Annotated in this window: 82 protein-coding genes and 1 riboswitch (1 of these 83 running past the window's edge); of the genes, 42 read left to right on the top strand and 40 right to left on the bottom strand. The window is 74.2% G+C overall.

Annotated features, from left to right (window positions below):
* A protein-coding gene (locus ACZ3YL_RS20640; RefSeq protein WP_465658919.1) for a helix-turn-helix transcriptional regulator crosses the window boundary here: on the bottom strand, positions 1–443 show its 5' portion. The gene continues 406 nt to the left of window position 1, outside the view; only the first 443 of its 849 coding nucleotides appear in the window; its start codon is at positions 441–443; the stop codon falls past the left edge of the window.
* A gap of 150 nt (positions 444–593) precedes the next feature.
* Between ACZ3YL_RS20640 and ACZ3YL_RS20635 the strand changes: the two genes are divergently transcribed.
* Both ACZ3YL_RS20635 and ACZ3YL_RS20630 read left to right on the top strand, forming a co-directional pair.
* Positions 594–1,373 carry an NAD(P)H-dependent oxidoreductase gene (locus ACZ3YL_RS20635; RefSeq protein ID WP_465658917.1) on the top strand — a complete coding sequence of 260 codons (780 nt, stop codon included), beginning with the start codon at positions 594–596 and terminating at the stop codon, positions 1,371–1,373.
* A 276-nt stretch (positions 1,374–1,649) separates the two neighbouring features.
* Complete coding sequence (locus ACZ3YL_RS20630) at positions 1,650–3,641, top strand: ricin-type beta-trefoil lectin domain protein (protein WP_465658915.1); 1,992 nt, start codon at positions 1,650–1,652, stop codon at positions 3,639–3,641.
* A gap of 153 nt (positions 3,642–3,794) precedes the next feature.
* On the opposite strand, the gene ACZ3YL_RS20625 is transcribed toward ACZ3YL_RS20630, so the two are convergent.
* Positions 3,795–4,400, bottom strand: a complete 606-nt coding sequence (locus tag ACZ3YL_RS20625) for a hypothetical protein (protein WP_465658913.1) — start codon at positions 4,398–4,400, stop codon at positions 3,795–3,797.
* Positions 4,401–4,718: 318 nt separating this feature from the next.
* On the opposite strand from ACZ3YL_RS20625, the gene ACZ3YL_RS20620 reads away from it, so the two are divergent.
* From ACZ3YL_RS20620 to ACZ3YL_RS20610, 3 genes are all read left to right on the top strand, one after another.
* Positions 4,719–5,792, top strand: a complete 1,074-nt coding sequence (locus ACZ3YL_RS20620) for a fatty acid desaturase family protein (protein WP_465658911.1) — start codon at positions 4,719–4,721, stop codon at positions 5,790–5,792.
* 62 nt (positions 5,793–5,854) lie between these two features.
* Entirely contained in the window at positions 5,855–7,018 is a 1,164-nt protein-coding gene (locus tag ACZ3YL_RS20615; RefSeq protein ID WP_465659018.1) for a glycosyltransferase family 4 protein, read from the top strand.
* 84 nt (positions 7,019–7,102) lie between these two features.
* Positions 7,103–8,005 carry an alpha/beta fold hydrolase gene (locus ACZ3YL_RS20610; protein ID WP_465658908.1) on the top strand — a complete coding sequence of 301 codons (903 nt, stop codon included), beginning with the start codon at positions 7,103–7,105 and terminating at the stop codon, positions 8,003–8,005.
* A gap of 32 nt (positions 8,006–8,037) precedes the next feature.
* On the opposite strand, the gene ACZ3YL_RS20605 is transcribed toward ACZ3YL_RS20610, so the two are convergent.
* Both ACZ3YL_RS20605 and ACZ3YL_RS20600 read right to left on the bottom strand, forming a co-directional pair.
* Positions 8,038–9,561, bottom strand: a complete 1,524-nt coding sequence (locus ACZ3YL_RS20605; RefSeq protein WP_465658906.1) for a DEAD/DEAH box helicase — start codon at positions 9,559–9,561, stop codon at positions 8,038–8,040.
* Between the two features lie 369 nt (positions 9,562–9,930).
* On the bottom strand, positions 9,931–10,134 hold the full coding sequence (locus tag ACZ3YL_RS20600) for a cold-shock protein (RefSeq protein ID WP_045694210.1): 204 nt from the start codon (positions 10,132–10,134) through the stop codon (positions 9,931–9,933).
* 312 nt (positions 10,135–10,446) lie between these two features.
* Between ACZ3YL_RS20600 and ACZ3YL_RS20595 the strand changes: the two genes are divergently transcribed.
* Positions 10,447–10,674, top strand: coding sequence for a hypothetical protein (locus ACZ3YL_RS20595; RefSeq protein WP_188304535.1), 228 nt, complete (start codon positions 10,447–10,449; stop codon positions 10,672–10,674).
* Between the two features lie 57 nt (positions 10,675–10,731).
* On the opposite strand, the gene ACZ3YL_RS20590 is transcribed toward ACZ3YL_RS20595, so the two are convergent.
* The 6 genes from ACZ3YL_RS20590 to ACZ3YL_RS20565 form a co-directional block, all read right to left on the bottom strand.
* A complete protein-coding gene (locus tag ACZ3YL_RS20590) occupies positions 10,732–12,165 on the bottom strand; it encodes a M1 family metallopeptidase (RefSeq protein WP_465658904.1) in 1,434 nt (477 codons plus the stop codon).
* Positions 12,166–12,188: 23 nt separating this feature from the next.
* Positions 12,189–13,118, bottom strand: a complete 930-nt coding sequence (locus ACZ3YL_RS20585) for a M20/M25/M40 family metallo-hydrolase (protein ID WP_465658903.1) — start codon at positions 13,116–13,118, stop codon at positions 12,189–12,191.
* 310 nt (positions 13,119–13,428) lie between these two features.
* A complete protein-coding gene (locus tag ACZ3YL_RS20580) occupies positions 13,429–15,138 on the bottom strand; it encodes an ABC transporter ATP-binding protein (protein WP_465658901.1) in 1,710 nt (569 codons plus the stop codon).
* Between the two features lie 926 nt (positions 15,139–16,064).
* Entirely contained in the window at positions 16,065–16,907 is an 843-nt protein-coding gene (locus ACZ3YL_RS20575; protein ID WP_465658900.1) for a siderophore-interacting protein, read from the bottom strand.
* A gap of 145 nt (positions 16,908–17,052) precedes the next feature.
* A complete protein-coding gene (locus ACZ3YL_RS20570; protein WP_188304530.1) occupies positions 17,053–17,412 on the bottom strand; it encodes a DoxX family protein in 360 nt (119 codons plus the stop codon).
* Positions 17,409–17,828, bottom strand: a complete 420-nt coding sequence (locus ACZ3YL_RS20565; RefSeq protein WP_465659016.1) for a cupin domain-containing protein — start codon at positions 17,826–17,828, stop codon at positions 17,409–17,411. Before ACZ3YL_RS20565 ends, ACZ3YL_RS20570 begins: the two co-directional genes overlap by 4 nt.
* A gap of 219 nt (positions 17,829–18,047) precedes the next feature.
* On the opposite strand from ACZ3YL_RS20565, the gene ACZ3YL_RS20560 reads away from it, so the two are divergent.
* Positions 18,048–18,899: a LysR family transcriptional regulator gene (locus ACZ3YL_RS20560; protein ID WP_317621025.1), complete on the top strand. Its 852-nt coding sequence runs from the start codon at positions 18,048–18,050 to the stop codon at positions 18,897–18,899.
* 45 nt (positions 18,900–18,944) lie between these two features.
* On the opposite strand, the gene ACZ3YL_RS20555 is transcribed toward ACZ3YL_RS20560, so the two are convergent.
* Positions 18,945–20,123 carry a toll/interleukin-1 receptor domain-containing protein gene (locus ACZ3YL_RS20555; protein ID WP_465658898.1) on the bottom strand — a complete coding sequence of 393 codons (1,179 nt, stop codon included), beginning with the start codon at positions 20,121–20,123 and terminating at the stop codon, positions 18,945–18,947.
* A 307-nt stretch (positions 20,124–20,430) separates the two neighbouring features.
* Between ACZ3YL_RS20555 and ACZ3YL_RS20550 the strand changes: the two genes are divergently transcribed.
* The gene (locus ACZ3YL_RS20550) at positions 20,431–21,414 is read left to right on the top strand and encodes an aldo/keto reductase (protein ID WP_465658897.1); all 984 of its coding nucleotides are present in this window, start codon (positions 20,431–20,433) and stop codon (positions 21,412–21,414) included.
* Between the two features lie 258 nt (positions 21,415–21,672).
* On the opposite strand, the gene ACZ3YL_RS20545 is transcribed toward ACZ3YL_RS20550, so the two are convergent.
* Positions 21,673–22,182, bottom strand: coding sequence for a transglycosylase SLT domain-containing protein (locus ACZ3YL_RS20545; RefSeq protein ID WP_188304526.1), 510 nt, complete (start codon positions 22,180–22,182; stop codon positions 21,673–21,675).
* Between the two features lie 274 nt (positions 22,183–22,456).
* On the opposite strand from ACZ3YL_RS20545, the gene ACZ3YL_RS20540 reads away from it, so the two are divergent.
* Together ACZ3YL_RS20540 and ACZ3YL_RS20535 are read left to right on the top strand one after the other, a co-directional pair.
* A complete protein-coding gene (locus ACZ3YL_RS20540) occupies positions 22,457–23,089 on the top strand; it encodes a PadR family transcriptional regulator (protein ID WP_188304525.1) in 633 nt (210 codons plus the stop codon).
* Positions 23,082–24,608, top strand: a complete 1,527-nt coding sequence (locus ACZ3YL_RS20535) for an FAD-dependent monooxygenase (protein WP_465658895.1) — start codon at positions 23,082–23,084, stop codon at positions 24,606–24,608. Before ACZ3YL_RS20540 ends, ACZ3YL_RS20535 begins: the two co-directional genes overlap by 8 nt.
* 163 nt (positions 24,609–24,771) lie before the next feature.
* On the opposite strand, the gene ACZ3YL_RS20530 is transcribed toward ACZ3YL_RS20535, so the two are convergent.
* From ACZ3YL_RS20530 to ACZ3YL_RS20505, 6 genes are all read right to left on the bottom strand, one after another.
* A complete protein-coding gene (locus ACZ3YL_RS20530) occupies positions 24,772–25,419 on the bottom strand; it encodes a hypothetical protein (RefSeq protein ID WP_188304523.1) in 648 nt (215 codons plus the stop codon).
* On the bottom strand, positions 25,416–26,789 hold the full coding sequence (locus ACZ3YL_RS20525) for a DUF58 domain-containing protein (RefSeq protein WP_465658894.1): 1,374 nt from the start codon (positions 26,787–26,789) through the stop codon (positions 25,416–25,418). Before ACZ3YL_RS20525 ends, ACZ3YL_RS20530 begins: the two co-directional genes overlap by 4 nt.
* Positions 26,786–27,811 carry an AAA family ATPase gene (locus tag ACZ3YL_RS20520; protein WP_188302964.1) on the bottom strand — a complete coding sequence of 342 codons (1,026 nt, stop codon included), beginning with the start codon at positions 27,809–27,811 and terminating at the stop codon, positions 26,786–26,788. The genes ACZ3YL_RS20525 and ACZ3YL_RS20520 overlap by 4 nt, the downstream gene beginning before the upstream one ends.
* Before the next feature lie 142 nt (positions 27,812–27,953).
* Positions 27,954–28,481: a hypothetical protein gene (locus tag ACZ3YL_RS20515; protein ID WP_188302963.1), complete on the bottom strand. Its 528-nt coding sequence runs from the start codon at positions 28,479–28,481 to the stop codon at positions 27,954–27,956.
* Entirely contained in the window at positions 28,478–29,386 is a 909-nt protein-coding gene (locus tag ACZ3YL_RS20510; protein ID WP_465658892.1) for a DUF4129 domain-containing protein, read from the bottom strand. The genes ACZ3YL_RS20515 and ACZ3YL_RS20510 overlap by 4 nt, the downstream gene beginning before the upstream one ends.
* Positions 29,387–29,847: 461 nt before the next feature.
* Positions 29,848–30,939, bottom strand: coding sequence for an alcohol dehydrogenase catalytic domain-containing protein (locus tag ACZ3YL_RS20505; protein WP_188302961.1), 1,092 nt, complete (start codon positions 30,937–30,939; stop codon positions 29,848–29,850).
* Between the two features lie 154 nt (positions 30,940–31,093).
* Here ACZ3YL_RS20505 and ACZ3YL_RS20500 point away from each other — a divergent pair, with 154 nt between their 5' ends.
* The 6 genes from ACZ3YL_RS20500 to ACZ3YL_RS20475 all read left to right on the top strand — a co-directional run bounded on the left by ACZ3YL_RS20500 (position 31,094) and on the right by ACZ3YL_RS20475 (position 38,069).
* Entirely contained in the window at positions 31,094–31,987 is an 894-nt protein-coding gene (locus ACZ3YL_RS20500) for a LysR family transcriptional regulator (RefSeq protein WP_465658890.1), read from the top strand.
* A 205-nt stretch (positions 31,988–32,192) separates the two neighbouring features.
* On the top strand, positions 32,193–32,810 hold the full coding sequence (gene thpR / locus ACZ3YL_RS20495) for an RNA 2',3'-cyclic phosphodiesterase (RefSeq protein ID WP_188302959.1): 618 nt from the start codon (positions 32,193–32,195) through the stop codon (positions 32,808–32,810).
* Positions 32,811–32,953: 143 nt separating this feature from the next.
* Positions 32,954–34,144 (top strand): hypothetical protein, encoded by a 1,191-nt coding sequence (locus tag ACZ3YL_RS20490; RefSeq protein ID WP_465658889.1) that lies wholly within the window; start codon positions 32,954–32,956, stop codon positions 34,142–34,144.
* A 229-nt stretch (positions 34,145–34,373) separates the two neighbouring features.
* Positions 34,374–37,025 carry a PKD domain-containing protein gene (locus ACZ3YL_RS20485; protein ID WP_465658887.1) on the top strand — a complete coding sequence of 884 codons (2,652 nt, stop codon included), beginning with the start codon at positions 34,374–34,376 and terminating at the stop codon, positions 37,023–37,025.
* A gap of 217 nt (positions 37,026–37,242) precedes the next feature.
* Positions 37,243–37,704 carry an Imm7 family immunity protein gene (locus ACZ3YL_RS20480; RefSeq protein WP_465658885.1) on the top strand — a complete coding sequence of 154 codons (462 nt, stop codon included), beginning with the start codon at positions 37,243–37,245 and terminating at the stop codon, positions 37,702–37,704.
* A gap of 23 nt (positions 37,705–37,727) precedes the next feature.
* Complete coding sequence (locus ACZ3YL_RS20475; protein WP_465658883.1) at positions 37,728–38,069, top strand: hypothetical protein; 342 nt, start codon at positions 37,728–37,730, stop codon at positions 38,067–38,069.
* On the opposite strand, the gene ACZ3YL_RS20470 is transcribed toward ACZ3YL_RS20475, so the two are convergent.
* Positions 38,070–39,053: a LysR family transcriptional regulator gene (locus ACZ3YL_RS20470; RefSeq protein WP_188302954.1), complete on the bottom strand. Its 984-nt coding sequence runs from the start codon at positions 39,051–39,053 to the stop codon at positions 38,070–38,072.
* A 160-nt stretch (positions 39,054–39,213) separates the two neighbouring features.
* On the opposite strand from ACZ3YL_RS20470, the gene ACZ3YL_RS20465 reads away from it, so the two are divergent.
* The gene (locus tag ACZ3YL_RS20465; RefSeq protein ID WP_465658881.1) at positions 39,214–40,374 is read left to right on the top strand and encodes an iron-containing alcohol dehydrogenase; all 1,161 of its coding nucleotides are present in this window, start codon (positions 39,214–39,216) and stop codon (positions 40,372–40,374) included.
* 31 nt (positions 40,375–40,405) lie between these two features.
* On the opposite strand, the gene ACZ3YL_RS20460 is transcribed toward ACZ3YL_RS20465, so the two are convergent.
* On the bottom strand, positions 40,406–40,561 hold the full coding sequence (locus ACZ3YL_RS20460) for a hypothetical protein (RefSeq protein WP_465658879.1): 156 nt from the start codon (positions 40,559–40,561) through the stop codon (positions 40,406–40,408).
* Between the two features lie 293 nt (positions 40,562–40,854).
* Between ACZ3YL_RS20460 and ACZ3YL_RS20455 the strand changes: the two genes are divergently transcribed.
* Entirely contained in the window at positions 40,855–41,229 is a 375-nt protein-coding gene (locus ACZ3YL_RS20455) for a hypothetical protein (protein ID WP_465658876.1), read from the top strand.
* 101 nt (positions 41,230–41,330) lie between these two features.
* A complete protein-coding gene (locus ACZ3YL_RS20450) occupies positions 41,331–42,299 on the top strand; it encodes an NAD-dependent epimerase/dehydratase family protein (RefSeq protein ID WP_188302951.1) in 969 nt (322 codons plus the stop codon).
* Between the two features lie 10 nt (positions 42,300–42,309).
* Here ACZ3YL_RS20450 and ACZ3YL_RS20445 read toward each other — a convergent pair whose 3' ends face one another.
* Positions 42,310–42,657, bottom strand: coding sequence for an ArsR/SmtB family transcription factor (locus ACZ3YL_RS20445; protein WP_188302950.1), 348 nt, complete (start codon positions 42,655–42,657; stop codon positions 42,310–42,312).
* Between the two features lie 98 nt (positions 42,658–42,755).
* On the opposite strand from ACZ3YL_RS20445, the gene ACZ3YL_RS20440 reads away from it, so the two are divergent.
* The gene (locus ACZ3YL_RS20440) at positions 42,756–44,732 is read left to right on the top strand and encodes a heavy metal translocating P-type ATPase (RefSeq protein ID WP_188302949.1); all 1,977 of its coding nucleotides are present in this window, start codon (positions 42,756–42,758) and stop codon (positions 44,730–44,732) included.
* An 81-nt stretch (positions 44,733–44,813) separates the two neighbouring features.
* On the opposite strand, the gene ACZ3YL_RS20435 is transcribed toward ACZ3YL_RS20440, so the two are convergent.
* Together ACZ3YL_RS20435 and ACZ3YL_RS20430 are read right to left on the bottom strand one after the other, a co-directional pair.
* Positions 44,814–45,557, bottom strand: a complete 744-nt coding sequence (locus ACZ3YL_RS20435) for a G1 family glutamic endopeptidase (RefSeq protein ID WP_188302948.1) — start codon at positions 45,555–45,557, stop codon at positions 44,814–44,816.
* Positions 45,558–45,701: 144 nt separating this feature from the next.
* Entirely contained in the window at positions 45,702–46,844 is a 1,143-nt protein-coding gene (locus tag ACZ3YL_RS20430; RefSeq protein ID WP_465658872.1) for an acyl-CoA dehydrogenase family protein, read from the bottom strand.
* A gap of 141 nt (positions 46,845–46,985) precedes the next feature.
* Between ACZ3YL_RS20430 and ACZ3YL_RS20425 the strand changes: the two genes are divergently transcribed.
* A complete protein-coding gene (locus tag ACZ3YL_RS20425) occupies positions 46,986–48,185 on the top strand; it encodes a pyridoxal-phosphate dependent enzyme (RefSeq protein ID WP_465658870.1) in 1,200 nt (399 codons plus the stop codon).
* A 113-nt stretch (positions 48,186–48,298) separates the two neighbouring features.
* On the opposite strand, the gene ACZ3YL_RS20420 is transcribed toward ACZ3YL_RS20425, so the two are convergent.
* Positions 48,299–49,744 carry a PTS transporter subunit EIIC gene (locus tag ACZ3YL_RS20420; RefSeq protein ID WP_465658868.1) on the bottom strand — a complete coding sequence of 482 codons (1,446 nt, stop codon included), beginning with the start codon at positions 49,742–49,744 and terminating at the stop codon, positions 48,299–48,301.
* A 239-nt stretch (positions 49,745–49,983) separates the two neighbouring features.
* Between ACZ3YL_RS20420 and ACZ3YL_RS20415 the strand changes: the two genes are divergently transcribed.
* From ACZ3YL_RS20415 to ACZ3YL_RS20405, 3 genes are all read left to right on the top strand, one after another.
* Positions 49,984–51,777 (top strand): MFS transporter, encoded by a 1,794-nt coding sequence (locus tag ACZ3YL_RS20415; RefSeq protein WP_465659013.1) that lies wholly within the window; start codon positions 49,984–49,986, stop codon positions 51,775–51,777.
* On the top strand, positions 51,774–52,265 hold the full coding sequence (locus ACZ3YL_RS20410) for a MarR family winged helix-turn-helix transcriptional regulator (protein ID WP_188302943.1): 492 nt from the start codon (positions 51,774–51,776) through the stop codon (positions 52,263–52,265). Before ACZ3YL_RS20415 ends, ACZ3YL_RS20410 begins: the two co-directional genes overlap by 4 nt.
* Positions 52,266–52,946: 681 nt before the next feature.
* The gene (locus ACZ3YL_RS20405; RefSeq protein ID WP_465658863.1) at positions 52,947–54,962 is read left to right on the top strand and encodes a putative Ig domain-containing protein; all 2,016 of its coding nucleotides are present in this window, start codon (positions 52,947–52,949) and stop codon (positions 54,960–54,962) included.
* 192 nt (positions 54,963–55,154) lie between these two features.
* On the opposite strand, the gene ACZ3YL_RS20400 is transcribed toward ACZ3YL_RS20405, so the two are convergent.
* From ACZ3YL_RS20400 to ACZ3YL_RS20375, 6 genes are all read right to left on the bottom strand, one after another.
* Positions 55,155–56,474: a cryptochrome/photolyase family protein gene (locus ACZ3YL_RS20400; protein WP_188307191.1), complete on the bottom strand. Its 1,320-nt coding sequence runs from the start codon at positions 56,472–56,474 to the stop codon at positions 55,155–55,157.
* Between the two features lie 74 nt (positions 56,475–56,548).
* Positions 56,549–58,051, bottom strand: a complete 1,503-nt coding sequence (locus ACZ3YL_RS20395) for an SDR family oxidoreductase (RefSeq protein ID WP_465658861.1) — start codon at positions 58,049–58,051, stop codon at positions 56,549–56,551.
* A 56-nt stretch (positions 58,052–58,107) separates the two neighbouring features.
* Positions 58,108–59,049: a MerR family transcriptional regulator gene (locus ACZ3YL_RS20390; RefSeq protein ID WP_465658859.1), complete on the bottom strand. Its 942-nt coding sequence runs from the start codon at positions 59,047–59,049 to the stop codon at positions 58,108–58,110.
* Between the two features lie 268 nt (positions 59,050–59,317).
* Positions 59,318–61,132, bottom strand: a complete 1,815-nt coding sequence (locus ACZ3YL_RS20385) for an alkaline phosphatase family protein (RefSeq protein WP_465658858.1) — start codon at positions 61,130–61,132, stop codon at positions 59,318–59,320.
* Positions 61,133–61,420: 288 nt separating this feature from the next.
* Complete coding sequence (locus tag ACZ3YL_RS20380; RefSeq protein WP_465658857.1) at positions 61,421–63,097, bottom strand: serine hydrolase; 1,677 nt, start codon at positions 63,095–63,097, stop codon at positions 61,421–61,423.
* A gap of 205 nt (positions 63,098–63,302) precedes the next feature.
* Positions 63,303–63,965, bottom strand: a complete 663-nt coding sequence (locus ACZ3YL_RS20375; protein ID WP_465658856.1) for a hypothetical protein — start codon at positions 63,963–63,965, stop codon at positions 63,303–63,305.
* Between the two features lie 192 nt (positions 63,966–64,157).
* Here ACZ3YL_RS20375 and ACZ3YL_RS20370 point away from each other — a divergent pair, with 192 nt between their 5' ends.
* Positions 64,158–65,981 carry an acyl-CoA dehydrogenase family protein gene (locus ACZ3YL_RS20370; protein ID WP_465658854.1) on the top strand — a complete coding sequence of 608 codons (1,824 nt, stop codon included), beginning with the start codon at positions 64,158–64,160 and terminating at the stop codon, positions 65,979–65,981.
* A 69-nt stretch (positions 65,982–66,050) separates the two neighbouring features.
* On the opposite strand, the gene ACZ3YL_RS20365 is transcribed toward ACZ3YL_RS20370, so the two are convergent.
* Complete coding sequence (locus ACZ3YL_RS20365) at positions 66,051–66,410, bottom strand: nuclear transport factor 2 family protein (protein WP_188307866.1); 360 nt, start codon at positions 66,408–66,410, stop codon at positions 66,051–66,053.
* A 54-nt stretch (positions 66,411–66,464) separates the two neighbouring features.
* Positions 66,465–67,085 (bottom strand): TMEM175 family protein, encoded by a 621-nt coding sequence (locus tag ACZ3YL_RS20360; protein ID WP_317621326.1) that lies wholly within the window; start codon positions 67,083–67,085, stop codon positions 66,465–66,467.
* Positions 67,086–67,426: 341 nt separating this feature from the next.
* Between ACZ3YL_RS20360 and ACZ3YL_RS20355 the strand changes: the two genes are divergently transcribed.
* The 3 genes from ACZ3YL_RS20355 to ACZ3YL_RS20345 are packed head-to-tail and all read left to right on the top strand — an operon-like array spanning position 67,427 to position 70,703.
* Complete coding sequence (locus ACZ3YL_RS20355; RefSeq protein ID WP_465658852.1) at positions 67,427–69,625, top strand: glycoside hydrolase domain-containing protein; 2,199 nt, start codon at positions 67,427–67,429, stop codon at positions 69,623–69,625.
* Complete coding sequence (locus ACZ3YL_RS20350) at positions 69,622–69,981, top strand: hypothetical protein (protein WP_317621327.1); 360 nt, start codon at positions 69,622–69,624, stop codon at positions 69,979–69,981. The genes ACZ3YL_RS20355 and ACZ3YL_RS20350 overlap by 4 nt, the downstream gene beginning before the upstream one ends.
* An 11-nt stretch (positions 69,982–69,992) precedes the next feature.
* Positions 69,993–70,703, top strand: coding sequence for a hypothetical protein (locus ACZ3YL_RS20345; RefSeq protein ID WP_223243029.1), 711 nt, complete (start codon positions 69,993–69,995; stop codon positions 70,701–70,703).
* Between the two features lie 64 nt (positions 70,704–70,767).
* On the opposite strand, the gene metE is transcribed toward ACZ3YL_RS20345, so the two are convergent.
* Positions 70,768–73,083, bottom strand: coding sequence for a 5-methyltetrahydropteroyltriglutamate--homocysteine S-methyltransferase (metE, locus tag ACZ3YL_RS20340; RefSeq protein ID WP_465658850.1), 2,316 nt, complete (start codon positions 73,081–73,083; stop codon positions 70,768–70,770).
* A 158-nt stretch (positions 73,084–73,241) separates the two neighbouring features.
* Positions 73,242–73,480: riboswitch (cobalamin riboswitch) on the bottom strand.
* A 188-nt stretch (positions 73,481–73,668) separates the two neighbouring features.
* Here metE and ACZ3YL_RS20335 point away from each other — a divergent pair.
* Positions 73,669–73,956, top strand: coding sequence for a hypothetical protein (locus tag ACZ3YL_RS20335; RefSeq protein ID WP_465658849.1), 288 nt, complete (start codon positions 73,669–73,671; stop codon positions 73,954–73,956).
* A gap of 179 nt (positions 73,957–74,135) precedes the next feature.
* Here ACZ3YL_RS20335 and ACZ3YL_RS20330 read toward each other — a convergent pair whose 3' ends face one another.
* On the bottom strand, positions 74,136–74,549 hold the full coding sequence (locus tag ACZ3YL_RS20330; RefSeq protein WP_188307870.1) for a cupin domain-containing protein: 414 nt from the start codon (positions 74,547–74,549) through the stop codon (positions 74,136–74,138).
* Complete coding sequence (locus ACZ3YL_RS20325) at positions 74,546–74,794, bottom strand: hypothetical protein (RefSeq protein WP_188307871.1); 249 nt, start codon at positions 74,792–74,794, stop codon at positions 74,546–74,548. Before ACZ3YL_RS20325 ends, ACZ3YL_RS20330 begins: the two co-directional genes overlap by 4 nt.
* Before the next feature lie 68 nt (positions 74,795–74,862).
* On the opposite strand from ACZ3YL_RS20325, the gene ACZ3YL_RS20320 reads away from it, so the two are divergent.
* Positions 74,863–75,534 carry a TetR/AcrR family transcriptional regulator gene (locus ACZ3YL_RS20320; RefSeq protein ID WP_465658847.1) on the top strand — a complete coding sequence of 224 codons (672 nt, stop codon included), beginning with the start codon at positions 74,863–74,865 and terminating at the stop codon, positions 75,532–75,534.
* A 57-nt stretch (positions 75,535–75,591) separates the two neighbouring features.
* On the opposite strand, the gene ACZ3YL_RS20315 is transcribed toward ACZ3YL_RS20320, so the two are convergent.
* Positions 75,592–76,128: a carboxymuconolactone decarboxylase family protein gene (locus ACZ3YL_RS20315; RefSeq protein ID WP_465658845.1), complete on the bottom strand. Its 537-nt coding sequence runs from the start codon at positions 76,126–76,128 to the stop codon at positions 75,592–75,594.
* 298 nt (positions 76,129–76,426) lie between these two features.
* On the opposite strand from ACZ3YL_RS20315, the gene ACZ3YL_RS20310 reads away from it, so the two are divergent.
* Positions 76,427–77,302 carry a universal stress protein gene (locus tag ACZ3YL_RS20310; protein WP_465658844.1) on the top strand — a complete coding sequence of 292 codons (876 nt, stop codon included), beginning with the start codon at positions 76,427–76,429 and terminating at the stop codon, positions 77,300–77,302.
* Between the two features lie 24 nt (positions 77,303–77,326).
* On the opposite strand, the gene ACZ3YL_RS20305 is transcribed toward ACZ3YL_RS20310, so the two are convergent.
* Entirely contained in the window at positions 77,327–78,265 is a 939-nt protein-coding gene (locus ACZ3YL_RS20305; protein ID WP_188307875.1) for an SMP-30/gluconolactonase/LRE family protein, read from the bottom strand.
* A 114-nt stretch (positions 78,266–78,379) separates the two neighbouring features.
* On the opposite strand from ACZ3YL_RS20305, the gene ACZ3YL_RS20300 reads away from it, so the two are divergent.
* Together ACZ3YL_RS20300 and ACZ3YL_RS20295 are read left to right on the top strand one after the other, a co-directional pair.
* Positions 78,380–78,850, top strand: a complete 471-nt coding sequence (locus ACZ3YL_RS20300; protein WP_465658842.1) for an Lrp/AsnC family transcriptional regulator — start codon at positions 78,380–78,382, stop codon at positions 78,848–78,850.
* 241 nt (positions 78,851–79,091) lie between these two features.
* On the top strand, positions 79,092–79,676 hold the full coding sequence (locus ACZ3YL_RS20295) for a VC0807 family protein (protein ID WP_465658840.1): 585 nt from the start codon (positions 79,092–79,094) through the stop codon (positions 79,674–79,676).
* A gap of 101 nt (positions 79,677–79,777) precedes the next feature.
* Here ACZ3YL_RS20295 and ACZ3YL_RS20290 read toward each other — a convergent pair whose 3' ends face one another.
* On the bottom strand, positions 79,778–80,356 hold the full coding sequence (locus ACZ3YL_RS20290) for a LuxR C-terminal-related transcriptional regulator (protein ID WP_465659011.1): 579 nt from the start codon (positions 80,354–80,356) through the stop codon (positions 79,778–79,780).
* A 706-nt stretch (positions 80,357–81,062) separates the two neighbouring features.
* Between ACZ3YL_RS20290 and ACZ3YL_RS20285 the strand changes: the two genes are divergently transcribed.
* The 9 genes from ACZ3YL_RS20285 (at position 81,063) to ACZ3YL_RS20245 (ending at position 95,073) form a co-directional block, all read left to right on the top strand.
* Positions 81,063–82,448, top strand: coding sequence for a glycosyltransferase (locus ACZ3YL_RS20285; RefSeq protein ID WP_465658838.1), 1,386 nt, complete (start codon positions 81,063–81,065; stop codon positions 82,446–82,448).
* A 79-nt stretch (positions 82,449–82,527) separates the two neighbouring features.
* Complete coding sequence (locus ACZ3YL_RS20280; protein ID WP_465658834.1) at positions 82,528–83,586, top strand: DegT/DnrJ/EryC1/StrS family aminotransferase; 1,059 nt, start codon at positions 82,528–82,530, stop codon at positions 83,584–83,586.
* Between the two features lie 31 nt (positions 83,587–83,617).
* Entirely contained in the window at positions 83,618–84,796 is a 1,179-nt protein-coding gene (locus ACZ3YL_RS20275; RefSeq protein ID WP_188307889.1) for a cytochrome P450, read from the top strand.
* A gap of 70 nt (positions 84,797–84,866) precedes the next feature.
* Positions 84,867–85,061 carry a ferredoxin gene (locus ACZ3YL_RS20270; RefSeq protein ID WP_188307890.1) on the top strand — a complete coding sequence of 65 codons (195 nt, stop codon included), beginning with the start codon at positions 84,867–84,869 and terminating at the stop codon, positions 85,059–85,061.
* Between the two features lie 27 nt (positions 85,062–85,088).
* Entirely contained in the window at positions 85,089–85,847 is a 759-nt protein-coding gene (locus ACZ3YL_RS20265; protein WP_188307891.1) for a thioesterase II family protein, read from the top strand.
* A 73-nt stretch (positions 85,848–85,920) separates the two neighbouring features.
* Positions 85,921–88,044 (top strand): aminodeoxychorismate synthase component I, encoded by a 2,124-nt coding sequence (gene pabB / locus ACZ3YL_RS20260; protein WP_188307892.1) that lies wholly within the window; start codon positions 85,921–85,923, stop codon positions 88,042–88,044.
* 72 nt (positions 88,045–88,116) lie between these two features.
* A complete protein-coding gene (locus ACZ3YL_RS20255) occupies positions 88,117–93,201 on the top strand; it encodes a type I polyketide synthase (protein WP_465658830.1) in 5,085 nt (1,694 codons plus the stop codon).
* A 25-nt stretch (positions 93,202–93,226) separates the two neighbouring features.
* Positions 93,227–94,228, top strand: coding sequence for an ATP-binding cassette domain-containing protein (locus ACZ3YL_RS20250; protein ID WP_188307894.1), 1,002 nt, complete (start codon positions 93,227–93,229; stop codon positions 94,226–94,228).
* Complete coding sequence (locus tag ACZ3YL_RS20245) at positions 94,225–95,073, top strand: ABC transporter permease (RefSeq protein WP_188307895.1); 849 nt, start codon at positions 94,225–94,227, stop codon at positions 95,071–95,073. The genes ACZ3YL_RS20250 and ACZ3YL_RS20245 overlap by 4 nt, the downstream gene beginning before the upstream one ends.
* A 66-nt stretch (positions 95,074–95,139) precedes the next feature.
* Here the strand turns inward: ACZ3YL_RS20245 and ACZ3YL_RS20240 are convergent, their stop codons facing one another.
* Both ACZ3YL_RS20240 and ACZ3YL_RS20235 read right to left on the bottom strand, forming a co-directional pair.
* Positions 95,140–96,009: a N5-glutamine methyltransferase family protein gene (locus tag ACZ3YL_RS20240; protein ID WP_465658826.1), complete on the bottom strand. Its 870-nt coding sequence runs from the start codon at positions 96,007–96,009 to the stop codon at positions 95,140–95,142.
* A 189-nt stretch (positions 96,010–96,198) separates the two neighbouring features.
* The gene (locus tag ACZ3YL_RS20235; protein WP_465658824.1) at positions 96,199–115,326 is read right to left on the bottom strand and encodes an SDR family NAD(P)-dependent oxidoreductase; all 19,128 of its coding nucleotides are present in this window, start codon (positions 115,324–115,326) and stop codon (positions 96,199–96,201) included.
* Positions 115,327–115,343: the final 17 nt, after the last annotated feature.

Genomic DNA, 115,343 nt, shown 5'->3' with positions numbered 1-115,343 from the left:
TGCCGGGCGGTGTTCAGGCCCGGCATCGGGCGGCCGAAGAGGAGCCGGCCCAGGCGGTTCCCGGCGAGTACGTCCATGCGGTGGTTCATGATCAGCGCGGGTGCGTCGGTGACCAGGTCGAGGACGCGCAGCAGCTCCGGCCGGATCCGGCCGCCCGGCGACTTCGGACGGCGGCGGCGCTGCCGGGCGAGGCGGTAGAGGTGCCCGCGTTCGGTCTCGTCGAGGTCGAGCACGCGGGCGAGCGCGTCGAGCACCTGCTCGGAGGGCTGGGTCGCGCGGCCCTGCTCCAGCCGTACGTAGTAGTCGACGCTGACGCCGGACAGGTGCGCGACCTCTTCTCGGCGCAGCCCTTCGACCCGGCGGCGGTTGTCGGTGGGGATGCCGACGGCCGCCGGATCGACCCGGGCACGCCGGGTCCGCAGGAAGCCCGCAAGATCGTCCATGCCCCCCAGTATGGCCTCGGCCGTGTCCGCGAGGGTGGCCCTGCCATGACCAGGAAGTCCGGTCCGATGGACGCGGAGCCCCTGAACACCGGGCGCCGCGGCGTCCAGGATCGAGGACATCCGCACGGCATCCGATCCGAAGGAGTTCCCATGAAGACGCTGATCGTCCACGCCCACCCGGAGCCGAAGTCGCTCAACAGCTCACTGAAGGACCTCGCGGTGTCCACTCTGGAGAACGCCGGGCACCAGGTGCGGGTGAGCGATCTCTACGCGATGAACTGGAAGGCGGTCGTGGACGCCGCGGACTACGGCCCCGAGGCTTCGAGTCCGCTGAAGGTCGCCCTGGACTCGGGCCGGGCCTTCCAGGCCGGGACGCTCACCCCGGACGTCCGCGCCGAGCAGGAGAAGCTGCTGTGGGCCGACACGGTCATCTTCCAGTTCCCGCTGTGGTGGTACTCGATGCCCGCGATCCTCAAGGGCTGGGTGGACCGGGTGTTCACCTACCGCTTCGCGTACGGCGTCGGCGAGCACAGCGACACCAAGTACGGCGAGCGGTTCGGCGAAGGGACCCTCGCGGGCCGGAGGGCTCTGCTGTCGGTGACCACCGGCGGCCCGGAGTCGCACTACGCCGCCCGCGGGATCAACGGCCCCATCGACGACCTGCTGTTCCCGTTCCAGCACGGCATCCTCTACTACCCGGGCATCGAGGTACTGCCGCCGTTCGTGCTGTACGGCACCGACCGGTTGACCGACGAGGACTACCCGGCCGTCGCCAAGGCCTGGGAGCAGCGCCTGCTCACCCTGGAGTCGACCGAGCCGATCGCGTTCCGGCGGCAGAACTTCGGCGACTACGAGATCCCCTCGCTGCACCTGAAGGAGGGCCTGGAGCCCCCCGGCCGCACCGGCTTCGGGCTGCACGTACGCGGCTGACCGCCGGCGGCGGAACGGCACGGGACGGGACGGGACGAGATAGAACGGCGCGGGACGGGACGGGACCGGACGGGACCGCGAAGCGGTCGGCGCGGCCGGGTACATCGGGCAACGGATAATCCGGCGTTCAGGTTCATCCGAATTCACTTCGACCCGGCTTCTCATGAAAGGGCGCCAGGACTCCCGAAGCCGTCATATGGATTCCGTAAGGAGCGGCTGGACGCCGGATTTCATGGCCTACGATCCATCTTTGCCGAGTAGAAAGACGGATCTGACATGAAACCCCTATCCCGCCTGAAAAGCGCCCTGGCCTGCGGACTCGCCGCAGTCGCCATGGTCTCCGGCCTGACCGTTCAGGCCCAGGCCGCGCCCGCCGCCGGCCCCGTGGACACGAGCTGCGGAACCCCGGCCTCGGTGGGCGGCGGCAACTGCATGACCGCGCTGATCAATTCGGCCTTCGACATGATCAGGGGCATGCGCGACGCCGCGAACGTCAACAAGCTGGACAATGCGGAGTTCACCCAGAGCACCGCGACGAAGTTGAGTCAGAAGTTCCCGGGGTTCAACGTCATGGTGTACAAGACGGTGGGCACCGACCTGTATGACACCGAGTGGTTCAAGGGCGAGTACAAGGCCGATATGAAGGGGGTGCTGCTCGACACCACCTACAAGCTCAATCATTTCCTGGACAAGGAGAAGAAGGATCCGTCCGGCTACGACGTGTTCCGGATCTGGGTCTTCCAGGGGGATTCGACGTTTCGCAACCGGACCGACGGCGGCTTCATGAACTGGGCGTTCGTCGGCAACGACGGCGACAGCGTCAAGAAGGATTCCTGGACCTGCCGGTCGGGCACCGCGAGGCCCTACAAGTGCGACGGCGACGTGCGCACCATCCACTTCCCCGCGCGGTCCGGCTACGGCACCAGGACCGGCAGCCTGACCCCCGACTCCGCCCGCCCCGGCTACCACGCCTGCCTGGACGTCAGCGGCAACGGCACCGCGAACGGCACCCCCGTGCAGATGTGGGAGTGCAACGGCGGCGACGCCCAGAAGTGGACCTACAACGGGTACCGGCTCCAGGCGGCCAACGGCAAGTGCCTGGACCTGCCGGCCGACAACACCGCGCCTGGGACCAAGCTCCAGGTCTGGGACTGCCTGGACAACCCGGGGCAGCGCTGGAACATGTCGGCCAGTGGTGGCTTCCGGCACCTGGTGGACCAGGAGGACCGGTCCAAGGACGTCTGCATCGACGACTTCAGCGGCCAGACCGGCAACGGCAGCCCGGTGGTGGCCTGGGGCTGCGGCTCCGAGGACCGGCGGGACGCCCCCAACCAGAACTGGGCCTGGGGCGGCACACCGCCGACCACCAACCCGCCCACGCCCGGCGGCGGCGGTACCAACGGCGCCGACGTGACCCTCAAGCTCGACGACGGGCTGGGTGCCGTCCCGGTCAACGGTTCCGCCGGTGCGTCGGTCGTCGCCGGGATCCGTGGGGGCAACGAGTCCAAGTGGAAGCTCACCTCGGTGGGCGGCGGCCGCTACCGGATCACCAGCTCCTACGGGCTGGAACTCACCGAGAGCAGCAACTACATGGCCGAACTCCAGCCGTGGAGCAACTCTTCCCAGCAGAAGTGGCAGCTCGTCGCGGTCGGGAACGGCAAGTACCAGATCCGGATCTCCGAGGACGACTGCCTCGCCCACGACGCCGACTTCAAGCAGCTCGGCGTGTGGACCTGCAAGTCGGGCTGGCAGCAGCAGTGGGTGCTGGAGTCCGCCTCCGGCGGCGTGATCACGCCGACCGACCCGACCACCCCGTCGAAGCCGGACCCGAAGCCGAAGCCGGACCCGAAGCCGACCGGGGGCGGCGCCGACGTCCCCACCGAGCGGCCGCTGTTCCTGAAGCTCTCCAACGGGTTGGGCGCGTCGGCACCCACCGAGACCGCCAGCTGGGGTTCGCCGATCGTGGGCGGGATCCTGGGCTACAAGGGGTCCACCTGGACGATCAAGCCGCTGGGCGGGGACCGCTACCGGATCGTCAACGACCTCGGGTACAACCTCACCGAGAACCCCGACACCTACGTCGCCGAGCAGCAGGCGTGGGGCGACACCTCCAACCAGAAGTGGCAGTTCGTCAGCCTCGGCGACGGCAAGTACCGGGTCCAGATCGACGACGACAACTGCCTCACCCACGACGCCGACTTCAAGCAGCTCGGCGTGTGGACCTGCAAGGACGGCTGGAAGCAGGAGTGGACCTTCCAGCTCCGCTGACCGGTGGCCCTTGACTGCGCCGGCTCCTCCCACCCTCCGCCGAGAACGATTTCGGGCGCCGACCATGGCGGTCGGCGCCCGAAGCCGTTCAGCGGACGTCCCGCTCGAAGACGAGCTCCACCTGGACCGCTACCCGGTGGCCGTCGGCGTGGTTCACCTGGTGATGTCGCCGTCCGGCACGTCCCGGACGGTGACCTCCGCGCGCTGCCGGCCCAGGAGTTCGGCCACCGTGTCACCGATCCGCTGGGCGTCGCCCGTCGGCCCGGGGGGCGCCCCGTCGGTGTAGCGCTCGATGGACTTCTCGAAGTACGAGGGGTTCCAGGCCCCGACGGCCCCGCTGACGTCGACGGCCTTCACCGGCCGGTGGCCGACGGCGCGCCTGATGGCGGGGAGGATCTCGTCCGAGCTGTACTTCCCCGGGACCTGGAACAGGCTGGCGTGGCCGCCGACCTTGCCGCCGTGCCGCAGGTAGACGGTGACGACCAGGCAGCTGGTCACCGACGGGTAGGTGATGGTCCCCTTCGGGCCCACCTGGCCGACCTCGCCCTCGGTGATCGAGACGGCACTCGCGCCCGGCGGCCGCTGCCCGAGGCCCTGTGTACCGACCTGCCCCGCCCCGCCGACCGCTCCGTGCGCCGCCGCGTCAGACCTGAGCCCGGCAGCCGACGCTCCGCCGGCCGCACCGGCCGCCAGCACCAGCGCCACCCCGACGGCCAGACCGGCCCGTCCCATGCCCCGCCCGGACACCAGCAACGTCATGACCCCACTTCGGAGAACCGATTCTGCGTACACCCGTGCACCAGTGCACCAGTGCACCCGCGCACATGCACGGTGACACATGTTCCCGAGCACGAACGATCTCGTCAACTCCGTGCAGCGTCGGAACAGCTGGACGATCCTCGGACGGACGACCGGGCCACCAGGGCCTCCGTCCACCCGATCGGGCACTTCCCCGGAACATCCCCGAACGGTTCGGGACAGGAACGGGCCGGGTACGAAAGGCTCCGCCCATCCGGAGCGGGGCCCCGTGGCGCGGCGGCCGGGATCGGCCGGAGCGACCCCCACCGGGAAGGTGACATGACCGTTCAGGACGTCCCGACCGCCGGAGCCCTCCGGCACGGCGACTTCGCCGAGCTGCGGCGACGCGTCGCGGAGGCCGGGCTGCTGCGCCGGCGCCCGCTGTACTACGCCTGCCGCGCCAGCGCCCTGCTCGCCGCCTCGGTGCTGCTGCTGGCGGGGTTCACCGCGCTCGGGGCGAGCTGGTGGCAGCTCGGTCTCGCGCCGCTGTCCGCCTTCGTGCTGGGGCAGTTGGCGCTGCTCGGTCACGACGTCGCGCACCACGCCGTGTTCTCCGGGCGCCGGGCGACCGACCTGGCGGGCATCCTGCTGGGCAACCTGGTGGTCGGCATGAGCTACGGCTGGTGGGTCAGCGACCACAACCGCCACCACGCGCACCCCAACCGTGAGGGCCGTGACCCGGCGGCCGACGCCATCCTGTTCGTCCGCACCGCCGAACAGGCCGCCCGGACGAGGGGGTTGAGGCGGAGCGTCGCCAAGTACCAGGCGGAGCTGTTCTTCCCGCTGCTCTCCCTCCAGGCGCTCGGCCTGGTCGTCGCCACCGGGCTGACCCTGGTCCGCGGCCCGCTCCGGCACCCCGCGCTGGAACGGACCCTGGCCGTCCTGCACTACGCCCTGGCGGCAGGTCTGCTGCTCGTCGTCCTCACACCGCTCCAGGCGCTCGCGTTCGCCGTGGTGTGCGGCGCGGTGCTCGGCGTGTACCTGGGGTGCGTGTTCGCGCCCAACCACAAGGGCATGCCGATGACCGGCGCGGCCGAGGAGCACACCGACTACCTGCGGCGGCAGGTGCTGCCCTCCCGCAACCTCCGGTCCGGGCGGTTCGTCCACTTCCTGTTCGGCGGCCTCGACCTCCAGATCGAGCACCACCTCTTCCCGGCCATGCCGGTGGCCGCGCTGCGCCCGGCCTCGCGCATCGTGCGCGCCTACTGTGCGGAGATCGGCGTGGACTACTGCGAGGCCGGTCTCGTCGACTCGTTCCGGGAGATCCTGCGGGACCTCCGGGCGGTCGGCCGCTCCATCGAGGCGGAGCCACGGCCGACCGTGACCGGGCCCGCGACGGGAGCCGCCCGGTGAGCCGGATCCTGTCCGGAGCGGCGGTACGAACCCCGGGTGGCCCGGGGCGAGGCGGCGGCCGGCTGCGGGTGCTGATCGTCACCGAGTCCTTCGCCCCGCAGGTCAACGGCGTCGCCCACAGCGTGCTCCGGACGGCCGAGCACCTGGTGACCCGAGGGCACGAGGTGCTCGTGGTCGCCCCGGCGACCCGGACCCGGCGGGGCCCCGAGCGGGCCGACGGCTATGAGGTGGTCCGGGTGCCGTCCGTGCCGCTGCCCGGTTACCCGGAGGTGCGGATCGCCCTCCCCGGGCGCCGGGCGACCGGCCTGGCCGCGGCCGTCGGCCGGCACCGCCCGCACGTCGTCCATCTGGCCGGGCCGTTCGCACTCGGAGCCGCCGGGGCGGCGGCGGCCGGCCGGGCCGGCATCCCGACCGTCGCGGTCTTCCAGACCGACATGGCCGCCTACACCAGGACCTACCTCCCGGTGGCAGGCGAGCCCGCCGCCCGGCTCGCCTGGCGGATCCTGCGACGCATCCACACCGCCGCCGCCCGGACGCTGGCGCCGTCCCGGTCCTCGCTGCGCGCGCTGGCCGCCCAGGGCGTGCCCCGGCTGCACCTGTGGCCGCGCGGCGTCGACTGCACCCGCTTCCACCCCGGCCACCGCGACGAGGCGCTGCGCCGAACGCTCGGCCCGCACGGGGAGGTGCTGGTCGGCTATGTCGGCCGCCTGGCGGCGGAGAAGCAGGTCGACCGGCTGGCCGCGACGTCCCGGCTCCCGGGCGTACGGCTGGTGGTCGTCGGCGACGGCCCGTGCCGCGGCGCCCTGGAGGCCGCATTGCCGGACGCGCTCTTCCTGGGCCGCCGTACCGGGCACGAACTCGCCCGGCTCTACGCCTCGTTGGACGTCTTCGCGCACACCGGCCCGTTCGAGACCTTCGGCCAGACCGTCCAGGAGGCGATGGCCAGCGCCCTGCCCGTGGTCGCCCCGGCCGCCGGCGGGCCGCTGGACCTCGTCCGGCCGGGGAGCACCGGCCTCCTCGTCCCGCCGGGCTCGGGCGAGGCGTTCCGGACGGCGGTCGAACGGCTCGCCCGGGACGCCGGGCTCCGGGCGGAGTTCGGCCGGGCGGGCCGCGCCGCGGTGGCCGGGCGCAGCTGGGAGGAGGTCGGTGACCAGCTGATCGGGCACTACCGGCTGGCCATCACGGAGCCGACCGGGCCGCGGAGCCGACCGGTCGACGCCGGTTGACGCCGGTTGACGGCACCGGCTGACGACACCGGCTGACGGCGCCCGCCCGAGCCCCCCACCGAACCCCTGGAGGATCGCCCCACCGTGTACCAGCCCCTCGCCGCCGAGTACCTCCCCAGCACCGCGCCCACCGCCGACACCGCCGTGTTCCTGCACGGCCTCGGCGGGTGGACCCACAACTGGGCCGCGCTGACCGGCCTGCTGCGGCCGTCCGTCCACTGCCTCGCCCTCGATCTCCCCGGCTTCGGCAGGTCGGCGCCCCCGCCCGACGGGCGGATCACCGTCGCCCGGCTGGCCGCCGCCGTCGCCGGCCACCTGGACCGCGCCGGGCACCGCCGGGTGCACCTCGTCGGCAACTCCCTCGGCGCCCTGGCCGCGCTCCACCTCGCCGCCCGCCGTCCGGGCCTGGTCGCCACCCTCACCCTGGTCTCCCCGGTCCTGCCCGCGCTCCCGCCGGCCCAGACCCTGCGGATCTCCCTGCTCGCCCTGCCCGGCGCCCACCGCCTGTACGCCCGGCGCCTCGCCGACCAGAGCCCGGACCGCCAGCTCGACGACCTCTACCGGCTGATCTACGCGAACCCCGCCCTGGTCACCCCCGAGCAACGGGCGACCGAGGCCCGCGAACGCCTACGCCGCGCCGAACTCCCGCACACACCATGGATGTTGGCCGCGGGCGTGCGCGCGATCGTCCACACCTTCCTGCACCGCGGGCCGTCCTCCCCCTGGCAGCAGGCCCACCGGATCACCGCCCCCACCCTGCTCGTCTACGGCCGGGAGGACCGCCTCGTCCCCTTCCGCACGGCGCCCCGCGCCTATGCGGCCTTCCGCGACGTCCGGCTCCTGACCCTGCCGGAGACCGGTCACGTCGCGATGCAGGAACGCCCCGGGCCCGTCGCGGCCGCACTGCGCGCCCTGATCGCCGAGAACCGTCCCCTCTCACCGGCCCCCGGCACCTGGACCGCCCGCCGGCCCGCCCCCTGCCCGTAGGCGTCAACCCCGGGCGGGCCGGCGACGCGCCGCTACGCGACGCGGGCGGCGGCGCTCCCGGGGGCCCGGCGGCGGCCGGAGGTGCCCCGGTCGTCGCGCCGGGAGGCGGCGGTCCGGTTGTCGCCGGCGGTGCCGGTGGGGCGGCCTCGGCGGGCCCAACCCGCGGACTGGCCGCGGCGCGGCCGCTCGACGACCGGGTTGGGGATCACGGTGGGGATGCCGGTGGGCACCCGGGCACCGGTGATGCGGGCCAGGTCCTCGTCGCCGGCGCTGACCCTGGTGGTGACGGGGGTGATGGCAGCCGTGGCCATCAGGCGGGCCATCGCGCGGCGCTGGCTGGGCAGCACCAGCGTGACGACGGTGCCGGACTCGCCGGCCCGGGCGGTGCGGCCGCCCCGGTGGAGGTAGTCCTTGTGGTCGGTCGGCGGGGCGAGGTTGACGACGAGGTCGAGCCCGTCGACGTGGATGCCCCGGGCGGCGACGTTGGTCGCGATCAGGGCGGTGACCTGGCCGGTGCGGAACTGCTCCAGGGTGCGGGTGCGCTGGGGCTGGGACTTCCCGCCGTGCAGGGCCGCGGCCTTCACCCCGTTCGCGAGCAGGTCCTCGACCAGGAGGTCCGCGCCGTGCTTGGTTTCGGTGAACATGATCACCCTGCCGTCGCGGGACGCGATGTGGGCGATCGTGGCGTTCTTGTCGACGTTCTGCACCTGCAGCACGTGGTGCTCCATGGTGCTGACCGCTCCGGCGGACGGGTCCACCGAATGGGTGACCGGGTCCTTGAGGAAGCGCCGCACCAGGCGGTCGACGTCGCGGTCCAGAGTGGCGGAGAACAGCATGGTCTGGCCGCCCTCGGCGACCTGGGCGAGCAACTCGGTGACCTGCGGCAGGAAGCCCATGTCGGCCATCTGGTCGGCCTCGTCGAGCACCGTGACGCCGACCTGGTCCAGCCGGCAGTCGCCGCGCTGGATCAGGTCCTTGAGCCGGCCCGGGGTGGCCACCACGACCTCCGCCCCGCGGTTCAGCAGCCATGCCTGGCGGGTGATCGAGGTCCCGCCCACCACGGTCGCCATCCGCAGGCGTACGGCGCGGGCGTAGGGGGTGAGCGCCTCGGTGACCTGCTGGGCGAGTTCGCGGGTGGGGACCAGCACCAGCGCCAGCGGGCGGTTCGGCTCGGCCCGCTGCCCGGCGGTGCGCGCCAGCACGGCGAGCCCGAACGCGAGGGTCTTGCCGGAGCCGGTGCGGCCGCGTCCGAGGACGTCGCGGCCGGCCAGCGAGTTCGGCAGCGTCGCGGCCTGGATCGGGAACGGTGTCGTGACGCCCTGGCGGGTCAGCACCGACAGCAGCGACTTCGGCAGGTCCAGCTCGTCGAAGGCCTCGACCGCGGGCAGCGCCGGGGTGGTGCTCACCGGCATCGCGAACTCGCCCTGAGCCAAGGCGTTCTGACGGCCGCTCAGGCCGGAGGAGCGCCGGCCACCGGCCGGCCGGCCACCGTGGAAGGACCCGCCGGCGGAGCGGGAGCCGGCGTTCTGGTACGGGGAGCGACTGGAGCGGTTCATGCGGGAGACCTTCCTCGGGGCGGCGCGTCACGAGGAAGGCTCCGCGGCGCGGGGCGCCGGGCGGAGACCGCAAGGGAACGGGCCGGAAGTATGACGGTCGGAGCGTGGACGGTGGAACCGTGCGGCACGTCACCTACGGTCAGCGCTCACCGCGGAAGGCGGGAGCGAAGAACCTCGAACCGTGAACTGTCACGGCAGGGCGCCGATCCGGACGCGGCGCTGGGCGTCTCGCGTGGGGATGGCTGCCGGTGGCGGAGCCAGGGGCCTGAACGGCGGGGGGTGCCGTGGCGGAATAGCCAAGGGGGGCCCGCACCGGGCATGTGCGCGGTACGGGCCCCTCACTGCCAGGCGTGTGCCGTGGCAGAAGTACTACAGCGGGCGAATGTTCTCGGCCTGCGGGCCCTTCTGGCCCTGCGTGACGTCGAACTCGACCTTCTGGCCCTCGAGCAGCTCACGGAAGCCATTGGCGTTGATGTTCGAGTAGTGGGCGAAGACGTCCGGGCCGCCACCCTCCTGCTCGATGAAGCCGAAGCCCTTTTCCGAGTTGAACCACTTGACGGTGCCATTAGCCATAGAAATATCTCCTTCAAGGGACTGTCCGAAGCACGCACTGCGCGAGCCTCGAGTCACCGGAGCGCCCACCGGGGAAGAGCCGGGGAACAAAAAATGCGCCTGCCAAGTATCAGCAGGCGCACACAAAGTTCATGGGAACCACTACTGCAACTGAGTCGACTGTAGCAGGTCACGGCCCGCCGCGACATGATCTGCCGCCCTCGGTTCGGCGGAAGCCTTCCCGGGGGCGGCAGACGCGACATTCCGACCCGGGTCGAACCCGTGTCCACCGGAAAGTCCCGCGCCCGCGTTTCCAGGCGCATACTGGCTGCGATGACGAAATTTTCAGCAGGTCGCCGCCCCCTGCCCACCAGTCCCTTCAAGGCTCGCGCGGAGGCGCCGCGCAAGCACTTCGCCGTCGGAGACCGGGTCACCCACGACAGGTACGGCCTCGGCCGGGTCATCGGCGTCGAAGGTGACGGCGAGGGCGCTGTACTGGTCGACTTCGGCTCGCTGCGGGCACGCATCACCCACCCGTACACCGCGATGTTCAAACTCTGACCCCGGACGCCCCGGACGCCCCGGAGACCCCGGTACCCGGCCGATCGGGCCGCGTGGCTAGCCGTGCCGGCCGTCGGCCAGTGGGGCCAGGGTGCCGGGGTAGAGGTATTCCTTCGACGGCATGGTCGTGCCGTGGGCCCAGGCGTCGAAGAAGCCCTTGAGGTCCTTGCCGGACACCTTCGCGGCCAGGGCCTCGAACTGCGGGAAGGAGGCGTTGCCGTAGGCGTGATCGGCGGTCCAGCGCTGGAGGGTGCCGAAGAAGGCGTCGTCGCCGACGGTGCGCCGCAGGGCGTGCATCATCAGGGAGCCCTTGAAGTAGAGGGCCTGGCTGAGCTCGTTGCCCTGGCCGGGGTCGTACAGCTTGGTGGACCAGTACGCCGGGTTGTTCCTGTTCTCCTCGACGCCCCGGGCGTAGAACGCGGTGTCGAGGTTCGATCCCTTGTGCTCCTCCCACAGCTGGTTGGCGTACTGGGCGACGCATTCGGCGATGCAGCCGTCGCGCCAGTCGGTGAACGACACGCTGTCGCCGAACCACTGGTGGGTGTTCTCGTGGACCACCGCGGCGTCCCACAGGTAGTTGGTGTAGGTGGGTCGGCTCTGGGTCTCCAGGTCCGGCGCGCCCGTGCCCGGCTCCTTGGGCCAGCTGCGGACGATGGCGCCGGCGGAGGAGAACGGGTACGGGCCGAACTTCGAGGCCAGGAAGGCGAGGATCTCCGGCTGCTGGGCCTCGGCCGTCTCGTCGATCGGCACGCCCGGGCTGTAGGCCGTGATGACCGGCGTCCCGTCGGGCAGCTCCGAGCGGTGGACGGTGAACCTGTCGATCGCGACCGTGCCGAGGTAGGTCGCCATCGGCTTGTCCTCGCGCCAGCGGAAGGTCGTCGAACCCCCCGCGCTGGTGGTCGGGCCGGGCCGGCCGTACCCGATGGCCGTCCAGCCGTCGGGTACGGTCGCGGCGAGCGAGAAGGTGGCCTTGTCGGACGGGTGGTCGTTGGACGGGAACCAGGAGGTCGCGGCGTGCGGCTCGCCCATCGCGTTGACGCCGCCGGACACCAGCAGGTGCCAGCCCTCGGGGTCGGGCTTTCCGGCGTACACCACCCGCACCGCGAAGGTGGCGCCGCCGGCCACCCGGCGGGCGGGTTCGATGTCCAGCTTGTGCGCGCCGGAGCGGGAGAACGACTTCACCGGGACGCCGTTCACGGTCACGGAGGCGACCTGGAAGCCCTTGAGGTCCAGGGAGAGGCGGTCCAGCGACCGCAGCGCCCGGGCGGTGACGGTCGTGTCGCCGTTCAGCAGGTCGGGCCGCGCCGGGTCGTAGGCGATCCGGACGTCGTAGTTCGCCACGTCGTAGCCGGCGTTGCCGTCGTCGGGGAAGTACGGGTCGCCGGCCCCGGCCGCTCCCGCGGGGACGGCGGTCAGGGCGACGCCGAGGGCAGTGGCGGCCGCCACCAGGGTGGCGGCCTTGCGGCGGTGGCAGCTCAGCGGTGTGCGCATCTGGGACTCCTGGGGACGGGCGGTCAGGACCGGGCGGTGGCGGGGGCGGTGGCGGCGGGCGTCTTGCCGGCGAACTGCCACACCACGCCGATCAGCGCGTTGGTGCTGGTCACCTGGGTCGCGGGGTCGACGTTGGCGAGGTTGTCGCACGCGTCGTGGAGGCAGTCCGAGACCCCGCTGCTGAAGCCGGACGACGGGATTCCGGCGGCCCCGAACGGCTGGTTGTCGGAGCTGTCCAGCGGGATGTCGAAGGTGGCGAACCCCCTTGCCCCGAACCAGTTCTCGAAGGCCTGGAAGGCCGCGGTCCCACCGTTCTTCGGGTCCTTCACCACGAGGTACTGCTGGACGTTCTTGCTGCCCGCCTGGTCGAGGTTGAGGTACAGGTCGATGGCCTTGCGGTCGCCGGCGGACAGGTTCTTGACGTAGTCCGCCGAGCCGACCATCCCCAGCTCCTCCGCCCCCCACCAGGCGAAGCGCAGGTGCCGCTCGGGCGTCAGGCCGGCCCTGGCCACCTGGAGGGCGGTGGCCAGGACGGCCGCCGAGCCGGAGCCGTTGTCGTTGATCCCCGGGCCCATCGGGACGCTGTCCAGATGCGCTCCGGCGAGCAGGACGTGGTGAGGGTCGCCGCCCGGCCAGTCGGCGATCAGGTTGTAGCCGTCCTTGCCGTCATGGGAGAAGCGGCGCAGCTGCGTCCGGAAACCGGCCCGGTCCAGGGCCTGCTTCACGTACGCCACCGACTCCGTGTACCCCCGGGTGCCGTGCGCGCGGTTGCCGCCGTTGCGGTCCGCGATCCGTTGCAGGGCCTGGAGGTGCGGCATCACCTCCGCCGTCGTGACGGTGGGCGCGGCGGCCGGCCCGGCAGTGGCAGCCGCCGCCGTGCCGGCGGGGACGCCGGACAGCAGCAGGGCCGCCCCGAGGGCGCGGGCGGTGAGGGAGACCGGACGGGAGGGCATCACGCGGGAGCCTTTCGGAGGCGGAGCCGGGGCGCTCCCCCGGCGGGTTCCACCCACCCTGGTCCGTCGATGTCAGGAACGTGTCGAGAGGCTGTCGTGATCCGATGGGGTGAACCGGTGAGGTGATCCGACGGGGTGATCCGATCGGGTGAACCGATGGGGTGAACCGATGGGGTGAACCGGTCCGGCGGGCGACTCACGCGCCCCGCTGCGCCCCGGCACGTGTGCACCGTGCGTCCCCACGCCCGCCGCCCGGCCGGAGGTCCTCGGCGGCCGGTGGCGGCGCCCACGGAGCGCCGCCACCGGGTGATCACCCAGGGTGGTTGGCGGGGACCACCGCCGGGACGGGGCCCGGGGCGTCGAGGGCGAGCACGTCGTCGGCGAGGGGCAGCAGGGCCCGGTCGTGGGTGATCAGGATGACCGTGCGACCGGCCATCAGGCGGCGCAGCGGGGCGATGAGCTGTTCGAGGGTGCGCGGGTCCAGTCCGGTGGTGGGTTCGTCCAGGACGAGGACCGGGGTGTCGCGCAGGAAGGCCCGGGCGATGGCGACGCGCTGGGCCTGACCGCCGGAGAGCTGGAAGCCGTCCGCACCGATGACCGTGTCGTAGCCGTCCGGGAGTGCGGTGATGAAGTCATGGGCGCCGGCGTTCCGGGCCGCGTGTTCGATCTCGTCCGGCCGGGCGTCGGGGCGGCCGTAGGCGATGTTGTCGGTGATCGAGGCGTGGAAGAGGGGTGCCTGCTGGGGCAGTAGGGTCACGGCCCGGCGCAGGGAGGCGAGGGTGAGCTCCCGGATGTCCCGGCCGTCGAGGCGGACGGTGCCGCTCTCCGGGTCGAGGAAGCGGACCAGCAGTTTGGCGAGCGTGGACTTCCCGCTGCCGCTGGGCCCGACCACGGCGAGCGTCCCGCCGGGACGGAGGTCGAAGTCCAGGCCGGCCAGCGCCGGGGGCCCGGAGCTGCCCGGGTAGGCGGCACGGACACCCTCGTAGGTGATCCGGCCGCGCACCGGCCCGGCGTCCCGGGCGTCGTCGCGTTCCCGCACGGGGCTGGTCAGGTCGTGCAGCTCCAGGACGCGTTCGCCGGAGGCGCAGGCGGCGCCGGCCAGCGGGACGAGCCCGGCGAGCTGCTGGGCGGGTTCGAAGAGCTGGGCCATGAAGGCCGCGAACGCGAGCAGGCCGCCGAGGCTCAGGTTGCCGTGGATGACCTCGAAAGCGCCGACGCCCACCACGACCAGCCCGGCGAGCAGTTGCAGCACCCCGATGAAGGGCTGGTAGAGGTCGGCCACCCGGGCGGCGGACAGTTCGGCGGCGAGCAGGGCCCGGCCCTCCCGGTCGACCCGTTCGACCTCGCGGCTCTCCTGGCCGTACGTCCGGGTGACGACGGCGTTGCGCAGCGTCTCCTCCAGCAGGGCGGTGACGCCGCCGGCGCGGCGCTGGACCTGCCGTTCCCGGCGGCGGATGCCCCGGCCGAACAGGCCGGTGGCGAGGATGAACAGGGGTGCGGCCACCAGCGCTGCCAGGGTGAGCGGCCAGCTGAGGTAGAACGCGGCACCGGTGAACAGCAGCAGGCTGACGGCGGCCACCCCGCCCTCGACCAGCCCGGTCGCCACCATCTGCTCGATCGCGGCGATGTCGGTGGTCAGCCGGGCGACGAGGTCGCCGCGCCAGCGGGTCTCCAGGGTGTCGGGGGGCAGGGTGTGCAGGTGGGCCAGGGTGCCGGTGCGCAGCCGGAGCATGTAGCGTTCGGCGGTCCTGGTGCTGGTGTACGTCCCCGCGTAGGTGAGCAGCCCGGCGACGACGGCCGTGCCCAGCATGAGCCCGGCGAGCAGCCAGAAGTCGGCGAAGCGGCGCGGCACGAGGACGTCGTCGATCAGGTCCTTGAACAGCCAGACCGAGACGACCTCGCCGAAGGCGCCGAGGACCAGCAGGACCGCGCTGAACGGGAGCCAGCGCAGGTCCGGGCGGACCCACGGCCAGAAGCGGTGGAAGAGCTCGCGCAGCGGAATGTCGGGCGAGTCCGCCACCGGTCCCTGGTCGGCCGTCGCGTCGTCCCGGCCCCCCGAAGGCGTTGCACCGTGCACTGCGGCACCCCGTTCAGAGTCCGGAGGACAGGATGAAGGGCCGGCGGCGGCGCCGCCGGCCCTCGGGTGGAGCTATGACGGGCTGTTGGAAGCAGCCCTCATCGGCCTCACCGTCACCACAGTCCGAACCGCCTACGGCGGTTGTAACGACGGCGGCGGCGACGACGACGTCCCTCGCCATGGCCTCGACGGTCGAAGTAACTCATTGCTGACTTCTTTCTCTCGTCTCACCGGCGGCCCGCCCCACGACCGTCGCCGAAGCGATTGGCCGAAAGGCGCATACGGCACCGGATCTGCCGTGTCGTGGTCGAATCCGTCCGGTGTGGCCTCTCGGGCAACGCTCCGCGCGGATTCGTTCCACTCCTCCAGTATCCGCCGACCACGACCCGGCGCAGCTCCAGAGCGGCATTGGAGCAGCCGCACCCGCCCTGACCAGCCGAAACGTCGTACGGATTGGTCGGCCGACTGGGCCTATCAGGCGGCGATCGGACCGTCCCGACGGCGCCCTGGAGACGGTTCGCGCAGCGCTGGCCCGGGTTGCCCCGGAGGGGCGAGGAGCGCACGACGGACGACGACCTCGCCCGGCTTGCTCCGAGGCTTCGCGGGGGCGCTACCGCTCGACGTCGGGCGCCGTCCCGCACGGGCGGAGGACCGGCCGCACGTGGCCCGGACCCTCGGCCGACTCCCTACGGAGGAGGCGTTCATGACGCTGCGACAGATCGTCGGCGAACTCCTGCGGGCCGAGCAGGACATGACGGACCGAGCGGAGGACGACTGCGGCCACCGCGGGAACCCCAGGGCCGTACCGAACCCTGGAGAACGCGCGGTGGCCGCGGAGCACGACACGGACCCGCCCCGGCGGAGCGGGATCAGCCGGCCTGCTCCTGCTCGGCCTCCACCTCGGCGTTCCAGTCGCGCTTGGCCGCCCGCCAGGCCTCGTCGCTCTGGCCGAGCCGCCAGTAGCCCGAGACCGACAGCCGCTCGCGCGGGACGCCTCGCTCCACCCGCAGCAGGCGCCGCAGCTCCTTCACGAAGCCCGCCTCACCGTGGACGAACGCGGAGGCCGTGCCGGCCGGGAAGTCCAGCGCGCCCACCGCCTCGACCAGCGCCTCGCCCACCGGGCGCGTGCCGCGGTGCAGCCAGCTGATCTCGGCCCCGGCCGGCGAAATGATCTTCTGCTCCTCCGCGGCATCCGCGACCTCGACGAAGGCGTGCACCACGGCGTCGGCCGGCATCCGCTCCAGCGCCGCGGCGATCGCGGGCAGCGCGCTCTCGTCGCCCGCCAGCAGGTGCCAGTCGGCGCTCGGATCGGGGACGTAGCCGCCGCCGGGGCCGAGGAAGCGCACCGTCTCGCCGGGCTGGGCGCGGGCCGCCCACGGGCCGGCCAGGCCCTCGTCGCCGTGCACCACGAAGTCGACGGTCAGCTCGCGCGGCACCGGATCCCAGGCCCGCACGGTGTACGTCCGGGTGACCGGCCGCTGCTCGGGCGGGAACTCCTCACGGATCCGCGCCAGATCGAAGGGCTCCGGGTAGCTCACGCCCTCGGGCGTGAAGAGCACCTTGATGTAGTGGTCGGTGAACTCGGCGGCGTCGAAGTCCGCCAGCCCCGCACCGCCGAGGACCAGTCGCACCATGTGCGGCGTGATCCGCTCGGTGCGCAGCACCCGTGCTTCACGGGCCCGCGGTGTGCGGCGGGTCGGTTGGTCTGTCATGGTGCCCCCCTGGGCTGTGTGATCGCGCATCCTGCTTAGGCCAGCCTAAGCTAACACTCCCGAGGAAGCATGCGGCTCTGGGCCGTCGTCCTGAGCCCGGCCGGCCGGCGGCCGGCCGGGCTCAGGACCCGGTGGCCGGCCGGGCTCAGGACCCGGTGGCCAGCCAGACGGCCACGGCGGCGGCGGTGACCAGACCGGCGTTCAGGCCGATCCGGCGGTCTCCACCGGTCAGGTGGACGACGATCGCCCCGCCCTGCAGCAGGACGAAGCCGATCGCCGCGGCCGGCGCCAGCGCGGGCGCGATGCCGGTCAGCGGCGGCAGGACCAGGCCGGCCGCGCCGAGCACCTCCACCACCCCCAGCGTCCTGAGGGCGGCGAGCGGCACCCGGTCCACCCAGGCCATCATCGGCCGGAGCCGATCGGGGCCGCGGACCGTCTTCAGCGTGCCCGCGTAGCCGTAGAAGAGCGCCAGCGGGCCCGCGACCGTCCAGTAGGCGATGCTCATTCGGTGTCCGGGGCGGCCGTGGTCGCGGGCGCGGCGGCCGGCACGGTCGCGTAGCGGCTCATCGTCTCGATGTTCGCCCGGGGTGTCAGCGGGCGGCCGGCGGCGAGCACCTGCGCGAGGTCCCGGAAGTACTGCACGTACAGGTCGGGGGTGAACGTGCTGAGCAGGACGGCGGGTCGGTCGGTCCGGTTGGCGAAGGTGTGCGGGGCGCCGGGTGGGACGAGCACGAACGTGCCCGCCACGGCGTCGTGGTCCTGCTCCCCGACGGTGAAGCGCACGGTGCCGGAGAGGACGTAGAAGCCCTCGTCGTGCTGGGCGTGGCGGTGCTGTGGCGGCCCCTCGGTGTGCGGGGCGAGCACGGACTCGGCGATCGCGAGGCGGTGCCCGGTGTGGCTGCCGTCCTCCAGGACGCGCATCCGCGTGGGGCCCAGCACGATCGTCTCGCCCTCGCCGGGGCGCACCAGGACGACGGCGGGGTCGGCGGTGCGCGCGGGGTCGGCTTCGGTGCCGGCTGCGGTGATGGCTGCGGTGCCGGTTGCGGTGTCTTCGGTCATGCCCACCACTCCACCGCCGGGGCCCGCCGGCTGTCCAAGACCAGTCCCGCAGCACCGATACCGGATGGGTATCGTGACAGCGTGGACTTGCAGAGCCTGCGCTATTTCGTCGCCGTCGCCGAGGAACTCCACTTCGGCCGGGCGGCCCACCGGCTGCACATGACCCAGCCACCGCTGAGCCGGGCGATCCAGCGGCTGGAGACCGAGGTCGGGGCCCTGCTGTTCACCCGCTCCCCCGCCGGCGTCGCACTCACCCCCGTCGGCGCGGTGCTGCTCGACGAGGCACGGGGGCTGCTCGAACACGCCGACCGGCTCCGGGCCCGGGTGGGCGCGGCGGCCGGCGTCGCGACCGTCACCGTCGGCATCCTGGGCGACGGCACCGACCCCGGGGTCTCCGGCCTGGCCGCCGCCTACCGCCGACGCCACCCCGGCATCGACATCCGCGTCCGCGACACCGACCTGACCGACCCGACGTGCGGGCTGCGCGCCGGACTGGTCGACGTCGCCCTGACCCGGGCGCCGTTCGACCGGACCGCCCTGACGGTCCGTACCCTCCGGGCCGACCCGGTCGGCGCGGTCCTGCGCGCCGACGATCCGCTGGCCGGCCGCGACGGGCTGCGGCTCGCCGAACTGGACGGCCGCCGCTGGTTCCGGTTCCCACCGGGCACCGACCCCGCCTGGCAGTCCTACTGGCACGGCGGCAGCCCGCGCGAGGGACCGGTGGTGCGGGCCGTCCAGGAATGCCTACAGGCCGTGCTGTGGAACGGCACCGTCGGCCTGATGCCGCTCGGACACGACCTGCCCGCGCAACTCGCCGTGGTGCCGCTGGCCGACATGGCGCCGAGCCGGGTGGTGGTGGCGTGGAACGAGGGCGACACCAACCCGCTGATCCGCTCCCTGGTCGAGATCGCGACGGCCGTCTACCGCCGCTGAGCACCGGCCGCCGCCGGGCGCGACCTGCGGGCCCCGGCCGGGCCCTCAGCCCTCCCGCAGGTCGCGGGCCAGGCGGCTGACGGCCTGGGCGAAGGCGAGGCCGTCGCCGTCGTCGTGGAAGTCCGGGATGTAGTACTCGCGGATGGTGCGGGCCACGTCGTAGCCCGCATCGGCGTCGAAGAGTTCCCAGCCCAGCAGCCACTCGTGGGCGACGATGCGGATCGGGAAGAGCTTTCGGGTGCCGCTCTGCCGCTCCGCCCGTACGGCCCGGCCGATCTCGGTGGCCACCCAGTTGCTGGCCATGCTGGCCTCGGACAGCACGAGGATCATCCGCCCCCGCCGCTGGATCTCCTCGGTGATCTGCTCCAGGATCGTCCGGCCGCCGCGGATGTCGTGCGGGGCGAACCAGGTGTCCACGCCGTTGGCTTCCAGATGGCTGCGCAGCTTGGCGGCGAAGGACTCGTCGGCCGAGCTGTAGCTGATGAAGACGCTGGGGCGGGCCGGCTCTCGGGCGCTGCGTGCGGCGTCGCGGTACGCGCGTACGGCGTCCGGGTCGGCACCGGCCCGGACGAAGAACCTCTCCAGGCCGGCGAGGTCGCGGGTCAGCTCCTCGACGGCCCGGTCGTCCGGCAGCTGCTCGCGGGCGACGTCCAGAACCCGGCCGTTCAGGATGAAGGAGGCGGCGATGGTGCGCTCGTCGATCTGGCACAGCCCGTTGACGACCACCGGGTCCAGCGTGGTGGCCACGAACTCGGCACCGGCGAAGACGTTGAACCCGAAGTGGGCGTCGGCGAAGACGGCGCCGTTGAAGGTGATCTCGTCGAAGACCGCCTGGACGAAGAACGCCTCGCGGTAGTTGCCGCCGAACGTCCCGCCGCGGAAGGTGGCCTTGAAGAAGTCGGCGGCACGGAAGGCCGCCTGTGCGAGGTCGCAGTGCAGGAACCGGGCCTGGACGAAGCTGGCCTGGATGGCGTTGACGCGGCGCAGGCGGCAGCCCCGGAACTCGCAGCGGTCGAAGGTGCCCATCGCGAGGACGCAGTCGTCGAACTCGCAGTCGACGAAGACGGCGTCACTGAGGTCCTCCCGGCCGAGCCGCAGCCCGGTGAACGTCCGACCGCCGAACTCGCGGACACCGGCAGCGTATTCGGCGAGCAGCGCCCTGGTGACCTGCTCGCCGTTCGGGGCGGCGGCTCCGGGGTCGGTGTCGCGGGCGGCGTCGGTCATGGGCAGCCCCCGGGTTCCTGCGAGCATGGCACGGACACTTCGAACATAGCACCAGGACACGGGAGTTGGGTTCGGTTCCGGGTGGGCCGGACCGGAGGTCGGCGGTGGCGACGCCTTGCCCGACGGTCGACGAGCCGCGGCGGGGACGCCAGGGTTCTCCCCCGAACGAGAACACCACGTCACCGTCGTCCTCGACCGGCCGGACCCAGGAGACTGGCACACCCCCTACCGCGTGAAGGAGTCGTGATGCAGGTAGCCGTGATCACCGGGGCGGGCACCGGTCGACGCGGCGTGAGAGGCTCGTGCCATGGAACAGCGTGTACTCGGCCGCACCGGCCGTCCCGTCTCGATCGTCGGACTCGGCACCTGGCAGCTCGGCGCCGACTGGGGAGACGTCCGGGAGGAGGACGCCCTGGCCGTGCTGGACGCCTCCGTGGAGGCGGGTGTCACGCTCTTCGACACCGCCGACGTCTACGGCGACGGCCGCAGCGAGCGGCTGATCGGCCGTTTCCTGAAGGAGCGCCCGGACGCGGAGGTGTTCGTCGCCACCAAGTTCGGCCGCCGGGTCGCGCAGCGCCCCGAGCACTACCACCTCGCCAACTTCCGCGCCTGGGCGGACCGTTCACGCGCGAACCTGGGCGTGGAGCGGCTGGACCTGGTGCAGCTGCACTGCCCGCCGACGCCCGTCTACTCCTCGGACGAGGTGTTCGACGCCCTGGACACCCTGGTGGCGGAGGAGCGGATCGCCGGCTACGGGGTGAGCGTCGAGACCTGCGCGGAGGCACTGACCGCGATCGCGCGCCCGGGCGTCGCGAGCGTGCAGATCATCCTGAACGCGTTCCGGCTCAAGCCGCTGGAGCGGGTGCTGCCCGCCGCCGAGGCGGCCGGGGTCGCGATCCTGGCGCGGGTGCCGCTCGCCTCGGGGCTGCTCTCGGGCCGCTACAGCGAGCGGACCGTCTTCGCCCCGGACGACCACCGCACCTACAACCGCCACGGCGAGGCCTTCGACCAGGGCGAGACCTTCTCCGGCGTGGACTTCGCGACGGGCGTCGAGGCGGCGGCGGAGTTCGCCGCGCTGGCACCCGAGGGCGCGACAGCCGCGCAGACGGCGCTTCGCTGGATCATCCAGCAGCCGGGGGTGACGACGGTGATCCCCGGGGCCCGCAATGTCGCGCAGGCGCGGGCGAACGCGGCCGCCGCCGCGCTGGCACCGCTGCCGCCGGCCACGCTCGACGCCGTCCGGGACCTGTACGACCGCCGCATCCGGCCGCAGGTGCACGACCGCTGGTAGCCGGGGCCCGGCCGCGTCGCATCGGCGCGGGCCGAGGCGGCGGGCCGGGGCGGCGGGCGGCGAAGGCCCGGTGGCCGACTCGGGCGGTCAGGAGCCGGCCGGCGGTGGGGTGAGCCCGGCCGGTTCGGCGAACGTCTGCTCCCGGCGGCAGGTCCGTGCTCGACCGGGGCACGGACCGGCCGGCCCTGGTGCCGTTCAGGGGGCACCAGGGCCGGCCGGACGGGACGGGTGATCGAGGTGCTCACCCCCGGTGGGGCGTCACTGCCAGACGCGGTAGACCGCGTCCCGTGCTTGGCCGAGGTACTGCTGGTAGGTGCCCAGGTGCCAGGCCGCCCAGGACGCCCAGCCCCGGCCGGTGCCGTCGTTGTCGATCTTCCAGGCCTTGCGGGCCGACCAGCCCATGTCCTGCCAGTTCTCGGCGGTGACGACCCCGGAGTCGTGGTAGTGGACGTCGGGGTACCAGCGCTCGTTGATCTGCCAGGCACCGAGGTCCTTGGTGCCCGGGTCGGGGTCGGTGGGGAGGTTGGTGTGGACGGCCAGGCGGTCGCAGCCGGACTCGGCCATGGCGATCGCGACGGCGTAGATCGCGTCGTCGTTGCGGCCCTCGCCGGACTTGTCCTTCGCGAAGCCCGCCAGCTGGGCCTCCCGGGCGCAGGCGTCGATGCCGCTCTGATCGCCGGCGGCATGGGCGGTGAAGGTGGTCGAGGTGAGGGTGAGCGCCAGAGCGACGGCTGAACCGGTCAGCAAGGCACGAGTCTTGCGCAGCACGAGAGTTCTCCCTTCGGCGGCGGCCCGGGGGTCGGGCCGGGTACGGGGAAGGACGCTATGCGGCACCGGTAGACAGGCGATCAACACGAGGGAGGGTGGGTCCTGACCGGGACGACGGGTGGCGCGCCCCGCCGCCCGACGGCGTGCCGAGCCGCGGGGCGGCACCCGCCGAACGCCCCCACCCACAGCCTTGCGCCCGGCACCCTCGGCTCCATATGCTCGGATCCAAGTAATCGACACCTGGTAATCAACCGAGTCGACGCACTGGAGCCTCATGACCACCCGTCAACCCCCCGCCGCCGCCCAGCACTCGCCGAAACGCCCGGCCAACACCCTCGCCCTCGCCGTCCTCGGGCTGCTGCTGGAACAGCCGATGCACCCCCACGCCCTGGCCGGCACACTGCGCGAGCGCGGCATGGAGCGCGCGTTCAAACTGACGACCGGCTCGCTCTACGACACCGTCCGCGCGCTCACCCGGGACGGCTGGATCGAGGCGGACGGCACCGAGCAGGTCGGCAACCGCCCGGCCCGCACCGTCTACCGCCACACCCCCGCCGGGCGGGACGGCTTCACCGACTGGCTCGACGAGCTGATCCGGGAGCCCTCCCCCGAGTACCCGCGCTTCCTCTCCGCCGTCGGCTACCTCGGCGCGCTGGGCCCCGCCCGCGCGGCGGAGGCGCTGCGCGAGCGGGCCGCCGCGCTGCGGGAGCGGATCACGCGGGACGCCGAGGCCTACCGCGTGGCCCGCGAGGAGCACGACGCGCCGCGCCTGTTCGTCATCGAGGCCGAGTACGCCGCCGCCATGGCGCAGTCCGAGCTGGCCTGGGTCGAGCGCACCGCCGACGAGATCGAGCACGGAACACTGACCTGGCCGGGACTCGGCCGGACGGGGGCGGACGATGACTGACGACGCGACGCAGGACGAGACCGTCGACGTTCTGGTGGTCGGCGCCGGGCCCGCCGGGCTGGCACTCGGCGGGGAGCTGGGGCGCGCCGGGGTGCGGGCGCTGGTTCTGGAGCGGGAGCCCGAACCGCCCGGCTACTGCCGCGGGTTCAACCTCAACGCCCGGAGTCTGGAGCTGTTCGACCGCCGGGGCCTGGCCGCCCGCTTCCTCGCCGAGGGACCGACCGTGCCGACGACCATGTTCGTCGGTGCGTCCCGGCTCGACCTCACGGCCATGCGCGCGAAACACCGCTACATCCTGGGCATCCCCCAGACCCGGGTCGAGGAACTGCTCGCCGAGTGGGCCGTGGGATCGGGTGCGCGCCTGGTCCGCGGCCGGCGCCTCACCGGGCTGCGGCAGGACGGTGACGGCGTGACGGCCGAGGTCGAGGGCCCGGACGGCCCGTCGACCCTGCGTTGCCGGTGGCTGGTCGGCTGCGACGGGGGCCGCAGCACGGTGCGCAAGGCGGCCGGGATCGGCTTCCCCGGGACGCCGGCCCGGAACTTCACCCTGCTCGGGGACGTGGTGCTCGCCGACCCGTCAGCCGTCCCGTACGGCCCCAACACCGGGCCCGACGGCCGCTCGGTGTTCGCGATCCCGCGCCCCGGCTACGTCCGTCTCCTCACCGCCGACCCCGCACCGCCCGCGGACCCGCACGAGCCCGTGTCGCTCGACTCCTTCCAGCGCGCGATCGAAGCCGCACTGGGGCACCGGGCCGAGATCGCCGAGGCCCGGTGGCTGACCCGGTTCGGGGACGCGGCGCGGCTCGCCGAGCGGTTCCGGGCGGGCCGGATCCTGCTCGCCGGGGACGCCGCGCACATCCACCCCCCGGCCGGTGCCATCGGCGTCAACGCGGCGATCGACGACGCCGTCAACCTGGGCTGGAAACTCGCCCTGGTGGCACGCGGGCAGGCGGCGGACACCCTGCTCGACACCTACCACGACGAACGCCACGCGGCCGGCACCCGACTGCTCCGCAACACCCGCGCCCAGGCGGTGCTCGCCCAGGCCGACGGGGACGACGACCGTCTGGCGCCGGTCCGTGAACTCCTCGCGGAACTGGCCGAATCCGAGGCCACCGCCGGCCCGGTGGCCGAGGAGATCACCGGTGTCGCCACCCGCTACCCCGCCTCCGGCGCCCCCGGACACCCCTGGGCCGGACGGATGGTGCCGGACCTCCCCCTGGGCCCGGCCGGTGCGGACGGCCTCACGGCGCTGCTGGCCCGCACACCCGGCGGCGCCCTGCTCCTCGACGGCACACCGCAGGCTCACCCCCTCTCCGCCGCCGCCCACCCCTGGACGGACCGCGTCACCACCGCCCACACCCACCCGCAGGCCCTGCACGGCGCCCACGCGGTCCTCGTCCGCCCGGACGGACACGCGGCCTGGATCGGCACACCGTCCGCACCCGTCGAGATGGCGGCGCAGGAACTGCGGGAGAGCCTCGCGCACTGGTTCGGCCCCCCGGCGGCAACCGCCTGACATCAGCCGCCCTCCCCGCCTGCTACCCCGCCTGCTACGCCTACGCCGCCGGCCACCTGCCCGAACCACCGGCAGGATCCGGTGCCCCAGGTCCGGACGGCCCCTTGGGCTGGGACAAGCCCGGCACCGCGCCCCCACCGTCGGTCGGCCGGCGGTCGGGGCCTCAGCCGGCGGACGGGCGGTCGTCGTGCGGCTGTTGGTCCGGCGGGGCCTGGGGTGGGGTGCGCTCCGGGCGCAGGGCGAGGGCCACACCGACGGCGGCCGCGGTCAGGCCCAGTACGGCGAGTGGGCGGGACCACTCGCCCGCCGCGGTAGGGGCGAAGGCCGGGGGCAGGACCAGCAGTGCGGCGGTGAGGGCGGCGGCCGCGGTGGCGGGGCGGATGGTCGGGCGGTGGGGGCCGAGCGCGTCGAGCACCAGGAGGTAGCCGGCGAGCAGGACGGTCACCGCGAGCGCCCGCCACCAGGACGGGTCGCCGAGGGCGGCGAGCGGGACGGCTCCGGCGGCGAGGAGGGTGGTACGGGTGGCGGCCAGGCGCGCGAGCCGCCTCGTCGGGGTCGGGCCGTCCGGTGCGGGGACGGCAGCCCACAGGGCGACGGCGGCGATCGGCAGGAGGCAGACGGGCCCCAACCGGTCGGTGAGCGTGCCGGTTCCGGTGCCCGCGGCGGCAAGGGCCAGGACGGTACCGGTGGCGCGCAGGGCGGCGCGTTGGAGGCCCGGGGAGAGGGCGGTGCTGCGGGCCGACCGCCCCGGCTTCGCGGCGCGCCTCGGACCGGCCGAAGCGCTCGGAGCAGTCGTCGAGGGGAGGGTCATCGGCCGGCCCCCACGATGCGGCGGCGCAGCAGGGGTCCGAGGGCCAGGTCCAGGGCTTCGCCGGGGGTGTGGCCGACCACCGGGATGCCCCGACCGCGCAGGGTGGCGCGCATCGCCTCGCGTTCGGCGCGCCACAGGCGCAGCGCGAGGGCGTCGGTCTCGTCGTCGGGCCGGGCCGCCGGTTCTCCGGCCGGGATCTCCACGACGACGAGGGGGTTGCCGCGTTCGCGGATCCGGCCGAGGACGTCGAGGATGCGTTGGTCGGCGAGGGGGGTGAAGGCGTAGACGAGGGCGTGGCCGGGCAGGGCCGCGAGCGGCAGGGGTGGGAGGGGGCCGCGTCGGGGGCGGTCCTGGCGGGCCTCCAGCACGCTCTCCACGATGCGGTAGAACTGCCGGTCCCCGCCGGCGGCGGTGAGCTGGCGCAGCTGCCCGCCGACCGCGACGAGGCCGATCCGGTCGTGTCGGCGCAGGTAGGCGCGGGTCAGGCCGGTGGCGGCACGCAGGGTTTCGTCCAGGCTGCGCCGTCCGGTGGCGGTGTCGAGGTAGTCGGCGAGGGTGTCGAGCAGGACGACCGCGTCGACGGCGCGTTCGGCGGCGAACTGGTTGATCTGGACGGCGTCGCGGCGGGTCGTGGACGGCCAGTGGATCCGGCGTTGCCGTTCGCCGGGCACGTGCGGGCGGACGCCGACGACCTCGACGCCGGTGCCCTCGTGGGCGGTGGTGTGTTCGCCGATCCGTTCGGGCAGGCGGACCGGGATCGGGGTGAGGCGGGCGGCGTCGGGGACGGGGAAGACGTCGACGGTGCCGAGGTCGGTACGGACGGTGCGGCGGGTGAGGCCCCGGGCGTCGGGCACGTCGACGTCGACGACGCCGAGGTGGCGACGGCCCCAGCTGTCGGCGTGGAGGACGAGGTCGACACCGGTCGGGGTGACGGTCAGGGCGTCCAGGGCGAGGCCGGGGCCGAGCGACACGGTGGGTTCGGGCACGCCGATCCGGCCGTCGTGATCCACGGTGACGTGCACGGTGACGGGCTCGCCCTCGAAGCAGCGCTGTGGTCGGGCGGTGCTCCGGGCGGACAGCCGCGTGGGGCGGCCGGCGGCGAGCGCGAGCAGCACGGCGGCGAAGGCGGCCGGGGCGAGCAGCCAGGCGTGGCCGGTGAGCAGGGCGGCGACGGCCGCGACGGTGGCCACCGTGAGCAGGCGCAGGGTCTGCTCGCCGGGCCGCCAGTGCGGTGACGGCGGACTGTCCGGCAGACCGGCGGCGCTCGCCCGGACGCTGCGGGCGACGGCCAGGGCCCGGGCGCGCTCGGCGCGGCGGTCGGTGCCGTTGGGCTCCCCGGCGGCGGAGGTCTGCTCCGGGGCAGGGTTCACGGTGCCACCGCGCGGGGCAGGGTCTGCGGCGCCGGGACGGAGGCGACCAGCCGCGCCAGCACGTCGTCCGCCTCGATCTGGCGCACCCACAGTTCCGGCTTGAGCGTGATGCGGTGGGCCAGGGCGGGCCCGGCGAGCGCCTTGACGTCCTCGGGGGTGAGGTAGTCGCGGCCCTCCAGCATGGCGCGGGCACGGGCCAGTTGGATCAGCGCGAGGCCGCCGCGCGGCGAGGCGCCCACCTGGATCTGCTGGTCCTTGCGGGTGGCGTCGACGAGGGCGATGACGTAGTCGACCAGGTCGTCGTCGACCTCGACCCGTTCCACCGCGGCCCGCATGGCGAGCAGTTCCGCCGGGCCGGCCACGGTCTCCAGGACCGGTTCGGGGGCCGCGCGGCCGATCCGGGCGCGCAGCATCGCCGCCTCGGTGGCGGTGGGGAGGTAGCCCATGCGCACGCGCAGCAGGAAGCGGTCGAGCTGGGCCTCGGGCAGCGAGTAGGTGCCCTCGTACTCGATCGGGTTGGCGGTGGCGATGACCAGGAAGGGGTCCGGCAGCCGGCGGGTGGCGCCGTCGACGGAGACCTGGCCCTCGGCCATCGCCTCCAGCAGGGCGGCCTGGGTCTTGGGCGGGGTCCGGTTGATCTCGTCGGCCAGCAGGAGCTGGGTGAACAGCGGGCCGGGCCGGAACACCATCTCGCCGGTCTTGCGCTCGTAGAAGGGCGCGCCGGTGACGTCGGAGGGCAGCAGGTCGGGGGTGAACTGGATCCGGCGGAAGTCCAGGCCGAGTGTGGTCGCGAACGAGCGGGCCAGCAGGGTCTTCCCGAGCCCGGGCAGGTCCTCGATCAGGACGTGCCCGCCGGCGAGGGCGCCGAGCATGACCAGGCGCAGCGCCTCGGGCTTGCCGACGACCGCCCGTTCGATCTCCGCGAGCACCGCGCGGGCCCGTTCTCCGGCCTGCTGCGGGGTCAGCGGGGGCGCGGTCGGGGCGTCGGCGGGGCGGTGGGGGCGGGTGGAGAGGTCGGACATGTCGCTCCTGCGGAAACGATTCGGTCGCTGGGTGTGGTGCTCGGACGGGGGGTCGGTGCGGGGACCGCTACGGCGGTCGATGCGGGGATCGGTACCGCGGTCGGTGCGGGGATCGGTACGGGGGCCAGGGGGTGACGGGCGCTCACAGGGAGTCGAGCCGGTCGACCAGCTCGCGCAGCACCTCCACCGGGAAGACCCCGGCCGGCATGGGCGACAGGGGGTCGATCCACGGCCACAGCCTCGGCCCGACGAGTTCGGCCGCCCGGTCACGGTCGGCGGGCAGGTTCACCCCGTGCACCTCCGCCAGCCGTACCGCGTACAGCCGTTGGAGCCGGGCGCGCAGCGGTGCGGAGTCGCCCTGGGGGTCGAGGCCCTGGCGGACCGTCCAGCGCCAGTCGCCGAGGCCGTGCTCGTACACGTCCATCTGCCGCGGCCGGCGGCGCAGCGAGAAGCCCTCGGCCCCCGCCCCGGCCACCCGGCGGGCGACCAGCAGACCGGTGACGGCCAGCAGGGCCGCGCCGGCCCCCGCCCCGGGCCAGCCGCCGACCAGGGCGAACAGGACCTCGGCGAGGACGGCGGGCACGGCCAGCTCGATCAGGCTGTGGCGCACCGAGCCGGGGCGGGCGAGCTCGCGCTCCGTTCCGGCGCCGCGCGGCGCCGCACCACTCATCGCTGGTCTCCCTCGGCAGGTGCCCCGTCGGCGACCGGGGGCACGGAGTCCGCGAGCCGGGCGGCGATGGCGTCCAACGCCGTACGGGCCCGGCGCACCTGGTCGTCGTCCATCCGGTGGCTCGAGTACCGGGCCTCGCGGAACAGCGCGGTGAGCTCCCGGGCCCCGGCGGCGTCGATCCGCTCGTCGGACAGCGCGCGCAGCAGCAGATCCGTCGGGCTCTCCCAGGCGTGCCGGGGCAGACCGGAGTCGGCCAGCGAGCCCTCCATCGCCGCGTAGCAGGCGATCACCGCCGCCCGGGCGTCCGTTCCCTCCAGTGCCCTGCGACCGGAGGTGACGGCCTCGGCGAGAGCGTCCTCCGGGCTCGCGGGCCCGGCGGCGACCACGGCGGGCGGCACCGTCGGCACCTTCTCGGCCCGCCGTCGGCGCAGGGCGACGAGCCCGACCAGGAGCGCGACCGTGGCGGCCAGCAGGAGCAGGGCGACGGCCAACGCGCCGAGCCCCAGGCCGACGCCCAGCACGTCCGGTGCGGGCGTCCTGTCCGGTGGGGTCGGCGGGACAGGCCTGACGGTGGGCACCACCAGCTCATGGGGCAGCCTCGGCTGCCCCGGAGCGGCCCGGCGGTTCAGGACCAGCAGCAGGACCGGCACCGCGGCGGCGGCCAGGGGCAGCAGGCGCATGGCCGCCGCCCGCAGGCGTTCGGCCCGGGGCGTCGGCCCGTCGAGGTGGCGGACCTCCTCACGGAAGCGCACCGCGAACCTGCCGACCAGCGCGGCCCAGCCCAGCCCGATCAGTACCACGGACCCGAGACCGCTCACCGGCCCGCTCGCCGCCGTCCCCAGCAGTCCGCCCTCGGGCCGCAGGGCCGCGGCAGCCGTCAGCAGCCCGCCGACGACCAGCAGCACCCCCGCCGGCCGGCTCCACCGTCCGCGCGTACCCGACGGCGACCCACCACTCATCCGAACCCCCCGGTCCCGCGCGCGCGACGGCGCGCGAACTGCAGCGTCGCACATCATCCGGCACGGTGTCACCCGCCGTCACGGGCGCCCCCCTGGCTCGGGCACGCGGCGGGCCCACGGCGACCTCGCCGGCCCGGACTCGGGTTACCTGACCGCCTCCGAACTCCCCGTCTATGGCGGCGTCCGCGCCGCGTACACCGTCCCGGACCGCTGAGCACCGCCTGGTGGTCGCGCGGGTGCTCCGTGGTCGCGCGGGTGCTCCGAACGATGCCGGGCGGTGCCGGGCGATCGCGGGAAGGCCCGGGGATGCGTTGACGCGCCTTCCGGGCCCGGGCGACGCCCTGCGGGCAGGCGGGTGCGGGCACCGGCCGGTCCCGTCAGCCGGCCGGTGGGTGCGGACGGTGCGGTCAGCCGGACTGCGGCGTGAGGACGGTGCGGTCGAACGGGCCGCCGTGCGCGGCGGCGTACCCGACGGCCTCGTTGACCGCGTCGAGGCCGAAGGTGCGGACCCGTTCGGGGCCGAGGTCCAGGGCGCCGGAGGCGATCAGCCGGATGATGCCGACGTTCGCCGTGCGCGGGTACATCCACTGCCCGCGCACGGTGATCGAGTTGCGCATGATCCACGGGTACGGGAGCGCGAGGTCGTCTCCGCCGAGCATGCCGACGCCGCCCATCAGGACGACGCGGCCGTACTCGCGGACGGTCATGGCCGCCGCGCGGGTCGCCGAGCTGGGTGCGCCGGGCGGGAGCAGGTCGATGACCATGTCGATCGGGCCGTCGGCCGCGGCCGTCATGGCGGTGCGGTCGGCGGTCTCGTCGCCGGTCAGCGCGACCGGGCGCACGCGCGGGCCGAACCGGTCGGCGAGGAGGTCGAGTACGGGCCGGTTGCGGCCGGGGGTGACCACGCGGCCGGCCCCCATGGCGAGCGCGAGCGCGACCGCGCTGCTGCCGAGGTTGCCGGTGGCCCCGCTGACGAGCAGCGTCTCACCGGCGGCCAACTCGCCCGCCAGCAAACCGCCGTAGGGGATGGTGTACACACCGAGAGCGGCGGCCCAGCGGGCCGGGTCGTCCCCGGCTGCGGCGGGCAGCGGGTAGCCGTTCTCGGTCGGGACCCGCATGAGCCCGGCGAACGAACCGTCGTGCAGGTGACGGGCGAGCCGGGCGCCGCCCTCGCCGCGCGAACTCCAGCCCTGGAGCGTGATGTCGGGGGTCAGGGCGTCGTCCCGTGAGCGCACCGTCACATCGCACCACACCAGGTCACCGGCCCGCAGGCGGGTGGCGTCCGGGCCGACGTGGACGACCCGTCCCACGCCGCCGATGCCGGGGACGACGGGCGGCACCAGGGGGTACTTCCGGGCACCGCCGAAGACCTCGCCCGCGTACGGAGCCACCGCGGCGGCGAGGACCTCGACCACCAGCTCACCGCCGCCGGCCTCGGGATCGGGCACCTCCCGCACCGTGAGCGGGGCGCCGAACCGCGTCAGAACTGCTGCGCGCATGTGAATGACCTCCGAGTGCGTCCGTGTTCGTCCGAGTACGTGCGTGTCCGTCGGGATCCGTCCGTGTCCGTCCTGGATCCGTCGGGATCGACACTAGGAGCGCCGAGTGCATGCGGGAAGCGACGATCCCTCATCCCTGGTATGCGTAGGACGCATGGACATCTCCAGCGTGGGCCTGCGCGTCCTGCGACAGATCGCCGAGTCCGGCAGCTTCACCGCGGCGGCCGCCCGACTCGGCTACACCCAGTCGGCCGTCTCGCGGCAGGCCGCCGCCCTCGAACGCACCGTCGGCACCGCCCTGTTCGAACGCCGCCCGGACGGGGTGCGGCTCACCCCGGCGGGCCTGACCCTGCTGCGGCACGCCCACGCCATCCTCGACTCCTTCGCGGCCGCCGAACGCGACCTCACCGGCGCCCTCCCCCCGACGCCGCCGGTACGTCTCGGGGTGTTCCTCAGCGCCGGCGCGGCGATCCTGCCCGCCACACTCGCCCACCTCGCCGCGGCCGACCCGCGGATCGCGGTCACCACCAGCGAGGGCACCACCCCCGCCCTGGTCCGCAGGCTACGCGCGGGCACGCTCGACCTCGCCGTGCTGACCTCCCGGCCGCCCCACCGGCCGCTGGACGGCGAGGCGCCGCGCCTGCACGTCGAGACCCTCGCGGACACCGACCTGGTCATCGCGGCGCCCTCGACCGGACGGTTCGCCGGCCGCACCACGGTGCACGTCGACGAACTCGCCGACGCCGCCTGGATCGCCACCCCGTCCTCGGCCTCCGAGCCGCTGCTCGGCGTCTGGCCCGGCCTGCCCGCCCGACCGCGCATCGTCCACTCGGCCCGGGACTGGCTGACCAAACTCCACCTGGTCGCCGGCGGATTCGGCGTGACGACCGTCCCGTCCCGGCTCTCACCGGTGCTGCCACCCGGCGTCAGCCTGCTGCACGTCGAAGGCGCGCCCCCGGAGCTCCGCCGGGTCCTCGTGGCACGCCTTCCCGGCCGCCCCGCCCCGGCGGTCGAGGCCGTCACCCGAGCGATCGTCTCGGCCGCCTGACCCGCCCGTCACCACGGTCGGCCCCCGTAGCGGTGACGGGCGGCGGTGACGGTGACAGGCGGCGGGCGACGGGCGACGGGCGACGGGCGATCACCTGAAGCTCATGTCGACTCCCCCGCGCCCGTACGTCACCGGCCAGGCCGGGGACGGCGGCCGGGAGCCGTGCAGTGGGCAGCGGCCACCGCCGGGGTGCTAGAAATCCCACGTGGACGATCACCCGGAACCCCCGACCCGCCGCGTCTTCGTGGCCCTGGCTCCGCCCGACGACGCCAAGGACGAACTGGCCCGGGCCCTGCAGCCCGCCTACGCCGGCTACCCGCGGTTGCGGTGGAACCGGATCGAGGACTGGCACATCACCCTGGCCTTCCTCGGCGAACAGCCGTCCACGGTGGTGCCGCTGCTGCAGTCGGCGCTGGCCCGTCCCGTCGCGTCGCATCCCGCCCTGCACCTGGGCCTGCGGGGCGGCGGCCACTTCGACCAGCGTCTGCTGTGGAGCGGGATCGACGGGGACCTGGAGGGGCTGCAACTGCTCGCCGCCGACGTCCGGGGCCTGGTCAGGTCCTGCGGGATCGAGTTCAGGGACCGGCCGCTGCGCCCCCATCTGACGCTGGCCCGGTCCCGCCGTGACGATCCCGTCAGCGTTCCGCAGGCCGCGGCCGGGCTCACCGGGTTCGTGGGCCGACCGTGGCAGGCCGAACGCCTGCACCTCGTCGCCAGCAACATCGGCCGTGGCCCCGGGCCGATCCGCTACCGCGACATCGCGGCGTGGCGACTCGGCGTCGCCGCCCGGGCCCTGGGCGACGACGCCGTCACCGGGCCGTAGCCCGCGGGCGAGCGCCTCCGAGGATCGGGAAGCCGGCGTCGTGCCGGAGGCCGTCACCGGCCCTGCCCGGCCGCTCCGGCTCATGAGGGCCCGAACACTCCACCGGCACACGGCCGTTACCCTGGGCCGGACGTGGAGGGGGCATGGAAGGGGCGGATATGGCACGGGTCGGGGTGTGGCGGATCAGGGCGATGTTCTGGGACCTGGATCAGCCGTCCTTCCGGAACCGCCGGAGCCCCAAGTACCGGTGGAGCGACCGGACGGAGCGGGCCGGGTTCCGGCTGGAGGGCGTGTTCCAGCTGCTGGACCTCCCGGAGCGCCGGCGCGCCCGGCTGCTGCCCCTGGTGCGCAAGCAGTGGCTGACGGCGGTCGCGGAGGATCCCCACGCGGCGCTGCCGCCCCTCGCCGAGGCGGCGGCGAACGGACTGGACTTCGCGACCGACGAGTTCGTCGACCAGGCGCTGGCGCGCTGGATCCGCGACGGCTGGCCGTACCGGCTGGAGCGGCAGGTCTACGACCGGCTGGACGAGGCCCTGTCCACGACCGGCCGCTCGCTGCCCGAGCGGCTGACCGACGTGTACCGCACGATCGGGCCCGTCGACGAGGAGAGCACCCACCGGATCCGCCGGATGCTGATGGACTACCACCCGGAGCAGCCGCCGATGGAACTGCTGGTGGCCATCGGCCCGTTGCGCTCGGAGGCGGACTGGTGGTGCGACCTCGGGTACGACGCCCTCGAGAGCGGCGACCTGGACAGGGCCGGGCGGCACTTCGCCCGGGCCAATGAACTCGGCTGCCCGCACGTGCGCGAGCGGGTCGCCTACCTCGCGCTGCTGCGGCTGGAGGAGCACGCCGACCGGGCCCGGGTGCGCGAGGCCCTGATGACCGTCCGCGAGGTGCATCCGTCCCTGACCCCGGAGCAGTTGTTCCACCTGGGCTGCCGGGCCATCCTCGCCGGACTGGAGCCGGACCTGCCGGACGGGCGGACCATGGCGGGGATGCCGGTGGACCGGCCGGACCTGCTCCACCTGTGGCTGGCCCAGCACGCCCTGCGCACCGGGGCCCGCACCGAGGCCCATCGCCTCCTGCGCGCGTGCGTGCGCAAGGCCAGGAAGCTGGCCAAGCTCCCGGACTGGCCGCCGGCCGTCGGGTGGGTCGGGGATCCGTCCGCCGCCGACGTCCGCGCGCTGGCCTCGGCCCAACTCGCCCGGATGAAGGGCGAGCCTGCGCCCCGGCGCCCCGGCCACGAGTCCGACGATCCGGACGAGCGCTTCCTGCCGTCCGTGCTCCGGCTCGACCCGGGCTGGCTGCACAGGACGCCGCCGAACCCGTAGCCCCCGGAGCAGGTCCAACTCCCGGGCGGGCGTGCGAAGATCCACCAACCCGACGGCCTTCTCCGAGGCAAGCGCGCTCGGGTTCACAACAGCAGGTGAGTGGGGGGGTGATCAGCACCGCCCGGGCCTCCGCCATAATTGGTCCGCCTGCGAACCACGCGGGCTGACCCGCCTGCCCGGGCCCTGCCCACCGGGTCACACCCCTGTCCTTATTCCGGAGGACCACATCGTGCGCCCCACTCGCGCCAAGGGCCTGCTCGCCGCAGGCATCGTCACCGTGCTCGGCGGCCTTCCCACCGCCGCCACCACGGCTTCCGCCGCCACCACCGGACCGGCTGACGAGCCGTCCGGGGTGCTACGGGTCGACGCCTGGGACCCGGCGTGCTCGGACTCCGGAGCGGGGACGGCGGCGAAGCCGTTCTGCTCCGTCAACGCGGCCGCGGCGACGGCGCTGCCGGGGCAGACCGTCGAGGTGGCCAGGTCCGCGTTCGGCTCCGACACCGTGGTCACGAAGTCGGGCGAGCCCGGCCGGCCCGTCACCATCCGGGGTGCGGCCGGCGGCGCCAGCGCGGTGGGCGGCGATGTGCGGCTGTCCGGTGTGCACGACGTCGTCGTGGAGTCGATGGACGCACGGGACGTCCTGGTCACCGGCTCCAGCCGGGTCACCGTGGTTCGCGCCAAGGCCTCCGGGATCAAGGTCACCGACTCCCCCGGAACGACCCTCACCAACAACACGGTGGCCGACGGCTGCACGGCCGGCATCGAGCTGGCCGGCGACTCCTCCGGCTCGAACCTCTTCAACAACGTGGTGCGCAACCACTTCTCGCCCTCCGCGCCGTTCTCCTGCCCGAACCCCGCGGGCGCGGAGATCACGGTCTCCGCCCTCTCGGCGAAGGACACCCGGGCCGGATCGAACACCGTCGCGCCGTACTGGACGAACTCCGGCAACGGTACGCCGTACGACTGGGCCGGCACCCGGCACCAGACGCCCGAGTCACTCACGGCCGCGACGGACGGCCGGGCCGGCCGGCACGACCACGTCGTGCCGCGCTGGCAGACCGGCAACGAGGTGAACAGCGAGGTCGTCGACTCCGCCGACGAGACCGCGCCGGGCTTCGTGCCGGCCGCACACCCGGCCGACGACCCGTGGCGGCCGAACCTCGGCACCGGCCTGGGCTACCACGACCGCGGGGCGACCGAGCGCCAGGAGCCGATATCGTCGGCCCAACTGACGGCCGACCACCAGCGGGCCCCGTACGGCACCGAGATCACGCTGACGGCGACCACCGGTCCGGAGAAGGTCCACTGGCCGACCTCCGTGATGACCTACCGCTACGACTTCGGCGACGGCACCCCGGTGGTCACCTCGAACTCCCCGGTCGTCAAGCACACCTACGCCAAGGCGGGCACCTTCGCCGCGAACGTCACCGTGGACACCGGCAGCGGCCGGCCGTTCACCGGCGGGTACGGAGTGCAGGTGCAGAGCACGACCCCCGGGCCGCTGACCGCCCGCGCCACCGTCCAGCAGGTCGTCCCGGACCAGTTCGACACCGCCGACGCCCCGCCGCTGGGCGTGCGGCTCGACCCGTCGGGAACCGCCTCGCCGTGGCCGGTCTCCAAGGTCGTGGTGGACTACGGTGACGGCTCCCCCGCCGTCACCCGCAACACCCTGGACGCGGTCGTCCACGGCTACGCCTCCCCGGGCGACTACACGGTCACGGTGACGGTCACCGACACCTCCGGCCGCACCAGCAGCGTCGCCCTCCCCTTCCGGGCCGCGTACGCCCCGACCGGGTTCCTGCGCACGGAGCCGTACCGGCTCGCCGACACCCGCGAGGACCCGAACCTCGACCTCAGGGCCGGCGTCGAGGTGCCCTTCACGCTTCCGACCGGCACCGCGCCCGGCGCCGACGGCGTGCCGGGGAACGTCTCCACCGTCGTCCTGAACGTGACCGTCACCGACGCCGCCGAAGACACCCACCTCACCGTCTGGCCGACCGGTCAGGCCCGCCCGACCACCTCGAACGTGAACGTCGCGGCCGGTCGCACCTCGTCCAACCTGGTCACTGTGCCGATCGGCGACGCCAAGCGGATCAGTACCCTGCTCAACGCCGGACGCGCCGAGGTGATCGTCGACGTCGTCGGCTTCTACCGCCCCAACGGCGGTGACCTGTTCACCCCGCTGTCGCCGAACCGACTGGCGGACACCCGCGAGAACCGCAAGCTCGGGTCGGGCGAGACGCGCGCGGTGAAGGTCGCGGGCGTCGGCGGCGTCCCGGCGGACGCCACCTCCGTGGTGCTCAACCTGACCAGCACCGGAACCACCGCCGACACCCACCTCAAGGTGTACGCGGGCGGCGGGACCAAGCCGGTCAGCTCCAACCTGAACCCGGAGCCCGGCAAGGACAAGTCCAACCAGGTCATCGTTCCGGTCGGCCCGGACGGCACCGTCAACGTGTACAACCACACCGGTTCCACCCACGCGATCCTCGACGTCTTCGGGTACTACTCCCCGAGCGGCCAGGCCACGTACACGCCGACCGTGCCCGTCCGCCTGACCGACACCCGCGCCGGCACGTCCGCCAAGCCGGGCCCGGACAGCACCACCGTCGTCGGCGGCATCCCAGCCGGTGCCCGCGCCGCCGTCCTCAACGTGACGTCCACCAACACCACCGAGGACAGCTACCTCACCGTGCACGCCCACGGCGCTCTGCGCCCCGGCACCAGCAACCTCAACCTGCTGGCCGGCCAGACCGTGCCCAACCACGTCACCACACCGGTCGGCGCGGACGGCAAAGTCGACGTCTACAACCACGTCGGCAGCACCGACATCATCGTCGACCTGTTCGGCTACTTCACGGACGCCCGGCCGCGGCCCTGACCCGACCCCCCCGGCCACCGGCCGCCGGCGGTCCGCACCCGAGCCCGGGTGCGGACCGCTCATGGCGTCCGACTCCGCATCCCCGTCAACGGCGTCGGCGTCGTCCGCGACGGGCCGGCGCCCGTCGATGTGCAGCTGGATCAGCGCGGCGTGGGAGAGCGGGTTGGTGGGGTCAGCGCCGGAGGTCCGCCGGGGTCCCCGGGTAGGCTGCCGCCCCGTGTTCGAATATCACGGGTGGGTCAACGTCCTGGAGAGTGCCGGAGCCGATGACGAGGACGTCCGCGTCGAGGAGGCCCGGCTGCGGGTGATCGCGGAGGGCGTCCAGCGGCGGATCGCGGAGATCGCGAGCCCGTACCTCCTGGATCTGCGGTGGATGAACGGCGCGGTGTTCGTCCACTTCGGCGGTCAGGCGAATCACCGCGATCCGGAGGTCCTCGACTTCTTCCGCGAGGTCGGCCGGCGGGCACCGGGGTCGTACGGTCTGCTGCACGTCCGCGATGACGAGGCGCCGGGGCGGGGGAACGAGGTGCGCGTCCTCCGGATGGTCCGGGGTGAGGTCTCCGAGCACACCGAGCCGTTGCTGTCGCCGTGCGTCCCGGTCCTGGAGGATCCCTGGACGGCGGCGGAGAGTGGAGGAAGGGGGCCGGATAGGGTGGAACGGCACGTCAGAGGGCTGTGAGCGGCCGGGGAGGGTCCTGGACCATGGGGAAGAAGAGCGAGCTGGACGAGCTGAGGGCGCGCCTGGCGACGCTGGAGGCGGAGGTCGATCGGCTGCGCGGCGAGGCTGCGGCGTCGGGTGCGGCGTCGGCGGTGGCCGCCGGGCAGCCGCAGGCGATGACCCGGATCGCGGACGCCGTCGGCGTGATGGTCTCCGGACGGGCGGAACGGACGGAGGAGCCGACGAAGGTCCTGCGCACGGAGCACACCGAGCGCACCGAGCTCACGGAGCGCACCGAGGCGCCGGAGACCCTGATCGTCCCGCTTCCCCAGCACGGCGAGTTCCTGGAGGGCCTGCTGTCCGGTCGGCCGGCGCTCCAGCAGTAGCTACTCCGGGAGCAGTTCGGCGGCGCGGTCGGCGACCTCCCGGTGCAGGGCGTCGCGCACCGCGCGTACGGCGGGGCGGGTGACCGCCTCACGGCGGACGGCCAGGGTGATCGGCAGCCGGATGTCCACCTCCTCGGCCAACAGCCGCCGCAGACCGGCCCGTTCGGCGAGGAAGGCCGGCAGCACGCCGATGCCGGCGCCCAGTCGGGTGGCTTCGAGCTGGGCGAAGACGTTGGTGGAGGAGAACGCGGGGGTGACGCCCGGCAGGTGGCGTTCGATGTCGAGGTCGCCGACCTGGAGCATCGACTCGATGTAGAAGACCAGTGCGTGTTCCCGCAGTTCGGCGAGGGTACGGGGGGCACCGCGCCGGGCGAGGTACCCGTCGTCGGCGTACAGGCCCAGTGCGTAGTCGGTCAGGTGCTCGGTGACCAGTCGGCTCCGGGGCGGTCGCCCGATCGCCAGGGCGAGGTCGAAGCCGGCCGGGTGCAGGGTCAACTGGCGGGTGGCGGTGATGAGTTCGGCTTGCAGTCCGGGGTGGCGGCGGCGCACCCGGGCGAGCGCGGGGGTGGCGAAGAGGGTGCCGAAGCCGTCCGGGGCGCTCACCCGTACGGTGCCGCGCAGCGAGGGCGCGTGCTGGCCGGACACCGCGTCGACGACGTGGTCGAGGGCGTCCTCGATCGCGCGGGCGCCCTCCGAGACGGCCTTTCCGGCGTCGGTGAGGGCCCAGCCCTCGGCGCCGCGTTCCATCAGCCGCACGCCGAGGCTCGTCTCCAGTGCGGTGATCCGGCGGGACACCGTGGTGTGGTCCACGCCGAGGGCGGAGGCGGCGGCCACCAGCCGCCCGGTCCGGGCGACGGCGAGCAGGTAGCGGAGGTCGTCGGCGCGGAGCCTGCGCGGGTCGGGGCCGGGAGCGTCGAATTCGCCGCGGTCACCGGGCGAGGAGGGAACGGGGTCCGTACCGGCCGGGCGGGAACGGGAGTGCACGGGCCCACGCTATCTGCATTCGCGCACACCGGGTCTGCGTGTTTGGCGGTTGAACGCACACCCGCGTGGACGGCACAGTCGGAACCGCCCGGCCGGGGAAGCACCCCCGCCGGCCCTCCGTCCCGCCCCGCCCTTCCCGCCCAGCGTCGAGAGGTCCCTCATGGTCGCCAGCCTGTCCCTGCCCCGGATCATGCGTGTCGGCCGGGGCGCCGCCGAGGAGTTGGGCGAGGTGGTGGCGGGGCTGGGACTGAGCCGGCCGCTGCTGGTCACCGACGCGTTCCTGGTGCGGACGGGCGCGGCGGAGCGGCTCTTGGCGGCGCTGACCGGGGCCGGGCTGAGCCCCCGGCTGTTCGCCGACACCGTGCCCGACCCGACCACCGACTCCCTGACGGCTGGTCTGAAGGCCCTCCAGGAGCACGGCGCGGACTCGGTCGTCGGCTTCGGCGGCGGCAGCCCGATGGACAGCGCCAAGGCCCTCGCCCTGCTCGCCGTGCAGGGCGGCCACATGCGCGAGTACAAGGCGCCGCGGCTCAACCTCGGTCCGGCCCTGCCGGTGGTCGCCGTCCCCACCACCGCCGGCAGCGGATCGGAGGCGACCCAGGTCACCGTCATCACCGACAGCGACACGGACGAGAAGATGCTCTGCCTGGGCCCGGCGTTCCAGCCGCTGGCCGCCGTGATCGACGTCGAGCTGACCATGTCGATGCCGCCCCGGCTGACCGCCGACACCGGCATCGACGCCCTCACCCACGCCGTCGAGGCCTATGTGAGCCGCAAGGCCAACCCCTTCACCGACGGCCTCGCCCTCACCGCGATCGGCACCATCGGCCGCCATCTGCGCCGCGCCTACGAGGACGGCTCGGACACCGTGGCCCGCGCGGCCATGATGCTCGCCGCGACCCAGGCCGGCCTGGCCTTCTCCAACTCCAGCGTCGCCCTGGTGCACGGCATGAGCCGGCCCATCGGTGCCCACTTCCACGTCGCCCACGGGCTGTCGAACGCGATGCTGTTCCCCGCGGTGACGGCCTTCTCGGTGCACGCGGCCCGCGCCCGCTACGCCGACTGCGCCCGCGCCCTGGGCGCCGCCACCCCCGCCGACGCCGACGACCTGGCCGCCGACAAGCTCGTCGACGCCCTCCGCGCCCTGTGCCGCGACCTGGAGGTGCCCACGCCCCGCAGCTACGGCATCGACCGGGACGCCTGGACCGCCCGCATCCCCCTGATGGCCGACCAGGCCCTGGCCTCCGGCTCCCCCGCCAACAACCCCGTCGTGCCCACCGCCGACCAGATCCGGGACCTCTACGCCCGGATCTACGCCTGAGCCACCGTCAGCGCACGGGCCCCGGTCGCACTCAGCCGGTGGCCTGTGCGGCCCGCGGGGTCACCAGCATGCGGATGTCCTGGTCGGCCCAGAGGACGAAGCGTTCGACCGGGACCACCCGGTGGCCCGGCTCGGGGCGGAAGCGGAGCCGCTTGAGCAGCACGGCCGGCAGCAGCAGGGCCTCCACCGTGGCCAGTCGGGCCCCTCGCAGGCGCGCGGGCCGCCCGCAGATGGGCGAGCGCCCGGGCGGTCCGCTCGGACTGCTCGGACTGCTCGGACTCCGCCCGCCACCGTACCGGGGCCGGCAGCGGCGGCGGGGTCGCGGCGCGGAGGGCCCGGCGCCGCGGAGGCGGTGATCCGCCGCCGACCAGGTCCGACCGGGTCCGACCGGGTCCCACCAGCCGATCCGCCCGACGGATAATGGCCGGACCGTCGGCCGACCGCGCCCGCGGCACCGATCGATCGAGAGGCAGTGGACGGATGACCCTGGAGGAAGGCCGACGCGTCAGGCTGACGGAGGACCTCGGCATCGGTGAGGCCGTCACCGGGGAGCCGGGGGCCGTGGTCGGGTTCCTGTCGCTGGGCGCCGGGATCGAGGGCACCGTCGAGCGGGTGGACGGCGAACTCCCGGAGAGCGAGGCGGTCCGCGAGTACCAGCGCCTCCAGGCACTCTTCGAGGACTACGGGCACACCATGCCGGCCGCGAGCCGGGAGCGGCTCGCGACCCAGATCGCCGCGCTGGAACCGGAGTGGGCCGCTCATCGGGAGCGGGGGCGGCAGGTGACGGTCCGGGTCCGGCTGGACAACGGCCTCGTCCTCGACGGGCTGCGCCAGAACGTCCTCGCCACCCTGTGAGGGAGGCCGCCCCGGCCGCCGCGGTTCTGCGCGGGCCCGCCCCGGAAGGCGTCCGGCCCCGGCCCCTGGCCGGGCCCGCGCAGAACTGGAACGATGGCCCGATGCGGATACTGATCATGGGCGGCACCCGGTTCGTCGGCCTCCACTTCGCCCGGGCCGCGCTCGCCGCCGGACACGATGTCACCGTGCTGCACCGGGGCCGGTCCGGCGCCCACCTGCTGCCCGAGGCCACCCACCTGATCGCCGACCGCGACGCGGACCTGTCCGCGCTGCGCGGTCTCGGCTGGGACGCCACCGTGGACGTCAGCGCCTACTTCCCGCGCCAGGTACGGCAGTTGGCCGACGCCCTGGACCCCGGCGCCGCCGGGCGCTACCTGCTGGTCTCCTCCATGGCCGTCTACGACACCCCCGCCGCCCCCGGCTTCACCGAGGACTCCCCGCTGCGGCCCGCCGACGGCCCGGAGCCCGGGGAGGTCAGCGCCGCCTCCTACGGCGTCCTCAAGGTGCAGTGCGAGCGGACGGCACGGGAGCGCTTCGGCCCGGACGCGCTGCTGGTGCGTCCGACGTACGTGATCGGTCCCGAGGACTACACCCACCGCTTCGACCACTGGGTGCGGCGGCTCGCACGGGGCGGCGAGGTGCTGGCGCCGGGCCGTCCGGACGCCCCGCTGCAGACCGTCGACGCCCGTGACCTCGCCGACTGGATGCTCGGCCTGCTGGAGCGGGGTGCCTCCGGCCCCTTCCACGCCGCGACTCCCCCGACCGCCACCATCGGCGGGCTGCTCGACGCCGTCGCCTCGGCCGTCGCCCCGCCCGGCACCACCCTCACCTGGGTGGCCGAGGACTTCCTGCGGAGCGCCGGCGTCCAGGACCGCGCGCTGCCGCTGTGGACCACCGACCCGCTGCTCCGGGCCACCAGCACCGCCGATTCCGCTGCCGCCCTCGCCACCGGGCTGCGCCTGCGCCCGGTGGCGGACACCGCCCGCGACATCCGGCCGTTCGAGCCGCTGCCGCAGACCCTGACGCCGGACCAGGAGTCCGCCCTGCTCGCCGGGTGGAAGCTGCGCTGATCAGGAGCGGTCAGTCGGTGAGCCCGAGCCGCAGGTGCTCGATGTGGTAGACGGCCTGGTCGAGCAGGGCGGCCACGTGGTTGTCGTAGAGCGCGTAGACGACCGAGCGGCCGTCCCGCCGACCGACGATCAGGCCGAGGTTGCGCAGCAGGCGGAGCTGGTGGGAGCAGGCGGACTGCTCCAGGCCGACTTCGGCGGCGAGTTCGGTGGCCGCGCAGGGGCCCTCGCGCAGCCGGGAGAGGATCAGCAGCCGGGAGGGGGTGGCCAGGGCCTGCAGGGTGGTGGCCACCCTGGCGGCGCTGGCTTCGTCCAGGCGGGTGTGCGGGACGGCGGTGGCGGGGGCGGCTCCATGACCCATGCGGGCAATACTACAACTCATACATGAAGACGCGTTCATATGTTCATGTATGGTGAGTGAGTCACCGGCTCCGCCCTGCCCCGAAGGGTCCCGTCCGCATGCCCACCACCCTGATCGAGCGCCCCGCGCCCTCCGCCGCCCAGCGCCCCGACACCGCCCCACGCCGCCGCACCCGGGTGTTCGCCCTCCCCGAGGCCCGCTGGGCCGCCGCCGCGACCGTGCTCTTCCTGATCGCGCTCCCGCTCCAGCTCACCGGCGCCCCGGCCTGGGCCTGGGGCCCGCTGTACGCCCTCGCCTACGCCACCGGCGGCTGGGAACCCGCCTGGGCCGGCCTCCAGGCCCTGCGCGAGAAGACCCTCGACGTCGACCTGCTGATGATCGTCGCCGCGCTCGGCGCCGCCGCCGTCGGCCAGGTGATGGACGGCGCGCTGCTGATCGTCATCTTCGCCACCTCCGGCGCGCTGGAGGCCCTGGCCACCGCCCGCACCGCCGACTCGGTACGCGGACTGCTCGACCTCGCGCCCACGACGGCCACCCGGCTGCCGGCCGACGGCACCGAGGAGAACGTGCCGACCGGAGAACTGGCCGTCGGCGACACCATCCTGGTGCGGCCCGGCGAGCGGATCGGCGCCGACGGGCGGGTGCTGGACGGCACGAGCGAGGTCGACCAGGCCACCATCACCGGCGAGCCGCTGCCCGTGGCCAAGGCGGCCGGCGACGAGGTGTTCGCCGGCACCCTCAACGGCACCGGCGCGCTGCGGGTCAAGGTCGAGCGGGACGCCGCCGACTCGGTGATCGCCCGGATTGTCGCCATGGTCGAGGAGGCCTCCGGCACCAAGGCCCCGACCCAGCTGTTCATCGAGAAGGTCGAGCAGCGTTACTCGATCGGCATGGTGGCCGCCACCCTGGCCGTCTTCGCGGTGCCGCTCGCCCTCGGCGCGGCCTTCACCGGCTCGCTGCTGCGGGCCATGACCTTCATGATCGTGGCCTCGCCGTGCGCCGTGGTGCTCGCCACCATGCCCCCGCTGCTGTCGGCCATCGCCAACGCCGGCCGGCACGGGGTGCTGGTGAAGTCCGCGGTGGTGATGGAACGCCTCGGGCAGACCGACGCCGTCGCCCTCGACAAGACCGGCACCCTGACCGAGGGCACTCCCCGGGTCACCGACGTCCGCCCGCTGCCCGGCTCCGGCCTGGACGAGGAGGAACTGCTGGCGCTGGCCGGCGCTGCCGAGCACCCCAGCGAGCACCCGCTCGCCCGCGCCGTCGTCGACGCCGCCCGCACCCGGGGACTGACGCTCGCCACCGCCGAGGGCTTCTCCTCCGCCCCGGGCATCGGGGTCACCGCGACCGTCGACGGCCGCACCGTCGCGGTCGGCGCCCCGGCCCGGCTGCCGCACCCCACCGACCGGGCGGTCCCCGCCCTCGCCGCCGAGCTGGAGGAGGGCGGCCGCACCGCCGTCCTGGTCACGGTGGACGGCGTCCCGGTCGGCCTGCTCGGCATCGCCGACCGCCTGCGCCCGGACGCCGCCGCCACCGTCACCGCACTGACCGCGCTGACCGGCACCGCGCCGACGCTGCTCACCGGCGACAACCCGCGGGCCGCCGCCCGGCTGGCCGCCGAGGTCGGCATCACCGACGTCCGCGCCGGGCTGCTCCCCCAGGACAAGGTCACCGCGGTCAGAGCGCAGGAGGCCGCCGGACGCAAGGTCCTGGTCGTCGGCGACGGCGTCAACGACGCGCCCGCCCTGGCCGCGGCCCACACCGGCATCGCGATGGGCCGGGCCGGCTCCGACCTCGCCCTGGAGACCGCCGACGCCGTGATTGTCCGGGACGAACTGGCCACCGTCCCCGCCGTGGTGGCGCTCTCCCGGCGGGCCCGCTCCTTCGTGGTGCAGAACCTGGTGATCGCCTCGGTGTGCATCTCCGTGCTGGTGGTCTGGGACCTGGTCGCCACCCTGCCGCTGCCGCTGGGCGTCCTCGGCCACGAGGGCTCGACCGTCATCGTCGGCCTCAACGGGCTGCGGCTGCTGCGCGAGGCCGCCTGGACGAAGGCCCGGGCCGAGAGCGGCCGCTGAGCCTCCGGCATCCGCAAGGCCGCCGTCCCCCTCAGCCAGACGAGGGGGGCGGCGGCCTTCCGCACGCTCAGGGGGCCGGCGTCAGCTGTGCTTCCAGGTCACCGAGAAGGCGTTGCCGCCGCTCAGCCCGGAGGTGGTGGCCTTGGTGGTGCCGCCGGAGCCCATGGTGATGGCGTCCGGGTTGAAGCCGCCCAGGCTGTTTCCGTTGACGGTGGCGCCGGTGAACGCGACCGAGTGGAAGTCGGACAGCGGGAGCACCCCGGTGGAGCTGGAGGGGGCCTCGGCGATCACCTCGGCGGAGGCCAGGGCGGCGTTCTTCAGGGACTTGTTGACGGTGCGGCTCCAGCCCGCCGTGGTGTCGCGCAGGGTGAGGGTGAAGGAGCCGCTGCCGTTGGTGGTGACACTCGCGGTGAAGTGGTCGCCCGGCCGCACCGTGTTGCTGAAGTTGACCGGGTAGGCCGGGTACATCTCGTACCAGGAGGAGTAGACCGGGGAGCCGCTGGAGCAGTCGGCCTCGGTGCCGGTCTGCTCGACGCTGTTGCTGCCGTCGCCGTCGAGACCGACCCAGAAACTGGACCAGGTGTCTGCCCCGGCGCAGGACACGGAGGGCTGCACCCAGCTGGCACTGACGCTGGTGAACCGGCTGCCGGTGGCGGCGTAGCCGGACCAGTTGCCGCTGGTGCTCTGCAGCAGGCCGCCGCCGTGGTGGGCGAGCGGGGCCTGGACGAGGGCGGGCGCGGTGGCGGCGACGGCCGGTGCGGCGGTGCCCAGGAGGGTCAGCAGGGCGGTGGACACGGCGAGGGTGCGCCGACGGGCTTCGGACATGGCTACTCCCTTGTGGGGGCGTGGAGTTGACCGAGCGTCGACAAAGGTAGACCCGCCGGGGCGGCGCCGGAGGTCACGGGGACATAACGAAGCGTCACTCCGCCCGCAGGGGGCGCAGCGCAACCCGCCCGGAACCCGGAGCGGTCAGCCGGCCCCCAGTGCCCGCCCACCGATGCGGGACAGCAGCACGTCGTTGGGCGCACCCACGATCAGCAGGGCCAGCGCATCGCGGTAGTGCCGCCCCAGGACACCGTCCGGCGCGGCGTACCCGGCCCCGCCGCAGAGCGCGGCCGCCACCCGGACCACCTCCTGGAGGGCCTCGGTGCAGAACACCTTGGCCGCCTCGGAGGTCATCCCCGCCGAGGCGTCCGGACCGACACGGGCCTCCGACCCGTCCGGACGGGCACGGGCCTCCGACGCGTCCGCTTCGAGCAGCGACTGCCAGACCGTCCGCATCACCGCGAGCCTGGTCACCAACTCCCCCACCCGCAGCCGGATCGCACCCCCGGCCTCGGCCGTGCGTCCGTCCAGGGCGGCCCGGGCGAAGGCCAGCGCATGCGCGACGACGGCGTCCGCCGATCCCACCGCCCGGGCCGCGTAGCTGGTCACGTCATGGCCGTTCAGGGCCCCGGTCAGATCGTGCCACCGACCGCCGAGCACCTCCCGCTCCGGGTCGAACTCGTAGTCGTCGAAGGTGATTTCGGCCAGCGATACGCCGAGCATGCCCGGTCGCGGCAGCTCCGGACCGACGGCCACCCCCGGACGCCCCGGGTCGACGATGACGCCCACCACGGCATCCCCGCTGCGGGCGACGGCCACCACCCGGTCGGCGTCCCGGGCGTTGGTCACCCAGCTCTTGCGGCCGTTCAGCACCCCGACCGCGCCCCGGTGGGACACCAGGGTGCGCAACTCGGCCGGGCTGCCGAGGCCTTGCTCGTGGTAGGCGCGTGCGAAGACCGCCGTGCCCCTCGCCATCGGCCCGAGCCAGTCGCCCCGCTGCTCCGGGGTGCCGTGCTCCAGCACGAGCCGGCACAGCTTCAGGTGGGTGCCGACCAGGCCCGCCAGCGGCTGCCAGGCGCGGCCCAACTCGTAGCCGAGCACGGCCACGTGGCGCCGGCTCCAGCCGCCTCCGCCGTACTCGGCCGGGACGGTGGCTCCGAAGGCGCCGAGCCTCGCCAACTCCCGTACGAGGGGAGCGGGGTAGCGGCCCTCGGGGTGGGCGGCCAGGTACCGGCCGACGTCCTGCCGAGCGAACCGCGTGATCCGCGCGAGGTCCGAACTGTCCACGTCTGAGTGCTCACTTCCGTCCCGGATGGCGGACCCAGTGTGACGGCGGACCGGGCCGGCGGCGAACCCCGGCGCCGATGATCACTCGTGCAGGTGACATCGGCCCGGTCCGGCCCCGAATCCGGCGGGATCGGCGGTTGGATGACCCGCGACGACGCGCACCGCAGGAGGCGCGAGGACAGCCGACGGGAAGCACGGAACCGCATCGTGGAGATCTACGCCCAGGACCGGATCGTCCGGAGGTACGCCGCCCGGCTGCCCGCCGACCCCGCCCTGCTCCGTCGCAGCAGCCTCCGGGAGGGCGGCCGGATCGTCCGGCTGCCGCCGCAGCACGAGGTCGACATCGATGTGCTGGACCTCTCCACCACCAACACCACCGGCACCTTCAAGTCCTGGCTGACCTGCCTCGCCGTCGCCCAGTGCCTGCGCCGCGAGCAGCCCCTGGTGCTGGCCCAGAGTTCGGGCAACACCGCCAACGCCCTCGCCGCCTACGCCCTCCACACCGGCCTGCGGGCGGTGATCCTCCACCCCCCGGCCTCCCGCCGCCGGATCACCCCGGAGCTCGCCGAGACCGACTCCGTGCAGTTCGTCGAGGTGGACGCACCCGAGCGGCGGATCAAGGAGGTGCTGGCGCACTGCACCGCGGCCCTGCGCCTCCCGGCCGCACCCACCCTCGCGGACCAGGACGGGGCCAACAAGCTCCGCGCGTACTTCCTGCGGGACGCCGGGCGCGAACTGGGCCGGCGGTGGGACTGGCACGTCCAGGCCGTGTCCAGCGGATACGGACCGCTCGGCTTCTACGGGGGCCTGCGGGAGATCCGGCGCGCCACGGGCGAGGCCGTCACCGTGCCGCGCTTCCTCGGCGTCCAGCAGGAGGCGGTGACCCCCTTCGTCCACGCGCTCGGCCTCGACGGCGGGCGGGCCGCCCCGCCCGCCGCGGCCGAGCCGCTCGAACCCACGCTGTTCCGCCGCACCCTCACCGAGGACCTGGTCCGCCGGATGCGCGAGCTGTGCGCCGAGTCCCGCGGCACCGTCCGGGCGCTCGCCGACGCCCGCTACCTGCGGCTCGAACCGCGTGCCGTCGCCCTGCTGCGGGGCGCCGGCGTCACCGTCGCCCTCGACCCCGACGGCGCCCCGCGCGAACGCGCCGGCCTCTACTCCCTCGCCGGCACCCTGGACGCCGTCGAGCAGGGACTGATCCGCCCCGGCGAGCGGGCCATGGCCGTCTTCACCGGCGGCGCCGCCCCGGCCCCGGCCGGCACCTACCGGCCGCACTGGCACGCCCGCGCGGACGAGGCCCCCGAGATCATCGCCCGCGCGGTCGCCGTGCTCGGCTCCTGACCGACGATTCCACCGCGGGGAAGGGCCGGTCCGGCTCCGCCGCCCCCCGTTCCGTCCAGGACCTCATCGACCGGAGCAAGGCCGGGTGAACCGCCCGGCCACCGGGCGTCGGCCTACGGAACGTCCCGGGCCGCCGGCGCCGGCGCGTCGTACTCGGTGAGCATCTCCCGGGTGAACCCGAACAAGTACGTGGCCAGGAAGCCCACCACGTAGCCGGTCAGCAGCCCGCCACCGTAGACGGCGGCGCTCGCGGCCATCCCGTCCGGACCGGCCAGCAGCGGGAACAGCGCCCAGCCGGACGGGCCGACGGCCGTCGAGCCGACCGCGTCGCCGAGTTGGCCGGCCACCCCGACGAAGGCGCCCCCGGCCGCGCCGCCCACGCAGGCCGTGACGAACGGACGGCCCAGCGGCAGCGTCACCCCGTAGACCAGCGGCTCGCCGACGCCGAGCAGACCGGCCGGCAGCGCGGACCGGATGGTCGCCCGGATCGAGGCGTTGTGGCGCAGCCGCAGGTAGACGGCCGCGGCGCAGCCGACCTGCCCGGCCCCGGCCATGGCGAGGATCGGCAGCAGCACGGTGGAACCCTGCTGCTGGATCAGGGTGGTGTGGATCGGGATCAGCGCCTGGTGCAGGCCGAGCATCACCAGTGGCAGGAAGAGGCCGCCGAGCACCAGCCCGGCGAGCAGTCCGCCATGGGCGAGCAGCCAGGTGGCGGCGTGACCGATGCCGGTGGAGACCTCCCCGGCGACGAACATCAGGCCGAACAGGGCGGCCAGCCCGCCGAACAGGACGGTGACCGTGGGGGTGACCAGGATGTCCAGCGCGGCGGGCAGGATCCGCCTGGTCCACCGCTCCAGCTGGACGGCCAGCAGCGCGGCGAGCAGCGCCCCGACCACACCGCCCTGCCCGGGGGTGAGGTGGTGGCCGAACGCCTCCACCCTGGCGACGCCCGCGTACCCGATCACACTGGCAACGGCCCCGCCCAGCACGGGCGTTCCGCCGAACTCCTTCGCCGTGTTGTAGCCGACGAAGACGGCGAGCAGCGACATGAACCCTGAGGAGACCGCCGTCAGCGCGGGCACCAGCCCGGTCGCCCAGCCCAGGTTGGCGAGCGCCCCGGAGAGGGCGGCGACGATCCCGCAGCCGATCAGGGCGGGGATCAGCGGGACGAAGATGTCGGCGACCCGGCGCAGCGCCCGCTTCACCGGCGTCGCGTTGCGCACCCGGGCCTCCTCCCGGATCCGCGCACCGCGCCCGGCGAGGTCCTCGGCGGTGGGCGGCGGCGGGGCAGCCACCCCGGCCCCGGAAGCCAGCATCTGCCGCAGCTGCGCGGTGACCCCGGCGACGGCGCCGGGGCCGAGGACGATCTGGTAGGTGTCGTCCTCGACCGTGCCCAGGACGGCCGGCAGCGCGCCGAGCGCCTCCCGGTCGACCAGGGCGAGGTCCGCCAGGCCCAGCCGCAGCCGGGTCATGCAGTGGGCGACCGAGCGGATGTTGGCGGCGCCGCCGACCAGCGGGAGGATCGCCTCGGCCACGGCGCGGTTCTTCTCGTCGGACATGCCGAGGGAGGTACCCGCAGGGGCCCTCCCCTCAACCGGTCCCGTACCTGGCGACCATCGCCCGGGCCGGGACCTACCGCCCGAACGGCCGCCGGACTATCGTTAGCCGGCGGTAGCTATCGAAATCCACACTCGATCCGGCGGCCGACCCCGGCCGGGCCGGCCGGCGGGAGGCAGCGGTGGCGACACGACTCTCCGGCAGCGGCAGGACCGGGCGGCAGCGCCCGGCCCGTACCGGGGTGGACCCGGACCATCCCCGGTACAAGTGGGTGGCCCTGTCCAACACCACGCTCGGCACCCTGATCGCCACCATCAACGCCTCGATCGTGCTGATCTCGCTGCCCGCGATCTTCAACGGCATCGGCCTGGACCCGCTGGAGCCCGGCAACGTCAGCTACCTGCTGTGGATGCTGATGGGCTACATGCTGGTCACCGCCGTCCTGGTGGTCACCCTCGGCAGGCTGGGCGACATCCACGGCCGGGTCCGGATCTACAACGCCGGGTTCCTGATCTTCACCCTCACCTCGGTGGCCCTCTCCCTCGATCCGCTGCACGGCGGGCCGGGCGCGCTGTGGCTGATCGGCTGGCGGGTGGTGCAGGCGGTCGGCGGCTCGATGCTGATGGCCAACTCGGCGGCGATCATCACCGACGCCTTCCCGGCCCGCCAGCGCGGCACGGCGCTCGGGGTCAACATCGTCGCGGGCATCGCCGGGTCCTTCATCGGCCTGGTGCTGGGCGGACTGCTGGCCGAGTGGAACTGGCGGTCGATCTTCTGGGTCAATGTGCCGATCGGCGTGCTCGGCACGGTCTGGGCCTACCGCTCGCTGCGCGAGACCGGGGTGCGCCGGCCCGCCCGGATCGACTGGTGGGGCAACATCACCTTCGGCGTCGGCCTGACCGCCCTGCTCGCCGGGATCACCTACGGCATCCAGCCCTACGGCGGCCACACCATGGGCTGGACCAACCCCTGGGTGCTGGCCGGACTGTTCGGCGGGGTGGCGCTGCTCGCCGTGTTCTGCCTGGTCGAGGCCAGGACGGCCGAGCCGATGTTCCCGCTCTCGCTGTTCCGCGACCCGGTCTTCACCGGGGGGAACGCGGCCACCCTGCTGGGCTCGATCGCGCGCGGCGGGCTGCAGTTCATGCTGATCATCTGGCTCCAGGGCATCTGGCTGCCGCTGCACGGCTACGACTACGCCGACACCCCGCTGTGGGCGGGCATCTACCTCGTCCCGCTGACCGTCGGCTTCCTGGCCGCCGGGCCGGTCTCGGGCTACCTGTCGGACCGCGCCGGGGCCCGGCTGTTCGCCGCCGGCGGGTTGGTGGTGATGGCGTTCTCCTTCGCCGGGCTGCTCCTGCTGCCCACCGACTTCGGCTACCCCTGGTTCGCCCTGCTGGTGTTCCTCAACGGCCTGGGCGGCGGCCTGTTCGCGGCCCCCAACACCTCGCTGATCATGTCGAGCGTGCCGGCCGCGGCCCGCGGCGCCGCCTCCGGCATGCGGGCCACCTTCCAGAACGCCGGCATGGTGCTGTCGATCGGGGTGTTCTTCTCCCTGATGGTGGCCGGGCTGTCCGGCTCGCTGCCGCACACCCTCACCGCCGGGCTGACCGCCCAGGGCGTGCCCGCCGCCGACGCCCGCACCATCGCCTCGCTGCCGCCGGTGGGCACGCTGTTCGCCGCGTTCCTCGGCTACAACCCCGTCCAGCAGCTGCTGGGCCCGCACGTGCTGAGCCGGCTCCCGCCGGACAACGCCCGGACGCTCACCGGCCGGGAGTTCTTCCCCCAGCTGATCTCGGGGCCCTTCCACGACGGGCTGGTGGTGGTGTTCTGGCTGGCCATCGCGATGTCGCTGGTCGCAGCGGCGGCCTCGCTGATCCGCGAACAGCGGCGGCCCGCCGCCTCCGCACTGGCACCCACGCCCGCACCCACGCCCTCGCCCTCGCCCTCGCCCGCGCCCACACCCACACCCGACCCGCAGGTCCCCGCCGCCGGCCAGGACCAGGGCGCCCCGCCGGCCAAGGAGCACGGGCCGTGAGCGCGGACGGCGACGGGCTGTCCGCCGAGGCGGTGGTCCGGCTCCGGCTGGCGATCGGCCGGCTCAACCGCCAACTGGTCCGCGCCTCCGGCGACCAGGACCTCACCGCCGCCCAACTCTCCGCCCTGGCCCGGGTGGACCAGCACGGCCCGCTGCGGCTCGGCGAACTCGCCGCGCGCGAAGGCGTGGCCGCCCCGTCCATGGTCCGGACGGTGGCCCCGCTCGTCGCCGACGGCCTGATCGCCAAGACCCCCGACCCGCAGGACGGCCGCTCCCAACTCCTCGCCCCCACCCCGCACGGACGGGACACCCTCGCCCGGATCCGCCGGGAGCGCACCGCCCTGCTGGCCCGCCGCGGCGCCCGCCTCACCCCGGAGCAGTGCCGCGCCCTGGAGGCAGCCCTGCCCGTCCTGGAACTGCTGCTCGACGAGGCCGACCCGCCCCGGCCCGACACGCCCGGCACGCCCGGCACGCCCGGCCGCAGCTGACGAACGGCGTGAATCCCGCGCGTCGGCCTGCCTGTTGACGCACCAGAGGGGGCTGGCTCGCGGTCGGCCAGGCGCTGCGGAGCGACGGCTGCTGCGCGCCGTGACGGCCGCCGGACCGCGCGCCGCTCCGGGCGGCCTGCCGTACACCGCTCCGGCCGTCCGCTGACGGGTCGCCGGGGACGGGCGGCCGTCGGCGGGCACCGGACCGCGCCCGACCGGTTCCTGGGTTCGCCCACGACCGCACGCCCCTCCCCCGGGCCCCTCGCCGTGGCCGCCGACCGGGGCGGGGCCCGCGTCGGCCTCGGCCGTTCCGTGTGCGAGGTGAACCGCCGCTCAGCGGGGGCGGCGGCGCAAGGGCGCCAGTGGCGGGATCCCGCCCGGTCAAGCCTCGGTCATGGCCCGGACCTCGGCCTTGTTCGCCGGCGCCCGGCGTGGCTACCTTCCTATCGCTGACGCCGTGAAGGCTCAGCACCATCCTCTTGGCATGCCCAGATCATCAGCCGTCCGGCAGGGCTCCCCGTCCCCCAACGGGCCGACGCGCCATGCCCCACCGGACGCCAGGGCAGCCGTCTGCACGTGCGCGTCCCCCCTCACCCCGGGCCTGCACCCCGACGAGCCGCCGCACGACGGCGGTGCCCGCACGCACGCCCAGGGCCCGACCCCCCACTTGGGAGGGCTCCGTTGCACACCTTCGTCCGTTCCCCCCTGCGGCACGGCCGGCTCCGTGCCGCCACCGCGACCTTCGCGGTCGGCGCCGTGGTGGCCGCCGGCCTCGCGCTCGCGGCCCCGGCCGGCGCCACGGCGACCGCGTCCGGCACGTCCGGCGCCGGCGTCAAGCACGTGTGCGCCAAGCCGACCGAGCGTCACCAGCTGGCCTGCGACGCCCTGGTGCGCACCGACGTCGCCCAGCCGCACGCCTTCTCGCTCACCGCGGTCTCGCCGGACGCCACGCCGTCCGGCTTCGGCCCGGGCGACCTCCAGAGCGCCTACGGCCTGTCGGCCAACGGCGGCGCCGGGCAGACGGTGGCCATCGTCGACGCCCAGGACGACCCCAACGCCGAATCCGACCTGGCGACCTACCGCACGCAGTACGGGCTGCCCGCGTGCACCACCGCCAACGGCTGCTTCAAGAAGATCGACCAGAACGGCGGCACCAGCTACCCGACCTCCGACACCGGCTGGGCGGGCGAGATCTCCCTCGACCTCGACATGGTCTCCGCGGTCGCGCCGAACGCCCACATCCTGCTGGTCGAGGCCACCTCGGCGACCATGTCGGACCTCGGCGCCTCCGTCAACCAGGCCGTCGCCCAGGGCGCCAAGTTCGTCTCCAACAGCTACGGCGGCGCCGAGGACTCGACCGACACCTCCGCCGACAGCCAGTACTTCAACCACCCCGGCGTGGCCATCACCGCCTCCTCCGGCGACTCCGGCTACGGCGCCCAGTACCCGGCCGGCTCCCCGGGCGTCATCTCGGTCGGCGGCACCTCACTGACCCGGGACTCCAGCTCCCGCGGCTGGAGCGAGTCCGTCTGGGGCACCAGCTCCGGCGGCCAGGGCGCCGGCTCCGGCTGCTCCGCCTACGAGCCCAAGCCGAGCTGGCAGACCGACAGCGGCTGCGCCAACCGCACCATCTCCGACGTGTCGGCCGTCGCCGACCCGGCCACCGGCGTCGCGGTCTACCAGACCTACGGCGGCAGCGGCTGGGCCGTGTACGGCGGCACCAGCGCCTCCTCGCCGATCATCGCCGCCGTCTACGCCGACGCGGGCACCCCGGGCGCGGGCGACAACCCCGCCAAGTACCCGTACGCGCACACCAACGCGCTCAACGACGTGACCAGCGGCGCCAACGGCACCTGCTCGCCGGCCTACCTGTGCACGGCCGGCGCCGGCTACGACGGCCCGACCGGCCTGGGCACCCCCAACGGCCTGGCCGCCTTCACGGCCGGCGGCAGCACCGGCGGCAACACCGTCACGGTCACCGGCCCCGGCAGCCAGAGCGGGACGGTCGGCACCGCCGCCAGCCTGCAGATCCACGCCAGTGACTCGGCCTCCGGCCAGACCCTGAGCTACTCGGCCACCGGCCTGCCGGCCGGACTGTCGATCAACTCCTCGTCCGGCCTGATCTCCGGCACCCCGACCACCGCGGGCAGCGACAACGTCACGGTCACCGCCAAGGACGGCACCGGCGCCAGCGGCTCCGCCTCCTTCACCTGGACCATCTCCGGCTCCGGCGGCGGCACCTGCACCGGCGGCGGCCAGCTGCTCGGCAACGCCGGCTTCGAGACCGGCACCGCCTCGCCCTGGACCGCCAGCTCCGGCGTCATCGACAACTCCGCCGGTGAGGCCGCCCACTCCGGCAGCTGGAAGGCCTGGCTCGACGGCTACGGCACCACCCACACCGACACCCTGAGCCAGAGCGTCACCGTCCCGGCCGGCTGCAAGGCGAGCTTCTCCTTCTGGCTGCACGTCGACACCGCCGAGACCGGCAGCACGGCCTACGACAAGCTCACCGTCCAGGCCAACTCCACCACCCTGCACACCTACTCCAACGTCGACGCGGGCACCGGCTACGTGCAGCGGACCTTCGACCTGTCGAGCTTCGCGGGCCAGACGGTGACCCTGAAGTTCACCGGCACCGAGGACTCCTCCCTGCAGACCAGCTTCGTCATCGACGACGCCGCCCTCAACGCCTCCTGACCGACGCTTCTCCGACCCGTGTGGGCCGCAGCCCCGCTGCGGCCCACCGGCCTGTTCAGCCGCGCCCCTGGGCCCAGGCCCGGCGGGTGGTCGCGGGGAGGACGCTGCCGAACACGCTGCCGGTGAAGGGACGCTGCTGATCATCGGCGCCCTCGCCGGCGGCGCCGGGCGCTTCAGCGAACTGCGGCTGAGTCAGTCCAGGTTCCGGGCCGCCCGCAGCCGGGCCGACAGGGTGTCCGGGGCGATGAGCGGGTCCGGGTAGTCGGGGGCGAGCAGCCAGGGGCGGTGCACGGCCGGGCCGGGCAGGTGGGCCAACTCCGGTACCCAGCGCCGTACGTAGTCCCCGTCGGGGTCGTAGCGGTCGGCCTGGCGCAGCGGGTTGAGGACCCGGTTGGGCCGGGTGTCGGTGCCGGTGCCGGCCACCCACTGCCAGTTGAGCTGGTTGTTCGCCACGTCGCCGTCGACCAGCAGCGACAGGAAGTGGGCGGCGCCGATCCGCCAGTCCAGGTGGAGGGACTTGGCGAGGAAGCTCGCCGTCAGCAGTCGGGCCCGGTTGTGCATCCAGCCCTCGTGGGCGAGTTGGCGCATTCCGGCGTCGATGATCGGGTAGCCGGTGCGGCCCTGCCGCCAGGCCTCCGCCTCCCGCTCGTCCCGGTGCCAGTGGTCGTCCCGGGTGCGGTAGTCGCGGTGCGCGGCGTCGGGGCGGGCGGCGAGCACCTGGTGGTGGAAGTCGCGCCAGGCGAGCTGGCGGACGAAGGCCTCCGCCCCGGGGCCGCCGTGCTGCAGGGCGCTGGCGGTCAGCTCGGTGGGCGACAGACAGCCGAAGTGCAGGTACGGGGAGAGCCTGGAGGTGTCGTCGGCCGCGAGGTCGTCGTGGACGTCGGCGTACGCGTCGACGTCCCAGCGTCGCCACCGTTCCCGGGCCGCGGTCTCGCCGCCGCACGGCAGGCCCGGCGAGGACGGGCCCTGGGCCACCAGGTTCTCGCTGCCGATCCCGTCCGGGGTGCGGATCACCCGGGGCGTGCCCAGCACCGTGCGGCGCGGCACCTGCTGCCAGGCGCGGTGGTACGGGGTGAAGACGGCGTAGTGGTCGCGGCCGGCCGGGGTGATCCGCCCGGCGGGGACGACGGTCACGGAGGCGTCGTGGACGTGCAGCCGGTCGCCGAACAGGGCGAGCAGCCGGGCCTCGCGCCGCCGGGCGAAGCCGCTGACCCCGGCGGCGAGGTGCACCGTCCCGGCGCCGGTCTCGGCGGCGACCCGGGCCGTCTGCTCGTCGGTCGTGCCCCGGCGCACGATCAGCCGGGAGCCGGTGCGGCGCAGCGAGGCATCCAGGTCGGTGAGGCAGTCGGCCAGGAAGGCCAGCCGGTTGGGGGCGGCGAAGCCGGCCGTCTCGACGGCCGGGTCGAGGACGAACAGCGGCACCACCTGGTCGGCGGCGGCGCGGGCGGCGTGCAGCACGGGGTTGTCGTGCAGGCGGAGGTCCTGGGTGAACAGGGCGATCGAGACGGTCATCGGCGGGGCCTCGGGTGCGGGTGCGGTCGGTTTCTCGGGGTGCGGCGGGGTGCGGCGGGGTTACGGCGGGGTACTCAGGGGTGCGGCCCGGCCCGGCGGGCGCGGTCGGTGATGTTGCGCGCCATGGCGTCGAACACCAGGGAGTGGAACGGCGCCACCGACCACCAGTAGACGTGGCCGGCCAGTCCGTGCGGGTGGAACAGCGCGCGCTGGCGGTAGAGCGCCCCGCCGGCGCCGTCCGGGCCGACCCGCAGCTCCAGCCAGGCCAGTCCCGGCAGCCGCATCTCGGCCCGCAGCCGCAGCAGCCGCCCGGGCTCGATCTCCTCGACCCGCCAGAAGTCCAGGGCGTCGCCGACCCGCAGCCGGTCCGGGTCGCGCCGGCCGCGGCGCAGTCCGACCCCGCCGGCCAGCCGGTCCAGGGTGCCGCGCAGCGCCCAGGCGAACGGGAGGGAGTACCAGCCGTTCTCGCCGCCGACGCCCTCGACCACCTGCCACAGGGCGGCCGGGTCGGCGGCGACCCGCCGTTCCCGCAGGTCCTGGTAGAGGCTGCCGCCGGCCCAGTCGGGGTCGGTGGGCAGCGGGTCGCTGGGGGCGCCGGGGAGCGAGGCGGAGGACCAGCGGGTGGTGACCTTGGCCTCGCGGATCCGGCGCAGGGCGAGTTCCAGGGCGCGGTCGAAGCCGGTGAGTCCCTGCGGCGGGTCGGGGATCCAGTGGGCGATGTCGTGCTCGTGGCAGACCACCTCGTGCCGCAGCGACTCCACCAGCGGGCGGGCCAGCGGTCCGGGCACCGGGGTGACCAGGCCGACCCAGTGGCTGGACAGCGCCGGGGTCAGCACCGGCACCGGCACGATCAGCCGGGGCGGCAGGCCCGCGGCGCGGGCGTAGCGCTGCATCATCAGCCGGTAGGTGAGCACCTCCGGGCCGCCGATGTCGAAGACCCGGTCGACCTCCGGCGGCAGCTCGGCGGCGGCGACCAGGTAGCGCAGCACGTCCCGGACGGCGATGGGCTGGATCCGGGTGTTGACCCAGCGCGGGGTGACCATCGCGGGCAGGCGTTCGGTGAGGTAGCGGAGCATCTCGAAGGAGGCGGAGCCGGAGCCGATGATGACGGCGGCCCGCAGTTCGGCGGTGGGCACCCCCGCGGCGCGCAGCTCCCGGCCGACCTCGGCGCGCGAGCGCAGGTGCGGGGACAACCCCGTCTCGGGCACCCCGGCGGGCAGCAGTCCGCTGAGGTAGACGATCCGGCCCACCCCGGCCCGGGCGGCCGCGCGGGCGAAGGCGCGGGCGGCGCGCCGGTCGGTGGCTTCGAAGTCCGTCCCGGTGCCGAGCGAGTGGATCAGGTAGTAGGCGACGTCGACGCCGTCGAAGGCGCCGTCCAGGGTCTCGGGCCGGGTGACGTCGCCGGTCGCGGCCTCGACCCGGTCGCGCCACGGCTGGTCGCGCAGCCGCCCGGGGTCGCGGGCCAGGCAGCGCACCCGGTGGCCGGCCGCGAGGAGGTCGGGGACGAGTCGTCCGCCGATGTAGCCGGTGGCGCCGGTGACCAGGCAGTGCAGTCCGCGCTGGGCTCGCTCGTTCACCGTTCGCTCCTTCCGTTCCTTCCGTTCGCTTCGCACCTGCGCCTACCCGGTTCCGGTCAGCGGAGCAGTTCCTCCAGCAGGTCGAGGGCGGAGGCCAGGTCGCGCGGGCGCAGGGTGCCGGGCGGGCGGCGGGGGCCGGTCCAGCCGGGCCCGGCGACCAGTACGACGGGCTGGGTACGGGCGCCCTGCGGGCCCCAGGCGGTCCGGACCACCCGCTCGACCAGGGCCCGGTCGGCGGTGCGGGCGGCCTGGGACCAGAGCAGGACGGCGGGCGGGCCGGTCCGGCGCACCGCCGCGAGCAGCGCCTCGGGCGGCAGGGCGGGGCCGAACATCCGGAACGGCAGGCCGCGCTCGGCCAAGGCCGCGGCGAGCGCCTCCAGCGCGAGGACGTGCAGCTCGGAGGGCATCCCGGCGAGCAGCGCGGCCGGTCCCGGCGGCGGCTCGGCCCGGTCGGCGGCCCGGCGCAGGACGGCGGAGACGTGCCAGGACAGCAGGTGCTCCACCTCGACGTAGCGCTCGCCCTCGGTGGACCACTTGCGCCCGACCGCCCGAAGCGCGGGGGTCATCACCTCCGTCCAGGCGGTGACCGGGCCGAGTTCGTCGACGCTGCGGCCCAGGATGAGGGCCATCTCGGGGGCGTCCAGGCGTACGGCGGCGCGGGCCAGGCCCCGGCACTCGGGGCGCACGGTGCCGACGGGCAGGGTGTTGCCGCCGGAGGCCGTCCCGGTCCTGGGCTTCGGCGGCGTGGGGCGGACACCTGTCAGCGCGACCCGGGCTGCCTCGGCGGGGTTGACGCCCCGGGCGGTGAGCCGGCACATCTCCTCCAGCACGGCCACGTCGTCCGGTTCCCACCGCCGGTGCCGCCCGGGGGCGCGGTGGGCGGGGCCGATGCCGTAGCGGCGTTCCCAGGAGCGGATGGTGGTGGGCGAGACGCCGAGCCGTCGGGCGAGGGCCCCGGTGGTCAGTCCGGCCGGGGCGGGGGCGGGCGGGGCGGTCACGGCCGCGAGCCTACGACGGGGCGCCGGGGGCCGCTCGGCCGACGCGCGGTCGGGGGCGGCGGGGCCGGTGAGCAGCCGGGGGCGGCGGGGCCGGTGAGCGGCCGGTCGGTGATTGCCTGCACGCTCCGACCGTCGCGCAACCGCGGCCCGCTCGGGAAGTCGCAGCGTTTTCGCAGCGTTCTGTGGTCACCCCGCCCGGTTCGGACCCCGGCGCCGCCCACTGACGAAGGGGCCCGCCCACCGGGCGGGCCCCTTCAGCGGTCGGGCGTCAGCCGACGGTGACGGTGAACGGGCCGGCCAGCACCGAGTAGCCGTCGTTGGCCAGGTAGTACGCGTCGTACCGGCCCGGTCCGCCGAGCTTGCCGGTGGCGAAGGTGAGGGCGCCGCTCTGGTTCGGCGCGTAGGACCAGGTGAGCGCGGAGCGGCTGCCCGGGGTGACGCCCGCCGGGTAGAGGCCGACCCAGTTCTTGGCGCCGGCCTGGGCCGCGGTCGGCAGGGCGTAGCGCAGGGTGAGGTTGCCGCCGTCGGCCACTGCGCCGAGGTCGCCGGTCAGCGTCGGGCCGGTCGCGGTGGACGGCGCGAAGGCGGCGTTCAGCGGCGTGGCGTAGGTGTCGTTGGCGGTGAGGCCGGGCAGCCCGAGGGCGGACTCGATGGTGCGGCCGATGCCGTAGTGGTCGTAGTGCAGCGGGCTGCTGGTGCCGGCCGGGACGGTGCCCTGGGAGCCGACGGCGATGGTGGCGAGGTGGTTGTAGGCCTCGCCCGAGCTCTCGTCCCAGGTCAGCAGCAGCAGGGAGCGGTCCTGGGTCCAGGCGGGCGAGGACAGCACCGGGGCGAGGGTCTGCTTCAGCCAGCCGTCCTGCACCTGGAGGCTGGTGGCGTTGCCGTTGCCGGAGGCCTCGCCGTCGTAGTAGTCGTCGGCGGCGATCCAGGAGAAGTCCGGGGTGGTGGCGGCCGACTTGAGGTCGGTGGTCAGCTGCGTGGTGTCGAACAGGTGGGCCGCGCAGCGGGCCGGGTTGCCGCTGATGTCGGTGTAGTTGATGAACGGCGCGTCGTCGGGCTGGTACTTGGCGTCGTACTGGGTGGTGGTGTTGCAGGGCGTGCCCATGCCCTGCTCGTAGGCCTTCCAGGTCTTGCCGGCGTCCTCGATGCTGTCGCCGAGGTTGCGCTGCGGGGAGTTGATGTTGGGCCAGTACGTGGCGCCCTTGGTGTAGGTGTCGCCGCCGGCGACGGCCAGGTAGTTCTCGTCGCTGGGGTGGTAGACGCCGTGGGCGTCGGTGAGGGTGGCGCCCTGGGCCATCAGGCTGTGGATGAACGGGGTGTCCGCCGGGTCGTTCATGATCTGGGCGTAGTCGGTGTTCTCCATCATGACGGTGAACACGTGGTCGTAGCCCGGGACCCGGGAGACGGGAGGGGCCGCCGGCGCGGGCGCGGCGACCGGGGTGTCGAGGGTGAGCGAGAGGTTGTCCAGGTAGCCGGTCTCGCTCGTGGTGGACAGGAACTGCACCTCGACCTGGATGGAGCGCGTCCCGGCCGGGACGGCCCCGGTGGCGCTGCGGGAGAGGAACTTGGTGCTCAGGCCGCGGTCGGTCGCGGAGACGGTGGGCAGCTTGGCGGTCGCGCCGAGCGGGCTGCCGTTCGTGTCCTGGAAGTGCAGGCTCACCGCGGCGTAGCCGCCGTAGGTGGTCCAACCGCCCAGCCAGCCCGCGAGGTTGTAGTGCACGCCGCCGCCGTCGATCGCGGTGGCCGCCGAGGAGACGTCGACGGTCTGGCTCATCGAGCCGTCCCCGAAGTTGCCGGGCGCGAAGAAGGCCTTGCCGGGGGCCCGCCCGTCGTTCGGCAGGCCGAAGGAACCGGCCGTGGAGCACATCGCGTTGACTCCGCCGGCCTGGACCGTCCAGCCGGGGACGGTGGTGGCGGCGCTCCAGTCGTTGGTGCAGTAGCCGCCGGCCTCCGCGTCGCCGTTGACGATCAGGTTGCCGCTGCCGCCCGCCGCCTGGGCGGTGCCGGGGGCGCCGACGACCAGGGCGCCGACGAGCGGGAGGGTGGCGAGCAGTCCGCCGAAGGGGCTCCAGCGCAGTCGCATGGGGGGTACCTCGTCCCGTTGGTTGCGTGAGGGTGGTTGCCGTGGCGGTGCACCACGAGCGGGACATAGGTACCGGTTCCGCGCCGCCCGGGGAAGGTCGCGCGGGCGAACACAGGCCGAACTTGGTCAGACAACTTCGCGCGAAGGGGGCTCCACCGCCCACCGGAGGCCCGCCGCGCCGGACAACGCCGCAGCTCCGGCGCGGTGGAGCGACCGCCGCGCCGCGCGGGACCGTCAGGAGCCGGCGGCCACGTTCGGGTACGGCGCGAACTCGGCGTTGGGGGGGGGTCAGCTACGGGTGAAGGTCCCCAGGCCGTCGATGTCGAGCTGCTCGACCACCACCTTGCCGGCCCGCCCGTCCGCACCCACCGTGAACGTCACCCCGGAGCGGCCGACCGCGTTCTCACCCTTGCTCAGGAAGCTGAACTCGTCACCGTCGAAGTGCTGGAGCGGGTACTGGAGCTCGGCCGGCCCCACCGTCATCACCAGCCCGCCGCCCTGCTCGGTCACGGTCAGCGGCCCGAAGTAGCCGCTGGCGTACGTCCCGGTGTACGCGGAGTTCGGCTTGGCCGGGGCCGCGCCGGCCGGCGGCTTGCTGTAGTCGGTCTTCGAGACCGGGCCGGCCACCGCGGCGGGCACCACCTTGCCGAGGAAGCCCAGCCAGTCGACCGTCTCCCGGCCGTGCTGGGCGACGTCGAAGAACTCCTCCGCCACCGCCTCCGGCAGCCCGGTCGGCTGGCCGTTGGTGAGCACCACGATCCCCAGCTGCTCGGAGGGCAGCAGGGTCACCGTGGTCGCCGCGCCCAGCTCGAAGCCGCCGGAGTGGTTCAGCCGCAGCCGGCCTTCGGCGTCCGTGTTCACGTTCCAGCCCAGGCCGTAGAAGCTCGCGGTGGCCGCGGCCGCCCTCGGCGGGCTGCTGACGTAGTGCGGCGTCCGGGTCTCGTTCAGGGCCGTCGGATCGATCACCGAGCGGCCCTCGAACTTCCCGTCGGCGAGCTGCAGTCGCATCCACCGGGCGAGGTCCTGCACGGTGGAACTCACGCCGCCGGCCGGCGACTGGGAGTCCGCGTCCTCGGTCGTGCTGACCTGCCAGCCGCCGTCCGTCCTGACGTGCGCCGCCGCCCTGTCGGCCGCCTTGTCGTAGTCGGAGCGCCGCGAGCTGGTGGAGTCCATCCCCAGCGGCTTGTAGAGGACGTCCGCCGCCAGGTCCTCCCAGGCCACCCCCTTGGCCTTGGCCACGGCCACCGCCGCCTCGGTCAGGCCGTAGTTGGTGTACGCGTAGCTCGCCCGGAACGGGCTGAGCGGCTGGTCCCGCAGGTGCTGGATGATGTAGTCGCGCTGGTAGCCGAGGTCCTCCAGCAGGTCACCGGCGTGGTCCGGCAGCCCGCTGCGGTGCGAGAACAGGTCGGCGATCGTGACATGGCTGCTCACGTACGGGTCCGCCAGGGCGAAGCCCGGATCGTGGGCGGTCACCGGGTCGTCCCAGTTCGCGACCTTCTGGCCGACCGCCCCGGCCACCACCGTCGAGGAGATCGGCTTGGAGACCGAGGCCAGCTGGAACACGGTGCCCGGATCCACCTGGTCCGGCTTGCCCAACTCCCGGACGCCGAAGCCCTTCGCGTGGATCACCTTGTCCTGGTACACGATCGCGATCGCCGCCCCCGGGACGCCGGTCCTGGCCAACCCGTCCTGCACATAGCCGTCGATCCGGCCCACCGCGGCGTTCACCTGCTGCTCCGTCAGCTGCGGCGGCGGCTGGACGGGCGGCGCGGTCGCCGGGGCCGAGGAGGGGCCCGGGGTCGGCGCGGCCTCGGGGTCGGTGGCGGCCGCCGAGGTGCACCCGGCGAGCAGCGGGCCGCTCAGCAGCAGGCCCGCCACCACCGGCGCCCCGACCCGCGGCCCCGGCCGGGCTCCCACCCCACCGGGGCCGCGGGCAGTCTGCCGGGCTGCGCCGTGACGATCCATCAGGGTCCTCCCTCGTCCGGGCGGCGCGGCCCCGGACCGGCGGTGCCGCCGTCCGCCTCACGGCGGGAGTGTGAACGGCCCCCGGCACCCCCGGCCGCCGCCGCGCGCCATCCCCCGCGCAATCCACCCGTCCGGCGGCGGGGGCGGTGGCGCGCCGAAGCACCAGCCCTCGACGTCGCCGGCCGCCGGGTGACGGCTGCCCGCGTCAGGCAGCTGGTGACGGTCGGCCGTCGTGGATCTGCCGGAGGTCGTCGAGCAGGCCGGCGAGCCAGACGGTCACGTCCACGGCGTAGGGAGACACCTGTGCGGCCTCGGGCACCTCCGGTCCGCCGAGTCCGCTGATTCCGCTGATTCCGCTGATTCCGCCGAGTTCGTCGAGTCCGCTGAGTCCGCCGACCGGACCGCCGTGCGCCCGGTCGAGGGCCGGACGGGCGGCGCCCGCCGGCTCGTGGGCGCGCAGGGCCGCCGCCTCGCGGCGGAAGGCCGCCGCGACGTCGTCGGTCTGGCGCAGCAGTGCTCCATGGGGGGTCGCCGTGCCGGGTGGGATGCGGGCGAGCAGGGGTTCGGCACCGCGGACGGTGTGCTGGCCCACGAGGACGGCGGCCTGCCAGTTCGGGCCGTTCTCGGCCGGGTCGTGGCGTTCGCAGCGGTACTGGGCGTACAGCGCCTCGGTGAGCAGGGCGGAGTGGAGGGCCCGGCCCAGCGCCCGGGTGGCCGGGCCGGTGCCGGTCACCAGGGCGACCGTCTCCCGCACCGCCTCGGCACTGTCGTCCAGCAGCGCGGCGGTGCGCCGGCGCAGGTCCTGGCCGGCGCCACGCGGCCAGGCGCAGAGGCCCGCCAGGATGCCGATCGCCGCGCCCGCGGCCACGTTGACCAGCCGGGCCTCGGCGCGCCGGCGGGGAGTACGACGACCGCTACGTCGTCTGGCCGTAGCCGGCTCCGGGCGCCCCGGGACACCACCGGGGCGCCCCTCGACCGCGCGTGTCCGCATCCCCGTACGAGCCCGGTGATCCTGATCACAAGGCCGTAACTTCTGCCCCGTCCAGTCCTTGATCATCACATGACACCGCCATCCGCCGAACTCTCCCGGCTCCTCTTCGGCCCCGACCGCCAGCACGTCCACGGCCCCTGGCGCGAGCTCACCGAGAACCCCGCCTTACATTGCCGCCATGAGGACCCGGAGGCCGACCAGATCGCCGCGTCCTACCGGCGGTTGAGGTTGCTGAACGCGCACACCGACCCGGGCGCGCTCGCCGCCGACCCGCGGCGGCTGGCCGCCCTGCACGAGTGGACCGCGGTGGTCGACGGCGGGCTCACCGTCCTCGCCGGCATCCACTACAACCTCTTCCTCGGCACCCTGCTCGACCACGACCCCTCGCCCAAGCGCCCCCTGGACGACTACCTCCGGATGGACCGCACCGGCACCTTCCTGTGCACCGAACTCGGGCACGGCAACGACGCCGCCGCCCTGGAGACCGTGGCGGACTACGACCGCATCGACCGCAGCTTCACCCTGCACACTCCCGGCCGGACCGCCCGCAAGTTCATGCCGAACACCGGCCCGGCCGGCGGCCCGAAGTCCGCGGTGGTCGCCGCGCGGCTGCGGGTCGCCGGGCGGGACCACGGGATCTTCCTCCTGCTCGTCCCGCTCAGCGACGACGCCGGCCGCCCACTGCCCGGGATCACCGTCCAGCCGCTGCCGCAGCGCCCCGGCAGCCCGGTCGACCACTGCCTCACCTCCTTCGACCGGGTCCGCGTACCGTACGAGGCGCTGCTCACCGGGGCCCACGGCCGGCTCGCCGACGACGGCACGTTCACCAGCACGCTCGGCAGCAAGCGGAAACGATTCCTCGCCGCGATCGGCCGGGTGACGGTCGGAAAGCTGTGCATGAGCGCCGCGGCGATCGGCGCGGCCCGGGCGGTGCTCGCCACCGCCGTCCGCTACGCGCAGCACCGCGAGGTCACCGGCGCCCGCCCCGACCGGCGCATCCCGGTCTGGGCCCACCGCAGCCACCACGGACCGCTGTTGGAAGGACTGGCCACCGTGTACGCGATGACCGCGCTGCACCGCGCCGCCGTGGAGCGCTGGGCCGGACACGACCCCGCCGACCCCGAGGACTCCGCGGACGCCGAGCGGCAGACCGCCCTCGCCAAGGGCTGGGTCACCTGGCGGGCCCGGGACCTGATCATCGAAGCCCGCGAACGGTGCGGGGCCCAGGGGCTGCTGCCGGTCAACGGCATCACCTCCTACGCGGCGGACATCGAGGGCACCATCACCGCCGAGGGGGACAACCTCGCGCTCTGGGCCAAGGCGGCGGCCGAACTCCTGCTGCGGTCCGAGCCCCCGGCGCCGCCGGCCTCGCCGACCGGCGGCCTCGACGACCCGGCGGTCCGCCAGGCACTGCTGCGGGCGGCCGCGCGACTGCGGCTGGCCCGCGCCCGGACCCGGCTGCGCGAGGCCCCCGCCGGAGACGGCGTGCGGAGGTGGAACGCGGCCGCCCCCGATGCCCTGGCCGCCGTCACCGCCCGCGCCGAACACGACGCGGGTGCCGCCCTGCTGGCCTGGGCCGAGGCCGCCCGGGACGACACCGCCCGCGCCCTCCTGCACGACCTGCACCGGCTGTTCACCCTGAGCCGCATCGACGCGTACGGCACACTGCTGCTCGCCGCCGGGGACATCGCTCCCGACCTGGCAGCGGACCTGCCCGACCTGCAGGAACGATCCGTCGCACGGCTGGCGGAGCACCCTCTCACCCTGGTGGACGCCTTCGACCTGCCCGAGGCCTTCTACGCCCGCCGGCCCATCGCCGGGCCGAACTACCAGGAGGCCTTCGACCCGACCGTCCCGGAGCCCTGGGCGGCCTCGGAGATCCGAAACGCCTGAAGGCCCGGGAGAGCCGAGCGCCCGCGAGGACCGCCCCGGGCCTCCCGCCGTGTCGTCGACCGACCGCCCCTACACCTCGGGCCCGTACGCGCCGAAGCCCCGGCAGACCAGGCCGTCGCGGAAGGTGAGCACCTCCGCGACGGCCCGGCCGCGCTCGTTGCGGTAGTTGATGACGAGGGTGTCGACGGAGGCCAGCACGGACTCGACGGTGAAGCGCAGGTCGGGCAGGTGCCGCAGGCCCTTCGACCAGTAGACCCGCAGGGCCTCCTTGCCGCGCACCTCACCGGCCGGGTCGCCGATCAGCTCGACGATCCGGGGCGAGGCGAAGACGACGTCCTCGGTGTAGTGGGCGAGGATGCGCTCCAGGTCGTGGGAGTTCCAGGCGGCGGCCCAGTCCTGGGCGAAGCGGGTGGCGAAGTCGTGGTCCATGGCCCAGGACGCTACGACAACCGGCCCTCCCCCGCCCGCCGTTCCACGATCCGGTCAGCTCGCCGGGTCCAGCAGCGGCACCCGTACCTGGTTGAAGCCGTAGTAGAGCGCCAGCAGCCCGTGCACGGCGAGCGCGGCCGGGGCGGACAGGAACGCCAGGGCGACGGTCAGCGGGTAGACCACCAGGCCGACCTCGAACCGCCACCGGGCGGCCCGCGCCGCCGGCACGTCCACCCGCTCGTCGAAGCAGCGGCCGGTGCGGGTGGCGTAGTTCCAGAACACGCTGAACAGCACGGCCTGGCCGACCATCACCCCGCCGTACACGGCGGCGGCGACGTTGGCCGCCGAGCCGTTGCGCAGGTTCTGGGCGACCACGGCGGTCGGGAAGGGCAGCACCGAGATCAGCATCAGCAGAAGCAGGTTGAGGAACATCAGGGTGCGGTCGACCCGGGCGAGGTGGGCGAACAGGGTGTGGTGGTTCACCCACACCACGCCGATCACCAGGAAGCTCACCACGTACGCGAAGTAGGACGGCCACTGGGCGCCGAGCGCCCGCCACAGCTCCGTCGCGCCGTGCGCCTGCGGAATCCTGATCTCCAGCACCAGCAGGGTGATCGCGATGGCGAACACCCCGTCGCTGAACGCCTCGATCCGGCCCGTGTCCGTCGTCTCCACCGGCAGAGCATCCCAGCCGGGCGGCGCCACCCCGCCGCGCAACGCCGCAGCCGCCCGCCGATCCGGACCACCCGCCGATCCGGACCACCCGGCGGGCGGCGGGCGGCACTGTCATCACGAGTCCAGGACCAATAGAAGGTCAAGCAAAGAAAAAGCCCTGGTAAAGTGACCTGGCCGCGGCGGGAGACCGCGGCCGTCATCAGGGGGCACCACCGCCATCCCGTTCCACCGCACCTGTCACGGTGGCGGGTGCCGCACTTCTCACGCCCGGCCACCCGGCGACGACCGCCCGTGCCGCCGCCGAGAGGTGACGGCGCCCCACCGGAAAGCAGGAACGGTCCATGGCTGACGAGATGGTTCGTCTGGCGCAGAAGTTCATCAACACGACCTACAACAGCGGCGCCACGCTCGGCATATCGAAGCTGGAGGAGGACGGTCGGACCGGCTGGCCGACGATGTACGCGCTGACCCGCGCGCTCCAGTACGAGATGGGCATCACCTCCCTCTCGAACTCCTTCGGCCCGACCACCCTCTCGACGCTCCAGGCCAAGTACCCGAAGCTGGACGAGTCGACCGTCCCGTCCGCGAACCTCTGCCGGATCCTCCAGTCCGCCCTCTACTGCAAGGGCTACGACGGCGGCGAGATCAACGGCCAGTACAACGACCGGGTGAAGGCGGCCGTCGCCAGGCTCAAGACCCACATGGGCCTGGACTCGGTGTTCCCGGGCAGTTCCCTCGAACCGAAGGTGGTCAAGGGTCTGCTCACCATGGACGCGTACGTCACCGTCAACGGCGGGACGGACGGCGTCCGGGCCATCCAGCGGTGGCTGAACGGCCGCTACGTCAACCGCAAGGACTTCTTCGTCATCCCCTGCGACGGGCACCACTCGCGGGACGTCGCGAGGTCCATGCTGCTCGCGATCCAGTACGAGCTGGGCATGGCCGACGGCACCGCGAACGGCGCCTTCGGGCCCGGCACCCAGGCGGGGCTGAAGACCCACACGGTCTCGCTCGGCGCCACCGGCACCTGGTCGACGCTGTTCACGGCGGCGATGATCCTCAACAAGCGGGACGTCCCCCTCGGCGACTTCACCGCCTCGGTGAAGAGCGGCGTCGAGGCGTTCCAGTCCTTCGTGAAGCTGCCGGTCACCGGCGCGGGCGACTTCCAGACCTGGGCCTCGCTGCTGGTCTCCTACGGCGATCAGAGCCGCCGGGGCTCCGCCTGCGACGGCGTCACCAAGATCACTCCGGCCCGCGCCCAGGCACTCAAGGACGCCGGCTACCAGTACATCGGCCGCTACCTCTCCAATGCCTCGACCACCAGCCTGCCGGAGAAGCAGATCCAGCCGGGCGAGCTGGCCACCATCAAGCAGTACGGCCTGCGCTGCTTCCCGATCTACCAGACCTGGAGCCGGTCGGCGAGCTACTTCAGCTACCCCCAGGGCAACAGCGACGCCTTCCGGGCGGTCGAGTGGGCGCGCTTCCACGGCTTCAAGCCCGGCACCACCATCTACTTCGCGGTCGACTACGACGCCATGGACGGCGAGGTGACCGAGTTCGTCATCCCGCACTTCCGGGGCATCCACCACACGATCAGCGAGAACTCCCCCTACCGGGTGGGCATCTACGGGCCGCGCAACGTCTGCCAGCGGGTCGCCGACGCCGGCTTCGCGGAGACCAGCTTCGTCTCCGACATGTCCAGCGGCTTCTCCGGCAACCTCGGCTACCCGATGCCGAGCAACTGGGCGTTCGACCAGATCGCCACCATCACCGTCGGCTCGGGCGCGGGCGCCATCGAGATCGACAACGACATCGCCTCCGGACGGGACACCGGCCAGGGCGACTTCGACCCCGGCTCCCCCACCGTCGCCGGGCTCGACGTGGACCTGGACAAGGCCGCCTACCGCGACCCGATGCTCCGCGACGTGCAGAACTACCTCACCTCGATCGGCGTCCCGGAGACCGGCGGCTCCGGCTGGACCGACGACGACTGGGTCACCATCGGCGGGATCTCCACCACCAAGGCCTTCGACCTGGTACTCAGTGCGGACTGGCTGTTCACCGCGCTGGCCCGGGAGTTGAAGCTGCGCAAGGCCCTGATCCAGGCCCCCGTCCTGTGGGAGCTGCGCAAGCTCAACCCGCTCGACCCGGCCGCCGACGCCGCCGTCCGCAACGGCATCCTGGAGGACTGCAGCACCGGCTGGGGCCAGATCTTCGCCCGGGTCGCCATCGCCGCCCGCAACTACTGCCTCAAGGAGGGCCTGATCAACGGCTCCCCGCTGGCCGAACCCAACCTGCGGGAGGTCTGGGACAAGCTCCAGGACCCGGCCTACAACATCCGGTCGGTCGCCTACCTGACGGTCTACAACTCCCACCAGCTCAAGATCGCCCGCCCGGGGCTGACCACCAGCCCGGCCGACACCCAGGCCCTGCTGGCCCGGTACAACGGCCTCGGCGAGGACGCCCAGCAGTACGGCCGCGAGCTGATCGGCCTGTACAACGTGCTGGAGGGCTACAACCTGCTGTCCCGCACCAAGTGAGCACCCGCGCGGACCCGGAAGCCTCGCGGACCCGGAGCTACTCGCCCACGGCCGCCGCCCTGAACCTCCTGCTGGGGGTGCCCGGCGTCGTCCCGGTCTGGCTGCTCTACCACTTCGCCACCAACTGGCCGCTCGCCGCGCTCGGTTGGACCAGCCGTGAGCCGACGGAGAACGACGGCATCGTGCCCTGGCTGATGCTGCCCGGCCCCCTGGTGCTCGGCGCCACGATCCTCTGGTGCCTCGCCAACCGGGCCGTACGGCGCCGCACCGCCCCGCACGGCCGCCGCGCGGTGTACTGGCCGACCAGCGTCCTGCTGACCCTGGTGCCCACGTTCGTGCTGATCATCGTCCTGTAGGAGAAGAAGAGATGGAAGACGTGCAGACCGGAATCACCCGGCGGACCGCGGTCAGGAGCGCCACCGTCATCGGCACCGCCGTGGCCGTGACCGCGCTGCTCCCGGGCGTCGCCTCGGCGGCTCCGAGCGCCTCCCCGAAGGCGACCGGACTCCCGGAGCGCAAGCTCCCGACCAGCGCCAACGGCTGGACGATCGAGAAGGAGACGAACCACGTCTCCACCGTCTGGACCCGCCAGGTGGCCGGTACCGGGCTGTCGGTGGACGTCCGCATCGGCGACGTGGAGGAGATCCTCGTCCACCTGATCCGGCGCTTCCACTACGAGGTCGAGGAACTCCCGAGCGGTGACCTGCTCGGCTGGCAGGAGATCGGCAGCCTGCGCGCGGCACTGCCGGAGTCGAACCTCGCCTCCGGCACGGCCGTGCGGATCCGCCCCGGCGCCTCGGCGAAGGGCGGGCTCTTCCCGTACCAGGAAGTGGTGCTGCGGGACGTCCTCGCCGAGTGCCAGGGCGTCGTGCGCTGGGGCGGCGACGACGACGAGGTGGACGAGTCGCTGTTCTACCTCGCGCTCGGCCCGGAGGACCGCCGGGTGAACCGGCTCGCCGACCGGCTCCGCGGCTGGGGTGCCCGCCCCGGTGAGGGCGCGGGCACCCCGGTGGACGTGCTGTCCCCGGACCGCCGCGCCGAGGCGGACGGCCTGGCCCGCGCCCAGCGCGCGTCCTGACCGTCGCCGGGGCGGGTGCGGCACCCGGGCCGCGCCCGCCCTTTCCGACTCCGTACCGGCCCGGTCAGCCCGCGAGCTCCTCCCGCAGGCGGCGGGCGGCGCCGACCAGGCTGTCCAGCGAGGCGCGGGTCTCGGGCCAGCCGCGGGTCTTCAGGCCGCAGTCGGGGTTGACCCAGAGCCGCTCGGCCGGGATCGCCGCGAGGCCGGCCCGCAGCAGCTCGACGGCCTCCTCGGTGCTCGGCACCCGCGGCGAGTGGATGTCCCACACCCCGGGGCCGACCTCGCGCGGGTACCCGGCCCGGGCCAGTTCGCCGGCGACCTCCATGTGGGAGCGGGTCGCCTCCAAGGAGATGACGTCCGCGTCGAGTTCGTCGATCGCGGTCATGATCGCGCCGAACTCGGCGTAGCACATGTGGGTGTGGATCTGGGTGTCGGCCCGGACCCCGGAGGTCGCCAGCCGGAAGGCCTCGGTGGCCCAGTCCAGGTAGGCCGGGCGGGCGGCGGCCCGCAGCGGCAGGGTCTCGCGCAGGGCCGGCTCGTCGACCTGGACGACGGCGGCGCCGGCCGCCTCCAGGTCGGCGACCTCGTCGCGCAGGGCCAGCGCCACCTGCCGGGCGGTCTCGGCCAGGGGCTGGTCGTCGCGGACGAAGGACCAGGCGAGCATGGTGACCGGCCCGGTCAGCATGCCCTTGACCGGGCGGTCCGTCAGGTCCTGGGCGTAGCGGAACCAGTCAACGGTCATCGGGCGCGGGCGGGAGAGGTCCCCGGCGAGGACCGGCGGGCGCACGTAGCGGGTGCCGTAGGACTGCACCCAGCCGTGCCGGGTGGCGAGGTAGCCGGTGAGCTGCTCGGCGAAGTACTGGACCATGTCGTTGCGTTCGGGCTCGCCGTGCACCAGGACGTCCAGGCCGGTCTTCTCCTGGTACGCGATGACCTCGCGGACCTCGGCCTCCATCCGCTCCCGGTAGGCGGACGCGTCGATCCGCCCGGCGGTCAAGTCGGCCCGGGCGACGCGCAGTTCGGTGGTCTGTGGGAAGGAGCCGATGGTGGTGGTCGGCAGCGGGGGCAGCCCGAGCCGGGCCCGCTGGGCCCCGACGCGCTCGGGGTAGGCCTGGGCGCGCCGGGTGTCGTCCGGGGTGACGGCCTCGGACCGGGCCCGGACGGCCGGGTCGCGGGTGATCGGCGAATTGGCACGGGAGGCCAGGTCGGCGCGGTTGGCGGCGAGTTCGGCGGTGATCGCGCCGGTGCCCGCGCGCAGGCCGCGGGCCAGCAGGGCGGCTTCCCGGGCCTTCTGCTGGGCGAAGGCGAGCCAGCGCAGGATCTGCGGGTCGACGTCGCGTTCGGCGGCGGCGTCGATGGGCACGTGCAGCAGGGAGCAGGACGGCGCGACGTCGACCCGGTCGGCGAGCCCGAGCAGGGTGGCCAGGGTGGCCAGCGACGCGCCCAGGTCGTTGATCCAGACGTTGCGGCCGTCGATCACCCCGGCGACCAGGCGCTTACCGGGCAGTCCGCCGACGGCGGCGAGGTCGTCCAGGTTGGCGGCGGCGGGGCCGGTGAAGTCCAGCGCCAGGCCGTCGACCGGGGCCTTGGCCAGCACGGGCAGGGCATCGCCGAGCCGGTCGAAGTAGCTCGCCACCAGCAGCTTGGGCCGCTCGGTCAGCGCGCCCAGCTCGCGGTAGGCGCGGGCGGCGGCGCCCAACTCGGCCGGGGTGCGGTCCTGGACCAGCGCGGGCTCGTCCAGTTGCACCCACTCGGCGCCGGCGGCCTTCAACTCCGCGATCAGCCGCGCGTAGACGGGCAGCAGCCGGTCCAGCAGGGTGATCGGCTGGAAGTCCTCCGCCACGCCCGGCGCGGGCTTGGCGAGCAGCAGGTACGTCACCGGTCCGACCAGCACCGGGCGGGCGGCGTGGCCGAGCGCGAGCGCCTCGCGCAGCTCGCCGACGGCCTTGGCCGGGTCGGCGGCGAAGACCGTGTCCGGCCCCAACTCCGGCACCAGGTAGTGGTAGTTGGTGTCGAACCACTTGGTCATCTCCAGTGGCGCGACGTCCTGGGTGCCGCGCGCCATGGCGAAGTAGCCGTCCAGCGCGTCGGCGTCGACGGCGGCCCGGTGCCGGGCGGGGATCGCGCCGACGGCGACGCTGGTGTCCAACACGTGGTCGTAGAACGAGAAGTCGCCGGTCGGCACCTCCTGGACGCCCGCCTCGGCCAGCTGCCGCCAGTTCTCCCGGCGCAGTTCGGCGGCGGTGGCGAGCAGCGCCTCGGCGGTGACGGTGCCCTTCCAGTAGCCCTCGATCGCCTTCTTCAGTTCCCGGCCCCGGCCCTGGCGGGGGTAGCCGTACGCGGTGGCGAGGGTCGCCGCGGCTGCGGACTTCGTGGTCAAGGGACTCTCCTTCGCGAGCCTGGATCCTCAAGTGCCCGGCGACGGGACGAGAACGCGAAGGGATGACGAGACCGGACGGGACACCCGTACCCGGGTACGACTCCGCCTGGTGTGGTCGCCGACCCGCCCTCGAGGTCACCGGATGGCCGCGCGCGAACGGTCGCGCACGGGCAGTGGCAGGTCTTCGGACTCGCGGGCCCGCCCGTCCCCATCGAGGACAGGCACCTACTGGCCGTCGCTTCCCAGACCCGTCCCGGGCCCAGTGCGTATGACGGCGGTCGTTCCCACTCACCGCTGCGGGGCAGTCCCGGACTGGCCAGTTGAAAGGCGTCACCGGATTCCCTCTTGCGACACCCCGCCTGGCGGACGGGGCGAACCAGCTGCACCGGCCAGCCTAGGGGCAGTGCGCCGGTTTCCGGCCGGAGAATCACGCAATCGTCCGCATGGTGAGACGTCGTCAGGCGCCGGCCGGGGCCGCTCCGGGGAAGTGGAGCGGCCCCGGGTGGACGTCAGCGGGTGCTGAAGTCGGCGTTCCAGGAGGCCGTGCCCGTACCTGCCAGGCCGACCTCGTTGTAGTCACCGATCATGATCCCCAGGTGGTCCGGGGAGTCGATCCAGCCGTCGACGGCCGCGTCCGTCTTCCTGACGCCGGCACCCCGGTTCCTCACCCCCCACCAGCCCGTACTCCCGCACGTACTGCTCCTCGCCACCGCACAGGCGCTGCCGGTCGCCGCCTGGCTGACGGCCTGGACCATGGTGATCGGCGCCGCGACGGCAGCCCTCGGATCGGCCGCCCTGCGCACCGCACTGGGTCGACGTGCCGGGACGGTCCTGGTCGCCCTCGGGCTACGGACGGCGGCCGCCTGGCCCTGATACGGCCCCGCCGGACCGCGCACCCGAAGGCGCCGGTCCACCACGGCCGCAAAGCCCCCCGGGCCAAGATACGCACCCGGGGGCGGGGGCGTACCTTGGCCCGGGGGCGCCGAAGTCTCGTGCGCGGGCCCGAGAGTTCCCGCCCCCACGCCCACCGGGCTTCCCGTCCGCGACCCGGGTCAGTGCTCGGCGCCGCGCCGTTCCAGCCGGGTCCCGCTGCGCAGGGTGATCGACATCAGGTCGCTGGGGGCGTCGAGTTCGAGCCGGTGCCAGCGGCCGCGCGGGACGACCACGGCGCTGCCGGGCGCCAGCCGCACCAGTTCCTCGGCAGCGCCGGGCTCGACCGGGCGGAGGTAGACCCGGACGCCGCCGGCCAGGCAGCACACCGCCTCCTCCGCCGCCGGGTGCATCTCCCAGTGGTCTGCGTGGACGTCGGCGTCGGTCTCCACGTGGAAGGTCGCGACCTGCCATGCGCCCTCGGTGCCGGAGCCGCCGCCGGCCATCCGCCGTTCGGTGGCGCGGAGTTCGCCGTCGGGGCGGAAGTGCAGCGCCGAGGCGAACAGGTCGACGACGGCGATCGGGGTGGTGGTCATGAGGACGTTCCTTCCAGTTGGGGTTCTACGGCGGCGAGCGGGCGGCCCTCCGGCGTTCCGGGCCGGCGCCGGGGCAGGACGGCGACGGCGCCGACGGCCGCCGGCGCGAACCGGACGGCGCCGACGGCCGGGCCGAGGGCGTACCCGCCGTCGAGGGCGGCCGGGTCGGTGGCCGTACCGGTGCGGTGGGCGGCGAGGGTGGCCAGGGCGGCCGGGCCCACGCGGCCGCCAAGGTTTCTGTACATGTAAAGAAAGTACTCCCGGAAGCACACCGCTGTCGAGCCGCACGAGATCAGCCGGGCATGATGGGCGCATGCAGCAGCCCTCCCCCGCCCCCCGCAAGGCCACCGGCCGCCCTCCCCGCATCTCCCGGGAGGAGGTCGTCGACACGGCCCGCCGGATCGTCGACGAGGAGGGCGTCGAGCGCCTGACCATGCGCCGCCTGGCCACCGCCGTCGGCAGCACCCCGATGGCGCTCTACCACCACGTCCGCGACAAGGAGGAGCTGCTCGTCCTGCTGCTGGACGACTACGCCGCCCGCACACTCCATCCCGTCGAACTGCCCGCCGACCCGCGCGAACGCGTCCTCGCCGCGGCCGCCGCGATCCACGACGCGCTCGCCGGCTGCCCCTGGATCGTCGACGTGCTGGCCGCCGACGACCTGTTCTCCACCCACGCCCTCTGGTTCGTCGAGCAGATCGTCGACGGACTGGTCCACTGCGGCCTGACCCCGGAACGCGCCGCCCAGGGCTACCGCGCGATCTGGTACTACACCGCCGGCGAGATCGTGGTCCGCGCCACCGCCACCCGGCGCCGCACCGTCGACGACCGCCCCACCTACCGGGAGCAGGTCTTCGCCGGCCTCGACCCGGACGCGTACCCGCGGCTGGCCCAGGTCGCCGGCGACTGGGAGCCGCTGACCGCCCAGGACACCTACCGGGACGGGTTGCGCGCCCTGGTCAGCGGCCTGCTCGGGGCGAGCTGAAACGCCGAACCGGCCCGCCGGGCGCGAGGCTCGGCGGGCCGGTTCGAACGGAGTCGCTCAGGCCCACGGGTCGGTGAACGCCCGCCCGGGAACGGGCTTGGCGATCAGCGCGACCGGCACGAAGAAGTTGACCTGCCCGATCGCGAACATCAGGGTGGCCAGCGCCTTCTCGTCGAAGTGCGCGGCCGCCTCGGCGTACAGCTCGTCCGACACCCGCTCACCGTGCGGGTTCGGCTGCAGCACGGCCTCGACCAGGGCGAGCGCCGCCCGCTCGGGAGCGGTCAGGTACGGGGAGTCCTGCCAGGTGGCCACCGAGGTGATCCGCTCCTCCGACTCACCGGCCTTGCGCAGGAATCCGGTGTGCAGGACGGTCAGGTAGGTGCTGCCGACGATCTGCCCGGCCCGCAGCTGGACCAGGCTGACCAGGCCGCGCGGGATCGAGCGGTTGCCGACGGCCCGGAACAACGCGGCCGACACGTCGGCGAGTTCGGGGACGAGCTGCGCCGGGTCGCCGGCCATCCGGGGGCGCAGCGGGATCTCGGCGGTGATCGAGCGGGTGGCGGTCGAGCGGGCGGCGGTCGAGTCGGTGGTCATCGTGGTGTTCCTCTCGGAAGATCGGTGCTTTCACTGACCCGACGGATCCCGGCGCACGAGTGTGACGGCCCGGCGAAGCTTTTTCGTCCGTCGGTGCGATCCGGCCGTGACCGTCCGCACCGCGCCCGGGAGGAGCCGCGCCTCCAGCACCATGCCGCCGGGCGACCGGGTGGACGGGCCTCGGCCGCCCCCGAGAGGTGCTCGTGGCCGCCACCGCCGATACTGGGGGTCGCAACCCGAGGCGGCCCCGGCGGCCGGCTACGGCCCTCGCCGCGCCGCGAAACCTGAGGAGCGCGCCGTGACCGATCCCGCCCCGACCGCGGGCTCCAGCGGGCCCGTCATCGTCGGCTTCGACGGCTCGCCCGAGAGCCTGACCGCCACCGAATGGGCCGCCCACGAGGCGCAGCGCCGCGGCCTCCCGCTCGAAGTCGTGGAGGCCTGGCCCTGGCCCAAGCGGGACGTGGTCGGCAGCGACCAGACCTACCACCGCGCCCTGGCCCACCTCGCCGACCGCGAGTCCGCGCTGACCGCCCTGTCCCCGGGGCTGGCGGTCTCCTCCAGCGCGGTGTCCGCCGACCCGGTCGAGGCCCTGGAGGCCGCCTCGCACCGCGCCACCGTGCTGGTGCTCGGCTCGCGCGGGCTGGGCACCCTGCGCGGCTTCCTGGTCGGCTCGGTCAGCCAGGAGGTGCTGCGCCGCTCGGCCTGCCCGGTGGTGCTGGTCCGTGCCCAGCACGACGAACCGGACGGCCCCGTCACCGTCGGCGTCGAGCTGTCCCACCCGGCCGAGGAGGTGCTGGCCTTCGCCTTCCGCGCCGCCGCACTGCGCTCGGCGCCCCTGCGGGTGGTCCACGTCTGGTCCCCGCCGGCCGGCAGCGAGTACATGGCCTACGGCGCCATCGGCGGGCTGGAGGGCGAGCTCTCCAGCGTCGAGTGGAACGGCCTAGCCGAAGCCCTCGACCCGCTGCGCACCCGCCACCCCGACGTCGAGGTCACCGCCGACCTCGTCCGGGGCAAACCCGCCGTCGAACTCGTCGACGCCGCCGCCACCGCCCGCCTCCTCGTCCTCGGTCGCCGCCTGCGCCACCTGCCGCTGCGCCACCACCACCTCGGCCCGGTCGCCCACGCCGCGATCCACCACGTCCACTGCCCGGTCGCCGTCGTCCCCTACGGCTGACGAACGGCGGGCCGGCGCCGACGCTCAGCCACCTGCCCGGCCGAACGCCGAGTCGTACGGGCGCGAGCGGCCGGTCACCGTCAGTGCGATCGCGTAGAGCGAGGTCGAGGCGGTGATGAAGAGGCGGTTGCGCTTCGGGCCGCCGAAGGTGACGTGGGAGGTGGACTCCGGGGTGAGGATGCGTCCCAGGAGCGTGCCGTCCGGGTGGTAGCAGCGCACACCCGCGCCGGCGGACAGCCAGATCCGGCCCTCCGTGTCCAGATCGAGGCTGTCGAAGTGGACTCCGGGGGCGCCGTCCGCGGCGGCGAGGACCTCCCGCGGGCCGAGCGAACCGTCGTCCTTGACGTCGAAGACGAGCAGGTGGTTGGCGGCCGAGTCGGCGACGTAGAGCCGGCTGCCGTCGGGGGCGAAGCCGATGCCCGTGGGCTGGGTGAAACCGTCCGCCATCACCTCGCACCCGCCGGAGTCGGGGTCGAGCCGGTAGAGGTTGCGCTCGCCGAGCTCGCTCTCGGCGCGGACCCCCTCGTAGTCGGTGGCGATCCCGTAGGTCGGGTCGGTGAACCAGATCGCGCCGTCGTCGGCGATCACCAGGTCGTTGGGGCTGTTCAACCGCTTGCCGCGGTACTCCTCGGCGAGCACGACGACGGAGCCGTCGTGCTCGGTGCGGGTGATCCTGCGGGCGCCCTGCTCGCAGCTGACGAGGCGCCCGGCGGCGTCCAGGGCATGGCCGTTGGGGTGGCCGGCGGGGGTGCGGAAGACGCCGACGCTGCCGGTGGTCTCGTCCCAGCGCAGGATCCGGTCCTCGGGTATGTCGCTCCAGAGCAGGTACCGCCCGGCGGGGACGTAGACCGGGCCCTCGGCCCAGCGGGAGCCCTCGTGGAGCCGCGTCAGCCTCATGTCGCCCTTGAAGCGGGCGAATCGCGGGTCGATGACCTCGTAGGGGACAGGGTAGGGCCGTTCCATGGCAGTGAACCTCCGACAGCAGGGCCTTGACCGAATGACATCTTGCTGAACTCGATCAGTACAGAACCAGATATGCTGATCATGCGCAATAGCCGAACTGATGAAGGGATTCCCATGGACGACATCGACCGCGGCCTGCTCGCCCTGCTCCTGGAGGACGCCACGCTGTCCTACGCCGCCCTCGGCCAGGCCGTCGGCCTCTCCGCCGGCGCGGCGCACGAGCGCGTGCGCAAGCTGCGCGAACGCGGCGTGATCCGCCGCACGACGATCGAGGTCGATCCGGCCGCACTCGGGCTCACTGTGCTGGCCCACGTCCTGGTCGACTCCAACGCCTGGATGGGCGACCCGCCCACCAAGGAGGCGCTGCTGGCACTCCCCGCCGTCGAGGAGGCCCACATCGTCGCCGGTCCGGCCTCCCTGCTGCTCAAGGTCCGCACCTCGCGCACGGAGGAACTCCAGGACGTGCTGCGGCAGCTCCACGCCGTCCCGGGGGTGACCAGCACCTCGACGATCGTCGTCCTGGAGACCTTCTTCGAGCGCCCCCTCGCCCCGACCACCACCCCTCCCACCGCCGGGCCCAGGTGAGGCGGGACGGGACCGCACCAGAGAGGAGCCGGACCGGTCCTGGCGCGGGCGTCTCCGGTCGGCGCGGCCACGGTGGTCGCGCCGCCCGCGCGTCCGCGAACGACCGGACGCATCGCGGGTTCTGACCGCTGTCGGGCCTGGAAGAAGGTAGCTGTGCAAGTGACACCAGGCGGTCGGGGCAGGCGATGACCAGCGTTCACGACGTCACGTCCGCTGTCCGTCCCTCGCTCCGGAGAACGCCGTGACGTCGCCCGGTACACCGTCGGAGACCCCCGGGGCGCCACCGCGGCCCAGCGGCCGCCGTCTGCTGCTCGGCCTGGTGTGGGACATCGCGGTCCCGATCGCGCTGTACTACGGCCTGCGCGCCGCGGGCGTCAGCGTCTTCGTCGCGCTGCTGGCGGGCGCGTTCCTGCCGGCCGTCACCACCGCGGTGCAGTGGCTGCGCACCCGCAGCCTGGAGGGCATGGCCGGATTCGTCGCCGGAACCATGCTGCTCGGCATCGCGGCGGCGCTGATCGGCGGCAGCCCCCGGTTGCTGCTGGCCAAGGACGGCTGGCTGACCGGCGTGGCCGGGCTCTGGTTCCTGGTCTCGATCAGGGCCAGGCGTCCGCTGCTCTTCCACGGCAGCCGCCCCCCTGCTGGAGGGGCGGTTCCGCTCCGACGACACCTCCTGGGACGTGCTGTGGGAGCGCGAGCCGGCCTTCCGCCGGATCTGGCGGGTCTCCACGGCGATCTGGGGCGTGTGGCAATGCTGCTCGACGCCGCCGCGCAGGTCGTGATGGCCTACACCCTTCCGCGGCGTTCCGGGCGCGGTAGGCGCCGGTGAGGGACGTCTGATCGCGGGCCGCCGCTCCCGGATGGGCGGGGGCCGTCCGGCGGGGGCAGGCGGGGGCCGTCCGCCCCCGCCGGACGCAGGCGCGGGGATGGCTACTTGACGAAGCTCTCGACGACCTTCGGCGGCCAGACCCCGACCTTGAGGACCCCCATGGAGTAGGCCCGGGAGACCAGGGCGGCGCGATTCGGCACCCGCAACTTCCGCAGCAGGCAGGTCACGTGGTACTCGACGCCCTGGCGGCTCAGGTAGAGCTTCGCGGCGAGCGGTACGGTCGAGACGCCGGCGGCGATGCCTTCGAGGATCCTGGCGTCGATCTCGCTCAGCAGCTTCTTCTGGCCGGCCACGACCTCGGACCCGCCCGCCTCCGGACGTCCGTCGGGCATCATCACCAGGATCGACGACTCGTCGGGGAGCCCACCGCGCACCATGACGGCGGTGAGCGGAACGGTGAACGCCTCCTCGTCCGGACCGACCGCTATGACGTCGGTGGCGAAGCGGTCGCGCCGTCCCTCGATCAGGCCGGAGAACTGACGCAGCAGCGGCTGCTGGACACTCGGGTGCACGAGATCGCTGAAGGTCCGGCCACAGAGGTCGGTGGAGGAGCGCCCGAACTGCCAGAAGAAGGCCTCGTTGGCCTGCCGGATGGTGAGGGTCCGGTCGAGCTGCGCCATGGTCAGGCCGGGCTGCCCGGCCAGCGGGTGGTGCTGTGATCCCGCGCCACTGCCAACGGCGCGGTCGGGCTCGATGGTCCGTGCGGCATCGGCCTGGATTGCATAAGTCGCCACGGAAAGTCGGATCCCTTCAAGGCACGAGTGCGGTTTGATCTCCTCGGGACATCCCGGCGCTTCCTCCGACGGCCTGAGCCGCGGTGAATCCCGCACGGAACCCCGGGCACCGGTGAACACCGGTCAACGGCGGCCGGCGCCCGTTTCCGGCCAATTCCATGGGCGTACCGATTCCATGGGCATGCTGAGGAGAGGCTCGATGACAATTCCGATATTCCGGCGCCTTTGCCTGGGACGTACCGCAATTGTGACTGACGGTGAGCCATCGTAGTCAAGCCCCTCGACTAGGAATATATGGGACCCGTCAAGAAGCTCTCAAGCACCCGAACCACCCCGGCCGGGATCGCTCCGATCCCTGGAACCGGTGTGCGACTACCGTATCCGCGGAGCAGTCGGGGGGAACGCGTGGAGGAATCATGGACTCCCCTTCGCGGGCCGGGACTTCCCGGCGAATCGGGACACAAGGGACGATCGACCGAGAGGCCGGGTCCGGCCGGGACCGGCCGGACCGAGGACTAAGGAATTCCCGGCGCCGGGCGTGAGACCAATGTGGCGTGCAGTCCCGACCGCCGAACCGCCCCGAGGGAGTCCGATGAGCGCCGCGCAACGGCCGATCCTGTTTGTCAGCCTTCCGGAGAGCGGTCTGCTCAACCCCCTGCTGGTGCTGGCCGGCGAGCTGGCCCGGCGGGGCGTGCCCGACCTCTGGTTCGCCACGGACGAGCCCCGGCGCGCCGACGTGCGCGCCCTGGCCGACCGGTCGGCGGTGGAGTTCGCCTCCCTCGGGGAGGTCTTCTCCGAGCTGTCCGCGGTCAGCTGGGGCGACGAGGTGTACCGCCAGGTGACCCAGCCGTCCCGGTTCAAGGCGCACCAGGCGGTGATCCGGCAGTCCTACCGACCCGACCTGCAGGCCGAGAAGTACCGCCGGCTCGCGACCGTGGTGGACAAGTGCGACCCGGCCCTGATGGTCATCGACTGCGTCAGCGCCTTCGCGGTCGACCTGGCCCTGACCCGGGGCATTCCGTTCGTCCTGAGCGTCCCGTTCCTGCCGAGCAATGTGCTCACCTCGCACAGCCCTTTCGGGCCTTCCTACACTCCGAAGGATTTCCCCGTTCCCCATTCCGGCCTGCCCTACCCGATGGGTTTCGGCCAACGGCTGCGCAACCGGCTCTTCAAGCTCCGCACGCTCGCGCTGTTCTTCCACCCGGCGATGGGGAAGGTGCTCTCCGAGGACGCACGGCTGCGCAAGGAGCTGGGCCTTCCGAAGCCCAGCCCGATGACCCGGATCGATCGTGCGGAAATGGTGCTGTGCAATTCCGTGCGGGAGCTGGACTATCCGTTCGAGATCCCGGGGAAGGTGGAGCTCGTCGGGGCCATGGTGCCACCATTGCCGGAGGCCTCGCGGGCCGAGGACGGGACCGGTGTCATGGACTGGCTGGACGCCCAGTCCTCCGTGGTCTACATGGGTTTCGGCACGATCACCCGGCTCACCCGGCCGCAGGTGGCCGACCTGGTGGAGGTCGCGCGGCGCCTCGACGGCCGGCACCAGGTGCTGTGGCGGCTGCCGGCCGAGCAGCAGCACCTCCTGCCGCCGCGCGACGAACTGCCGGGCAACCTGCGGGTCGAGAGCTGGCTGCCGTCCCAGCTGGACGTGCTGGCCCACCCCAGGGTCGAGGTGTTCTTCACCCACGGCGGCGGCAACGGCTTCCACGAGGGCGTGTACTTCGGGAAGCCGCTGGTGATCCGGCCGTTGTGGGTCGACTGCTACGACCAGGCCGTGCGCGGACGGGACTTCGGGATCAGCCTGACCCTGGACCGGCCCCAGGACCTCGACCCGGACGACGTCGTGGACAAGCTCAGCCGCGTCCTCGGGGACCGCTCCTTCCGTGAGCGCGCCGAACGCATCGGCACCGCGCAGCGCGCGGCCGGCGGCCGGACCGCCGCGGCCGACCTCCTGCTCGGCCTGCCGGCCCTGGCCTGATCACCCACCCCACCGTCCCCGGGCCGACCCGCGACGCGGCTACCCGCCACGTGGCGGCCCGTCACAGAGTGAGGACCCCATGCCTTTCACCATCCCCGTGTCCCGGCCGAGCCTGGACGGGCGCGAGCTGGACTACGTCACCCGCACGATCGGCGACGGCTGGATCTCGTCCCAGGGGCCGTACGTCCGGCGCTTCGAGGAGGCCTTCGCCGACTACAACGGCTCCGCCCACGGCGTCGCCTGCTCCTCGGGCACCGCGGCCCTCACGCTGGCCCTGCGCGCACTCGGCGTGGGGCCGGGCGACGAGGTCATCGTGCCGGAGTTCACCATGATCGCCTGTGCCTGGGCGGTGACCTACACCGGCGCCACCCCGGTGTTCGTCGACTGCGCGGACGACCTGAACATCGACGTGACGCGGATCGAGGAGCGCATCACCCCGCGCACCAAGGCGATCATGCCGGTGCACGTCTACGGCCGGCGGTGTGACATGGCGGCGGTCATGGAGATCGCCCACCAGTACAACCTGCGGGTCGTGGAGGACTCCTCCGAGGCCCACGGCATCCGCCCGGTCGGCGACATCGCCTGTTTCTCGCTGTTCGCCAACAAGATCATCACGGCCGGTGAGGGCGGCATCTGCCTCACCGACGACCCCCGGCTGGCCGGCCAACTCGCCCACCTGCGGGCGATGGCCTTCACCGCCGACCACAGCTTCCTGCACAAGAAGCTCGCCTACAACTTCCGCATGACGGCCATGCAGGCCGCCGTCGCCCTCGCCCAGACCGAACGCCTGGACGAGTTCCTCGCGGCCCGCAAGGAGATCGAGCGACGCTACGACCAGGGCCTCAAGGACGTCCCCGGGATCACCGTGATGCCACCCCGGGACGTGCTGTGGATGTACGACCTGCGGGCCGAACGCCGCGGCGAACTAAGGGAGTTCCTGACCGGCGAGGGTATCGAGACCCGGCTGTTCTTCCAGCCGATGAGCCGCCAGCCCGGCTACCTCGACCCGGCCTGGCCCGGCCTCAAGGCGACCCGCTTCGCCGCCGACGGCCTCTACCTGCCCACCTACACCGCCCTGACCACTACCGACCAGGACCGCGTGATCGAACGGGTCCGCGCGTTCTACGGCGCGTCCTGAAGCGCACCACGCCCGAGGGAGACCCGACGACATGACGAGCGCCGAACCGCGGGTGGTCGAGTTCCCGCTGCGCAGGCCCGGCGAGGCCTTTCCGCCGCCCCGCTACCAGGACTACCGCGAACAGCGCGACCTGGTGGTGTGCCACCTGCCCAACGGGAACCGGGTGTGGCTGGTCACCCGGCACGAGGACGTCCGGGCCGTCCTGACCGACCGCAGGATCAGCTCCAACCCCGACCACCCGGGCTTCCCCAACATCAGCCAGACCATGGGCGTGCCCCGCCAGGAGCAGATCCCCGGATGGTTCGTCGGTCTGGACTCGCCCGAGCACGACCGTTTCCGCAAGGCGCTCATCCCCGAGTTCAGCGTCCGCCGTGTCCGGGAGCTGCGGCCCGCCGTCGAGCAGACCGTGGACCGGTGCATCGACGCCATGCTGGCCGCCGGGACGGAGGCCGACCTGGTCGCCGACTTCGCCCTGCCCGTCCCCTCGCTGGTCATCTCGGCGCTGCTCGGCGTGCCCCCGGTCGACCGGGACTTCTTCGAGTCCCGCACCCGCACCCTGGTGGCGATCCGCGCCTCCACCGAGGCGCAGCGCGACACCGCCTCGCGCGAACTGCTGCGCTACATCAACCGGTTGGTCGCCATCAAGCAGAAGTGGCCCGGTGACGACCTGATCAGCCGGCTGCTGGCGACCGGCGCGATCGAGCCCCAGGAGATGTCCGGGGTGCTGATGCTGCTGCTCATCGCCGGGCACGAGACCACCGCCAACAACATCGCGCTCGGCGTGCTCACCCTGCTGGACAACCCCCGGTGGATCGGGGACGACCGGGTCGTGGAGGAGACGCTGCGCTTCCACTCGGTGGCCGACCTGGTGTCCCTGCGGGTCGCGACCGAGGACGTCGAGATCGCCGGCCGGCTGATCCGGGCCGGCGAGGGCATCATCCCGCTGGTGGCCGCGGCCAACCACGACGAGCAGGCCTTCGCCTGCCCGCACGCCTTCGACCCGGCCCGCACCGAGCGCCACCACGTGGCGTTCGGCTACGGCGTCCACCAGTGCCTGGGCCAGAACCTCGTCCGGATCGAGATGGAGATCGCCTACCGCAGGCTCTTCGAGCGCATCCCGGGCCTGCGACTGGCGGTGCCGACCGAGGAACTGCCGTTCAAGTACGACGGCGTGCTGTGCGGCCTGCACGCGCTGCCGGTCCGCTGGTAGCAGCCGGACGCCCACGACACCGGCCCGCCCCGGCCCGCCCCGCCCCGACACCGCCCCAGGAGAGATGTCCATGCGCGTCACCGTCGACACCGCACGCTGCGTCGGCGCGGGCCAGTGCGTGCTCAACGCCGGCGCCGTCTTCGACCAGGACCAGGACGGCGTGGTCGAACTGCTCGACCCCGCCGCGACCGACGAACACCCGGAGGCGGTCGGGCTGGCCGCCACGCTCTGCCCGTCCGGCGCCATCACCGTCCACCGGGACTGAATCCCGCACCGAAAGAGGACCCGCCCCATGACCAGTCCCGGCACATCGAGCACGCTGTGGCTGCGCCGCTTCCACCCGGGCGCCGACCGCCCCGTACGTCTGGTGTGCTTCCCGCACGCCGGCGGCTCCGCCAGCTTCTACCACCCCGTCTCCGCGGCCCTCGGTGCTCGCGCCGAGGTGATCGCCCTGCAGTACCCCGGGCGGCAGGACCGCCGACTGGAGCCGTGCGTCGAGGACATCGACACCCTCGCCGACCGGATCACCGACGAACTGCTCACCCTGGACGAGCGCCCCACCGTCTTCTTCGGCCACAGCATGGGTGCCGTCCTCGCCTTCGAGACCGCCTGGCGGCTCGAACGGAAGGGCACCCACGCACCCGGGGCCGTCATCGCCTCCGGCCGCCGGGCGCCGTCCACCACCCGGACCGAGACCGTGCACCAGCGGGACGACGAGGGCGTCATCGCCGAACTCAAGCTGCTCAACGGCACCAGCGCCCACCTGCTCGGTGACGAGGAGATCCTGCGCATGGCGATGCCCGCGATCCGGGCCGACTACCGCGCCGTCGAACGCTACACCTGCGGACCGGAGCGCGTCCTCGGCTGCCCGATCACCGCGCTCACCGGGGACGCCGACCCCCGGACCACCGTCGCCGAGGCCCGCGCCTGGCAGGACCACACCAGCGGTGCCTTCCGGCTCCAGGTCCTCCCCGGGGGGCACTTCTTCCTGGCCGAGCAGCAGGCGGCGGTCCTGCGGGAGATCACCTCCGAACTCGCCGCGCTCCGCTGAACAACCGGCGGCCGAACCGCCCTTGAGCCGCCGCCGGCCCCGCCCGGCGGCGCCGGCAGGACAAGGACCACTGATGCGCACTCTCCTGGTCGACAACTACGACTCGTTCACCTACAACCTGTTCCACTACCTCGCCGAGGTCAACGGGCGGGAGCCGGAGGTCATCCGCAACGACGACCCGTCCTTCCGGCCCGAGCTGCTCGACGACTTCGACGCCGTCGTCCTCTCCCCGGGCCCCGGCACCCCGCACAACCCCGCCGACTTCGGCCACTGCGCCGGGATCGCCCGCGAGGGCCGGCTGCCCGTCCTCGGCGTGTGCCTCGGCCACCAGGGTCTCGCCCTCGCCCACGGCGCCGCCGTCGGCCGGGCGCCCGAGCCCCGGCACGGGCGCACCTCGGACGTGCGGCACACCGGCACCGGGCTGTTCCGTCACCTGCCCAATCCGCTGGAGGTCGTCCGCTACCACTCGCTCGCGGTCACCAGCCTCTCCCCCGCGCTGGAACCGATCGCCTGGGCGACCGACGACGGCGTGGTGATGGCCCTGCGCCACCGCGAACTCCCACTGTGGGGCGTACAGTTCCACCCCGAGTCGATCGGCACCGAGGCCGGGCACCGGCTGCTCGCGAACTTCCGGGACATCGCCGAACAGTCCAACCACGCGCAGCGCCGCGGTCGTCGGCGCGGCCCCGCCGCTCCGCGGCCCGGCGGGCGGTTCGCCCCCACGCCACGGCCGGCCACCCGGCAACTGACCGTCCTGGCCCGGAAGATCGACACCCGGTGGGAAGCCGAGACCGTCTTCGACCGGCTCTTCCGCACCGGCAGCCACCCGTTCTGGCTGGACAGCAGCCTCCCCGGCGGGCGGCTCGGCCAGGTCTCCGTCGTGGGCGACGCTTCCGGTCCACTCGCCCGGGTGGCGAGCGCGGACGTCTCCCGGGGGACCGTCACGGTGACGGCCGGGGGCGGCACCCAGGTGCTGGAAGGAGAGTTCCTGCGCTGGCTCGACGCGGACCTGCGCTCGCTGCGCGTGGAGGTGCCCGAGCTGCCCTTCGACTTCGCACTCGGCTGGGTCGGCTGCCTCGGCTACGAACTCAAGGCCGAGTGCGGCGGCGACCGCGCCCACCGGTCACCCGACCCCGACGCCGTCATGGTGTTCGCCGACCGGGCGGTCGTCCTCGACCACCGCACCGGAACCGCCCACCTGCTCGCCCTGGCCGAGGACGGCGTGGAAGGCCCCGCCAGGGCCTGGCTGCGGGACACCGCCGCCCGGCTCACCGCGCCGGCGCCCCGCACCGACCCGCCGGACCACAACCCGCCCGACCTTCCCGCCGGCCTGCGGCTGCGCCACCCCCGGGAGGCCTACCTCAAGCTCATCGACGCCTGCCAGGACGAGATCGGCGCGGGTGAGACCTACGAGGTCTGCCTCACCAACATGATCGACGCCCCGGCCGCGTTCGACCCCTGGCAGGCCTACCGCGCCCTGCGGCGGATCAGCCCGGCGCCGTTCGCCGCCTTCCTGGACTTCGGCGGACTGTCCGTGCTCAGCTCCTCCCCCGAGCGCTTCCTGCGGATCGGGCCGGACGGCGTGATGGAGTCCAAACCGATCAAGGGCACCCGCCCGCGCGGCGCCACCCCGCAGGAGGACACCCTGCTGGTCGCCGACCTGGCGACCAGCGAGAAGGACCGGGCCGAGAACCTCATGGTCGTCGACCTCGTCCGGCACGACCTCGGCCGGTGCGCGGAGACCGGATCCGTCGTCGCCGAGCCGCTCTTCGACGTCGAGACGTACGCCACCGTCCACCAGCTGGTCAGCACCGTACGGGCGCGGCTGCGCCCCGGGTGCAGCACGGTCGACGGCGTGCGGTCGGCCTTCCCCGGCGGCTCGATGACGGGCACGCCCAAGATCCGCACCATGCAGATCATCGACCGCCTGGAGAACGGCCCGCGGGGCATCTACTCGGGCGCGATCGGCTACTTCTCACTGACCGGAGCAGCCGATCTGAGCATCGTCATCCGCACCGCCGTGGTGGCCGAAGGGCGGCTGCGCTACGGGGTGGGCGGCGCGATCATCGCCCTCTCCGACGCCGAGGCCGAGTTCGACGAGACCGTGGTGAAGTCCCGCCCGCTGCTGGCGCTGCTGGGCACCTCGTTCCCCGAGCAGCGACCGGCCGTCCCGCACTCCGCCGCGCGACCGCACTGACTCTCTAGGTCTTTCCCGGCGGCCGTCGGCCGAGGATGACAGCCGCAACCCGCACCGACCCCGGGAGTGAAGGTGTCCGTCCACAGCGATGACTACGCGATCGATCCGGCCGCCGGGACACCCGGCGCGCTGGGCGGTCACACCCTGCCCGGGGTGTTCGCGGCGGCCGTCCGGCGCGCCCCCGACGCCGTCGCACTGGTCGACGGCGATCGCGAACTGACCTGGCGCCAGTGGCACGCGGAGGTGGCGTCGCTGGCCCGGGCGCTCCAGGAGCTGGGCGTGGGCCCGGGTGACGTGGTCGCGGTCCAGCTGCCGAACCGCTGGGAGTACCCGACCGCCCACCTGGCCGTGGCCACCGTCGGCGCGGTCATGCTGCCGGTGCACGCCGGGTACGGCGCCGCCGACGTACGGGCGCTGCTGGGCCGGGTGGACCCGGTGGTGGCCCTGCTCGCGCCGGAGGCGGCGGGCACCGCCCCCGCGCTGTCGGCGGCCGTACCGTCGCTGCGGGCGGTGCTGGTCGCGGGGGATCCGGACGGGCTGCCGCCCGGGGTCCGCTCGCTGGCCCGGACGACGGCCGATCACGCGGGCCGGGAACCGCACCCGGTCGAGGTCCGGCCGGACCAGCCGCTGGTCCTGATCCCGTCCTCCGGCACCACCTCGGCCCGGCCCAAGATCTGCCTGCACAGCCACGACGGGCTGCTCTCCAACACCGCCCCCGTCGCCGAGGAGGGCGGCGCGGCCTTCGCCGGCGCCGTCCTGACGGCCTGCCCGCTCACCCACCTGTTCGGCCTGCAGTCCCTGCACACCGCGCTGTTCCGGGCCTGCCCACAGGTCCTGCTGCGCGGCTGGGACCCCGAAGGCTTCCTGGCCCTGGCCCGGCGCACCGCGCCCAGCGCCGTCTTCGCCGTCCCCGCGCAGCTGCACGACGTCCTCGGCGCGCTGGAGCGCAGCGGGCAGCAGCCCGGCTTCCGGCCGCAGCAGGTGCGCACCGCCGGGGCGGCGATCCCCGCCGCGCTGGCGGCGGCCGTACGGGCGACGCTCGGCGGCGAGCTGGTGGTGGTCTGGGGCATGTCCGAACTGGGCACCGGCACCCGGACCTCCCCGGTCGACCCGGACGGGGCCGCACCCCGCGGCGTCGGACGGCCGACCAGCGGCGCGCGGGTGCGGATCGTCGGTGAGGACGGACGACGGCTGCCCCCCGGCGAGGCCGGCGAACTCCAGTACCGCAGCTCGAGCATGTTCCGCGGCTACTACCGGGAGCCGGAACTGACCCGCGCCGCGATCACGGCGGACGGCTGGCTGCGCACCGGCGACCGGGCGAGCCTCGACGCGGAGGGCCGGCTCTCCTTCCACGGCCGGTCGGCCGAGCTGATCAACGTGGGCGGGCGGAAGTTCGACGCCACCGAGATCCAGGACGAGCTGGCCGCGATGCCCGGCATCGGTCCGCTCGCCGTCGTCGGCCGGCCGGACGAACGCCTCGGCGAGTACCCGTGCCTGGTCCTCACCCGCCGGGCCGACCCGGGCATCGGCCTGCGGGCGGTGACCGGCTTCCTGAAGGCCCGGGAGATCGCCGAGTACAAGATCCCGCTGGAGCTGGTGACCGTCGCCGAACTGCCGCGCACCCCGGCCGGCAAGCTCCACCGGCGGGCGCTGGAGGAACTGGTCGCCCAGCCTTCGGCATCGGCATCGGCATCGTCGGCGTCGGCGCCCCCGGCCCCGCTCGACTACGGCGACGCGCTGGACCTCGTACGCGGTTGCGCGGCCGAGGTGACGGGCCGCAGGACGCAGGACGAGCCGATCGGCGCGGACACCGCGTTCCGCGCCTACGGACTCGACTCGGTGCGCACCATCCGACTGCGCAACCTGCTGGTGGAGGCCACCGGGCGGCCGCTGCCGGTGAGCCTCGGCTTCGACCACCCCACCCCGGCCGCCGTCGCGCTCCTGCTCTCGGGCTCGGCCGCGGACCGGCCCGACCAGCAGCCGCACGCCGCCTCCGACGAGCCGGTGGCGATCGTCGGCATGGCCTGCCGGCTGCCCGGCGGCGTCGCCTCCCCCGACGACCTGTGGACGCTCCTCACCGACGGCACCCACACCGACTCGGCCTTTCCCGACGACCGCGGCTGGGACGTCGAGGGCCTGTTCCACGAGGACCCGGACCACCCCGGCACCTCGTATGTGCGCCGGGGCGGCTTCCTGCCCGACGCCGGACGGTTCGACGCCGGGTTCTTCGGCTTCTCACCGCGCGAGGCCCTGGCCGCCGACCCACAGCAACGCCTGCTGCTGGAGACCGCCTGGGAGGCGCTGGAACACGCCCGGATCGACCCGACCACCCTGCGCGGCAGCCGCACCGGGGTGTTCACCGGCGCGATGTACCACGACTACGGCGCCCGTTCGGGATCCGGCGCCCCGGCAGAGCTGGAGGGCCTGCTCGGGATCGGCACCGCCGGCAGCGCGCTGTCCGGACGGATCTCGTACGTCCTCGGGCTCCAGGGCCCGGCCCTCACCGTGGACACCGCCTGCTCGTCCTCGCTGGTGGCCCTGCACCTGGCCGCCCGCTCGCTGCGTTCCGGCGAGTCCTCGCTCGCCCTGGCCGGCGGCGTCGCCGTGATGGCCACACCGGCGTCGTTCGTCGAGTTCTCCAGGTTGCGCGGGCTGGCCGCCGACGGGCGCTGCAAGGCGTTCTCGGACGACGCGGACGGCGCCGTCTGGGCCGAGGGGGTGGGCCTGCTCGTGCTGGAGCGGCTGAGCGACGCACGCCGCCACGGGCACCAGGTGCTCGCCCTCGTCCGGGGCTCGGCCGTCAATCAGGACGGTGCCTCCAACGGCATCACCGCACCCAACGGCCCGGCGCAGCAACGGGTGATCCGGCACGCCCTCGCCGACGCCCGGCTCGACCCCGCCGACGTGGACGCCGTCGAGGCCCACGGCACCGGAACGGCCCTGGGCGACCCGATCGAGGCACAGGCCCTGCTGGCCGTGCACGCCGGCCGGCGGCCCGCGGAGCGGCCGCTCTGGCTCGGGTCCCTGAAGTCCAACCTCGGCCACACCCAGGCGGCGGCCGGCGTGGCCGGGGTGATCAAGACGGTGCAGGCGCTGCGGCACGGGCTGCTGCCCCGCACCCTGCACGTCACCGCGCCCACGGCCCGGGTGGACTGGTCCTCCGGCGCGGTCCGGCTGCTCACCGAGGCCCGCCCGTGGCCCCACGAGGCCGGCCGGGTGCGGCGGGCCGGGGTCTCCTCGTTCGGGATCAGCGGAACCAACGCGCACGTGGTGCTGGAGGAGGCGCCCGCGCCGGCCGAGCCCGACGGCGGCGCCCCGCGCGGGACCGGGCCGGTGCCGTTCGCACTCTCCGCCCGCAGCGAGTCCGCGCTGCGGGCCCAGGCAGGGCGGCTGGCCGAGCACGCCGCCGCCCGCCCGGAGCACGCCCTGCCCGACCTCGCCCACGCACTGGCCACCACCCGCGCCGTCCACGGCCACCGGGCCGTGCTGGTCGCCGCCGAGCACGGCGAACTCGTCACCGCGCTGCGGCGGTTCGCCGCCGGGGAGCCCACCTCGGTCACGCCGGTGACGGGCCGACGCGGCGGCGGCGGGCGGCTCGCCTTCCTGTTCGCCGGACAGGGCAGCCAGCGCCCCGGGATGGGGCGTGAACTCGCCCGGGCCTTCCCGGAGTTCGCGGCCGCCCTGAAGGAGGTGTGCGCGGAGCTCGACCCGCTGCTGCCGCGACCGCTGCGTTCCGCCCTGTGGGAAGCGCCGGAGCTCCTCGACCGGACGGAGTTCGCCCAGCCCGCGCTGTTCGCCCACGAGGTCGCGCTGCACCGCCTGCTGGGCTCCTGGGGCGTGCGTCCGGACCTGCTGGCCGGGCACTCGGTCGGCGAGATCGCCGCCGCCCACGTGGCCGGGGTGCTGTCGCTGGCCGACGCCTGCACGCTGGTCGCCGCCCGGGGCCGGCTGATGCAGGCCCTCCCCGCCGGTGGCGCGATGCTCGCCGTCCGGGCCACCGAGGACGAAGTCCGCCCGCTGCTCGACGAGTTCGTCTCGCTCGCGGCGGTGAACGGCCCCTCGTCGGTGGTCGTCTCGGGTACGGCGGAAGCGGTCGAGGCGATCGGGGACCACTTCTCGGACCGCAGGACGACCCGGCTGCGCGTCTCGCACGCGTTCCACTCGCCGCTGCTGGACCCGATGCTGGCGGAGTTCCGTGAGGTGCTCGACGGCCTGTCCTTCGGCGCGCCCACCCTCCCCCTGGTCTCCGCCGTCACCGGCCGACCGCTGACCGAGGACGAGGCCCGCGACCCCGGCCACTGGATCCGGCAGGCCCGCGAGCCGGTCCGGTTCCGGGACACCGTCGAACGGCTGCGCGGGGAACGGGTCGACGCCTACCTGGAACTCGGCCCTGCCTCCGCGCTCGCGCCGATGGTCGCGGAATGCCTCGCCGCGGCGAGTGGCTCCACCGCCGTGATCGCCACCGGGGCCGCGGACGAGACCCGAGGGGTGCTCGCCACCGCCACGGCGCTGCACCTGCACGGTGTGCCGGTCGACTGGGACGCCGTCCTGCCCGGCGCCCGGCCGGTGTCGCTGCCGACGTACGCGTTCCAGCGGCGGACGTACTGGCTGGCCGCCCAGGCATCCGTGTCCGCGCCACCCTCCCCCGGCGACGAACCGTCCCCGGTGCTCGCCCCGGCCGGGACCGGCGGACACGACGGCGTCCTGCGCGAACTCGTGCTCACCGAGACCGCGGCCGTGCTCGGGCGGACCGCCGCCGAACTGGGCACAGCCCAGTCCTTCAAGGACCTCGGAGTCGACTCCGTCAAGGCGGTCGAACTGCGCGACCGGCTCGCCGCGGCCACCGGCGCCGAACTCCCCGCGACCCTGGTCTTCGACCATCCGACGCCGGAGGCCGTGGCCCGCGCGCTCGGCGCCCGCCTCGGCCGAGACGGTGCGGCCGCCCGGCCGGCCACCGCTGCCGAACTGGTCGACCGACTGGCCGAACTGCTCGCCGCCGGCCCGGGCCTCGACCCGGCCACCGCCGGCCGGCTGCGTGACCTCGCCCGACGCGGCGGCCCGGTCGGATCCGGAGCCGGCTCCGGACCCACGTCCGCGCCGGACCTCGGCACCGCCACCGACGAGGACCTGTTCCGCCTGATGGACGCGCTCGACTGACCCGCCCGCCTAGCGAAAGCACGCCATGACCGCCCGCACTCCCCCGTACCCGCCCCCCGCAGCCGACCACGACCTCGTGATCGAGGCGGTCGACGTCAGCATGACCTTCGGCACCGTCCGCGCGCTCGACGCGGTCAGCCTCGCCGTCCCCCGCGGCAGCGTGCTGGCCCTGCTCGGCCACAACGGCGCCGGCAAGACCACCCTGGTGAACATCCTCACCACCGCCCTGTCCCCCACCTCCGGCCGGGCCTCGGTCTCGGGGTACGACGTCGGTGACCGGCCCGCGGAGGTCCGCCGCCGGATCGGCCTCACCGGCCAGTACGCCACGGTGGACGGACGGCTCAGCGGCCGGGACAACCTGCTCCTGCTCGCCCGACTGCTCGGGGCCGGCCGCCGGGCCGCCCGGGCCCGGGCCGAGGAGCTGCTCGAACTGTTCGATCTCGGCCAGGTGGCCGACCGACCGGCCCGCGGCTACTCCGGAGGGCTGCGCCGTCGCCTCGACCTGGCCGCCGGCCTGGTCGGACGGCCCGAGGCGGTGTTCCTCGACGAACCCACCACCGGCCTCGACCCGGTGAGCCGGCTCGGCCTGTGGGAGATCGTCGAGGGACTGGTCGCCGACGGGACCACCGTGCTGCTCACCACCCAGTACCTCGACGAGGCCGACCGGCTCGCCGACTCCGTCACGGTGCTCTCCGGCGGCACCGTCGTCGCCGCCGGCACCCCCGCCGAGCTCAAGGCCCGGGTGGGCCGGCGCACCGTCACCGTCGTCCTCGACGGCGGCGGATCCGAAGACCCGGAGCGGGCCGCCGAGTCGCTGCGCCGGGCCGGGCTGGCACCCGTCCCGGGCCGTGAGGGCACCGCCCTGGTCGTCCCGATCGAGGCCACCCGCGAGATCGCGGCCGTGGTCCGGGCCCTCGACGCGGTCGGGGTCGAGGCCGCCGAACTCACCTTCGGCGAACCCGGCCTGGAGGACGTCTACCTCGCCCTGGCCCACCGCAGCGACCGCCCGGAAGGACCCTCTCGGTGACCACCACGCTCGACACCGGCCGACCGCCCCGCGCCGGGACACCCGCCCCGCCCGCCTGGCGCGGAAGCTCGCGGCCCGCCCAGATCCGCATCCTCACCGGACGGTCGCTGCGCGCGCTCGTCACGGATCCCGCCGTCCTGCTCTTCGGCCTGCTCCAGCCCGTCATCACGCTCGTGGTGCTGTCCCAGGTCTTCAGCCGGATGGGACTGCCGCCGCACTTCCCGCCGGACGTCACCTACCTGGACTTCGTCCTGCCGGCCGTCCTGGTGGACAACGCCGTGCAGTCCGCCGTCCAGTCCGGCGTCGGGCTGGTCGAGGACCTGCAGAACGGCATCGTCGCCCGGCTGCGCTGCCTGCCCGTCGCGCCGAGCTCGCTCCTGGTCGCCCGCAGCCTCACCACCCTGGTGCGCGCGGCCGTCCAGGCCGGGGTGATCCTGCTGCTCGGCACCACCGTGCTCGGCTACTCCCCGCGCGGCGGCGTCGGCGCGATCGCCGGCTCGATCGGGCTGACCCTCTTCATGAGCTGGGCGATCGGCTGGCTGTTCATCGCCGCGGCGGCCTGGCTCCGACGGGCCGAGCCGATCCAGAACCTGGCGATCATCGCCGTGCTCCCGCTGATGTTCGCCTCCAGCGCCTACGTCCCGACCGCCGACCTGCCGGGCTGGCTCGCCGCTGTCGCCCACGTCAATCCGCTCACCTACGCGATCGACACGACGCGCGCCCTGGCGCTCGGCCTGCCCGGCACGGGCAGCGCCGTCCCGGCGCTGCTGCTCGGCGCCGCGGTGGCAGGGATCGGCGGGTGGCTCGCGGCGCTCGGCTTCCGCCGGCCGCTGACGCCGCGCTGAACCGGGGACGCCACCGGCCGGGCCCCTTCCGCGTTTCGGTGCGGAAGGGGCCCGGCCGTCGGCGTGTCAGGACGTCGTCCGGACCGCCGACGAGTACAGCGGCCAGCCCTCGTGGTCCGGGCGGCAGGACACCTGCGCGAACCACCCGGACTCCCGCAGCAGCGCGGGCACCGTCGCGCCGTGCAGGTGGCCGTGCTCGACCACCAGCGCACCGCCCGGCCGCAACAGCCCGGCGGCCGCCTCCACCACCTGCCGGACGACGCGCAGGCCGTCGGCCCCGCCGAACACGGCCTGCCGGGGCTGGAAGCGGCCGAACTCGTCCGGCACCTCGGCCGTGTCCGGCATGAACGGCGGGTTGGCGAGCACGAGGTCCGCCTCGCCGGCCAACCCGGTCAGTGCGCCCGCCCGGACGGCCCCGCCCTCGTGCACCGTGATCGCGGTGTCCCCGAGCGCGGCCCGCCGGGCGGCGTTGCGGCGGGCGAAGTCCGCGGCGACCGGATCGAACTCGACCGCGTGCACCCGGGCGTCCGGCCGGTGGTGTGCCAGGGCCAGACCGATCGCTCCGGAGCCGGCGCACAGGTCCACCACCGTCGGCCCGGCGACCCCTTCGACGCTCTCCCGACCGGCCGCCAGCACCAGCTCACTGTGCACCCGGGGCACGAACACGCCCGGCCCGACCACGAGTTCCAGGCCGGCGAACTCGGCGCGCCCGGTCAGGTGGCCCAGCGGCACCCCTTCGGCCCTTCTGCCCACCAGGTCACGCAGCCGCCGGACGGCTCTGCCGTCGAGCACCCGCTCCCGGTCCAGTCCGGCCGGTCCGTCCCCGAGCACCCGGGCCGCCAGCTCCTCCGCCTCCCGCCGGGCCGCGGCGCCCGCCGTGACCTCCAGCGCCAGCACCGCGTCGTCGAGCAGCTCCCCGAGCAGCGTCGTTCCCATCCCTTGCCTCCCGGCCCCTGGTACGACGCCCTCCGCCGCACGATGCCGCCCACTGTGCGCCCGGAACGGCTAGGTGACCTTCCAGAACTGGTGACCGGTCGGGGGTGCGTGCGGGAGCGTCGCGGGCACGAAGACCCGTCGCGGGGGCCCAGGGCTGGGCTCCCGCGACGGGTGGAGGGCCGGATCGGGTCAGTCGGACAGGCCCAGCTCGTGGTCCAGGAGGTCGAACATCTCGTCGTCCGAGGCGGACTCGAAGTCGAAGGCCCCGGAGCCCGTGGGCCCGTCGGCGGCGGCGCCGCGGGCGGCGAGCCACTTCGAGCGCAGCACCTCCAGGCGGGCGGCCACCTGGTCGAACAGCTCCTCGGCCGATCCGTTCACCTCGACCGTTCCGAACGCCAGCTCGATCCGGTCGAGTTCGGCCAGCAGCGCCGCCGGTCCGACGGTGGGCTCGGGCGCCAGGCCGAGCCGGTCGAAGAGGTGCTCCACCAACTCCGCCACCGTCGGGTGGTCGAAGACCAGGGTGGCCGGCAGCCGCAGGCCCACCAGCGAGCCCAGGCGGTTGCGCAGTTCGACGGCCGTCAGGGAGTCCAGCCCGAGGTCCTGGAAGGCCCGCTGCGGGTCGACGCCGGAGGCCTCGGTGTGGCCGAGGACCGCGGCCACCTGCTGTCGGACCGCGTTCAGCAACACCTCCTGCCGTTCCGCGCCCGGCAGTTCGGTCAGCTGCCGGAGGAACCCGGCGCCGCCGCCCGCGGCCGCGCCCCGGCGCACCGGAGCGCGCACCAGGCCACGCAGGAGCGGGGGGATCTCGCCGCGCCGGCTCAGGGCGGCCGGGTCGAGGCGCAGCGGCAGGACGGCGGGTGCCGTCCCGGCCGTGGTCGCGTCGAACAGCGCGAGGCCCAGTTCCGGCGTGAGCGGCGGCATACCGGCCCGGGCCAGCCGTTCGGCCTCGGCCTCGGTGAGGGTGCCGGTCATGCCGCCGGTGCCGGTCCACGGGCCCCAGGCCAGGGAGACGGCAGGCAGCCCGAGGGAGTGGCGGTGGCGGGCGAGTGCGTCCAGGAAGGCGTTGGCGGCCGCGTAGTTGCCCTGGCCGGGGTTGCCGAGCGTGCCGGCCGCCGAGGAGAACAGGACGAAGGCCTCGACACCTTCGGCGGCCCGGTGGAGGTTCCACGCCGCGTCCGCCTTCGGGCGCAGGACGGCGCTGACCCGCTCGGGCGTGAGCGCGCCGATCGTCCCGTCGTCCAGGACGCCCGCGGTGTGCACGACCGCGCGGACGTCGTGGCGGGCGAACAGCCCGGCGACAGCCGCCTCGTCGGCGACGTCGCAGGCCTCGACGGCCGTCTCGGCGCCGAGGTCGGCCAGTTCGGCGACCAGTTCGGCCACGCCGTCGGCGGCGGCGCCGCTGCGGCTGACGAGGAGCAGGCCGCGCACGCCGTGCTCGGCGGCGAGGTGGCGGGCCACCAGGCGGCCCAGGCCGCCGGTGCCGCCGGTGATCAGCACCGTGCCCTCGGTGGGCCAGCTCGGGGCCTCCGCCGCACGCTCCTCCCGAGCCAGCCGGGCGGCGAACAACTCGCCCTCCCGGAGCAACAGTTGCGGCTCGTCGACGGTGAGGACGGCGGGCAGGAGCTCCGTCTCGGCGGTGCCCAGGTCGAGCAGGCCGAACCGGCCGGGCTCCTCCGAGGCCGCCGAGCGGACGAGGCCCCAGGCCGCCGCACCGGCGAGGTCGGCGCCGGACACCGCGCCCCGGGTGACGAACACCAGCCGCGAGGCGGCGAAGGCCTCCTGTGCGAGCCACGTCTGGACCGTTTCCAGGACGGCGGTCACCCGGGCGTGCACCGACTTGGCTCCGCCGCCCGGGAGTTCGGCCAGCACCACCGGCGGCACGTCGGACCGTGCGGCGAGCCCGGCCAGCGCCTGCGCGGTCGGCTCGACGGCGACGAACGCCACGTCCGTGGCGGCGGGTGTCCGCACCGGCACCCAGTCGACGCGGAACAGCGCGTCGTGGCCCGCCGGGCGGGCCCCCGCGCCGAGCTGCTCGGCGGCGATCGGCCGGACGGTGAGCGAGCCCACCGACGCGACCGGCCGGCCGTGCGCGTCGGCCGCGGCCAACGCCAGCCCACCGGACGCCGACGGCGCCAGCCGGACCCGCAGCGCGGACGCCCCGGAGGCGTGCAGCGCGACGTCCTCCCACGCGAACGGCACCCCGGCGCCGCCCTCCCCAGGAGTGCCGCCCACGGCGAGCGTGTGCAGGCAGGCGTCGAACAGGGCCGGGTGCAGGCCGTAGGCGCCGCCCTCGACGCCCTCGGGCAGGGCGACGTCCGCGAAGAGCTCGTCGCCGCGGCGCCAGACCGCCCGGAGGCCCTGGAACGCCGGGCCGTACCCGAACCCGGCGTCCGCCAGGCCGTCGTAGAGGCCGGTCAGGTCGACCTGCTCGGCGCCCGCCGGCGGCCACACGGAGGCGTCGAACGCCGTCGGTGCCGTGCCCGTCCCCGTGCCCAGCACACCGCCGGCGTGCAGGGTCCACGGGTGCGGGCCGCCCGAGCCGGGCCGGGAGTGGACGGTCACAGGCCGGCGGCCCGCGTCGTCCGGCGCCCCGACGGCGACCTGGAGCTGCACGGCGGCCGTCCCCGGGAGGACCAGCGGCGCGGCGAGCGTCAGCTCCTCGACGACGTCGCAACCGACCTCGTCGCCCGCGCGCACGGCCAGCTCGACCAGCGCCGTGCCCGGCACCAGGACCGAGCCCATGACGACGTGGTCCGCCGCCCACGGGTGGGAGCGCACCGACAGCCGGCCGGTGAACAGGAGGCCGTCGCTGTCCGCCAGCTCCAGCGAGCCGGTGAGCAGCGGGTGTTCGGCGTTCCTGAGCCCGGCGGACTCGGCGCCCCGGCCGCCGGCCAGGCCGGTCGGCCAGTAGTCCCGGTGCTCGAACGGGTAGGTCGGGAGCTCGGCGAGGTGCCGGCCCGCTCCGGCGAGCAGGGCCCGCCAGTCGACCTTCACGCCGTGGACGTGCAGGCCTGCGAGGGCCCGGAGGAGGCTCGCCTCCTCGGGGCGGTCCTTGCGGAGCGCCGGGGTGGCCACGGTGTCGGCGTCCTCGGGCAGCGCGCCCGCGGTGAGGGCGGTGAGGACGGCGTCGGGGCCGAGTTCGAGATAGCGGCGGACGCCGGCCTCGTGGAGGGTCCGGATGCCGTCGGCGAAGCGGACGGCCTCGCGGACGTGGCGCACCCAGTAGTCGGGGGCGCACAGATCCGCACCCAGTTCACCGGTGAGGTTGGAGACGACGGGAATCGAAGGGGCTTGGTACGTCAGCCCGTTGAGGACCGTACGGAAGTCCTCCAGCATCGGGTCCATCAGCGGCGAGTGGAACGCGTGGGACACCCGCAGCCGCGTGGTCCGGCGGTCGGCGAAGTGCGCCTCGACCGCCGCGACGGCGTCTTCCGCGCCCGAGACCACGATCGAGCGCGGACCGTTGACGGCCGCGATCGACACGAACTCGCCGAGCAGCGGCAGGACTTCGTCCTCCGTCGCCTGCACGGCCAGCATCGCGCCGCCTTCCGGCAGCGCCTGCATCAGCCGGCCGCGAGCAGCCACCAGCGCGCAGGCGTCCGCCAGCGAGAACACCCCGGCCACGTGCGCCGCGGCCACCTCACCGATCGAGTGCCCGGCCACGAACTCCGCACGGACGCCCAGCGATTCGACGAGCCGGTAGAGCGCCACCTCGACGGCGAACAAACCGGCCTGGGCGTAAGCGGTCTGGCTCAGCAGCTCCGCGTCCGAACCCCACACGACGTCCCGAAGCGGAAGCTCCAGCGCCTCGCACACCTCGTCGAAGGCCCGGGCGAACAGCGGGAACCGTTCGTACAACTCCCGCCCCATGCCGAGCCGTTGCGAGCCCTGTCCGGAGAACAGGAACGCCGTCCTGCCGTCGGCCGCGACCCCCCGGGCCACTTCCACGCCGTCCACGAGCACGGTGCGGTGCGGCAGCGCCGACCGTCCGGCCAGGGTGAACGCCACGTCGGCGGCGCGGAGCTCGTCGGCGTCCGTGAGCCGCACGAGCTGCGCGTCCAGCGCCGCCTCCGACTTGGCGGACACCACCCACGGCACCAGGCCGGGGGCCGCCCGGTCCTCCGTCTCCCCCGATGCGGGCAGTTCCAGGATGACGTGCGCGTTGGTGCCGCTGATCCCGAAGGACGACACGCCCGCGCGGCGCGGGTGGTCGGTGGCCGGCCAGTCGGTGCGCTCGGTGAGCAGCTCGACGGCGCCGGCCGTCCAGTCGACATGGGTGGAGGGCGAGTCGATGTGCAGGGACTGCGGGAGCACTCCGTGCTGCATCGCCAGCACCATCTTGATCACACCGGCGACGCCGGCCGCGGCCTGGGAATGGCCGATGTTCGACTTGATCGAGCCGAGCAGCAGCGGGACGTCACGGTCCTGCCCGTACGTCGCCAGGAGCGCCTGTGCCTCGATCGGGTCGCCCAGCGTCGTGCCCGTGCCGTGCGCCTCGACGGCGTCGACGTCGGCGGTCGACAGCCCGGCGCTCGCGAGGGCCTGCCGGATCACCCGCTGCTGCGACGGGCCGTTCGGCGCGGTGAGGCCGTTGGACGCACCGTCCTGGTTGACGGCGCTCCCCCGCAGAACGGCAAGGACGCGGTGCCCGTTGCGACGGGCGTCCGACAGGCGCTCCAGCACCACCATGCCGATGCCCTCGCCCCAGCCGACGCCGTCCGCCGCCTCGGCGAAGGCCTTGCTGCGGCCGTCGGCGGCCAGGCCGCGCTGCCGGGAGAACTCGACGAACGTCGCCGGGGTGGACATCACGGTGACGCCGCCGGCCAGGGCCAGCGTGCACTCACCGCTGCGCAGCGCCTGCGCGGCCAGGTGCATCGCCACCAGGGAGGAGGAGCACGCCGTGTCGACGGTCACCGCCGGTCCCTCCAGGCCCAGCGTGTAGGACACCCGGCCCGAGGCCACGCTTCCCGCGCTGCCGCTGCCCTGGTGCCCCTCGAACTCACGGCCGCCGAGCAGGTTCGCGTAGTCCGCGTACATCACGCCCGCGAACACTCCCGTCCGGCTGCCGCGCAGCGACACCGGGTCGATCCCGGCCCGCTCGAGCGCCTCCCACGAGGTCTCCAGCAGCAGGCGCTGCTGCGCGTCCGTCGCCAGCGCCTCACGCGGGCTCATCCCGAAGAACGCCGCGTCGAACGCCGCCGCCTCCCGCAGGAACCCGCCCGTGCGGGTGTAGGACGTGCCGCTGTGCTCCGGGTCCGGGTCGTAGAGGGTCTCGACGTCCCAGCCACGGTCGGCCGGGAACTCCGACACCGCGTCCACGCCGTCGGCTACCAGCCGCCACAGGTCCTCCGGCGACGCCACGCCACCGGGGTAGCGACAGGCCATCCCGACGAGGACGATCGGGTCGTCGGAGGGCACCGGCAGGGCCGCCGGTCGCAGGTCCGCCGTCTCCGGGGCGCCGAACAGGCCCTCCAGCAGGAAGCGCGCGAGCGCGTCGGCGGTCGGGTAGTCGAACACGACGGTGGCCGGCAGCCGGAGACCGGTCACGGACTTCAGCCGGTTGCGCAGTTCGACCGCCGTGAGCGAGTCGAAGCCGAGGTCATGGAACGCCCGCGACGGGTCCACCGTCGACCGGCCGTCGTGGCCCAGCACCACGGCGATCTGGTCACGCACCAGGTCCAGGACCGCCGCACCCCGCTCGTCCGCGCCCAGGCCCGACAACCGCCGGGTCAGATCGACCGCAGCGGGGGCCGTGGCCGCCCGGCGCACCGGGGTCCGGACCAGGCCGCGCAGCAGAGCGGGGGCGTTGCCCCGCTCCCGGAGAACAGGAAGGTCGAGCCGGACGGGGAGGACGACCGGCTCGACGCCGGTGGCGACCGCGTCGAACAGTGCCAGCCCGTGCTCCGGACCGAGCGGCGGCACTCCGGCGCGGGTCATCCGCTCGCGCTCGGCGTCGGTGAGGGTGCCGGTCATTCCGGCCACGTCGGACCAGGGGCCCCAGGCGAGCGAGACGGCGGGCAGGCCGAGCGAACGCCGGTGCAGTGCCAGCGCGTCCAGGTAGGCATTGCCCGCCGCATAGGCGCCCTGGCCCGCGCTGCCGAACGTGCCGGCCATCGACGAGAACAGGACGAAGGCGTCGACGTTGTCGGCGGCCCGGTGGAGGTTCCACGCGGCGTCCGCCTTCGGGCGCAGGACGGCGGAGACCCTCTCGGGGGTCAGCGAGCTGACCACACCGTCGTCGAGCACCCCCGCCGTGTGGACGACCGCGCGGATCTCGTGCCGGGCGAACAGCTCGGCGACGGCGGCCTCATCGGCCACGTCACACGCCTCGACCGCCACGTCCGCGCCGAGTGCAGCCAGCTCGGCGAGCAGCGCGTCGACGCCCTCGGCGTCCGCGCCGCGACGGCTGACCAGCAGCAGGCTGCGCACGCCGTGCTCCGCCGCGAGATGCCGGGCGACCAGACGGCCGAGGCCGCCCGTACCGCCGGTGATCAGAACCGTCCCCTCACCCCGCCACACGGTCGCGTCGGGCGTCGGTTCGGTCCGGGCGAGCCGGGCCGCGAGGATCTCACCGTCGCGGACCAGCAGCTGCGGCTCGTCCACGCCCAGGGCGGCGGGCGGCAGTTCTTCCGAACCGGCCAGATCCACCAGGCCGAACCGGCCCGGCTCCTCCGACATCGCCGACCGCACCAGACCCCACACCGCAGCGCCCGGCAGGTCCTCGCCCGCCACCACACCACGCGTCACGAACACCAGCCGCGAGCCCGCGAAACGCTCCTCCGCCAGCCAGCCCTGCACCAGCTCCAGCGCCTGCGCCGTCCGCGCGTGCACGTCGTCGTCGACGGCGGCCGTCTCGATGACCACCACCGGCGGCACCTCCACCGGCACGTCCGCCAGCGACTCCACCGCCACGAACTCCGGCGCCTCGGAGGCCTTCACCGGCACCCAGTCCACCCGGAAGAGCTCGTCCCGGCCCACCCGCGTCCCAGCAGCCGGCTGCCCGGCGGCGATCGGGCGCACCGTCAGCGCGCCGACCGAGGCCACCGGCCTGCCGTCGGCGTCGGCCAGGGCGAGCGCCAGCTCGCCGGAGGCCGACCGCGTCAGGCGCACCCGCACCGCGGACGCCCCGGAGGCGTGCAGCGCCACGTTCTCCCAGGCGAACGGCACCCCGCCGACCTCGCCGGAGCCCGCCAAGGCGAAGCCGTGGAGGCAGGCGTCGAACAGCGCCGGGTGCAGGCCGAAGCCGCTTCCGTCGGTGCCCTCGGGCAGGGCGACCTCCGCGAAGAGCTCGTCCCCGCGCCGCCAGGCGGCCTGGAGGCCCTGGAACGCCGGGCCGTACCCGAACCCGGCCTCCGCCAGCCCCTCGTACAGCCCGGCCGTGTCGACCACCTCCGCGTCGGACGGCGGCCACACCGCGGCGTCGAACGCCGGCGGCACCGCGCCCGAGCCCAGCACGCCACTCGCGTGCAGGGTCCAGACCGGATCCGGACCGGTGTCCGCCGTGGAGTGGATGCCGACCGCGCGACGGCCGGACTCGTCCGGCTCGGCCAGGCGCACCTGGATCCGGACGGACCCGTCCTCGGGCAGGACCAGCGGTGCGGCCATGGTCAGCTCCTCGACCAGGTCGCAGCCGGCCTCGTCGCCGGCGCGCACCGCCAGCTCCACCAGCGCCGTGCCCGGCACCAGGACCGAGCCCGCGACGACATGGTCCGCCAGCCACCCGTGCGACCGGGCCGACAGCCGGCCGGTGAGCACCAGCCCGGCGGTACCGGCCAGTTCGAGCGAGCCGGTGAGTAGCGGGTGCTCGGCGTTCCGGAGCCCGGCGGACTCGGCCGTGGGGAAGAACGCCGAGGCGTCCGTCCAGAAGCGGCGGTGCTGGAAGGCGTACGTCGGCAGGGCGATCCGGCGGGCGCCCGTCCCCTCGTAGAGGCCGGACCAGTCCACCGGGACGCCGAGCATGTGGAGGCGGGCCAGCGCCTCGACGACGGTCCGCTCCTCGTCGCGGCCGCGGCGCAGCGCCGGGATCGCTTCGGCCTCGGCGTCGGGCAGCGCGCTCGCGGTGAGGGCGGTGAGGACGGCGTCGGGGCCGAGTTCGAGGAAACGGCGGACGCCGGCCTCGTGGAGGGTCCGGATGCCGTCGGCGAAGCGGACGGCATCGCGGACGTGGCGCACCCAGTAGTCGGGGGCGCACAGATCCGTACCCAGTTCACCGGTGAGGTTGGAGACGACGGGAATCGACGGCGCGTGGTACGTCAGCCCGTCGAGGACCGTACGGAAGTCCGCCAGCATCGGGTCCATCAGCGGCGAGTGGAACGCGTGCGAAACCCGTAGGCGGTTCGTCCTGCGGTCGGCGAAGTGGGCCTCGATCGCCGAGACGGCCTCCTCCGTGCCGGACACGACGATCGAGCGCGGGCCGTTGACGGCCGCGATCGACACGAACTCACCCAGCAGCGGCAGGACTTCGTCCTCCGTCGCCTGCACGGCCAGCATCGCGCCGCCTTCCGGCAGCGCCTGCATCAGCCGGCCGCGAGCAGCCACCAGCGCGCAGGCGTCCGCGAGCGAGAACACCCCGGCGACATGCGCGGCCGCGACCTCACCGATCGAGTGCCCGGCCACGAACTCCGGCCGCACACCCAGCGATTCGACGAGCCGGAACAGCGCCACCTCGACCGCGAACAGGCCCGCCTGGACGTACTCCGTCCGGTTCAGCAGCTCCGCGTCCGCACCCCACACCACCTCGCGCACAGGCACGTCCAGACCCGCGCACACCTCATCGAACGCCTCCGCGAACACCGGGAAGCGCGCAGACAACTCGCGCCCCATGCCGAGCCGCTGCGTCCCCTGCCCGGAGAAGAGGAAGGCCACCCGCCCGCTCGTCGCGACGCCGGTCAGCGCCTCGCCGTCCACCACCGCCCGGAGGCCGGCGAGGAGTTGCTCCGGCCCGTCGCCGACCACGGCGACGCGGTGTTCGAGCGCGGCACGGGTCGTCGCCAGCGAGTACGCGACGTCCATCGGACGGGCGTCGGCGTCGGCCGCGAGCAGCCGCTCGGCCTGCGCCCGCAGGGCCTCCGGGGTCACGGCGGACAGCAGCCACGGGACAGCCCCCGGTTCGACCTCCGGCACCACCGTGGACGGGACGGCCGCCGGGGCCTCCTCGATGATCACGTGGGCGTTGGTACCGCTGATGCCGAAGGAGGACACGCCGGCGCGGCGCGGACGGTCGCCCGCAGCCCAGGGCCGGGGTTCGGTCAGCAGCCGGACGGCCCCCTCCGACCAGTCCACGTTCGCGCTCGGCTCGTCCACGTGCAGTGTCGACGGCAGCTCGCCGTTGTGCATCGCGAGCACCATCTTGATCACACCGGCGACACCGGCCGCGGCCTGGGTGTGGCCGATGTTCGACTTGATCGAGCCGAGGAGGAGGGGCAGTTCCTCGGGGCGGCCCTGGCCGTACGTCGCGAGCAGGGCCTGTGCCTCGATCGGGTCACCCAGTGTCGTACCGGTACCGTGCGCCTCGACCACGTCGACCTGGTCGGCGCCGAGGCGGGCGTTGGCGAGCGCTTGCCGGATCACCCGCTGCTGCGACGGGCCGTTCGGCGCCGTCAGGCCGTTCGACGCACCGTCCTGGTTCACCGCGCTGCCCCGCACGAGCGCCAGGACCGGGTGCCCGTTGCGCAGGGCGTCCGACAGCCGCTCGACGACCAGGAAGCCGGCGCCTTCGGCGAAGCCGGTGCCGTCGGCGGCGGTCGCGAAGGACTTGCACCGTCCGTCCGGGGCCAGCGCGCCCTGTCGGCCGAACTCGGCGAACACGCCCGGCGTGGCCATGACGGTCACGCCGCCCGTGATCGCGAGCGAGCAGTCGCCCTGCCGCAGCGCCTGGACGGCCAGGTGCAGCGCGACCAGCGAGGAGGAGCAGGCGGTGTCCACCGCGACCGCCGGCCCCTCCAGGCCGAGCTCGTACGAGACGCGGCCGGCCACGACGCTGCCGTTGCCGTCACTGCCCGGGTAGTCGTGGTACATCACCCCGGCGAAGACGCCGGTGCGGGTGCCGCGCAGGCCGGTCGGGTCGATGCCGGCGCGCTCCAGTGCCTCCCAGGAGAGCTCCAGGGTGAGCCGCTGCTGGGGGTCCATCGAGAGGGCCTCGCGCGGGGAGATCCCGAAGAAGCCGGGGTCGAACTCGGCGGCGCCGTCGAGGAATCCGCCCTCGCGGGTGTAGTACGAGCCCTCGGTGCGGAGCGCGGACAGGTCCCAGCCGCGATCGGCGGGGAACGGGGAGATCGCGTCCCCGCCGGAGGTCACCAGGCGCCACAGCTCCTCGGGCGTGGTCACCCCGCCCGGGTAGCGGCAGGACATACCGACGATCGCGATCGGGTCGTGGCGGACGTCCGTCGCCGTGGGATGGACGGGACGGCCCCGGTCGTCGGCCAGATCGAGCAGGGCGTCGACCAGGCCCGCGTCACGGAGGCGGCGGGTCGGGATCGACTGCAGCGCGGCGCGCAGGTCGGCCTCCGTGTCCCGCCCGTCCCCGCTCGCGGCTCCGGTCCGGGCGGCCAGCTCGGTGACGATGTGGCCCGTCACCGCCTCGGCGTTCGGGTGGTCGAAGGCGAGGGTCGCGGGCAGGCGCAGGCCGGTCAGGGTGTTGAGCTGGTTGCGCAGGTCGGTCGCGGCGAGGGAGTCGAAGCCGAGCTCCTGGAACGCGCGGTCCGGCTCGATCGCGTCGCCCGACTCGTGGCCGAGCAGCCCGGCCACCCGGGCCCGGACGAGGTCGAGGACGATCCGTCGCTGCTCCGCCTCCGGCAGCCCGGCGAGCCGGGCCGCGAGGCCGTCGGCCGGCGCGACCGGCGCCGGGACGTGGGCTGCCGTGCGGCGGGCGGCCGGGACGAGGGCGCGCAGGAGCGCGGGGACCTCGTCGGTGCGGGCCCGCAGGGCGGCCGCGTCGACCCGGATCGGGACGACGGCGGCGTGCTCGCTGCGCAGCGCGGTGGCGAACAGCGCCAGGCCGGCCTCACGGGTGAGCGGCGGGACGCCCTGCGCTGCCATGCGATTGCGGTTCAGCTCCAAGAGGTGCTCGCCCAGGCCGGCGCCGACGTCCCACATGCCGTAGGCCATCGAGGTGGCGGGCAGGCCGGCGGCGCGGCGGTGGACGGCGAGGGCGTCGAGGAAGACGTTCGCGGCCGCGTAGTTGCCCTGACCGGCGGTCAGGACCAGGCCACCGGCCGAGGAGAACATCACGAAGGCGGCCAGATCCAGGTGGCTCGTCAGCTCGTGCAGGAACCACGCGCCGTCGGCCTTCGGGGCCAGCACAGCGGCCATCCGCTCAGGCGTGAGCGCACCCACCAGACCGTTGTCACCCACGCCCGCGGCGTGGACCACGGCCGACAGACCCGGGATCGCATCGACCAGAGCAGCGACCGCGTCGCGGTCCGCCATGTCACAGGCGCGGACGTCGACGGCCGCGCCGACGGCGGACAGCTCCGCCACCAGCTCCGGCGCGCCAGGAGCCTCCAGGCCGCGACGGCTCGTCAACACCAGACTCCGCACACCACACTCGGCCACCAGGTACCGCGCCACGACGGCCCCCAGGCCACCCGTACCACCGGTGATCAGCACCGTGTCCTCCGCGCCGACCGGGACCGGACCCTCCGGCAACGGAAGACGGCCCAGCCGCGGCACGTGAACGGCCCCGCCGCGCACGGCCGACTCCGGCTCCGCGGTGACGACCACCTCCCCGTCCGTGTCCAGCAGCCCGAAGCGCCCCGGGTTCTCCGCCTGCGCCGCCCGCACCAGACCCCACACCGGAGCCTGCGCCAGATCCACCGGCTCACCCGCACCCACCGCCACCGCACCCCGCGTCACCACCACCAGACGCGACGCCGCGAACCGCTCCTCCGCCAACCACACCTGAAGGACCGCCAACACCGCGTCGACGTTCACGCGAACACCGCTCGGAACGTCCTCGGGGCTCACGAAGGCGCCACAGTCCAGGACCACGGTCCCGGGGACCGGGCCCTCGGCGGGCAGGGCGTCCCAGTGCGCCCAGGAGTCCTCTGCGGCAGCCGAGTTGGACAGCTCCGCCCACTCGATGCCGTACAGCGGGTCGACCGAACCCAGCTGCTCCGCCGACACCGCCCTCCCCACCATCGACGCCACGGCCAGCACCGGCCCGCCCGCCGGATCGGCGAGGTGGAGCCGCAGCCCACCCCCGTCGAGCCGGAGGATCCGCACCCGCACCGCCGAGGCACCGACGGCGGACAGCCTCACGCCGGTCCACGCGAACGGGATCATGGTCTCGCGCTCGCCGCCGCCGGCCAGGATCGCGGCGTGCATGGCGGCGTCGAGCAGCGCCGGGTGCACACCGAAGCCGTCGGCCGCCACGCCCTCGGGCAGCGCGACCTCGGCGAACAGCTCGTCGCCGCGCCGCCAGGCCGCGCGCAGGCCCTGGAAGACCGGACCGTAGCCGAACCCGGCCGCCGCCATCCGCTCGTACGCACCCTCCACCGGCAACGCCTCCGCACCGACCGGCGGCCAGACGTCGAAGGACTCGGCCTCCACCGCTGCGCCGACGGCCAGCGAACCGGCCGCGTGCTGCACCCACCCGGCGTCCGGGTCCCCGTCCAGGCGGGAGTGGACGGTGACCGCGCGCCGCTCCGAGGCGTCCGGGCCACCGACCCGTACGTGCAGTTGGACGGCGCCGTGCTCGGGCAGCACCAGCGGTGCGGCCAGCGTCAGTTCCTCCAGCAACTCGCACCCGGCCTCGGTCGCGGCCCGCAGGGCGAGTTCGACCAGTGCCGCGCCCGGGACGAGGACGGTGTCCAGGACCTGGTGGTCGGCCAGCCACGGGTGGGACTCCAGCGACACCCGGCCGGTGAGGAGGAACCCGTCCGTGTGGGACAGGTCGACGGCGGCGCCGAGCAGCGGGTGCGCGAAGGCGCCCACGCCGACCGCGCCCAGGTCCCCGGTCGGGGTCGTCGCGTCGAGCCAGAACCGACGGTGCTGGAACGCGTAGGTGGGCAGGTCCACCGTCCGGGCGCCGGTGCCGGCGAAGAGGACGGACCAGTCCACCTCGGCCCCGGCCGTGTGCAGCCGGCCGAGCGCGCCGACCAGGCTCGCCTGCTCGCCCCGGTCCGTGTGCAGGGCGGGCACGACGCACGTACCGGTGCCCGTCGGGTCGTCCAGGACGCCCCGCACCAGGCCGGACAGGACGGCGTCGGGGCCGAGTTCGAGGTAGCGGCGGACGCCCGCGGCCTCCAGCGTGCGGATGCCGTCGGCGAAGCGGACGGCCTCGCGGGCGTGGCGCACCCAGTAGTCGGGCCCCTGAAGGCCTTCGGCCAGGTCGCCGGTCAGGTTGGAGACGACGGGAATCGACGGCGCATGGTACGTCAGCCCGTCGAGGACCGTCCGGAAGTCCTCCAGCATCGGGTCCATCAGCGGCGAGTGGAACGCGTGCGAGACCCGCAGCCGCGTGGTCCTGCGGTCGGCGAAGTGCGCCGCGATCTCCGCGACGGCCTCCTCCGTGCCGGAGACGACCACGGAGGTCGGGCCGTTGACGGCCGCGATCGACACGAACTCACCGAGCAGCGGCAGGACTTCGTCCTCCGTCGCCTGCACGGCCAGCATCGCGCCGCCTTCCGGCAGCACCTGCATCAGCCGACCGCGAGCAGCCACCAGCGCGCAGGCGTCCGCCAGCGAGAACACCCCGGCGACATGCGCGGCCGCGACCTCACCGATCGAGTGCCCGGCCACGAACTCCGGCCGCACACCCAGCGATTCGACCAGCCGGTAGAGCGCCACCTCGACGGCGAACAACCCGGCCTGGGCGTACTCCGTCCGGTTCAGCAGCTCCGCGTCCGCGCCCCACACGACGTCCCGAACCGGAACCTCCAGCGTCGCGCACACCTCGTCGAAGGCCCGCGCGAACACCGGGAAGCGTTCGTACAACTCCCGGCCCATCCCGAGCCGTTGCGAGCCCTGCCCGGAGAACAGGAACGCCGTCGCCCCACCCGCCCGGGCGGACGAGACGGTCGCGCCGGGGACGAGTTCACCCCGGCTCAGCGCGTCCAGTCCGACCAGCAGCTCCGCCCGGTCCGCGCCGAGCAGCGCCGCGCGGTGCTCCAGTGCCGGCCGCGTCGCGACCAGCGAGTGGGCGACGTCCAGGGCGTCGAGCTCCGGGCGCGCGCCGACGAAGGCCGCGAGCCGCTCGGCCTGCACCCGCAGGGCCTCCGGCGTCGCCGCGGCGAGCAGCCACGGCAGCGTGCCCAGGTCCCCTCCACCATCGGCGGGTTCGACCACCGCTTCGGGCCCCTGCTCGACGATCACGTGCGCGTTGGTCCCGCTGATCCCGAAGGCGGACACACCCGCCCGGCGCGGACGGCCGGTCGCCGGCCAGTCCCTGGCATCGGCCAGCAGCTCGACCGCACCCTCCGACCACTCGACGTGCGGCGAGGGCCGGTCGATGTGCAGCGACCGCGGAAGCACCCCGTGCTGCATCGCCAGCACCATCTTGATCACGCCGGCCACACCGGCAGCGGCCTGCGCGTGCCCGATGTTCGACTTGATCGAGCCCAGCAGGAGCGGGAGTTCACGGTCCTGGCCGTAGGTCGCCAGGACCGCCTGCGCCTCGATCGGGTCGCCCAACGTGGTGCCCGTGCCGTGGGCCTCGACGGCGTCGACGTCCGCCGGGGACAGCCGGGCGCTCGCCAGCGCCTGGCGGATCACCCGCTGCTGCGACGGACCGTTCGGCGCCGAGAAGCCGTTGCTCGCGCCGTCCTGGTTGACGGCGGTGCCGCGGATCACCGCAAGCACCCGGTGACCGAGCCGCTCCGCGTCGGAGAGCCGCTCCACGAGCAGCACCCCGACGCCCTCCGACCAGCCCACACCGTCCGCCGCGCCCGCGAACGCCTTGCAGCGGCCGTCCGCCGACAGCCCCCGCTGCCGCGAGAACTCGATGAACATGCCCGGCGTGGACATCACCGTCGCGCCGCCCGCCAGGGCCAGCGAGCACTCACCGCTGCGCAGCGCCTGGACCGCCAGGTGCAGGGCGACGAGGGACGACGAGCACGCGGTGTCCACGGTCACCGCCGGGCCCTCCAGGCCCAGCGTGTAGGACACCCGGCCGGAGACGACGCTGCCACCGCTGGTGCCCGAGGGGTTCGTGTTGAGCGCGTAGTCGTGGTACATGACGCCCGCGAAGACGCCCGTCCGGCTGCCGCGCAGGGACAGCGGGTCGATGCCCGCCCGCTCCACGGCCTCCCACGAGGTCTCCAGCAGGAGCCGCTGCTGCGGGTCCATGTAGAGGGCCTCGCGCGGGGAGATCCCGAAGAAGCCGGGGTCGAAGTCGCCGGCGTCGTGGAGGAAGCTGCCGTGGCGGGTGTAGCTGTGGCCCTCCTTGCCGGGCTCGGGGTCGTAGAGGTGCTCGATGTCCCAGCCGCGGTCGGTCGGCAGTCCGGTGACGGTGTCGACGCCGTCCACCAGCAGCCGCCACAGCTCCTCGGGCGTGGCCGCGCCGCCGGGGTAGCGGCAGGCCATGCCGACGATCGCGATCGGCTCGTCGGAGGTGTGCGGACGGACGTCGGTGCCGGTCCTCGGCGTCGCCTCCGTGCCCGCGCCGGCCAGGTCGAGGAGGTGCCCCGCGACGGCCCGCGCGTTGGGGAAGTCGAAGGCGAGCGTGGCGGGCAGCCGCAGGCCGGTGCGCTTGTTGAGGCGGTTGCGCAGGTCGGTCGCGGCGAGGGAGTCGAAGCCGAGCTCCTGGAACGCGCGCTCGGGCGCGATGGCCTCGGCGGAGGCGTGGCCGAGCACGGCGGCGACCTCCGTCCGCACGAGGTCCAGCGCCAGGCGCCGGCCCTCGCTCTCGCCCAGCCCGGCGAGGCGCTTGGCCAGGCCGGTCCCGGCCGCGCGGCCGCTCGCGGGCAGCTCGGCGCGCCTGCGCGGCGCGGCGAGGGCGCGCAGGAGCGCGGGGACCTCGTCGGTGCGTGCCCGCAGGGCGGCCGCGTCGACCCGGATCGGGACGACGGCGGCGTGCTCGCTGCGCAGCGCGGTGGCGAAGAGGGCGAGGCCGGTCGCGTGGTCGAGGACGGGGACGCCCTGGACGGCCATCCGCGCCCGGTCGACGTCCGCGAGGTCGCGGCCGAGGCCGGCGCCGACGTCCCACATGCCGTAGGCCATCGAGGTGGCGGGCAGGCCGGCGGCGCGGCGGTGGGCGGCGAGGGCGTCGAGGAAGACGTTCGCGGCCGCGTAGTTGCCCTGCCCGGCGGTCAGGACCAGGCCACCGGCCGAGGAGAACATCACGAAGGCGGTCAGATCCAGGTGGCTCGTCAGCTCGTGCAGGAACCACGCGCCGTCGGCCTTCGGGGCCAGGACCGTGTCCATGCGCTCAGGCGTGAGCGCACCGACCAGACCGTTGTCACCCTCGCCCGCGGCGTGGATGACCGCCGAGAGCTCCGGGATCCCCGCTATGAGCGCTGCGACGGCCGCTCGCTCCGACATATCGCAGGCACGAACCTCAACGACAGCACCGAGGACGGACAGCTCCGCCACCAACTCCGCTGCGCCAGCAGCCGCCAGGCCGCGACGGCTCGTCAACACCAGACTGCGCACACCGCACTCGGCGACCAGGTACCGCGCCACGACGGCCCCCAGGCCACCCGTACCACCGGTGATCAGTACCGTGTCCTCCGCGCCGACCGGGACCGGACCCTCTGCCAGCGGGAGACGGCCCAGGCGCGGCACGTGAACGGCCCCGCCGCGCACGGCCGACTCCGGCTCCGCGGTGACGACCACCTGTCCATCCGTGTCCAGCAGCCCGAAGCGCCCCGGGTTCTCCGCCTGCGCGGCCCGCACCAGACCCCAGACCGGAGCCTGCGCCAGATCCACCGGCTCGCCCGCACCCACCGCCGCCGCACCCCGCGTCACCACCACCAGACGCGACGCCGCGAACCGCTCCTCCACCAGCCAGGCCTGCACCGCGCGCAGCACGTACTGCGTCACCGCGCGCACGGCCGCCGGGACGTCGCCCGCCGGGGCGGCCACGGCCGCGCAGTCCAGGACGACGGTCTCGGGAGCCGGGCCCTCGGCGGACAGGTCGTCCCAGGCCGTCCACTCCGTGCCCGCGTCCGGACCGGCCGGCAGCTCCGACCACTCGACCGCGTAGAGCGGATCGGCCGAGCCGAGCTGCGCCGCCGAGACGGCCCGGCCCCTCACGGAGGCCACCGTCAGCACCGGGCCACCCGCCGGGTCGGCGAGGTCGAGCCGCAGCCCGCCGCCGTCGAGCCGGACCAGCCGGACCCGCACCGCCGACGCGCCGACGGCGCGCAGCGCCGCGCCCGTCCACGCGAACGGGACCACGGTGTCGTCGCTCCCGGCGTCCACGATGGCGACATGCATGGCGGCGTCGAGCAGCGCCGGGTGCACACCGAAGCCGTCGGCCGCCACGCCCTCCGGCAGCGCGACCTCGGCGAACAGCTCGTTCCCGCGCCGCCAGGCCGTACGGAGGTTCCGGAAGGCGTGGCCGTAGCCGAAGCCGGCCTCCGCCATCCGCTCGTAGGCGCCCTCCACCGGCATCGGCTCGGCGTCGGCCGGCGGCCAGACGTCGAAGGACTCCGCCTCGACACCGCCGTTGACGGCCAGCGAACCGGCCGCGTGCTGGACCCACCCGGCGTCCGGATCCGCGTCCGGCCGGGAGTGGATCGTGAGCTGCCGGCGGCCGGACGCATCCGGCGTGCCGACGCGGAGCTGGAGCTGTCGTGCGCCGTGCTCGGGCAGCACCAGCGGTGCGGCCAGCGTCAGTTCCTCCACGTGCTCGCAGCCGACCTCGGCGGCGGCGCGCAGAGCGAGTTCGAGCAGGCCCGCGCCGGGCAGCAGGACCGCACCCTGGACGGTGTGGTCGGCCAGCCACGGGAGTTCGGCGGTCGACAGCCGTCCGGTGAGCAGCAGCCCGTCCTCGTCGGCCAGTTCGACGGCGGCGCCGAGCATGGGGTGCGTGGTGGCGCCGAGGCCGGCCGAGCGGACGTCGCCATCACGGGCGGCGATGGGCGCGGGCCAGAAGCGGCGGCGCTGGAAGGCGTACGTCGGCAGGTCGACGTGCCGGCCGCCGGTGGCGGCGAACAGGGCGGCCCAGTCCACCGTCGCGCCGTGGACGTGGAGGTGGGCGAGGGCGTCGACGAGGGTCTGCTCCTCGGCCCGGTCGCGGCGGAGCGCCGGGATCGCTTCGGCCTCGGCGTCGGGCAGCGCGCTCGCGGTGAGGGCGGTGAGGACGGCGTCGGGGCCGAGTTCGAGGAAGCGGGTGACACCTGCGGCTTCCAGCGTGCGGATGCCGTCGGCGAACCGGACGGCCTCGCGGACGTGGCGCACCCAGTAGTCGGGGGCGCACAGATCCGTGCCCAGTTCACCGGTGAGGTTGGAGACGACGGGAATCGAAGGGGCTTGGTACGTCAGCCCGTCGAGGACCGTACGGAAGTCCGCCAGCATCGGGTCCATCAGCGGCGAGTGGAACGCGTGGGAGACGCGCAGCCGGTTCGTCTTGCGGTCGGCGAAGTGGGCCTCGATCTCCGCGACGGCCTCCTCCGTCCCGGAGACGACGATCGAGTGCGGGCCGTTGACGGCCGCGATCGAGACGAACTCGCCGATCAGTGGCAGGACTTCGTCCTCCGTCGCCTGCACCGCCAGCATCGCGCCGCCTTCCGGCAGCGCCTGCATCAGCCGACCGCGAGCAGCCACCAGCGCGCAGGCGTCCGCCAGCGAGAACACCCCGGCGACATGCGCGGCCGCGACCTCACCGATCGAGTGCCCGGCCACGAACTCCGGCCGCACACCGAGCGATTCGACGAGCCGGAACAGCGCGACCTCGACGGCGAACAAACCGGCCTGGGCGTAAGCGGTCTGGCTCAACAGCTCCGCGTCCGCGCCCCACACGACATCCCGAACCGGAACCTCGAACGCCTCGCACACCTCGTCGAAGGCCCGCGCGAACACCGGGAACCGTTCGTACAACTCCCGGCCCATCCCGAGCCGCTGCGAGCCCTGCCCCGAGAACAGGAACGCCGTCCCGCCCTCACCCGCGACTCCTCGGGCCACCTCGACCCCGTCGACGACCACCGCGCGGTGCGGGAAGAGCGACCGCCCGAGCAGGGTGAACGCCACTTCAGCGGAAGGGAGTTCATCAAGCTCTGCCAATCGCGCGAGCTGAGCGTCCAGCGCCGCCTCGGACTTGGCGGATACCACCCAGGGCATCGCCCCCGCCGTCTCCACAGCGTCCGGCACGGCCTCGGGCTCGGCCTGCTCCAGGATCACGTGCGCGTTGGTGCCGCTGATCCCGAAGGACGACACGCCCGCCCGGCGCGGGT

The sequence above is a fragment of the Kitasatospora sp. NPDC023176 genome (genome assembly GCF_055560495.1).
Note: the sequence above shows the minus strand (reverse complement) of the source record. Positions and strands in the feature narration are given on the sequence as shown.

Excerpts from the sequence above, each read along its gene's own strand:
- ACZ3YL_RS20635 (WP_465658917.1), top strand. The coding sequence starts at position 594 with ATGAAGACGCTGATCGTCCACGCCCACCCGGAGCCGAAGTCGCTCAAC.
- ACZ3YL_RS20630 (WP_465658915.1), top strand. The coding sequence starts at position 1,650 with ATGAAACCCCTATCCCGCCTGAAAAGCGCCCTGGCCTGCGGACTCGCC.
- ACZ3YL_RS20625 (WP_465658913.1), bottom strand. The coding sequence starts at position 4,400 with ATGACGTTGCTGGTGTCCGGGCGGGGCATGGGACGGGCCGGTCTGGCC.
- ACZ3YL_RS20620 (WP_465658911.1), top strand. The coding sequence starts at position 4,719 with ATGACCGTTCAGGACGTCCCGACCGCCGGAGCCCTCCGGCACGGCGAC.
- ACZ3YL_RS20605 (WP_465658906.1), bottom strand. The coding sequence starts at position 9,561 with ATGAACCGCTCCAGTCGCTCCCCGTACCAGAACGCCGGCTCCCGCTCC.
- ACZ3YL_RS20600 (WP_045694210.1), bottom strand. The coding sequence starts at position 10,134 with ATGGCTAATGGCACCGTCAAGTGGTTCAACTCGGAAAAGGGCTTCGGC.
- ACZ3YL_RS20595 (WP_188304535.1), top strand. The coding sequence starts at position 10,447 with ATGACGAAATTTTCAGCAGGTCGCCGCCCCCTGCCCACCAGTCCCTTC.
- ACZ3YL_RS20590 (WP_465658904.1), bottom strand. The coding sequence starts at position 12,165 with ATGCGCACACCGCTGAGCTGCCACCGCCGCAAGGCCGCCACCCTGGTG.
- ACZ3YL_RS20585 (WP_465658903.1), bottom strand. The coding sequence starts at position 13,118 with ATGCCCTCCCGTCCGGTCTCCCTCACCGCCCGCGCCCTCGGGGCGGCC.
- ACZ3YL_RS20575 (WP_465658900.1), bottom strand. The coding sequence starts at position 16,907 with ATGACAGACCAACCGACCCGCCGCACACCGCGGGCCCGTGAAGCACGG.
- ACZ3YL_RS20570 (WP_188304530.1), bottom strand. The coding sequence starts at position 17,412 with ATGAGCATCGCCTACTGGACGGTCGCGGGCCCGCTGGCGCTCTTCTAC.
- ACZ3YL_RS20565 (WP_465659016.1), bottom strand. The coding sequence starts at position 17,828 with ATGCGCGTCCTGGAGGACGGCAGCCACACCGGGCACCGCCTCGCGATC.
- ACZ3YL_RS20555 (WP_465658898.1), bottom strand. The coding sequence starts at position 20,123 with ATGACCGACGCCGCCCGCGACACCGACCCCGGAGCCGCCGCCCCGAAC.
- ACZ3YL_RS20550 (WP_465658897.1), top strand. The coding sequence starts at position 20,431 with ATGGAACAGCGTGTACTCGGCCGCACCGGCCGTCCCGTCTCGATCGTC.
- ACZ3YL_RS20540 (WP_188304525.1), top strand. The coding sequence starts at position 22,457 with ATGACCACCCGTCAACCCCCCGCCGCCGCCCAGCACTCGCCGAAACGC.
- ACZ3YL_RS20535 (WP_465658895.1), top strand. The coding sequence starts at position 23,082 with ATGACTGACGACGCGACGCAGGACGAGACCGTCGACGTTCTGGTGGTC.
- ACZ3YL_RS20530 (WP_188304523.1), bottom strand. The coding sequence starts at position 25,419 with ATGACCCTCCCCTCGACGACTGCTCCGAGCGCTTCGGCCGGTCCGAGG.
- ACZ3YL_RS20520 (WP_188302964.1), bottom strand. The coding sequence starts at position 27,811 with ATGTCCGACCTCTCCACCCGCCCCCACCGCCCCGCCGACGCCCCGACC.
- ACZ3YL_RS20515 (WP_188302963.1), bottom strand. The coding sequence starts at position 28,481 with ATGAGTGGTGCGGCGCCGCGCGGCGCCGGAACGGAGCGCGAGCTCGCC.
- ACZ3YL_RS20505 (WP_188302961.1), bottom strand. The coding sequence starts at position 30,939 with ATGCGCGCAGCAGTTCTGACGCGGTTCGGCGCCCCGCTCACGGTGCGG.
- ACZ3YL_RS20500 (WP_465658890.1), top strand. The coding sequence starts at position 31,094 with ATGGACATCTCCAGCGTGGGCCTGCGCGTCCTGCGACAGATCGCCGAG.
- ACZ3YL_RS20490 (WP_465658889.1), top strand. The coding sequence starts at position 32,954 with ATGGAAGGGGCGGATATGGCACGGGTCGGGGTGTGGCGGATCAGGGCG.
- ACZ3YL_RS20475 (WP_465658883.1), top strand. The coding sequence starts at position 37,728 with ATGGGGAAGAAGAGCGAGCTGGACGAGCTGAGGGCGCGCCTGGCGACG.
- ACZ3YL_RS20465 (WP_465658881.1), top strand. The coding sequence starts at position 39,214 with ATGGTCGCCAGCCTGTCCCTGCCCCGGATCATGCGTGTCGGCCGGGGC.
- ACZ3YL_RS20455 (WP_465658876.1), top strand. The coding sequence starts at position 40,855 with ATGACCCTGGAGGAAGGCCGACGCGTCAGGCTGACGGAGGACCTCGGC.
- ACZ3YL_RS20450 (WP_188302951.1), top strand. The coding sequence starts at position 41,331 with ATGCGGATACTGATCATGGGCGGCACCCGGTTCGTCGGCCTCCACTTC.
- ACZ3YL_RS20445 (WP_188302950.1), bottom strand. The coding sequence starts at position 42,657 with ATGGGTCATGGAGCCGCCCCCGCCACCGCCGTCCCGCACACCCGCCTG.
- ACZ3YL_RS20440 (WP_188302949.1), top strand. The coding sequence starts at position 42,756 with ATGCCCACCACCCTGATCGAGCGCCCCGCGCCCTCCGCCGCCCAGCGC.
- ACZ3YL_RS20435 (WP_188302948.1), bottom strand. The coding sequence starts at position 45,557 with ATGTCCGAAGCCCGTCGGCGCACCCTCGCCGTGTCCACCGCCCTGCTG.
- ACZ3YL_RS20425 (WP_465658870.1), top strand. The coding sequence starts at position 46,986 with ATGACCCGCGACGACGCGCACCGCAGGAGGCGCGAGGACAGCCGACGG.
- ACZ3YL_RS20420 (WP_465658868.1), bottom strand. The coding sequence starts at position 49,744 with ATGTCCGACGAGAAGAACCGCGCCGTGGCCGAGGCGATCCTCCCGCTG.
- ACZ3YL_RS20400 (WP_188307191.1), bottom strand. The coding sequence starts at position 56,474 with ATGACCGTCTCGATCGCCCTGTTCACCCAGGACCTCCGCCTGCACGAC.
- ACZ3YL_RS20385 (WP_465658858.1), bottom strand. The coding sequence starts at position 61,132 with ATGCGACTGCGCTGGAGCCCCTTCGGCGGACTGCTCGCCACCCTCCCG.
- ACZ3YL_RS20380 (WP_465658857.1), bottom strand. The coding sequence starts at position 63,097 with ATGGATCGTCACGGCGCAGCCCGGCAGACTGCCCGCGGCCCCGGTGGG.
- ACZ3YL_RS20370 (WP_465658854.1), top strand. The coding sequence starts at position 64,158 with ATGACACCGCCATCCGCCGAACTCTCCCGGCTCCTCTTCGGCCCCGAC.
- ACZ3YL_RS20365 (WP_188307866.1), bottom strand. The coding sequence starts at position 66,410 with ATGGACCACGACTTCGCCACCCGCTTCGCCCAGGACTGGGCCGCCGCC.
- ACZ3YL_RS20355 (WP_465658852.1), top strand. The coding sequence starts at position 67,427 with ATGGCTGACGAGATGGTTCGTCTGGCGCAGAAGTTCATCAACACGACC.
- ACZ3YL_RS20345 (WP_223243029.1), top strand. The coding sequence starts at position 69,993 with ATGGAAGACGTGCAGACCGGAATCACCCGGCGGACCGCGGTCAGGAGC.
- ACZ3YL_RS20335 (WP_465658849.1), top strand. The coding sequence starts at position 73,669 with ATGATCCCCAGGTGGTCCGGGGAGTCGATCCAGCCGTCGACGGCCGCG.
- ACZ3YL_RS20330 (WP_188307870.1), bottom strand. The coding sequence starts at position 74,549 with ATGACCACCACCCCGATCGCCGTCGTCGACCTGTTCGCCTCGGCGCTG.
- ACZ3YL_RS20325 (WP_188307871.1), bottom strand. The coding sequence starts at position 74,794 with ATGTACAGAAACCTTGGCGGCCGCGTGGGCCCGGCCGCCCTGGCCACC.
- ACZ3YL_RS20320 (WP_465658847.1), top strand. The coding sequence starts at position 74,863 with ATGCAGCAGCCCTCCCCCGCCCCCCGCAAGGCCACCGGCCGCCCTCCC.
- ACZ3YL_RS20315 (WP_465658845.1), bottom strand. The coding sequence starts at position 76,128 with ATGACCACCGACTCGACCGCCGCCCGCTCGACCGCCACCCGCTCGATC.
- ACZ3YL_RS20305 (WP_188307875.1), bottom strand. The coding sequence starts at position 78,265 with ATGGAACGGCCCTACCCTGTCCCCTACGAGGTCATCGACCCGCGATTC.
- ACZ3YL_RS20300 (WP_465658842.1), top strand. The coding sequence starts at position 78,380 with ATGGACGACATCGACCGCGGCCTGCTCGCCCTGCTCCTGGAGGACGCC.
- ACZ3YL_RS20290 (WP_465659011.1), bottom strand. The coding sequence starts at position 80,356 with ATGGCGCAGCTCGACCGGACCCTCACCATCCGGCAGGCCAACGAGGCC.
- ACZ3YL_RS20285 (WP_465658838.1), top strand. The coding sequence starts at position 81,063 with ATGAGCGCCGCGCAACGGCCGATCCTGTTTGTCAGCCTTCCGGAGAGC.
- ACZ3YL_RS20280 (WP_465658834.1), top strand. The coding sequence starts at position 82,528 with ATGCCTTTCACCATCCCCGTGTCCCGGCCGAGCCTGGACGGGCGCGAG.
- ACZ3YL_RS20275 (WP_188307889.1), top strand. The coding sequence starts at position 83,618 with ATGACGAGCGCCGAACCGCGGGTGGTCGAGTTCCCGCTGCGCAGGCCC.
- ACZ3YL_RS20270 (WP_188307890.1), top strand. The coding sequence starts at position 84,867 with ATGCGCGTCACCGTCGACACCGCACGCTGCGTCGGCGCGGGCCAGTGC.
- ACZ3YL_RS20265 (WP_188307891.1), top strand. The coding sequence starts at position 85,089 with ATGACCAGTCCCGGCACATCGAGCACGCTGTGGCTGCGCCGCTTCCAC.
- pabB (WP_188307892.1), top strand. The coding sequence starts at position 85,921 with ATGCGCACTCTCCTGGTCGACAACTACGACTCGTTCACCTACAACCTG.
- ACZ3YL_RS20250 (WP_188307894.1), top strand. The coding sequence starts at position 93,227 with ATGACCGCCCGCACTCCCCCGTACCCGCCCCCCGCAGCCGACCACGAC.
- ACZ3YL_RS20240 (WP_465658826.1), bottom strand. The coding sequence starts at position 96,009 with ATGGGAACGACGCTGCTCGGGGAGCTGCTCGACGACGCGGTGCTGGCG.